The 91,475-nt window shown below is 37.2% G+C and carries 76 protein-coding genes and 1 tRNA gene (1 of these 77 cut by a window edge); 21 read left to right on the top strand and 56 right to left on the bottom strand.

Annotated elements, in window-relative coordinates; genetic code table 11:
- Positions 1 to 560 precede the first annotated feature (560 nt).
- Positions 561 to 1,757: a formaldehyde dehydrogenase, glutathione-independent gene (gene fdhA / locus ND2E_RS19080; protein ID WP_033092171.1), complete on the top strand. Its 1,197-nt coding sequence runs from the start codon at positions 561 to 563 to the stop codon at positions 1,755 to 1,757.
- Positions 1,758 to 2,231: 474 nt separating this feature from the next.
- On the opposite strand, the gene rplS is transcribed toward fdhA, so the two are convergent.
- The 6 genes from rplS to ffh all read right to left on the bottom strand — a co-directional run bounded on the left by rplS (position 2,232) and on the right by ffh (position 7,752).
- A complete protein-coding gene (rplS, locus tag ND2E_RS19085) occupies positions 2,232 to 2,585 on the bottom strand; it encodes a 50S ribosomal protein L19 (protein WP_033092170.1) in 354 nt (117 codons plus the stop codon).
- 35 nt (positions 2,586 to 2,620) lie between these two features.
- Positions 2,621 to 3,397, bottom strand: coding sequence for a tRNA (guanosine(37)-N1)-methyltransferase TrmD (trmD, locus tag ND2E_RS19090; RefSeq protein ID WP_033092169.1), 777 nt, complete (start codon positions 3,395 to 3,397; stop codon positions 2,621 to 2,623).
- Positions 3,398 to 3,436: 39 nt separating this feature from the next.
- On the bottom strand, positions 3,437 to 3,964 hold the full coding sequence (gene rimM, locus ND2E_RS19095) for a ribosome maturation factor RimM (protein WP_033092168.1): 528 nt from the start codon (positions 3,962 to 3,964) through the stop codon (positions 3,437 to 3,439).
- Between the two features lie 27 nt (positions 3,965 to 3,991).
- Positions 3,992 to 4,237, bottom strand: a complete 246-nt coding sequence (rpsP, locus tag ND2E_RS19100) for a 30S ribosomal protein S16 (RefSeq protein WP_011044805.1) — start codon at positions 4,235 to 4,237, stop codon at positions 3,992 to 3,994.
- A gap of 185 nt (positions 4,238 to 4,422) precedes the next feature.
- The gene (locus ND2E_RS19105) at positions 4,423 to 6,042 is read right to left on the bottom strand and encodes a putative bifunctional diguanylate cyclase/phosphodiesterase (protein ID WP_033092167.1); all 1,620 of its coding nucleotides are present in this window, start codon (positions 6,040 to 6,042) and stop codon (positions 4,423 to 4,425) included.
- Positions 6,043 to 6,351: 309 nt separating this feature from the next.
- Positions 6,352 to 7,752, bottom strand: coding sequence for a signal recognition particle protein (gene ffh / locus ND2E_RS19110; protein WP_033092166.1), 1,401 nt, complete (start codon positions 7,750 to 7,752; stop codon positions 6,352 to 6,354).
- A gap of 378 nt (positions 7,753 to 8,130) precedes the next feature.
- On the opposite strand from ffh, the gene ND2E_RS19115 reads away from it, so the two are divergent.
- The 3 genes from ND2E_RS19115 to ND2E_RS19125 all read left to right on the top strand — a co-directional run bounded on the left by ND2E_RS19115 (position 8,131) and on the right by ND2E_RS19125 (position 11,530).
- A complete protein-coding gene (locus ND2E_RS19115) occupies positions 8,131 to 9,231 on the top strand; it encodes an SO_0444 family Cu/Zn efflux transporter (protein ID WP_033092165.1) in 1,101 nt (366 codons plus the stop codon).
- Positions 9,232 to 9,346: 115 nt separating this feature from the next.
- On the top strand, positions 9,347 to 10,144 hold the full coding sequence (locus tag ND2E_RS19120; RefSeq protein ID WP_052056193.1) for a cytochrome C assembly family protein: 798 nt from the start codon (positions 9,347 to 9,349) through the stop codon (positions 10,142 to 10,144).
- A gap of 99 nt (positions 10,145 to 10,243) precedes the next feature.
- Positions 10,244 to 11,530, top strand: a complete 1,287-nt coding sequence (locus tag ND2E_RS19125; protein ID WP_033092164.1) for an HlyC/CorC family transporter — start codon at positions 10,244 to 10,246, stop codon at positions 11,528 to 11,530.
- A gap of 334 nt (positions 11,531 to 11,864) precedes the next feature.
- Here ND2E_RS19125 and ND2E_RS19130 read toward each other — a convergent pair whose 3' ends face one another.
- From ND2E_RS19130 to ND2E_RS19140, 3 genes are all read right to left on the bottom strand, one after another.
- Complete coding sequence (locus ND2E_RS19130) at positions 11,865 to 12,485, bottom strand: transglycosylase SLT domain-containing protein (protein ID WP_317628119.1); 621 nt, start codon at positions 12,483 to 12,485, stop codon at positions 11,865 to 11,867.
- A 1,469-nt stretch (positions 12,486 to 13,954) separates the two neighbouring features.
- A complete protein-coding gene (gene gshA, locus ND2E_RS19135) occupies positions 13,955 to 15,544 on the bottom strand; it encodes a glutamate--cysteine ligase (RefSeq protein WP_052056192.1) in 1,590 nt (529 codons plus the stop codon).
- 156 nt (positions 15,545 to 15,700) lie between these two features.
- Entirely contained in the window at positions 15,701 to 18,580 is a 2,880-nt protein-coding gene (locus tag ND2E_RS19140; RefSeq protein WP_081961953.1) for a M16 family metallopeptidase, read from the bottom strand.
- A gap of 78 nt (positions 18,581 to 18,658) precedes the next feature.
- Here ND2E_RS19140 and ND2E_RS19145 point away from each other — a divergent pair, with 78 nt between their 5' ends.
- Positions 18,659 to 19,351: a TIGR01621 family pseudouridine synthase gene (locus ND2E_RS19145; RefSeq protein ID WP_033092162.1), complete on the top strand. Its 693-nt coding sequence runs from the start codon at positions 18,659 to 18,661 to the stop codon at positions 19,349 to 19,351.
- Between the two features lie 124 nt (positions 19,352 to 19,475).
- Here ND2E_RS19145 and ND2E_RS19150 read toward each other — a convergent pair whose 3' ends face one another.
- The 8 genes from ND2E_RS19150 to phaC form a co-directional block, all read right to left on the bottom strand.
- A complete protein-coding gene (locus tag ND2E_RS19150; protein WP_033092161.1) occupies positions 19,476 to 20,822 on the bottom strand; it encodes a sodium-dependent transporter in 1,347 nt (448 codons plus the stop codon).
- Between the two features lie 343 nt (positions 20,823 to 21,165).
- Positions 21,166 to 22,740: a lysine--tRNA ligase gene (gene lysS / locus ND2E_RS19155; protein WP_033092160.1), complete on the bottom strand. Its 1,575-nt coding sequence runs from the start codon at positions 22,738 to 22,740 to the stop codon at positions 21,166 to 21,168.
- Between the two features lie 50 nt (positions 22,741 to 22,790).
- Positions 22,791 to 23,889 (bottom strand): peptide chain release factor 2 gene (prfB, locus tag ND2E_RS19160; protein WP_190277793.1). Its coding sequence is split into 2 segments (ribosomal slippage): positions 22,791 to 23,813 and positions 23,815 to 23,889, totalling 1,098 coding nucleotides; the frame shifts between segments, so codons are not numbered across the junction.
- Positions 23,890 to 24,294: 405 nt separating this feature from the next.
- Positions 24,295 to 24,666 (bottom strand): TIGR01841 family phasin, encoded by a 372-nt coding sequence (gene phaP / locus ND2E_RS19165; protein WP_033092159.1) that lies wholly within the window; start codon positions 24,664 to 24,666, stop codon positions 24,295 to 24,297.
- A 233-nt stretch (positions 24,667 to 24,899) separates the two neighbouring features.
- Complete coding sequence (gene phaP, locus ND2E_RS19170; RefSeq protein WP_033092158.1) at positions 24,900 to 25,271, bottom strand: TIGR01841 family phasin; 372 nt, start codon at positions 25,269 to 25,271, stop codon at positions 24,900 to 24,902.
- 184 nt (positions 25,272 to 25,455) lie between these two features.
- Positions 25,456 to 26,175: a TIGR01841 family phasin gene (phaP, locus tag ND2E_RS22295; RefSeq protein ID WP_052056191.1), complete on the bottom strand. Its 720-nt coding sequence runs from the start codon at positions 26,173 to 26,175 to the stop codon at positions 25,456 to 25,458.
- Between the two features lie 104 nt (positions 26,176 to 26,279).
- A complete protein-coding gene (gene phaR / locus ND2E_RS19175) occupies positions 26,280 to 26,711 on the bottom strand; it encodes a polyhydroxyalkanoate synthesis repressor PhaR (RefSeq protein ID WP_033092157.1) in 432 nt (143 codons plus the stop codon).
- Positions 26,712 to 26,895: 184 nt separating this feature from the next.
- The gene (gene phaC / locus ND2E_RS19180; RefSeq protein WP_033092156.1) at positions 26,896 to 28,659 is read right to left on the bottom strand and encodes a class I poly(R)-hydroxyalkanoic acid synthase; all 1,764 of its coding nucleotides are present in this window, start codon (positions 28,657 to 28,659) and stop codon (positions 26,896 to 26,898) included.
- A gap of 476 nt (positions 28,660 to 29,135) precedes the next feature.
- Here phaC and ND2E_RS19185 point away from each other — a divergent pair, with 476 nt between their 5' ends.
- Positions 29,136 to 30,353, top strand: coding sequence for a polyhydroxyalkanoate depolymerase (locus ND2E_RS19185; protein ID WP_033092155.1), 1,218 nt, complete (start codon positions 29,136 to 29,138; stop codon positions 30,351 to 30,353).
- Between the two features lie 86 nt (positions 30,354 to 30,439).
- Here ND2E_RS19185 and ND2E_RS19190 read toward each other — a convergent pair whose 3' ends face one another.
- Positions 30,440 to 31,216 carry a 3-hydroxybutyrate dehydrogenase gene (locus ND2E_RS19190; protein WP_033092154.1) on the bottom strand — a complete coding sequence of 259 codons (777 nt, stop codon included), beginning with the start codon at positions 31,214 to 31,216 and terminating at the stop codon, positions 30,440 to 30,442.
- 421 nt (positions 31,217 to 31,637) lie between these two features.
- Between ND2E_RS19190 and phbB the strand changes: the two genes are divergently transcribed.
- Positions 31,638 to 32,360 carry an acetoacetyl-CoA reductase gene (gene phbB, locus ND2E_RS19195; RefSeq protein ID WP_033092153.1) on the top strand — a complete coding sequence of 241 codons (723 nt, stop codon included), beginning with the start codon at positions 31,638 to 31,640 and terminating at the stop codon, positions 32,358 to 32,360.
- Positions 32,361 to 32,422: 62 nt separating this feature from the next.
- Here phbB and ND2E_RS19200 read toward each other — a convergent pair whose 3' ends face one another.
- The 3 genes from ND2E_RS19200 to dsbC form a co-directional block, all read right to left on the bottom strand.
- Complete coding sequence (locus ND2E_RS19200) at positions 32,423 to 33,145, bottom strand: ABC transporter permease (RefSeq protein WP_052056190.1); 723 nt, start codon at positions 33,143 to 33,145, stop codon at positions 32,423 to 32,425.
- Between the two features lie 16 nt (positions 33,146 to 33,161).
- On the bottom strand, positions 33,162 to 34,925 hold the full coding sequence (gene recJ / locus ND2E_RS19205) for a single-stranded-DNA-specific exonuclease RecJ (protein ID WP_033092230.1): 1,764 nt from the start codon (positions 34,923 to 34,925) through the stop codon (positions 33,162 to 33,164).
- A gap of 124 nt (positions 34,926 to 35,049) precedes the next feature.
- On the bottom strand, positions 35,050 to 35,844 hold the full coding sequence (gene dsbC / locus ND2E_RS19210; RefSeq protein ID WP_052056189.1) for a bifunctional protein-disulfide isomerase/oxidoreductase DsbC: 795 nt from the start codon (positions 35,842 to 35,844) through the stop codon (positions 35,050 to 35,052).
- 234 nt (positions 35,845 to 36,078) lie between these two features.
- On the opposite strand from dsbC, the gene fldB reads away from it, so the two are divergent.
- The 3 genes from fldB (at position 36,079) to ND2E_RS19225 (ending at position 39,536) form a co-directional block, all read left to right on the top strand.
- Positions 36,079 to 36,597 carry a flavodoxin FldB gene (fldB, locus tag ND2E_RS19215; RefSeq protein ID WP_033092152.1) on the top strand — a complete coding sequence of 173 codons (519 nt, stop codon included), beginning with the start codon at positions 36,079 to 36,081 and terminating at the stop codon, positions 36,595 to 36,597.
- Between the two features lie 145 nt (positions 36,598 to 36,742).
- On the top strand, positions 36,743 to 37,996 hold the full coding sequence (srmB, locus tag ND2E_RS19220; RefSeq protein ID WP_033092151.1) for an ATP-dependent RNA helicase SrmB: 1,254 nt from the start codon (positions 36,743 to 36,745) through the stop codon (positions 37,994 to 37,996).
- A 310-nt stretch (positions 37,997 to 38,306) separates the two neighbouring features.
- Positions 38,307 to 39,536 carry a porin gene (locus tag ND2E_RS19225; protein ID WP_033092150.1) on the top strand — a complete coding sequence of 410 codons (1,230 nt, stop codon included), beginning with the start codon at positions 38,307 to 38,309 and terminating at the stop codon, positions 39,534 to 39,536.
- A gap of 116 nt (positions 39,537 to 39,652) precedes the next feature.
- Here the strand turns inward: ND2E_RS19225 and aqpZ are convergent, their stop codons facing one another.
- The 4 genes from aqpZ to yaaA all read right to left on the bottom strand — a co-directional run bounded on the left by aqpZ (position 39,653) and on the right by yaaA (position 43,685).
- The gene (gene aqpZ, locus ND2E_RS19230) at positions 39,653 to 40,351 is read right to left on the bottom strand and encodes an aquaporin Z (RefSeq protein ID WP_033092149.1); all 699 of its coding nucleotides are present in this window, start codon (positions 40,349 to 40,351) and stop codon (positions 39,653 to 39,655) included.
- 107 nt (positions 40,352 to 40,458) lie between these two features.
- On the bottom strand, positions 40,459 to 42,261 hold the full coding sequence (locus tag ND2E_RS19235; RefSeq protein ID WP_033092148.1) for a TIGR03545 family protein: 1,803 nt from the start codon (positions 42,259 to 42,261) through the stop codon (positions 40,459 to 40,461).
- Positions 42,261 to 42,794, bottom strand: coding sequence for a DUF2062 domain-containing protein (locus ND2E_RS19240; RefSeq protein ID WP_033092147.1), 534 nt, complete (start codon positions 42,792 to 42,794; stop codon positions 42,261 to 42,263). The genes ND2E_RS19235 and ND2E_RS19240 overlap by 1 nt, the downstream gene beginning before the upstream one ends.
- Positions 42,795 to 42,911: 117 nt before the next feature.
- Positions 42,912 to 43,685: a peroxide stress protein YaaA gene (yaaA, locus tag ND2E_RS19245; RefSeq protein ID WP_033092146.1), complete on the bottom strand. Its 774-nt coding sequence runs from the start codon at positions 43,683 to 43,685 to the stop codon at positions 42,912 to 42,914.
- Between the two features lie 267 nt (positions 43,686 to 43,952).
- Between yaaA and tal the strand changes: the two genes are divergently transcribed.
- Both tal and ND2E_RS19255 read left to right on the top strand, forming a co-directional pair.
- On the top strand, positions 43,953 to 44,918 hold the full coding sequence (gene tal, locus ND2E_RS19250; protein WP_033092145.1) for a transaldolase: 966 nt from the start codon (positions 43,953 to 43,955) through the stop codon (positions 44,916 to 44,918).
- Between the two features lie 398 nt (positions 44,919 to 45,316).
- Positions 45,317 to 46,120: an alpha/beta fold hydrolase gene (locus ND2E_RS19255; RefSeq protein WP_033092144.1), complete on the top strand. Its 804-nt coding sequence runs from the start codon at positions 45,317 to 45,319 to the stop codon at positions 46,118 to 46,120.
- 217 nt (positions 46,121 to 46,337) lie between these two features.
- Here ND2E_RS19255 and eno read toward each other — a convergent pair whose 3' ends face one another.
- Both eno and ND2E_RS19265 read right to left on the bottom strand, forming a co-directional pair.
- Complete coding sequence (gene eno / locus ND2E_RS19260; RefSeq protein WP_033092143.1) at positions 46,338 to 47,636, bottom strand: phosphopyruvate hydratase; 1,299 nt, start codon at positions 47,634 to 47,636, stop codon at positions 46,338 to 46,340.
- A 166-nt stretch (positions 47,637 to 47,802) separates the two neighbouring features.
- Entirely contained in the window at positions 47,803 to 49,431 is a 1,629-nt protein-coding gene (locus ND2E_RS19265) for a CTP synthase (protein ID WP_033092142.1), read from the bottom strand.
- A gap of 522 nt (positions 49,432 to 49,953) precedes the next feature.
- Here ND2E_RS19265 and ND2E_RS19270 point away from each other — a divergent pair.
- Positions 49,954 to 50,550 (top strand): DUF4202 domain-containing protein, encoded by a 597-nt coding sequence (locus ND2E_RS19270; protein ID WP_033092141.1) that lies wholly within the window; start codon positions 49,954 to 49,956, stop codon positions 50,548 to 50,550.
- 101 nt (positions 50,551 to 50,651) lie between these two features.
- Here the strand turns inward: ND2E_RS19270 and ND2E_RS19275 are convergent, their stop codons facing one another.
- The 5 genes from ND2E_RS19275 to rlmD all read right to left on the bottom strand — a co-directional run bounded on the left by ND2E_RS19275 (position 50,652) and on the right by rlmD (position 56,303).
- On the bottom strand, positions 50,652 to 51,044 hold the full coding sequence (locus tag ND2E_RS19275) for a YbaN family protein (RefSeq protein WP_033092140.1): 393 nt from the start codon (positions 51,042 to 51,044) through the stop codon (positions 50,652 to 50,654).
- 59 nt (positions 51,045 to 51,103) lie between these two features.
- Positions 51,104 to 51,676 carry an RNA methyltransferase gene (locus ND2E_RS19280; protein WP_033092139.1) on the bottom strand — a complete coding sequence of 191 codons (573 nt, stop codon included), beginning with the start codon at positions 51,674 to 51,676 and terminating at the stop codon, positions 51,104 to 51,106.
- 25 nt (positions 51,677 to 51,701) lie between these two features.
- Complete coding sequence (gene mazG, locus ND2E_RS19285) at positions 51,702 to 52,532, bottom strand: nucleoside triphosphate pyrophosphohydrolase (RefSeq protein WP_033092138.1); 831 nt, start codon at positions 52,530 to 52,532, stop codon at positions 51,702 to 51,704.
- A gap of 89 nt (positions 52,533 to 52,621) precedes the next feature.
- On the bottom strand, positions 52,622 to 54,835 hold the full coding sequence (relA, locus tag ND2E_RS19290; protein WP_033092137.1) for a GTP diphosphokinase: 2,214 nt from the start codon (positions 54,833 to 54,835) through the stop codon (positions 52,622 to 52,624).
- A 67-nt stretch (positions 54,836 to 54,902) separates the two neighbouring features.
- Complete coding sequence (rlmD, locus tag ND2E_RS19295; RefSeq protein ID WP_033092136.1) at positions 54,903 to 56,303, bottom strand: 23S rRNA (uracil(1939)-C(5))-methyltransferase RlmD; 1,401 nt, start codon at positions 56,301 to 56,303, stop codon at positions 54,903 to 54,905.
- A gap of 187 nt (positions 56,304 to 56,490) precedes the next feature.
- Here rlmD and barA point away from each other — a divergent pair, with 187 nt between their 5' ends.
- Positions 56,491 to 59,355: a two-component sensor histidine kinase BarA gene (barA, locus tag ND2E_RS19300; RefSeq protein ID WP_033092135.1), complete on the top strand. Its 2,865-nt coding sequence runs from the start codon at positions 56,491 to 56,493 to the stop codon at positions 59,353 to 59,355.
- Positions 59,356 to 59,431: 76 nt separating this feature from the next.
- Here barA and ND2E_RS19305 read toward each other — a convergent pair whose 3' ends face one another.
- The 11 genes from ND2E_RS19305 to rpoE all read right to left on the bottom strand — a co-directional run bounded on the left by ND2E_RS19305 (position 59,432) and on the right by rpoE (position 68,961).
- The gene (locus ND2E_RS19305; protein WP_052056188.1) at positions 59,432 to 59,677 is read right to left on the bottom strand and encodes a hypothetical protein; all 246 of its coding nucleotides are present in this window, start codon (positions 59,675 to 59,677) and stop codon (positions 59,432 to 59,434) included.
- 151 nt (positions 59,678 to 59,828) lie between these two features.
- The gene (pdxJ, locus tag ND2E_RS19310) at positions 59,829 to 60,560 is read right to left on the bottom strand and encodes a pyridoxine 5'-phosphate synthase (RefSeq protein WP_033092133.1); all 732 of its coding nucleotides are present in this window, start codon (positions 60,558 to 60,560) and stop codon (positions 59,829 to 59,831) included.
- A 57-nt stretch (positions 60,561 to 60,617) separates the two neighbouring features.
- A complete protein-coding gene (gene recO, locus ND2E_RS19315) occupies positions 60,618 to 61,322 on the bottom strand; it encodes a DNA repair protein RecO (protein ID WP_033092132.1) in 705 nt (234 codons plus the stop codon).
- A 14-nt stretch (positions 61,323 to 61,336) separates the two neighbouring features.
- Positions 61,337 to 62,254, bottom strand: a complete 918-nt coding sequence (gene era / locus ND2E_RS19320; protein ID WP_033092131.1) for a GTPase Era — start codon at positions 62,252 to 62,254, stop codon at positions 61,337 to 61,339.
- A 3-nt stretch (positions 62,255 to 62,257) separates the two neighbouring features.
- The gene (gene rnc / locus ND2E_RS19325; protein WP_033092228.1) at positions 62,258 to 63,040 is read right to left on the bottom strand and encodes a ribonuclease III; all 783 of its coding nucleotides are present in this window, start codon (positions 63,038 to 63,040) and stop codon (positions 62,258 to 62,260) included.
- A gap of 44 nt (positions 63,041 to 63,084) precedes the next feature.
- A complete protein-coding gene (gene lepB / locus ND2E_RS19330) occupies positions 63,085 to 64,017 on the bottom strand; it encodes a signal peptidase I (protein ID WP_033092130.1) in 933 nt (310 codons plus the stop codon).
- 108 nt (positions 64,018 to 64,125) lie between these two features.
- Positions 64,126 to 65,916 (bottom strand): translation elongation factor 4, encoded by a 1,791-nt coding sequence (gene lepA, locus ND2E_RS19335; protein ID WP_033092129.1) that lies wholly within the window; start codon positions 65,914 to 65,916, stop codon positions 64,126 to 64,128.
- Between the two features lie 120 nt (positions 65,917 to 66,036).
- Positions 66,037 to 66,516, bottom strand: coding sequence for a SoxR reducing system RseC family protein (locus ND2E_RS19340; protein WP_033092128.1), 480 nt, complete (start codon positions 66,514 to 66,516; stop codon positions 66,037 to 66,039).
- 1 nt (position 66,517) lies between these two features.
- Positions 66,518 to 67,525, bottom strand: a complete 1,008-nt coding sequence (locus tag ND2E_RS19345; RefSeq protein ID WP_033092127.1) for a MucB/RseB C-terminal domain-containing protein — start codon at positions 67,523 to 67,525, stop codon at positions 66,518 to 66,520.
- A gap of 70 nt (positions 67,526 to 67,595) precedes the next feature.
- On the bottom strand, positions 67,596 to 68,288 hold the full coding sequence (locus ND2E_RS19350) for a sigma-E factor negative regulatory protein (RefSeq protein WP_033092126.1): 693 nt from the start codon (positions 68,286 to 68,288) through the stop codon (positions 67,596 to 67,598).
- 46 nt (positions 68,289 to 68,334) lie between these two features.
- A complete protein-coding gene (gene rpoE / locus ND2E_RS19355) occupies positions 68,335 to 68,961 on the bottom strand; it encodes an RNA polymerase sigma factor RpoE (RefSeq protein ID WP_052056187.1) in 627 nt (208 codons plus the stop codon).
- 245 nt (positions 68,962 to 69,206) lie between these two features.
- On the opposite strand from rpoE, the gene nadB reads away from it, so the two are divergent.
- On the top strand, positions 69,207 to 70,808 hold the full coding sequence (gene nadB, locus ND2E_RS19360) for an L-aspartate oxidase (protein ID WP_033092125.1): 1,602 nt from the start codon (positions 69,207 to 69,209) through the stop codon (positions 70,806 to 70,808).
- A 25-nt stretch (positions 70,809 to 70,833) separates the two neighbouring features.
- Here the strand turns inward: nadB and ND2E_RS0121145 are convergent, their stop codons facing one another.
- Positions 70,834 to 71,328, bottom strand: a complete 495-nt coding sequence (locus ND2E_RS0121145) for a protein YgfX (RefSeq protein ID WP_317628118.1) — start codon at positions 71,326 to 71,328, stop codon at positions 70,834 to 70,836.
- Positions 71,261 to 71,566 (bottom strand): FAD assembly factor SdhE, encoded by a 306-nt coding sequence (locus ND2E_RS0121140; RefSeq protein ID WP_052056186.1) that lies wholly within the window; start codon positions 71,564 to 71,566, stop codon positions 71,261 to 71,263. The genes ND2E_RS0121145 and ND2E_RS0121140 overlap by 68 nt, the downstream gene beginning before the upstream one ends.
- Positions 71,567 to 71,823: 257 nt before the next feature.
- Between ND2E_RS0121140 and ygfZ the strand changes: the two genes are divergently transcribed.
- Positions 71,824 to 72,798 (top strand): tRNA-modifying protein YgfZ, encoded by a 975-nt coding sequence (gene ygfZ, locus ND2E_RS19365; protein WP_033092123.1) that lies wholly within the window; start codon positions 71,824 to 71,826, stop codon positions 72,796 to 72,798.
- A 56-nt stretch (positions 72,799 to 72,854) separates the two neighbouring features.
- On the top strand, positions 72,855 to 73,343 hold the full coding sequence (locus ND2E_RS19370; protein WP_033092122.1) for an FKBP-type peptidyl-prolyl cis-trans isomerase: 489 nt from the start codon (positions 72,855 to 72,857) through the stop codon (positions 73,341 to 73,343).
- A gap of 127 nt (positions 73,344 to 73,470) precedes the next feature.
- Here the strand turns inward: ND2E_RS19370 and recA are convergent, their stop codons facing one another.
- Together recA and ND2E_RS19380 are read right to left on the bottom strand one after the other, a co-directional pair.
- Positions 73,471 to 74,502, bottom strand: a complete 1,032-nt coding sequence (recA, locus tag ND2E_RS19375; protein ID WP_033092121.1) for a recombinase RecA — start codon at positions 74,500 to 74,502, stop codon at positions 73,471 to 73,473.
- A 270-nt stretch (positions 74,503 to 74,772) separates the two neighbouring features.
- Positions 74,773 to 75,669 carry an ArgP/LysG family DNA-binding transcriptional regulator gene (locus ND2E_RS19380; RefSeq protein ID WP_033092120.1) on the bottom strand — a complete coding sequence of 299 codons (897 nt, stop codon included), beginning with the start codon at positions 75,667 to 75,669 and terminating at the stop codon, positions 74,773 to 74,775.
- A gap of 121 nt (positions 75,670 to 75,790) precedes the next feature.
- Here ND2E_RS19380 and ND2E_RS19385 point away from each other — a divergent pair, with 121 nt between their 5' ends.
- On the top strand, positions 75,791 to 76,411 hold the full coding sequence (locus ND2E_RS19385; protein ID WP_033092119.1) for a LysE/ArgO family amino acid transporter: 621 nt from the start codon (positions 75,791 to 75,793) through the stop codon (positions 76,409 to 76,411).
- Between the two features lie 835 nt (positions 76,412 to 77,246).
- A complete protein-coding gene (locus ND2E_RS19390) occupies positions 77,247 to 79,307 on the top strand; it encodes a hypothetical protein (protein ID WP_033092118.1) in 2,061 nt (686 codons plus the stop codon).
- A gap of 393 nt (positions 79,308 to 79,700) precedes the next feature.
- Here ND2E_RS19390 and ND2E_RS19395 read toward each other — a convergent pair whose 3' ends face one another.
- The 5 genes from ND2E_RS19395 to ND2E_RS19415 form a co-directional block, all read right to left on the bottom strand.
- Entirely contained in the window at positions 79,701 to 79,934 is a 234-nt protein-coding gene (locus tag ND2E_RS19395) for a hypothetical protein (RefSeq protein WP_033092117.1), read from the bottom strand.
- 55 nt (positions 79,935 to 79,989) lie between these two features.
- Positions 79,990 to 82,506 carry a MobF family relaxase gene (gene mobF / locus ND2E_RS19400; protein ID WP_033092116.1) on the bottom strand — a complete coding sequence of 839 codons (2,517 nt, stop codon included), beginning with the start codon at positions 82,504 to 82,506 and terminating at the stop codon, positions 79,990 to 79,992.
- The gene (locus ND2E_RS19405; RefSeq protein WP_033092115.1) at positions 82,500 to 84,224 is read right to left on the bottom strand and encodes a type IV secretion system DNA-binding domain-containing protein; all 1,725 of its coding nucleotides are present in this window, start codon (positions 84,222 to 84,224) and stop codon (positions 82,500 to 82,502) included. The genes mobF and ND2E_RS19405 overlap by 7 nt, the downstream gene beginning before the upstream one ends.
- Positions 84,211 to 84,513: a hypothetical protein gene (locus ND2E_RS19410; RefSeq protein WP_033092114.1), complete on the bottom strand. Its 303-nt coding sequence runs from the start codon at positions 84,511 to 84,513 to the stop codon at positions 84,211 to 84,213. The genes ND2E_RS19405 and ND2E_RS19410 overlap by 14 nt, the downstream gene beginning before the upstream one ends.
- Before the next feature lie 174 nt (positions 84,514 to 84,687).
- Positions 84,688 to 84,873 carry a helix-turn-helix transcriptional regulator gene (locus tag ND2E_RS19415; RefSeq protein WP_033092113.1) on the bottom strand — a complete coding sequence of 62 codons (186 nt, stop codon included), beginning with the start codon at positions 84,871 to 84,873 and terminating at the stop codon, positions 84,688 to 84,690.
- Positions 84,874 to 85,197: 324 nt separating this feature from the next.
- Here ND2E_RS19415 and ND2E_RS19420 point away from each other — a divergent pair, with 324 nt between their 5' ends.
- Complete coding sequence (locus ND2E_RS19420) at positions 85,198 to 85,668, top strand: hypothetical protein (RefSeq protein ID WP_033092112.1); 471 nt, start codon at positions 85,198 to 85,200, stop codon at positions 85,666 to 85,668.
- 130 nt (positions 85,669 to 85,798) lie between these two features.
- On the opposite strand, the gene ND2E_RS19425 is transcribed toward ND2E_RS19420, so the two are convergent.
- Complete coding sequence (locus ND2E_RS19425) at positions 85,799 to 87,112, bottom strand: tyrosine-type recombinase/integrase (RefSeq protein WP_223303508.1); 1,314 nt, start codon at positions 87,110 to 87,112, stop codon at positions 85,799 to 85,801.
- Positions 87,113 to 87,306: 194 nt separating this feature from the next.
- Here ND2E_RS19425 and mutS point away from each other — a divergent pair, with 194 nt between their 5' ends.
- Complete coding sequence (gene mutS, locus ND2E_RS19430) at positions 87,307 to 89,922, top strand: DNA mismatch repair protein MutS (protein WP_033092224.1); 2,616 nt, start codon at positions 87,307 to 87,309, stop codon at positions 89,920 to 89,922.
- Between the two features lie 164 nt (positions 89,923 to 90,086).
- Here mutS and ND2E_RS19435 read toward each other — a convergent pair.
- The 3 genes from ND2E_RS19435 to ND2E_RS19445 all read right to left on the bottom strand — a co-directional run.
- Positions 90,087 to 90,162 (bottom strand) — tRNA-Phe (locus tag ND2E_RS19435).
- 151 nt (positions 90,163 to 90,313) lie between these two features.
- Positions 90,314 to 90,634 (bottom strand): DUF1289 domain-containing protein, encoded by a 321-nt coding sequence (locus ND2E_RS19440; protein WP_033092111.1) that lies wholly within the window; start codon positions 90,632 to 90,634, stop codon positions 90,314 to 90,316.
- Positions 90,635 to 90,891: 257 nt separating this feature from the next.
- Positions 90,892 to 91,475: the end of a SulP family inorganic anion transporter gene (locus ND2E_RS19445; protein WP_033092110.1), read on the bottom strand. It continues 946 nt past the right edge of the window; 584 of the gene's 1,530 nt are visible here — the last part of the coding sequence; its start codon lies beyond the right edge, outside the window — the gene reads right to left on this strand; it ends in the stop codon at positions 90,892 to 90,894.

The raw sequence follows: 91,475 nt of genomic DNA, 5'->3' as shown, positions 1-91,475 counted from the left end.
CCAGTGAACTTAGTTGAAGGGGATAGCGTCTACTATGATGCGATGATGGGGCATGTACTTATTTCAGTCAGTGAAAACGATGCTCAAATACTCTGGGTAACGGCCAAGTAACCTAGTTATCTTGCTACCTTAAAGTGCTGTTCAATTTAATACTCTATGATTATTCGCAGATTAATAGCACTAATTGTTTCATTTATTATTAAGTATTCTACTTAAAATATCAGTTACTGCTACTAAAGCGTGTTGCAAAACAAGCAGATTAGCTTATTTTCTTAGCTGCGAGAAATTAATGCGAAATCAATTAAATATTACCGGTTATTTATTTTTTTAACCGCAAGTATTCTCTTTTTTTAAATTCGTTACGTCTGTTTTAGACATGAAAATGTCTTTTTTAGGTAAGCCGATATGTTCATCAAAACGGTACTCTAAATAGTGTGCTTTTCACCTTAACCAGTCACTATTTCAATAATGATAAGGAGATTGGCTTAGATTTTTAATTAACGATCAAAACAAACTTTAAAAATATTGTTAACGTAATTAAACCAATAAGAGAGCTTGATATGTGTTCAAATCATGGAAACAGAGGCGTTGTTTATACTGGCCCTGGAAGCGTTGAAATTCAGGATATTGCTTATCCTAAACTTGCCATTGGCAACAGAAAATGTGAGCACGGTGTTATTTTAAAAGTGGTTACTACTAATATCTGTGGCAGTGATCAACATATGGTGAGGGGTCGAACAACCGCCGAACCAGGCCTTGTTTTAGGGCATGAAATTACCGGTATGATCATTGAGAAAGGTAGCGATGTCGAATTTTTAGATATAGGTGACATCGTTTCTGTACCATTTAATATTGCATGTGGTCGCTGTCGTAACTGTCGTGAAGGCAATACAGGTATATGCTTGAACGTTAACCCTGGTCGCGCAGGTGCTGCTTTTGGTTACGTTGATATGGGCGGTTGGGTTGGTGGTCAATCTGAATATGTTATGGTGCCTTATGCTGATTTCAATCTGTTAAAGTTTCCAGATAAAGATCAAGCGTTAGAGAAAATTCGTGACTTAACCATGCTCTCCGATATTTTCCCAACAGGATATCATGGTGCTGTCACTGCTGGTGTTGTCCCTGGTGCTACTGTTTATATTGCTGGTGCAGGCCCTGTTGGCCTTGCCGCTGCAGCATCGTCACAGTTACTTGGCGCTGCTTGTGTCATTGTCGGTGACATGAACCCTGAACGCCTCGCTCAAGCCCGCAGCTTTGGCTGTGAAACCATAGATTTACGTCAAGATGCGACAGTACCAGATATGATCGAACAAATCTTAGGTGTGCCTGAAGTGGATGCTGCAATAGATTGTGTTGGTTTTGAAGCCCACAGCCACGGTTGTAGTCATCATAAAGAACAACCCGCCATTGTACTTAATACGATGATGGAGGTAACACGTGCCGGTGGTGGTATTGGTATTCCGGGGCTCTACGTAACTGGCGATCCTGGTGCCTCAACTGAAGCGGCTAAGACTGGCCAATTGAGCATGAACTTTGGTCTTGGCTGGGCTAAGTCACACTACTTTGTGACAGGACAATGCCCAGTAATGAAATATCATCGCAACCTTATGCAAGCTATTTTGTGGGATAAAGTTGACATTGCTAAAGCGGTCAACGTGCAGGTCATTTCACTTGACGGTGCCCCGGAAGGCTACCAAGCCTTTGATAGTGGCGCTGCGCAAAAATTTGTAATCGATCCTCACTCAATGGTTGTTTAACAAATTTGAAAACGGCACATGTAGTGTGCCGTTTTTTTGTATAAATAGTGCAGAAGTTTTTATCATTCACAGAGTCTTGTTCTTTTGACTCTGTTCCCTAAGTATCAATATCAACAGTTACCGCGCTATTAGCTGTTCATATAAAGTTTTTCCCCTGCATTGAGCAACACTTCAATCAAGACAAACATAACTCGTTGCCGATAAATCTAGCGATTATCTAGGTGATTTTCTCAGTTAAGCAATGAGTTAGACTACTTTGTTATACATTTAAGAATAGATTGCCTTTTTGCTCATAAACTCAGCATAGAATATAGGGGAGAGAAGCATGTCTAACCGGTAAAGTTAGCAAGCTAAAGTTCCGTAAAAGAAATATTTAAAGCGTTCTAATATGGTTTAAAACAAAAAGGCCTGAATAACGAATTATTCAGGCCTTTTATCAAACTTTCTTTACAGAAAATTGTACTTGAAATATTTCTATTTCTTAGCCAATTTTTCTTTGATACGTGCTTTCTTACCAGAAAGTTCACGTAAGTAGTAAAGTTTAGCTTGACGTACGTCACCGCGACGTTTCACTTCAATTGAGTCAACAATTGGGCTATGTGTCTGGAATACACGCTCTACACCAACACCGTTCGAAATTTTACGAACAGTGAAAGCAGAATGTAAGCCGCGATTTTTAACCGCAAGAACAACACCTTCAAATGCTTGAAGACGTGATTTATCACCTTCAGTTACTTTTACTTGAACTACAACACTGTCGCCTGGAGCGAATGCTGGTAGATCTTTTTTCATTTGCTCTTGTTCGAGCATATCAATAATTTTACTCATAATACCTTCTTCCTAGTGTGCACAGTCTAAGTGGTTTATTTCGCCTGCTTTTTAATTGAAGCAAGTGCTGTTTCCTGCTCAGCTGTCAGAGCTAGGTCATTTAATAGTTCTGGTCTTCTAGTCCACGTTCTAAGCAAAGATTGCTCTTGTCGCCATAAGCGTATGTGTTCATGATTACCACTAAGCAATACTTTAGGTACTGACATTTCATCTCCGTTAGGAGTAGTCATTACTTCTGGCCGAGTATAATGAGGACAGTCTAATAAACCGTTAGAGAAGGAGTCCTGCTCTGCTGATTCTTTATGTCCTAATACGCCTGGCACTAAGCGTGCTACAGCATCTATTACATTCATAGCAGGGAGTTCACCGCCACTTAGAATATAATCGCCAACCGACCACTCTTCGTCAATATCTGACGCGATTAATCGCTCGTCTATGCCTTCATATCTTCCAGCAATAAATACTAGTCGATCATGTTGTGCTAATTCATTTACGCCTTGTTGATCAAGCTTTCGTCCTTGCGGAGACAAGTAAATAACTTTAGCTTTCTTACCACCATTAATAGCAGCATCAGCATCTGCACTTTTACGTGCAGCAGCAATAGCATCTCGCAATGGTTGTACCATCATTAACATGCCCGGACCACCGCCATAAGGACGATCATCAACGGTGCGATGTTTATCATGGGTAAAGTCTCTTGGATTCCACTGCTGAAATTCAATCAACCCATTACGGATCGCTCTGCCTGTTACCCCGTACTCCGTGATAGCATTAAACATTTTGGGAAAAAGAGTAATAACCCCAATCCACATTTTGTTATTCTCTTTATCAGAGGTAGTGCTAGTCACAAGTTAAAAACCTGGATCCCAGTCAACACAAATTTGTTTATTTTCAAGGCTAACAGATTCAACAACTTGTTCGAAAAGATAAGGGATTAATCTTTCTTTTTTACTAAAGCCGTCATTTAAGTTAGCTTTCACAACCAGTACATCATTAGCGCCAGTTTCCATCATGTCTGAAACTACACCTAGGTCGTAACCTTTGTTAGTCACTACAGACATGCCTATTAAATCGCGCCAATAAAAATCATCTTTCGATAATTCTGGCAACGCTGCTTCATTGGTTAATATCTCAGAGCCGACAAATGCTTGCGCTTCATCTCTGTCATCAATACCCGCCACTTTCACAATTAGGCCTTTGTTATGCTTGCGCCAATCAGTTATTTCAACTGCTTGTGTCTTATTCCCTAATTTTAATGACCAAGGGAAATAGTCAAGTATGGCTTCAGTTTCATCAGTGAACGAATGAATTTTTAACCAACCTTTGATTCCGTAAACAGCGCCTACTTTACCCAAGATGATTTGTTCTTCTTTACTCACAAAATTCTCCTACTGCCTACTAAGCAATTAAGCCGCAGTTGCGTCTTTAACTAACTTAGCCACACGATCAGATACTGTCGCACCTTGACCTACCCAATGGGTAATACGGTCTAGATCTAAGCGTAATTTTTCTGCTTGACCTTGTGCTGTTGGGTTGAAGAAACCAACTTTCTCGATGAAACGACCATCGCGAGAGTTACGGCTATCTGCAACAACAACCTGATAGAATGGACGCTTCTTAGCGCCGCCACGAGCTAAACGAATGGTAACCATATCGTCCTCTATATATGTTAAGTGTAAAAACGGATTTTCCCAGACACTTCCTGCCAACGAGGGACAGAAAAGCTCGCGTATTTTACGCTTCTAGTATATTTTTACAAGCTTTATTTAGATATAAGAAAAGGAGCGATACAATAGGACGAGGGTAAATCAGTGAATTTATCATGAATACCGCAGTTTTATTGCCATGTAGGAGATTGTAAAAGTTGCTCAAAAGCTTCTGCAGAAACAGGACGACTAAAATGATAGCCTTGCATAGAATCAACATGATTTTCTGTCATAAACTCAGATTGCTTAACTGTTTCAACGCCTTCCGCTGTTATATGCAGTTTTAATTGTTTGGCTAATGCAATGATGCTTCTGGTAGCAATAATATCTCCGTTACTTAAAGGAATGTTTTTGATAAAACTTCCATCAATTTTTAATTTATTGAGCTTAAATTTAGCTAAGTGTTTTATCGACGAATATCCCGTACCAAAGTCATCAAGCGCTATAGATACACCTAAAGCACTCAACTCCCTAAGCTTCACTATTGATTGCTTTGCATCTTTCATCAGGGTGTTCTCTGTAAACTCTAATTCTAGATATTGAGGTGCTAAGCCTGATTCAGTAAGAGATGCAGAGACTGTACTGGCATAGTTTTTTATACCTAATTGCATGACGGACATGTTAATTGTCATGACAATACTGGAATAGCCCTGTTGCTGCCAAGTTTTATTTTGCATGCATGCTTGGGCAAGCACCCAATCACCTATTTTTGTAATCATGCCAATGTCTTCTGCTATCGGAATAAAGACAGCAGGAGCTAAATCACCAAGCAATTCATTATGCCAACGTAGCAAGGCTTCGACGGCAATAATCTCATTGCTGTGAGTTGAAATGATAGGTTGAAAGTGTAGGACGAATTCATCTCTTTTAATTGCACCACGTAATTGCTCAGCAATTTTCTTCTTGATATTCATTTGCTCATGTAGCTCTTTAGAGAAAAAAGCTAAACGATTACGGCCTTGTTCTTTGGCAAAGCACATCGCCGTATTTGCATGTTTAATTAGTTCTTTACCATATTCTCCATCATTCGGGTATACAGCAACTCCTACATTACCTGTGATGTAAACCTCTTGCATCGCAATACGGTAACACTTGGTCAACTTCGACAATACTTTATCGGCGAACAAATTAATATTGTCGCTGGGGTATACCGCCTCAAGTAGAATGATAAAATCCACTCCACTTATTCTTGCTAAAGTATCACCTGAACGAAGCTGGCTAGATAAACGTTTAGAAATTTGTAGCAGTAACTTATCCCCGCCCTCCTGACCTTGTTGAGCATTAACGGTTTGAAAGTTATCGATGCCAATATATAACACCGCGATTGAAGTATTGTTTCTTGCTGCACGTGATAACGCATGTTCTAAGCGATTATGGCAGAGTTCTTTATTCGGTAAATTAGTTAAAGTATCAAAAAAAGCCTGTCTTTTAATGTCTTCTTCAGCAACGAATTGTTGTCGAATTTTTCTACGTAAATATACACTGTAGCGAATTAATATAACCACAAAGCCAAAAACTGCAATACCAAAAATCGTGACCACATCGCCTAGCTGCCAAGAGTGTTGACCACTTGATAATTTCTGCACAAGTGCAGTGACATCGACAAATTGAGCTGACCACATAAGTACAGCAGTAATAAGCACAATAACCAAACTTTCAAAGACCATGGAAAAACGATTAAAAAAGCCCTCTTTTTTAGGCCCTCTCACTGACCTGCGAGTAATAGCTTTATTAACTTTATGTGTAGCCATTGAATAGATAACCTTAATGATACTAATAAGTACTTAATTAGATAGACGGCAATAGAGCATTTGCCCTTGAATCACTTTAATTGAGTAAGCGAATACTTAACATTTATGAAGATTTACAAGTTAAGTGATGTTAACGTGAGTATAGCTAGTTGATACGGAAATAACTTACCTCATGCCGACACGCTATATTTTTGCCTAACTTAGTTATGCGTGACATGATCTGCATTAATCTATTTGGCAATAGTCATATTTATAAAACAAAAAAAGCCGTAAATACGGCTTTTGATATGAAGTGAGTTTGTAATAAAACTAACGGCCGAACATGCCACCGCCACCGCCCATGCCGCCCATGCCACCACCGCCAGGTGGCATCATGCCTTGCATGCTACGCATCATCTTTTTCATTCCGCCTTTACCCGACATTTTTTTCATCATTTTTTGCATTTGAGTAAATTGCTTAAGTAGCTTATTTACATCTTGAATTTGGGTACCAGAGCCATTAGCAATACGACGCTTACGAGAACCTTTAATAATATCAGGACGTTCACGTTCACCAGGCGTCATAGAGTTGATAATCGCTTCCATTTGCACGGTAATTTTATCATCCATTTGATCTTTAATTTTATCAGACATGTTACCCATACCAGGCAACTTACCCATCATGCCCGTCATGCCGCCCATATTTTTCATTTGAACAAGCTGGTCACGAAAATCCTCTAAACTAAAGCCTTTACCACTTTTAACTTTTTTAGCTAATTTCTCTGCCTGCTTTCTATCAACTTTCTGCTCAATTTCTTCAACGAGTGAAAGCACATCACCCATGCCAAGAATACGAGAGGCAATTCTGTCTGGATGGAAAGGTTCAAGAGCTTCTATCTTCTCACCAACACCCATAAATTTAATAGGCTTACCAGTGATATGACGAATTGATAAAGCAGCACCACCACGAGCATCACCGTCGGTTTTAGTTAAGATAATACCTGTTAGTGGTAACGCATCGTTAAAAGCTTTCGCTGTATTTGCAGCATCTTGCCCCGTCATAGCGTCAACAGTAAACAAAGTTTCAATCGGGTTGATAGCAGCATGAAGCTGTTGAATTTCACCCATCATGCTTTCATCAATATGCAAACGACCTGCAGTATCGACTATAAGTACATCGAAAAAGTTTTTCTTAGCATGATCAATGGCGGCATTAGCAATATCAATAGGTTTTTGCTTGATATCACTTGGGAAGAAACCAACATTTATTTCTTCAGCTAATGTTTCAAGCTGCTTTATAGCTGCCGGACGATATACATCAGCACTAACTACTAATACTTTTTTCTTTTCTCGTTCTGTTAAAAATTTTGCTAACTTGGCTACAGAAGTCGTTTTACCTGCACCTTGCAAACCAGCCATTAATACAACGGCTGGCGGTGCTGCTCTTAAGTCAAGAGCTTCATTGACTTCACCCATGGCAGATTCAAGTTCTTGTTGTACAATTTTAACAAAAACTTGCCCAGGTGTGAGACTTTTAGAAACATCAGTGCCAACAGCTTTTTCTTTAACTTTAGCGACAAACTCACGAATAACAGGTAAAGCTACGTCAGCTTCAAGTAATGCCATACGCACTTCGCGTAAGGTATCTTTGATATTGTCTTCGGTTAAACGGCCACGGCCACTAATGTTTTTAAGCGTTTTACTTAAGCGTTCGGAAAGATTGTCAAACATGAAATACTCTAACAGCGAAAAATGGATAAAATTAATGCTGCTATTATACCCAAATATTTCTAAGATGCGACAGCAGATAGCTATATAGCCGTAATCATTCAAAGTGCGTGATTTCAGTGGGTACTAAAAATGTTTTAGCCAAGGCATTCATTTTAAACAATGGTTAATCCCTTGTTCAAATGAATAACGCCGGCTAAATCAATTTTAGCTCCATCGAAGAAGCGCTCAAGCACTCTGAAACATACATATTGATTGATAACGGGTATACATGTGGCTTAGTCACTATAAAAATGAATAAAATAGGCTTAGCGTTAACCGCTGTCATGGTATAGTAGCGGTGATTTTCTTTTAAGTCTCAGAGAGAGACCTAGGTATTTTATGGAACAGCTAACCGCCTTAACAATAAATTTTCTCAACTTAAGTGCTGAAGCCAGCCCTTGGCTATTATTAGGATTATTAATTGCTGGGCTAATGAAGGCTTGGGTGCCTAGTAAAGTATTGAGTAAACATTTAGGCCAAGGAAAACTTGCCATCATAAAAGCAGCACTTATTGGCGCACCACTACCTCTTTGTTCTTGCGGAGTTATTCCTGTGGCAACAGAGCTAAGGAGAAGTGGCGCTTCACCTTCTGCAACGTCTTCATTTTTAGTCGCAACACCAGAAACAGGCATTGATTCAGTATCGGTATCCTACGCATTACTCGGCCCTGTATTTGCTGTTTATCGACCCATTGCTGCAATTATGTCTGCAATCATTACCGGATTATTAGTTGCGACAATTAAAGATGAAGAGAAAAAAACAGTTGCAACTCAGCAACAAAACAAAAAGACAGGATGCTGCGGTAATCAAGAAAAAGTAAAAATAGAAGAGACAACTAAAAGCACATCGTCTTGTTGTGGCAATAAAAAAGCTACGCCTGTCATGACTGAAAACGCCTTTGTCAGCAAAACCAAACAAGGGGTTTATTATGCGGCAACTAAACTGATCGACGATATAATTATATGGCTGTTAATTGGTTTAATTTTTGCTTCAATAGTGCGAACTTTTTTACCTCAAGAGTTTCTATTAAGTTATGGCAGCGGTTTACCCGCTATGCTATTGATGATTTTGATATCAATTCCCATGTATATTTGCGCCACTGCTTCAACTCCTATTGCAGCAGGGTTTATTATGGCAGGGTTATCACCAGGGACAGCCTTAGTGTTTATGATGGCAGGCCCTGCAACTAATATTTCAACTTTAGGCGTTATTCGCCATGAGATGGGAACTGCGGTACTGATTAGATACCTACTTGGTGTGGCGCTGTGTGCAATTGGTTTCGCATTATTACTCGATTTTTCATTGAGTTTTTATGATATCAGCATTAGTGATCAAATGAAGCATAGCCATGAACTTTTACCCGAATGGTTTGGCTTAAGTTGTGCGGCACTCATAGCCTTTTTATCAATAAAGCCATTAAGGCGCTTATTGATAAAATAAGCTTCAGCTTTCTTTACTTTAAGTCAATACTTTGTGCTAATCACATGGCGCAAAAGATATTATCTGATAGAATCAATTTTTTAATGCATATTTTCAGTTTTTTTAGGGGTTTTAAGTGAATTTTTTGGTTATAGGTTCAAGTTTAGCATTCTTGCTTTATATACTTGCTACACTGGCAATCGTTACACGATTATTCCATCCTAAAGGACCGAATATCACCTTAGTTTTAAGTTTAGCTGCAGCGGCTATCATTGTGCATAGTTTTAATGACGGTTTGTTATTTTTCTCTCAAGACACAATTAACTTTAATTTACCCAATGTAATATCCTTAGTTAGCCTCATTATTACCATAACCGTTACCTTAGTATCATTGCGCTTTAAAGTGAATTTATTACTGCCAGTAATATATGGATTCACGGGGTTATGGCAATTAGTCATTCTTTTTATTCCACCGATTGACTCTATTCCATTAGTAGTAGAAAAAGTTATTTTACTAAGCCACATCACTTTCGCCCTAGTTGCTTATTGTGTTTTAATTATCGCGACTTTATATGCGTTCCAAGTGACCTATATCAATTTGAAACTCAAAAGTAAAAACTTGACCGCAGTGGCTCATTTACCGCCGCTTATGCAAGTGGAAAAGCAGCTTTTTAGTATATTAACCGTCGGCACTGCAATCCTATTTATCAGCCAAATCATTGGTTTTGTTTTTTTAGATGGTTTTTTAGCGAAAGAAAATGCGCATAAAACAATACTATCACTGCTGTCATTTGCCATTTATGGTTTAATTCTTTGGGGACATTTTGAAAAAGGTTGGCGTGGTCACAGAGTACTAGTATTAATGGTGAGTGCCAGTGCTTTACTAACTCTCGCTTATTTTGGCAGCCGATTCGTTAAAGAATTTATTTTATAAATAATCACTATTTATCGCCACTCTTGTCGCAGTCACACTGCTAGTATAAGCTAGCAGTGTGACTTTATTTTTTACCCCTTAGAAAAGGAAATTACCTTTTTGGACAGTATATCCACCCAGATGCTCTTTACCATTCTTGGCATCTTAATACTGATTTCGGCCTATTTTTCAGGCTCTGAAACCGGCATGATGTCATTAAATAGATATCGATTGCGTCATCTCGAAAAACAAAAACACAAAGGTGCTAGACGAGTTAGCAAACTACTCGATCGTCCAGATCGCCTTATCGGCTTAATTCTTATCGGTAATAATTTAGTTAATATCGCAGCTTCAGCTATTGCAACTGTTATTGGTTTACGCTTATTCGGTGATATGGGAATTTTAATTGCCACTATAGTATTAACCTTGGTTATTCTCATTTTCGCAGAAGTAACACCAAAAACATTAGCAGCTTTATATCCTGAAAAAATAGCCTTTCCCAGCTCCATTATATTAACACTTTTACTGAAATTACTTTTCCCACTTGTCGTTGTTGTCAATTGGATCACCAATGGCTTTTTGATGGTTTTAGGCATCAATGCAGAGCAAAGAGAACAACATAGCTTAAGTAGTGAAGAGTTAAGAACCGTAGTGAACGAGTCAGGTGCTTTATTACACCAGCGAGATCAAGATATGCTGGTCAGTATTTTAGACTTAGAAAAAGTCTCCGTTGAAGATATTATGATACCTCGTAGTGAGTTGGTAGGCATTGACGTTAACGATGATTGGAAAAAAATACAAAAACAGCTAACTCAAGCTAACCATACACGGGTATTACTCTACCGAGATAGTATCGATGATGTTGTTGGCTATATCCATGCCCGAGATGCCTTAAAACTGTTATCAAAAAGTCAGTTCAATAAGGCAACATTACTCAGAGCAGTTCGTGAATTATACTTTATCCCTGAGGGCACACCGTTAAACATTCAATTATTGAAGTTTCAACATGCTAAAGAACGTTTAGGATTAGTCGTTGATGAATATGGTGATATTCAAGGTCTAGTGACGTTAGAAGACATACTTGAAGAAATTGTTGGTGACTTCACCACTACCATGACACCAACGACTAGCGATGAAGTAACCTTGCAGCCTGATGGTAGCTATTTAGTTGATGGCAGCGCCAGTATTCGTGATATTAATAAAGAGATGTCATGGCAATTGCCCACAGATGGCCCTAAAACCCTTAATGGCTTGATTATCGAGTATTTGGAAGAGATACCTCAAAGCAATATTAGCTTACGTATTTCTGGTTACCCTGTCGAAATCATTGACGTAGCAGACAATATGATAAAAACGGTTCGGGTTATGCCTGATCACTTTATCGATGAAAGTCCAGAAGAAGAGTAATTAAGGCAACATAAAAGTTAATCACAAAGTTATCCACAGAATAAGGGTTTCAACAATCCTCATTAGCTTTCCACAATTTCTGTGGATAACAATAGCCAACCCTATCAACAGCAGCCTTTAGCTATTTCAACAATTATTTAACAAAAAACCAGACTTTTTTTTCTATTTTTTTTATGAAAATGCTAGCTATTCTTGAAGCAGTTATCATACCTAGCCTTTACCGAATTTCATTGCAAAATTAACAAATTGGCAAGCTTTATGCCCTTGTTGGATTATTAAACGTATAAATTAGCTGACTAAATAATGTCATTCTGCATTTATAATATTGTCCACTTTAACCAAAGAATAATCGCCATAACCAACCATGGTCTAAATCTTTTTCACAACTTTTTAGTTGGCTACTATAACGTCGAGCACGGCTATCTACTTTCCTCGAAACTTTAACCAACCAAGGTTTCTTTTTATAACTTTTACGCTTAAAGCCTCCCCAACCTTCATGATAATTCAGATACTGACTATACGCATCCCACTTAGATACGCCGTTAACTTTTTGAGTTTTGAAAATAAACCATCCCATAAAATCTATCGCATCATCAAAATCATCACGATCTGCACCTGAATTACCTGTTTCCCTAATATAATCTTTCCACGTCATTGTTTTAGCCTGTGAGTAGCCATATGCACTACTTACTCTTCCCCAAGGGATAAAACCAAATAAATAATCCATAGGGGGCGTTGCATCATGACGAAAAGAGCTTTCTTGATACATCATACTCATAGGCACATGTATTGGTACTCCCCAACGTTCACGCGTATCTTTGGCTGCAAAATACCAATCCCTGTGTTCACGAAAGATCTCGCATATATTCTCTGGATTTTTCGGCGGTGGAGTTGCGCAACTTGAGAGTAATAAAACACTCGCAGCTGTTAACAATGCTGTTTTACATGAAGACATAAACAAATAACGGTTATTATAATTTGTCATTAATAATGACAGAAATAGTCAATCAATGGCAGTTTTTGCCAATAAAATTATCAGTTTAATTTGATAAAAAAAATAATTTATAATTCTTTAAAAAATATTGGAACTATTTATCAGTACAACACTCTTACTTAATAGTTATGTTATTCCCTTAGTGTTTCATGTTTTATGCGCTCAATTTATTAGTTGAGCGTTTTTTTTGCCTAAATTTTAGTACTGCCAAATAACAGTAATGTTATTCCGCCCCTTTTTAGTGACGTTTCATGTTATATGCGCTCTCCTGTCTTTAATAAGCAGTTGAGCGTTTTTTTTGTCTAAATTTAGTACTTCTAAATAACAGTACTCGGAATAACAGCAATGTTATTCCGCCCTTTTTAGTGAAGTTTCACAACGTTAAAAGAAATATATAAATTTCTTAAAAATAATTTGAACTAATTAATAAAATAGTCCTCTTACTTTACAGTTATGTTATTCCCTTAGTGTTTCATGTTATATGCGCTCAATTTATTAGTTGAGCGTTTTTTTTTGCCTAAATTTTAGTACTGCCAAATAACAGTAATGTTATTCCGCCCTTTTTTAGTGACGTTTCATGTTATAAGCACTCTGCTGTCTTTAATAAGCAGTTGAGCGTTTTTTTGCCTAAATTTTAGTACTGCCAAATAACAGTAATGTAATTCCGCCCTTTTTTAGTGACGTTTCATGTTATATGCGCTCAATTTATTAGTTGAGCGTTTTTTTTGCCTAATTTTTAGTACTGCCAAATAACAGTAATGTTATTCCGCCCTTTTTAGTGACGTTTCATGTTATTTACATTCTGCTTTCTAACATGGGTAGTTAACGTTTTTATGCCTAAATTAAGGACTGCCAAATAACTACTATGCTATTAATCACTTAGCGTAATAAAACATTCAACTTTAAAATTTAGGGTAGACGTAAAAAAAGATTAAAAATAATGTGAACTAAACTGCAAACTCGCACTCTTACTTAACAGTTATGTTATTCCCTAGTTATTAGTAATATTTCATGTTTTATGCGTCCTCTATTTGTAGTTGGGCGCTTTTTTTTGCCTAAAAATTCATTATGGCTGTATAACCACAATATTTTTTCTCGTCAGTCATAGCATTTCATGAGTCATATCACTTAGATAAGTAGCTTGTTGCATCAATCAAATATAATTTATTTCCGAAATAGGTTTAACTATGCGATTTAAATGAATTTTTCTGGCGGGGGATATATGGGAGTGAAAATATTGTAAATAAAGTGAACTTATTAATAATTTAGTCCTCTTATTTAATGAAACATTCTTCCCTGGATTGCTTTCATTTGATTTAAGTTTTGTTTGCTTAAATAACCGGCGCGTCGTCTTGACGCGCTTTTTTTATCTCAACTGCTTCGTATTTATTCTTTCCAGCATAATTAATATCAATATTTTCAATTAGTTTTTAAGCAAAATAATCTGATAAAAAGTCATCGAAATTGAGTTTATCGTCAGCTTCAATATCTTTTTGCGCCTTGTGAGAGACTGGCACACTTTCATCAAAAAACGCTTGGTCATAAGACTGATAAGCACGACTTTTTGCTTCTTGTTGATATTCACTCGCTTTATCTAAGGCAAACTGAGATAAAGATTGCTTTTGAATAATAGATAACAGCTGTGCAGAAGGAGTTAAGCTTGAATCATTAATTTTAGCTTGCTCACGCACAATGGCTTCACTATATTTTTTGGTTTGATACGACTTATCTAGCAGCTGGGCAACCTGCTTCATCTGCTCAAATAACTCATTACCCCACACAGGAATCGATTTAAGTTTAACTTCACCACAACAATTGGCATCACTAAGCAAGAGCTCAGGGTCTCGACCACGAAGCACAACTTCATTCATATTATCTTCATGGATTTTCTGGCGCGTGCAATCAAACTCTTTGTTATCAACAAAAGCACAGAATGTTATAAAGATATCTAAGAAGTGAACTTGCTCAAGACTAATACCAGTATCTGAAAAAGGATTAACATCAAGTGCTCTTACTTCGATGTATTCAACACCACGCTTGCCAAGAGCATCAGAAGGTTTTTCTCCTGGTTTTGCAACACGTTTTGGACGAATAGGTGCATAAAGCTCATTTTCAATTTGCAATACGTTATCATTCAGCTGTTGGTATTGGCCGTCAACCTTTATACCAATGTTGGCAAAGTCATTAGATTTAAGTTTAATAGCTTGCTGAACGCCATCGACATAATCCGCTAAATTGTTATAGCAAATTTTTAGCGCTGATTGCTCTGAGCTGGTATAGCCTAAATCACTCATGCGTAATGATGTTGCATGCTCAAGGTAAAGCGCACCAAAAGCCGATCTTTTAAATGGTAACTTATGCTCCTTACCTTGTAAGAAAGATGCACAGATGGCAGGAGAGCTTCCATATAAGTATGGGATTAACCAACAAAAGCGTTTGTAATTTCTTAAAATGGAAAAATAGCGTTCAGAAATAAAGTCATCAAGGGGTAATGACTTCTCACCCGATGATTGGTGCAAACTTTGCTGCACTTGCCAAAAGTCTTGCGAGAATGAAAAATTGAAATGTATTCCTGAGATGACTTGCATCATAGAGCCATAGCGGTTTTTCAAGCCTTGGCGATATACTGTCTTCATTTTACCAATATTTGAACTACCATACTGCGCTAAAGGTATCTTTTCAGCATCGTCAACAAAGCAAGGCATACTCATCGGCCATAATAATTCACCTTCTATATTATCAAAGGTATATTTTTGAATATCTTGAAGTTGTGCGATAGTTTGCTCGGGAGAAAAACTAACTGGCGTAATGAACTCAAGTAAAGTCTCTGAATAATCAGTGGTTATTTGTCCATGGGTCAGCGCTGAACCGAGTTGATGATAATGGCCATGATCCGATAACTTACCTTCTGGTAATATTCGCAATGCTTCTCGCTCTATACCGCGCCCAATACCAGCAATGGCAGCCAAATTTTCATTTTGGCTAAAAGCGCCAATATAATCAGTTAATGATAGTTTCAAAATAATTCCTATATATACTAATTAACCTAACTATTAGCTTAGTTTAGTATTTAGCGAGTAAAGGGTATAAAGCAAAAAACCCCTTATAGATAGTCATATAAATAAGGGGGCTGTTAGTGTTTTTCAATACTTAACTATTTTTATTTAGTAAATAGTTTATTTGGCTAGCTCGAGATCTACGACTTCAATATCAAGCTTTTGAAGTTGAGGCTTAACTACTTGACCGTCCCCTACAACAATCCATTGCATGGGTTTTGATAATTCATTAGCTGCAATGGCATTTAATTGCTCAATACTTATGTTGTTTATGATATTGCTTTGCTCTTCACCATAATTAACTGGCAAATTAAATTGCAACAACTGTCTTAAGAAACCACTTTTTTGGCTCGGCGTCTCAAAGCTCAATGCTTCGTTTTGCGAAATAGCTTGGCGCATAAATATCACCTCGCTCATTGTTAAGCCATCTTGTTGATAATGTTTCAATTCCTGTTCTATCTCAACCATAGCATCATAAGTATGCTCTTTTTTAACACTCGCGCCTGCACTAAAACGACCTAAAGATTTACCAGCAGCGAAGTAGCTCGATGCGCCGTAGGTATAACCTTTATCTTCTCGTAAATTTAAATTGATACGGCTATTAAACGCACTGCCTAATGGGTAATTCATTAACGTCGCTTTGAAGTAATCCCCCGTCGCATCATAAGTCATTGCTCTACGTGAAAGCTTAATCACTGATTGGCTAGCATTTGGTAAATCAACAAAGTAAAGTATATTTGGTGTTACCTCAGGAAAGTTATAATCGCCATTGACAGTATAGTCTTTACCTTGCCATGCCTTTAATGGCGCAAGCTTAGTTAATAATTCAACTTTATCTATATCACCAACAACAACTAAACTCGCTTTAGCTGGCGAGAAGTATGTTTTATAAAAGTCTTTAATGTCATCAAGGGTAATCGCAGAGACGGTAGCAATAGTGCCGCTATCAGCTAAGCCAAAGCGATTGCCTTTACCATAAGTTACCTGTTTCAAGGCATTGCTAGCTAAAGTACGAGCGTCTTTATTACCTTGCTCTAACCCTTGAATTAACTGATTTTTAACGCGATTAAAATCATCTTCTGCAAATTCAGGCTTAAACATCATTTCATTCATCAACGCTAAGGTAGCATCGAAGTTTTTAACTAAGCTATTCACTTTAATGTATGTATTACGTCCCGATGCCCCAATCGAAATATTACTGCCCAGTTTAGCTAATTCATTTGATAATTCTTCTTTACTGTGGACAGTCGTTCCTTCATTCATCAAACTTGCTGTTAAACTTGCTAAGCCTGCTTTATCAACCGAATCAAGTAATACACCACCATCAAGACTTAGAAGTAAACTAATAGTCGGTGTTTCGCTATTTTTAGTCGCTATGATTTCAATGCCATTATCAAAAGTATCACGCCATAAACTTGGTACGGTAATTTGTGGGTTAGCAGTAGAGCTAGGCATAATGCTACGGTCAAAGTCACTCGTATTTTTCATGATAGGTGTATCAAGCTGCGCTAGTTTTGCAGGATTACTTACGTCCGGTAAAGTGAAGTTATCTTCCCGAGTAACTAATGTTTCTTGACCTTTTGGCACAATTGATAGTATTGCGGCACCTTTACCTTGAATATATTTCTTAAATACCCGCATAACATCTGCTTTGGTTACTCTGTTATACCGGGCAACTTGTTGCTCAGTGTAATTAGCATCTCCTAACATAGTTTGATAATGCGCTAAATTAGATACTTTTCCTGAAACACTTTGCAAACCATAAATAGTACCCGTTTCAATCCCAACTTTGGTTTTCAATAAATCATCGGCATTAACACCGCGCTCTTCAAACTCAACTAAGGTATCATTAATGACTTGTTCAATTTTTGCTAATGATAATCCTTGTTGTGGATTTGGTAGTGCATAGAAGCTCAGTTGACATGCGAGTTCCCGACAGGGGTGGCTAGCGCCAGCTTGCACCGCAACACCTGATTTAACTAAGTTTTTATAAAGTAGAGATGTTGGACCACTACCCAGAATATTAGCAAGTACATCTAAAGCTGGCTCATCTTCATGCATGCCATAAACTGTAGGAAAGCTTATATATAATAAAGGTAAAGAAACATTGTCGGTAAAAGAATAATAACGATTCTCGCTTAATGTCACTGACGATTTAGCGATATTTTCTACCTTAGGACCTGCATTTAAGCCACCAAAGTACTTATTTACCCAAGCAAGGGTTTGCGCTTCATCAATATCGCCACCAATGGTAATTACGGCATTATTTGGGCCGTACCAGCGAGAAAAGAATTCTTTTAAATCTGTTACTGTGCCACGATCTAAATCTGACATGTAACCAATAACAGGCCATGAATATGGATGTTCGCGTGGAAAAATCATTTGATTAACGGTTTCATTTAATCGGCCATAAGGTCGATTATCTACATTTTGTCCACGCTCATTTTTTACTGTCGCCCGTTGGATTTCAAATTTTTCAGGCGTAATTGCTTCAAGTAGAAAGCCCATACGGTCAGACTCAAGCCACAACATTTTTTCTAACTGATTTTTAGGCACTGTTTCAAAATAGTTGGTACGATCAGAGTTAGTGGTACCATTTAGGTCGCCGCCACTTTGTGTCACTACTTTAAAGTGCTGCTCATCGGCAACATTTTGAGAGCCTTGAAACATCATATGTTCAAAGAAATGTGCAAAACCCGACTTACCCAGCTGTTCACGAGCCGAGCCAACATGATAGGTAACATCAACATGTACCAAAGGATCTGAATTATCTTGATGCAAAATAACAGTTAAACCATTGGCCAATTTATACTTTTTAAAAGGAATATTAATGGTATCTTGCTGAGCGGTAACCGTTTCAACCAAACTAACGCCTGTCGGTAAGGTGATAGTTTCTTGGCTACTACAAGCAAACAATAATGCCGTAGTAGCAGCTATAGCTGTGATCCTAAATTTATTTATTATCTGTGCAGAAAAACGGTTTTGAGGAGATTGTCGCAAAATAACGTCCTGTAAAAAGAGTAAAAAGGAAAAGTTTGAATTATCATAGCAAACATAAAGACTACTCGGTTAATTTAAATGTATAAAACTATTGCAGAACATCATGATTTTATTGTTGTTGATAAAGGCACAGGCGTAAACTTCCATGACGAAGGTGACATTGGCTCAGGATTGTTTTCTCTGGTGAAAAAGCAAATACAAAGCCAAAATAAAAACGCTGAGTTATATCCGGTACATAGATTAGATAAGATGACGTCAGGTTTGGTTATTTTTGCCAAAAGCTTAACCTGCGCACAAATTTTTGGTCAGCTATTTAATGATCACGATATCGAAAAGTACTACCTAGCGATTGGTGATAAAAAACCCAGTAAAAAGCAGGGATTGATTAAAGGTGATATGGCCAAAAGCCGACGAGGAATGTTTAAGTTATTGAGGTCGATGGAAAACCCTGCGATAACCCAATTTTTCTCGTATAGTGTGCCTAATAAACAACGGTTATATCTGTTAAAACCGCACTCAGGCAAAACCCATCAGCTACGTGTTGCTTTAGCAAGTATAGGTGCGCCTATTGTTGGTGATCCCTTGTATTACACAACATCGCAAGCAGACAGAGGCTATTTACATGCTTTTGCTTTAAAGTTTACTTACTTAGGAGAATGTTTTGAGTTTACCTCTCTTCCCTCTACGGGACAGTTCTTTGCCACTCCTGAAATAACTCACCAATTTTCAGCAATAAAAAAACCTTGGCGGTTAAATTGGCCAAGGCTTTAATTCAAAATACAGCGACTAATAGTTGCTAGTTGAAAACGACTCAACTAATGTAATAACTTCTTTACACTGGGGCCATAAAACTAAATCGATGGCCGCTAGGTAAACAAACTAGATTAACAATTGCCTATAATGAGTGCCAGAACACTAAACCAATGGCCGTTGGGCAAATAAACTTAGTATACCAAGGCCAAACCTTCCAAAATAGGCTGTGTTCAACATCGATATTACCTTGCTTTATCTCTGATAAAACATCGCTTCTATGCCAGATCCAACCAGCAAATACGCAACAAAGCATGGCAATAATTGGTTGGCCATATTGTGTTGATAAGGTAGCAACAAAGTCTAGCATCCAATCCAAGTTAATTACGATTAGTATACTCAAGACTAAAATAGCTAAGCCTATTAAAGTCGTTGCTTTTTCACGTGGCGTATCATGGCGCTCAACAACAAAAGACACAGGGCCTTCAAGCATTGATATACTTGAAGTTAGTGCCGCTATTGACATTAACACGAAAAAGCCAAAAGCAACGAAAAGACCTACTTTCCCCATACCAGAAAATAGTGCAGGTAATACGGTAAATACTAAATTTGATCCTGAAATGAGGCTGCCATCTTCTGCAAATATTGCGACACCTTGTGCTTGAGCAACATACATGGCAGGGATAATCAATAAACCTGCTAAGAAGGCAATAGAAACATCTATCAAGGTTACTTGTGCACCCAAGGTAACCAAATTCTCTTTTTTCGCAATGTAAGAGCCATAAATGATCATTACACTAGTACCCAAAGACAAAGAGAAAAACGCTTGCCCTAAAGCACTGATTAACAGATCGGGTTCAAATACACGAGAAATATCAGGATTTAAATAAGCATTAAAACCTTCTCGTGAGCCATCAAGGGTAAAAACATAAATAATCAGTAAGATCAATAAACCTATTAACATAGGCATAAGACGTTTCGACCATTTTTCAATACCTTCTTCAACACCTCGGCGTATGATAAAGATGGTTAGCCCCATAAAGAGTGCAGTAAAAATAATATTTCGTGTTAAAGAGTGGTTTATCAACCAGTCGGCTTCGCCCGTAAACCCAGCTAATCTAGCGAGAGGCTCAATTGCGTATGACATCATCCAACCTGCGATGATGCTATAGAAACTTAAAATAAGTGCCGCACAAATAATACCGCCAAAACCAACCACAAAACCAAAACGTTTTTGTCCGGTATTGCGCGCAATTTTTTGCATACTACTAACAGCATTTGCCTGACCATATCGGCCAATTAATAACTCAGCCATAAAAGCAGGGTATGCTAAACAGAAGGCTAAAACTAAATAAACTAGAACAAAAGCAGCCCCACCATTGCTCGCTGTTTGTGTTGGAAATCCCCAAATGTTACCTAAACCAACGGCAGAGCCTGCCGCCGCCATAATAAAACCGAAACGCGAACTAAAGCCGCCTCTTGAAACACCCATTCAATTCCCCAAATTTCTTATGAACTATCGTTGCTAGCTATTTACCTATGAGTAACGCTCTATACCCGCTCCACTTGAAGGTGCTCGTTTCAGCTGAATCATGCATCATCAAGTGGAGCGGGTATATATAATTCTCTCAAGGTTATTTTTATTTTTATAATTGCACTATTTTTATAATAACGATCATTTATAAGAACACTAATCTACGCAATTACGGTAAAGAAAAATAGAGTTAAATATTAAAAAGTAAAAAAGCCCTGTGTATAGCTCTTTTTACAGACTTTACACAGGGCTAAGACTTTTAGTACTCAAGCTTTACTAGCAAAACAGGTTGATATAATCGTTATTCTGCTTCAGGACGCATATGCGGGAACAAAATTACATCTTTAATCGAAGGAGAATCAGTGAATAACATTACTAGACGATCAATACCAATACCCTCACCTGCTGTTGGCGGCAAACCATATTCTAACGCGTTGATATAGTCAGCATCATAATGCATGGCTTCATCATCACCGGCATCTTTTTCTGTGACTTGTTTTTGGAAGCGTTCAGCTTGATCTTCTGCGTCGTTTAACTCGGAAAAACCATTGGCTAATTCACGACCACCAACAAAGAATTCAAAACGGTCAGTTATGAATGGATTTTCATCATTACGACGAGCAAGTGGTGACACTTCCCACGGGTATTCTGTAATAAATGTTGGTTGATCTAATAAATGCTCAGCGACTTCTTCAAAAATTTCACAAATGTATTTACCAGGACCCCATACTTTAGCAGCATCGCCTTCCTTAACACCAACCGCTTTTGCCATTGCCTTGATTGCATCAAAGTTGTTTTCTGGATCACGTAAGGCAGCTTCATCAAGTTGCTCAGCACCGCGATGATCTTTACCGTATTGTAAGATTGCATCAACCATAGATAGGCGCGCAAATGGTTTGCCAAGGTCATAGAATTTTTCTTCTACTACTTCGCCTTCAGCATTTTTAACGGTATTACGTATAGTGGTAGTACCTAATACGTCTTGGGCAATAGTGCGTAACATTTCTTCGGTAGTATTCATCAAGTCATGGTAATCAGCATAAGCTTGGTAGAACTCAATCATAGTAAATTCAGGGTTATGACGTGTTGAAATACCTTCGTTACGGAAACTACGGTTGATTTCAAAAACACGGTCAAAACCACCAACCACTAAACGTTTTAAGTTAAGCTCTGGTGCTATACGTAAATACATATCAAGGTCAAACGTATTATGATGCGTCATAAAAGGTTTAGCGGTAGCGCCACCCGGTATGATTTGTAACATAGGTGTTTCAACTTCCATAAAATCACGTTGAGTTAAAAAGTTACGAATACCAGCAACAATTTTTGACCGGACTTTAAAGGTATTACGGGTATCTTCATTGATAATTAAATCAACATAACGCTGACGATACTTCATTTCTTGATCTGATAAACCGTGGAATTTTTCTGGTAATGGACGTAATGACTTAGTTAATAGTGAGTACTCTTCCATGTTCACATAAAGGTCACCTTTACCTGATTTATGTAAAATACCTTTAACACCAACGATATCACCAATATCTAATGACCCCCATTTAGCGCGTATTTCTTTTTGTACTGTTTTTTCAGCATAACCTTGAATACGGCCTGATGAGTCTTGTATCACTAAAAATGGTCCACGTTTTGCCATAACACGACCAGCAATAGCATAAGTTACTTGTAACTCTTCAAGCTCTTCTTTGGTTTTTTCGCCATGTTCTGCTTGAATCTCAGCAGCTAAATGCTCACGATTAAAATCGTTAGGAAAACCATTAGCTGAACAATTAGAGCGAATTTTTTCAAGTTTCACACGACGCTCAGCAATTAACTTATTCTCATCTTGTGCTACGGGTGCATTATTGGCTTTATCTGTCATTTTATTTCTCAACGTTATCTTTAATTTTTCAATTATTTAAATTAATTATTTTATAAACCAGACTTCAAGCTAGCTTCTAAAAATTTGTCTAAGTCGCCGTCTAACACGGCTTGAGTGTTTCTGTTTTCAACACCCGTGCGTAAATCTTTAATACGGCTATCATCTAGCACATAAGAGCGAATTTGACTGCCCCACCCTATATCTGACTTACCGTCCTCTAATTCTTGTTTGCCTTCGTTTTGCTTTTGCATTTCCATTTCATACAGCTTTGCTTTTAATAACTTCATCGCTGTAGCACGGTTTTTATGCTGAGAGCGATCGGCCTGACAAGCAACCACAGCGCCGGTAGGCTCATGTGTTATACGAATGGCTGAATCTGTTTTGTTAACGTGCTGACCACCCGCGCCTGATGCGCGAAACGTATCAATACGTAAATCAGCAGGATTAATATCAATTTCAATGTTGTCATCGATTTCAGGGTAAATAAACGCTGAAGCAAATGAGGTATGACGACGACCAGATGAATCAAAAGGTGATTTACGTACTAGGCGATGTACACCTGTTTCTGTACGTAACCAGCCAAAAGCATATTCGCCGGTATATTTAATGGTACAGCCTTTGATGCCAGCAACATCACCATCAGTAACTTCAATAGCTTCAGTTTTATAACCGTGTGCCTCACCCCAACGTAAATACATCCGCATTAGCATTTCGGCCCAATCTTGTGCTTCGGTGCCACCTGAGCCAGATTGAATATCTAAATAGCAGTTATTGGCATCTTGCTCACCACAAAACATACGGCGAAACTCTAACTTTTCTAATACCGCATCAAGAGCTTGTGCTTCAACTTCTGCATCATCAAAGGTCTCTTGATCTTCTTCTTCAACTGCTAACTCCACCAAGCCTTCGATATCTTCACAGCCAGTTTCAAGTTCAACAATGGTATTTACCACTTCTTCAAGTGCACTGCGTTCTTTTCCTAACGCTTGAGCTCGCTCTGGTTCATTCCATATTTCAGGAAGCTCTAATTCTCGTGAGACTTCAACTAATCGTTCAGCTTTAACATCATAGTCAAAGGTACCCCCGAAGCAGATTAGCGCGTTCACGGATTTCTTTTAATTTACTTAATATAGGATTTGTTTCGAACATAAGCCTTCAAAAATAAGTTTTCAAATATGTCTTTTTAAATATATCTTTTTTAACGATTTCACTCGTTAGGATAATTAAAAAAATAGTCGCGCATTGTAGCGTAAAAAGGCCAGTAAATAAACGACTAACATAGAGCGCTTTTATGAAAAATATATAATTTTTAATAAAAGCAAAAATAAAATCAATCACACGAACTAAGTGCCCTATTTTTTAAGCTTTATTGTTATTAAATTGTCTAATTCATTTTGATTCTATTGTTATGCCCGCTAATTAACTATGAAGCACTACTGGTTTGATCCTTTTTTATTTGATACCTGCTAAATGTGGGCAATAAAAAAGGCCAGTATGGAATCATACTGGCCTTTCACAAATGACTGCTAAAGCACTAAGTGCTAGTTGCCATTATTATTTATCAAATTTTACAGCATCTTTAACTAGCGTAGTCACTTCTTCAGATGTTTTTGAAACAACTTCAAAAGCTTCTTTTGCAGAATCTGAAACTTTAGCCTGAAGTGCTTCGTTAAATGATTTTTGTGATTCAACCGCTGCAGTAAAATCAGTTTGTGATGATAATGCTTTGGTTTGGGCAACACTGTCATTTAAAATCGACGTAATTAAAGCTGTTTGTTGGCTGATTAATTGTTCAACCGTTTTAGTATTCAATTCTACCAAGCTATTCAATGGTTTCATTGCATTTTCAACTTGCGCTGTATCGTTAAAAGATTTCATCGCAGTGGTAAATTGATTTGTTAATTGTTCAGTTAATTGAGTAAACATAATTAAAATTCCTATTCCATTTCGTTTTATACTGCGGCGCAGCAATTAGATTTAAACTGAGTATACCTAGCAAAAAGACAATGGTCAACAACTCTTTGCTGCACCGCATCAAAACAACTTTATACAATTGATTACGCTAATAATTTAATAATATCAGCAAATGAAAAAGCCAGTATTAACATACTGGCTTTTTGAGCAGAAGTACAAAAAGCTACTTCTTCTATATAGATAAATTACTTGGCAATTGTCGTTGCTTCCGCCACAGAGTCTTTAACTAGGTTAGTCACTTCTTCAGACGTTTTAGTTACCACATCATAAGCTTCTTTAGCTGAAGCTGACACTTTCGCTTGGAGCTCTTCAGTGAAAGCTTTTTGCGATTCAATTGCTGCTGCTAAATCTGTTTGCTCAGATAGCGCTTTAGTTTGTGCAACGCTATCATTCATAATTGTAGTAATTAAAGCAGCTTGCTGATTGATTAGCTGCTCAACCGTTTTACTATTAATTTCTACCAGGCTATTAAATGGTTTCATTGCTGTAGAGAACTGCTCTTCATTGTTGAATGATTTCATTGCAGTTGTAAATTGTTCCGTTAATTGTGTAAACATAATCAAGTTTCCTTTTTAATATGCTGCATAGCAGCAGAGTGATTTAAGCCAGTATAATCGGTCAAAATATGGTCGTCAATAGTTTTTTTGCTGCGCCGCATCAAAGTATATTTATCTTCCATAAACACATAACGCTTCGCTATAAAAAACCTTATTCTTAAAGGCTTTAACCTATTTATATCAACTATTTATTAGCGGCAGTTTTAACTTCAATTTTCGGCTCAGCTTTAACTTCTGCTTTTGGTTTTGCTTCAACAACTGCTTTTGGCTTTGCTTCAACAACTGCTTTTGGCTTTGCTTTAACTTCTGCTTTTGGCTTTGCTTTAACTGCTGCTTTTGGCTTTGCTTCAACTTCTGCTTTTGGTTTTGCTTTAACTGCTGCTTTTGGTTTTGCTTTAACAACTGCTTTTGGCTTTGCTTTAACTGCTGCTTTTGGTTTTGCTTTAACTGCTGGTTTTGACTCTGCTTTAATAGCGGCTTTTGGTTTTGCTTTAACTACTACTTCTCGCGTTGCCTGAGAGTTTTCTTTAATAAGTGCCTTTGGTACAAGGGCTTGTTCTTCAGTCGAAGCTTTATTAACTTGAGTTGTAAATACTAATAAGGACTCACCGAAAATAGTTTCAGCATTTTTTTGAGCCTTGGAAAGGGTTTCAGATGTTTGCTTGATTGCTTCAGTCAATTGACTCTGAACATCAGTATTAAATTTTGACTGCTGAGCAACTAGTTCAGTAATATCTGTGGTTACAGGTATATGCTGGCTAAATGAAATACTGTCGTCGATCAAGCTGGCAACGAGCAATCCTTGCTGATGTGCAACAGTACTTGCTGTAGATATATTTAATTCAACCAATTTTTCAATTGGTGTTAATGAGGTCTGAAATAACTCTGTAAATTGATTAAACATGCACTTCTCCTAAAGTTTTGCTGCAAAGCAGCATTATCTGATGAGAATTTAATCAATTTTTTAATTTGGAGTCAATCTTTATTTTGTTGCGGTGCAACAAAATGCTACTTTTTATCTGTCGGTTTCTGAAATTTAGCCCATATATTCATATTTTGTTCAACGATACTGCTGAATAAACCAAAAGGTGAATTTTTATTAATATCATTACTCAGTTTCAAAATTTCATCTTGATGTTCAATAAAAGCAGATAAACTTTGTTCAAGAAATTGTTGTAGATAGTCTTGATTGTCATTGCCATAAAAACAAATCAATCGCTTCAATAACGTATTAGTTAATAAGGATTGACGTTCGCTGGTTTCTTCTTCACTGATAATTTGAATTAGTATGCTACGCGTTTTATCTTCATCTGTTTTTGAATCCACTATTTTAAATTCTTGATTCCCTATAACTAATTCTCGTATGTAATCCAAGTTTACATAATGACTCTTTGTTGTGTCATATAGACGGCGGTTTGGATATCTTTTAATTATGATCAACGGTAACCCCGGTTGGTTTTTAAATTTTACTTACGCTATGGTGCGAACACGTTAACAGAAGAATTCTTTGCCAGTAGTATAACAGACATACTATCGATAAAAAAAGCGACCTGCATGGCCGCCTTTTATATCAATTGTACAAGTGAATCATTAAAAAAGGTAATTAAGAATACCTATTAGGTAGCTAAATGCGTTTTTTCACATAACTGCCAGGGGCAGCTTCAATACTTGCATATTTTTTTGAGCCTTGCTTACGTGCAGTGACTTGCTTTCCTGATTGTGGAAGTAACCAACTTTGCCAATCTGTCCACCAAGAGCCATCTTTTTTAGTTGCTCCTTCAAACCAATGCTCTGCCGAGTCAGAAAGTTCATCATTAACCCAGTGTGGATATTTACCATGATCGACAGAATTAATAACACCAGCTAAATGACCAGACCCCGCTAAAACAAAGCGTGTAGGTCCAGATAGTGCTTTAGTACCCTGGTATGATGCTTTCCACAAAACAATATGATCTGCAATTGTTGCTAAAAAGTAGCTGGGCGTATCAATTTTACTTAACTCAATAGCAACGCCATCAACTTCTACAACGCCATCTTTTATCAAATTATTTTCTTGATAAGTATTTGTCATATAAAAATTAAATGTTTCTGCTGGCAAATTTGAAGAGTCACTATTCCAGTATAAAATATCGAATGGAGCAGGATCTTTCCCCTTGAGGTAATTATTTACAAAATACGACCAAAACAAGCTATTTTCACGTAACATGCTAAAAGCTAAGCCAAGCACACGGCCATCAAGTATTCCTTTTTCTTTAATGTTCTTTTTCAAAAAAGGTAACATTTGCTCAGAAAGGTAAACACCTATTTCGCCAGGCTCTTCAAAGTCGAGCAATGTTGTCAAAAAGGTCAATGAATTTATCCGCGTATCACCTTTTGCTAACAAATAAGATTGCGTGGTAGCCAACAAGGTCCCACCAATACAATAACCGACAACATTCACTTTACTCGATTTTGTTACTTGTTCGATAACGTCGAGTGCTGCAATAGGACCTTCTTTCATGTAATCACTGAAGCCTTTTTCAGAAAGCGTTGCATCAGGATTTACCCATGAAATAACAAATACTGTGTGCCCTTGTTCTACCGACCACTTAATGAGTGACTTTTGTTCATCCATGTCTAAGACATAATATTTATTAATGAAAGGTGGAATAAACAATAAAGGGGCTTCATTTACTTTTTTAGTCGTCGCTTTGTACTGTATCAGCTGAATTAAATCATTTTGATAAATTACATCACCTGGGGTGTAAGCTAAGTTTTCCCCTAAAGTAAATGCATCAGTATCAGTTTGAGAAATCTTAAGTGCTTCAGCAGGGCTTTGTTGTAAGTCTTGCATAAAATTTTGCAAGCCTTTAATGAGGTTCTCACCTTTGGATTCTAATATGTCTCGACATACTTCAGGATTTGTTAAAGCATTATTAGTTGGGGATACAGAATTGATATATTGACGAGTATAGAACTTTATTTGTTCTTCAGCCTTAGGATCATCAAAATGCAGACTATCAACCATTTCTTGCATCATGTTTGAATTTAAAAGGTAAGATTGTTTTAAATAGTTATAAACCGGATTTTCAGACCATTCACTATCATTAAATCTTCTATCGTTGCGCTCCTCAGATACCACAGGGTCAACTTTTGTACCGAGTAATGCTTTCGTCGCGTTTTGCCAAAGTTCGGCTTGTTGATTCATGAAAGATATTTGTTTATTAAATAACATCGCTGTATCAACCTTGACTCCCTTAGATAAAAGTTGAGATAGCTTCTCTGAGTCCATCATTGAATTTAAGTTTTCTTTATCAGAATCGGTTAAAACCTGCTTGACCATGGTGTTAAACACTTCTGAGTATTGCTCTAAAAAATCAATTACCTCATTTTGCTGACTTGATTCCATAATATATCCTTGTAAATGATTTGGTTATAATTTATTTGTCTATAGCTATCTCAAATTAAAAGTAGAAATATTTTAAAATTCTTAATAAACAATTTACAAACAATAATTATAAGATACAAACTTATTTGATAATTATCTGCTTTGACAGCCATGCCTCAGCCTTAAGATAAAAACAATATATTTTGTCTAGTAAGTAACCAACACTAAGGATACCTTTATTTTTGATGCGGTGCAGCAAGAAATTATTGACCAATTTAGTTTTGCTAGGTACACTCGCTTCAAATATGTATGCTGCGCTGCAATATAAAAATAACAATTGGTACCTTAATTAACGTTAAATAATGAAATAGGAACCTTAACTAACTATAACGTAAACTGTTCAACCGATAAGAATTGAGTATTATAATCTATAAAACACCTTATAGATCAATACGAAAGAGAACATCTGTTGTCAGTTTACTTGAAGGATAAAACACATGATATATCAAACTTACGACCTCTATAGTCGCTCCGCCGAACTGATGAATGGTTTTATCAAAGTGAATCAACAATTACTCAACCATCCATTTAACCCGTTTTCAAATACCTTACTAGGTAAAAGCTTTAATGCAGCACTTGATAGTGCCTACCATCATACTAAAGCTTACGATAAACAGCCTTTTGATATTAAAACTTCGGTAATTGACGGTGAAACCATTAACATCACTGAACAAGTTATTATTGAAAAGCCCTTTTGCAATTTAATTCATTTCAAACAAGATAGTGAGGTAAAACAACCTAAACTGTTTTTGGTTGCGCCATTATCGGGGCACCATGCAACATTGCTTAAAGCAACCATAGAACGATTAATTTTAGATCATGATGTTTACATTACTGATTGGTTAGATGCTAAAAATGTGCCTTTATCTGAAGGGACTTTTGGCTTTGATGATTATGTAACTTACATAATCGATTTTATGAAAGAAATTGGTGAAGATACTCATGTCTTAGCCGTTTGCCAACCTGCGGTCCAAGCTTTAATAGCGACGGCTGTATTAGCTAAAGAAAAAGATCCAGCGACCCCTAAAACACTAACAATAATAGCGGGTCCAATTGATACCAGTATCAATCCTAACGAACTCAATAAATATGCTAGTAGTAAAGATTTAAAATGGTTTGAAAATAATGTCATTATGACGGTGCCTAAACGCTTCCCTGGTGCGGGAAGAAAGGTATACCCTGGCTTTATTCAATTATGTTCTTTTATGGCAATGAATTTAGAAAACCATATCACTAAGCATACCGATTATTTTGGTCATGTTTTTCATGGAAAAGAAGATAAGCAAGAAAGTCACCGCGACTTTTATGATGAATACTTAGCGGTTTTAGACCTTAATAGTGAATTTTACCTAGAAACGCTCGACCGTGTTTTTATTAATCATGATTTAGCAAACGGTAGAATGACTTATCATGGTGATCTTGTCGATTTATCAGCAATCACTGATACAGCGTTGCATACCATTGAAGGGAAAAATGATGATATTTGCTCGTTAGGACAAACCCAAGCAGCACAAACGCTATGTTCAGGCATTCCTGAACAGAAAAAATTGGATCAAGTGTTCGATGGGGTTGGTCATTTTGGAACCTTCAGTGGCTCTGCTTTTCGTGAAAGAATTGCGCCAAGCATTGCTGATTTTATTCAAAAGCATCAATAATTTTCTATTAAGAAAAGTATTTTATCAAGTCAATAAAAGTAGGTTTATGTAAACCTACTTTTATTTTGCTTACTCGAGCAAGGTGATTACCTTGCTACCCAACCACCGTCTAATACCATGGTTTGTCCCGTCATGTTTTTAGCGACATCACTTGCTAAATAACTTACTGAACCACATATTTCTTCTATATCGATGAATGCTTTTTTCGGCATTGGCGCCAGCATTATATTATTGACAACTTCTTCTTCACTTATACCATGTTCTTTCGCTGTATCGGCAATTTGCTTTTCTACCAATGGAGTTTTTACATAAGCAGGACATATGGTGTTGATAGTAATATCCTGATCGCCTGTTTCTAACGCAATAACTTTAGAGAAACCGATAATGCCATGCTTAGCAGCAACATAGGCACTTTTGTATGGAGAGGCCACTAAGCCATGTAAAGAGCCAATATTGATTATTCGACCAAAGTTATTAGCCCGCATCAAAGGTAATACGGCTTTAGTCATCATTGCTGGACCAACAAGGAGCACATTGGTAATCAATTGCCACTTATCAGTTGGAAACTCTTCCAGTTTAGAGACGTATTGAATACCTGCATTGTTGACTAATACATCAATGCGGTTATTAAACTCATCCGCACGAGCTATAACATTGTCAATGTCAGCTTGGACAGTCACATCAAGTTTAAATGCTAAGGCATCGCCTCCTGATTGGTTAATACTCTGTGCTACATCTTCAGCCACAGATAAATTTATATCACTAATAAGGATCTTATAACCTTGTTTAGCTAGATCTTTTGCTATTCCTAAGCCGATACCACTGACTGAACCCGTAACTAAAGCCGTTTTTTTAAGTGTCATATTTTATTCCATTAGTTTGATTGTATTATGAACAGAATATAACGATAGGTTGTTAATGTTAACTAAACACTGCAATTATTTATTTTCTAAGTACAGGTTTACGATAAAACAGCCTCACGCAATCAAAAACACAAGAATAACTTATACCGAAAAGATATATACGAACAAGCAGCTCACTTATCAACCAGTTATCGTCTACAAAAACAACTCACCCCATAATGAGTACCAACTCCCCCTATCATGTCAAATAAAAGTCGATTTTATTACCAATTACAAAATTTAATTTCGAACATACTACGACTAAAGTTAGTTAGTTGAATGATTCAGCTTGATATATGATAAAAAACGAGCAGATAGCTCAAAAAATATATAGTTTAGAAATCTCTATGTACAAATATGAAATATAACAAGGAGCACAGTTATGGGACGCATTGCATTAGTAACAGGTGGAACTCGTGGAATAGGCGAGTCTATTAGCGTTATGTTGAAAGATAATGGTTATACTGTCATCGCTAACTATGCTGGCAATGATCAGGCAGCTCAAGAGTTTACAGAACGAACAGGTATCCGAACTTCAAAATTTGATGTCAGTGATTATGAAAGTGTAACTAACAGTATTAACGATATAGAGTCCGAAATTGGGCCAATCGATATTCTTGTAAATAATGCTGGAATTACCAGAGATGGCACCATGCACAGGATGGATTTTGATAAATGGAACGCGGTGATTCAGACCAACTTATCCTCTTGTTTCAATACTTCTCGCGCTGTTATTGAAGGCATGAGAGAACGATCATTTGGCCGTATCGTTAATATAGGTTCAGTCAACGGTCAAGCTGGTCAATACGGTCAGGTCAACTATGCTGCAGCTAAATCCGGCATTCATGGTTTTACTAAAGCATTAGCACAAGAAGGAGCAGCAAAAGGTATTACGGTCAATGCTATTGCACCAGGTTACGTTGAAACAGATATGGTTCGTGCAGTACCAGAAGACGTTTTAGCAAAAATCGTCAAAACAATACCAGTAGGCCGATTAGGTCAGCCAGAAGATATTGCCCGTTCGGTACTCTTTTTAGTTGCTGATGATGCAGGTTTTGTTACTGGTTCGACCTTATCCATCAATGGTGGTCAGCACATGTACTAAGGATAAAAGTAGCATTTTATAACTTTTATCACGCTAACGTAGATGAGCAATCATCTACGTTTTTATTTAAGGTCATCATCACTATTTGGTTTTGCCAATAATAGAAAGTAGGCAGATGAGATACCAGCAGAAGCAAATATCATACACATCACCATAATTTGGTATCTTGCGGCAATAAAGGGAGAAACCCCTGAGAGGATCTGTCCTGTCATCATTCCGGGTAATGATACAATTCCTACCGCTAACAGTGCATTGACATTGGGGATCATCGATGCTTGAAACGCAATATTTCGAGCCTGTTTATAATTCACCTTATTAGCCAGTTCAGAATAATAACGCTCACCAGATAAACTAATACTGTTCATGCTACTAGCGAAAACCATACCTGCAAGAGGAATAAGTGTTTGCGCGTGATACCAAGGAGAAAGTTGTAAAACACCTTGGGTGATAATGAATAACGTTATGATACTGCTAAGTGATATAGCCAGCACTGCGCGTTGAAAAAGTTGCCTTTTAGGCGCCTCGATATTATTTAAAGCTATCCAACTAGAAAAGAGTACCATAATGATTAATAACACTAGCACTAACCAAGCACTATTCGACTCAAATATATAACTAAGAAAAAAGCCCACTAACAATAATTGCACTAACATACGAGCAAGCGCATGCAATGTTCTTTTCTGTGGCAGTGACCAGCTAAATTGAATGAATATTACCGCTAATACCGGAATAAAAGCCAATGCTAACTGTGGTAATTCAATTATGTTTACTGTTTTCTCTATCATTTTTTGTTACTTTTAGTTAGGTGTGTTCAACCATTGTGATGTTTTCAATCATTAATTGCACAGTGCGTTTACCGCGAAACTCATTTACATCTAAGCGGTAAGCTAAATGCACCTGTTTTGCATCAGCATTTGGCCAAGCCTTCACATCAACATTAAAAGCAATACCGTCAAATACTTCACCCTGTTTTTCTACCACTAATTTAAGGTGCTTTTCGCCGACAATACGCTGCTGGATTAGAGTAAAACTGTCATCAAATAATGGCTCCGGAAAGTTTTGCCCCCAAGGTCCTGCGTCTCTTAACTGTTCTGCAAAAGCTAAGTTGAGGTGTTCAATAGGAAGCTCACCATCGGATAAAATAATACTTTGCAAATCTTCATCTTTTAGCCACTTACCTGCTAATTCATTAAATAACTGTTGAAACCTTTCAAAATCACCTTGCTTAATTGATAAACCTGCCGCCATTGCATGCCCACCAAATTTACTAATAATATCAGGATGCTGACTATCAATATGTTCTAATAAGTCTCGAATGTGCAGCCCTGGAATAGAGCGTGCTGAACCTTTAATCTCTCTATTCACATCACTAACAAAATCGTCATCTTTACCCGTCGCAAAAACAATGCAAGGGCGATGAAACTTTTCTTTTAATCGACCAGCGACAATACCGATAACACCTTGATGCCAATCTTGCTGATAAAGTGCGATAGCATTAGGCAGATTATCTTCATCAAACTTAAGAGAAGTTAGTACTTGCTCAGCTTCAGTTTGCATACCCTGCTCTATTTCTCGGCGAGTTTTATTGAGATCATCAAGCTCTGCCGCCATCACACGAGCACTCGATAAATCATTAGCAAGTAAGCAATTAATACCATAAGACATATCATCAAGACGCCCAGCTGCATTAATTCTCGGGCCTAAGGCAAAACCAAAATCACTGGCAACGAGCCTCTTCTGGTTTTTATTAGCAATTTCAATAAGCGCTTGAATACCGGGTCGAGTTTGTCCTGCCCGGATACGTTTCAAGCCTTGCTCGACTAGGATTCGGTTATTGGCATCAAGTGACACCACATCGGCTACGGTCCCTAGAGCAACCAAATCTAATAATTGAGCAATATTGGGCTCTGCAATACCTTGCGCAGTAAAATAACCTTTCTCACGACAGTATTTTCTTAAAGCCAGCATTAAATAAAAAGCCACCCCGACGCCGGCAAGTGCTTTACTGGGAAAATTACAACCATGTTGATTAGGGTTAACAATGGCATCAGCAATCGGTAATGACTGTCCTGGCAAATGATGATCCGTAACAATAACCTGCATACCTAATTCTTTGGCATGTTTAACACCTGCAATACAGCTGATCCCGTTATCCACCGTTATCAGCATCTGTGCGTTTTGTTGTGCCGCTATATCTACAATTTCAGGGGTTAAACCGTAACCGTATTCAAAACGGTTTGGCACAATAAAGTCATGTTCATGGCTATTAAATAAGCTCAATGCTGTCATCATTAAAGCGGTACTGGTCGCGCCATCAGCATCAAAATCGCCCACAATGACAATACGTAGTTTATTCACTAGGGCGTCATGTAATAATTGACAAGCTTTATCAACTCCCATGAGCGCTGTATCATCAACCATACCTTGTAAATGAGCAACATTAAGCTCAAGCTCCTTGGCTGATGCCATTCCTCGACTGGCATAAATTTGTTTTATGATATCAGCTAAGTTTTCAGGCAAATGGTTAGTAGAGACTTTAGCTCGACGAACAATTGTTTTACTCATACGATATGTTCTCAATTTGCTGGTGATAGTTAAAATTTCATGACGTATTTTTATCATAAAAAAAGTACTTGCTGAAAATCAGCAAGTACTTATAAATATTTATCTATTTTGATAAAAAAGTAAATTAGGTATTTTTCAGTAACTCTTCTAATTGCACTGGTGGTTGGTAACCAGGAACCATCATACCATTTGAAAAGATAATCGCTGGTGTACCGCTAACACCAATTTGACGACCAAATTTAAACTGAGCTTCAATAGGTGCTTCACAAATTCGATAAGCAATGCCTGTACCCGATTTAGCCTTTGTTAACGCAGTGGCATTATCTTCATTACACCACACTGAACGTAAGTCTTTAAAACCTTGGGTTAAGTTACCGCTCTGATCTTTAATACCTGCTCGAGGATAAGCTAAATAACGAAAGGTGATACCACGAGCATTATACTCTGCCATTTGTTCGTGCATTTTACGGCAATAACCACAAGTAATATCAGTAAAAACTGACACCACATATTTTTCATTCTCAGCTTTATAAACAATCATGTTATCTTCAAAGTTTTTCAATCCATCTAAGCGTACTTTAGCTAAGCTTTTTTCGCCTATATCTGTCACGGTAGCGCCTAAATTGTAAACTTTTCCTTGAATGAAAAACTCGCCATCATAACTTGCATAAAACAAACCTTGGTTGGTAACGAGTAAAGCAATGCCTGGTAAAGCCGTTTCTTCAACTTTAACAACAGTTAACCCAATAGAGCTGTTAATTTTTTCTTTTAAAAAATCTGCATCAAGTACTGTATTCTTACTTACTGACTTAGCCAAAGTTGGCGATGTACTGGTTTCTCCTGCTGCAATAGCACTTTGCAATAATAGAGGTAAAGTAAGCGTGGCAAATACAGCGCTAATAATGAATGTCTTAAACATAATGCTCCCTAACGGCTTCCTAACAAGTAATAACAATAAATCTGTAAAATATAAGCAAAATAGTAATGCTCATAACAATAGACCTAATTATACGCAAGGAAATTACAGCCATGAGGGATTATTTGCAACTTAAAATAGTCAGTAATTTGAATTAACTTGTAAACAAAGATAATTGTTTTTGCTAAAATCGCGCCTAAAATAGTTCGTATTGAAATAAAAATTGGAAATAGCATAATGAAAATTGGTTTATTTTATGGCTCAACCACTTGTTACACTGAAATAGTTGCTGAAAAGATTCAGGGAATAATGGGTGCCGACTTGGTTGATATATTTAATATAAAAGATCAACCATTAGCAAACTGCCTTAATTATGACTTTATAATTTTAGGTATTTCCACCTGGGATTATGGTGAGTTACAAGAAGACTGGGAATCCATGTGGAGTGATATAAATCAAATAAATCTCTCAGGTAAAATTATCGCCTTATACGGCATGGGTGATCAAATTGGTTACACTGAATGGTTTCAAGATGCACTGGGTATGTTACACGATCAGGTAGTAGCACAAGGTGCTACTGTTGTGGGTTACTGGCCAAATGAAGGTTATGATTTTACTGCCTCAAAAGCTTTAACAGCTGATGGCAGCAAGTTTGTTGGTTTGTCATTAGATGAAGATAGCCAATACAATTTAACTGATGAGCGTTTAGATACTTGGTGCGAACAAGTTTTAATTGAGTACAGCAGCTTACTTTAGATACATCTCTTTAAGTATAAAATACCTCCTCGACTAAATTATTTACTCAATTAATTAGTCCTTGCGATAAATAGTTACAGCAAGGGCTAAAACCACTATAATTGCCGCATATTTATCTTTATTAACACTTAGTGAACTATCCCCTATGTTTGAGCAATTCGATCTCGACTCAGAATTATTAGCCAGTATCAAAAAAATTGGTTATACCAAGCCAACGTCAATTCAAGAACTTGTCATTCCTGAAGCAATGTCTGGCAAAGATGTTTTGGCATCAGCACCAACTGGTACAGGCAAAACTTCTGCATTTTTGTTACCTGTTGCTCAGCACTTATTAGATTACCCGCGAACTAAACCGGGTTTCCCTCGAGTACTGATTCTGACGCCGACGCGTGAATTAGCGATACAAATTGGTGAAGATAGTGAACACCTTACTGAGCTAACAAAAATAAAAACTGGCGTTATAACGGGTGGTGTTAACTACGGTAGTCATGCAGATATATTAACCACGACGACAGATATTTTAGTCGCAACCCCTGGTCGATTATTAGAGTATATTGAAAATGAGCAATTCGATGCACGCGAAATTGAAATTCTTATTTTAGATGAAGCTGATCGCATGCTTGACCTTGGTTTTAGCGATGCAATAAATCGCATTGTTGCTGAAGCTCGCTGGCGTAAGCAAACTATGTTATTTTCAGCTACCTTAGAAGGCTCTGGTGTACAACGTTTTGCCAAGGAAGTACTCAATGAACCTATCTTTTTAGAATCAAGTCCGTCACGTAAAGAGAAAGCAGTTATTCACCAATGGATTCATTTAGCAGACGATGCCAATCATAAGCTAAAAATGTTAGTGAATACCCTTAAACAAGAGGGCGTTGAGCGAACGGTAGTCTTTGCAAATAAACGTGAAACTGTACAATACCTTTCGGGTAAACTTTATGCTGAAGAGTTACCATGTGTTTGGTTAGAAGGCAAAATGCCTCAAGATAAGCGTAATAAGGCTATTGAGCGTTTTAAAAGTGGCGAAATTAAAGTATTAGTAGCAACTGATGTTGCCGCCCGAGGCTTAGATATTGACGATATCAGCCATGTCGTTAACTTTGATATGCCACGTAAGGTAGATATTTATATTCACCGTATTGGGCGTACAGGCCGTGCGGGTAACAAAGGTACCGCCATCTCCTTAGTTGAGGCTCACGATATGGGAGTGATTGGTAAAATAGAACGTTACACCAAAGAACGTTTACAACGCCGATTTATTCAAGAGTTACGCCCAAAGAACAAAGAATCTCGTGTGGTCAATAAAAAGGCAAAGATCAAGCTCACCGCTTCTCAGAAGAAAGCTAAAGCGAAGAAGCAAGTGAAGAAGAAAGCTAAGCGAGCGAAAGCCGCAAAATAGTTCATTACTGAGTTATAGTCACGGTGCATGAATATCCTTAGCTGAATATCTAGCATATAAGGTTTACAATATTGTGACACTATTATTGCACTGAAACCTGAGTATGTAATATTTCTGTCATAAAGCAATGCTGTAATAGCGCCATATTCACTTTATGGATGAAGTTATAGCAAACCGATTGATAACAGCGCTTCTTAAGCGTACTGTTCAACCCGTTTGCTATTGAATAGTTCGACTTTTATTGGGACTTTACTCTGACACTGTGTAATGTCTTGATAATTGGGTTTTCAACTTTATGATAGTAATTAATATGAAAAATCAGTCATTCACTAAAAAATCATCCGTACGTTTAAAAACAATTCTCGCAATTGCTGTGGCAACGTCACTGAGTAGTTCACTCGTTCATGCGCAAGCAGGTGCATCAGATGATAATAAGCAAACTAGGGCTAACTCGAGCAAAAGTAATGAACTAAGTCAACGTACTGAGAGCAGTTTTGCAGATGCTTGGGATTTTGCCGATTTATATAACACTGAACATGGGGACTACCTTAAATTATCTGGTCGCCTGCAATTAGACTCAACTTGGGTTGATAGTGATCAAGGTGATTATAACGACACTTTATGGCGTCGCTTTCGCTTTGGCTTTAAAGCTAAGCACGGTGAGCTTAAAGTTGCTTTAGAGGCAGATATAAATTTAAATGATTCACTGGGCGACGCATATAATCGTTTAACCGATGCCAATGTTAGTTGGTCATTAGATAAAGACACCGAACTTAAGTTCTTGAAACAATCTACCGGCTTTACCCTAGACGGTAAAACTTCATCGAAAAAACTTCTCACGCCACAGCGTAACAACCTGACAAATAACTTATGGTTTACCTCTGAGTATTTTACCGGTGTTAGCGTTAAAAGTAAGCTTAGCAATGACTGGTCGTATAAAACAGGTATATTCTCTAGTGATGGCTCTGATGAAATATCGATTAGCGATGCTAGTTACTTTGCCATGTTTTCAACTAGTAAAAAACTAGCGAAGAGTAATCTTTGGGATAAAGGTGAAGTCAGCCTTGATTACGTCTATAACGATACGCATGAAGACGGTAATACCCGTGACTTCTCTCAAGTTATTAGTACATCCAGTAAGTTCAGGCAAAACGATTGGGGATTTCACAGTGATATCTCTTGGGGTAAAGGTGATTTAGGCCAGAGTGATCTCTTTGGTGTTGTTATCATGCCTACCTATCAACAAAGTGAAAAAATTCAGTGGGTTGCCCGTTATACCTACTTAAAAAGCTCCGAAGACAATGGCGTACGTTTAGGCCGTTATGATAGCAAGGTAGTTGATGAATATGGTCAAAGCAGCGTAGAAGGTGAGCGCGGTGACAAGTACCAAGAAGTATATGCTGGCGTTAACTGGTTTATAAACGACCATAAATTAAAACTTCAAGCTGGCTTACAATATGCAAAAATGGATGATAACGCCAATGATGGCGGCGCATATGATGGCTGGAGTTTTACCGTGGCAATGCGTAGTTACTGGTAAAGTATAACAGTATGATGAAAGACCGGCTTGCTTTTAGCAACCCGGTCTTTTTTTATCTAGCACGAAATTAATTATCAACTTCAGTAGCACTCATACCAACTTTATTATATGAGCTTCTAGTGATCACTTTGCTCTTCTTTAGCGACTAAGCGATATAACTTAGCACCAACAATGCCACCCACAATAGGCGCAAGCCAGAATAGCCATAATTGCGCTATAGCCCAATCACCAACAAACAAGGCCACACCAGTACTACGCGCTGGGTTTACTGAGGTATTTGTTACCGGAATACTGATCAAATGAATTAAGGTTAGACACAAACCAATGGCGATAGGCGCTAAGCCTGCAGGAGCACGCTTGTCCGTAGCGCCCATAATGACAAAAATAAACATCAAGGTTAATACAATTTCAGCGACAAGAGCCGCTATCATCGAATAACCACCAGGTGAATGCGCTCCAAAACCATTTGAGGCAAAACCCGCTGATAAATCAAAGCTTGGTTGACCACTTGCTATAAGAAATAAAGCGCCAGCGCCAAGGATAGCCCCAATGACTTGTGCTATGATATAAGGCATGAGTTCATTGGCAGGGAAACGTCCTCCGGCCCATAGGCCAACGGATACTGCCGGGTTTAAATGACAACCCGAAATATGCCCTATCGCATAAGCCATAGTTAGCACGGTCAAACCAAAGGCGAGTGATACCCCAAGTAAACCAATGCCAACATCAGGAAAGCCTGCTGCTAATACTGCACTACCGCAACCACCAAGAACCAACCAAAAAGTACCAATACATTCCGCTATATATTTATTCATTTTTATTCCCTTATCAGTTAATAAATTTACATTTAACTACTGTGGTCATCAATAAACAGAAAATAGCGAAAATATTCTTTAGTTGATTGCTTTAGTATCTGTTTATATTACCCAAATAGATCTCCAAGTTTATTCTTTAACTTATCCTTAGCTTTATCTTTCACTTTATCTTCTAACTTTTTCTGTTGCTGTTTAACAATATCTGAATTCTTTAAATCATCTAACGCTTTGTCTGAATCGGTTAATAGTGCTTCGAGATCAAGTAACTCAGCTGATTGACTATCACCTAGTTTCAAGGCGTTGGTTAATTTTTCATTTAACCCTTTATTTACTTTATTTCTAAATTCAGTCAACTTACCAGACACCTGTTGTTTAAAAGCGCCAGTAAGTGCGTCATTTAGTGATGATGCAATAGTAAAGTTTGGCTTACTAATTTCGCCATTCACACCAACATCAACAGTTAAATTATCTAATGACTCAATTGTAGCCAGTAATAATTTAGTAATTTTTGATTTAGCCTCTCCTTGATAACTGGCCTGTTCAAGTGAAAACTGATTAGTGGCTTTAATTTCACCCTGAGTTAAGTTAAAGCTACCTGTACCATCAAGTTGTCCTGCATTTAACGATAAAGTTAACGCTTTGCTTTGTGTTATCTCAGTATTGGACAAGGCTCTGTCATTAACAAGCCAATCCCCATTCGCGCTAAAATCACCTGATTGCGTTAACTTAAAGTTACTATTAAGTTTAAGCTCGCCATTATCGATAGAATTAATATTGATCAGGCTATCTTTGCCTCGTACCCAGTGTTGATGAGTCAACTCACTGCCGGTAACTATTACTTCACCTTGTTCAAGTTGGATTGAGAACAATGCTTTTTTAACTAAAACAGCGGGTAAAGGTGTCTCTTCTGCAAAAAAGATAAAACGCCCTTCGGCATGAGACTTGTCTTCACTAGGTGTTGTGCCATCCTCTTTCATGTTAGCCATCAAAGGAGATGCCTGTTCATAGAGCCATTGTGCCTTTTCTACATAGCCTCTAGCTTTTTCACCAAATAGAATATGGGCAAAATCTTCTGTATCAATACTATCTAACTGGTATGTTTTCTCAATTTGTTGCCAGTCTTTATTTGGAGCGGTTTTAACCTCATTAATTTGCTGTGCTAATATTTTTTTGCTATTCAAAACTTGCTGTTTAGCTTCTTTGATCAATGCTTGATCAGTTTTAAATTCAGTTTTTATTTTATCAAATTCGGTTTTTATTTTTTCGATGTCAGCGAGTGAGCTTACTTTCATTTTACCTAGCGCTTCCACTTTATCTTGGTAAGATTTCAGCTTATCTTTACTGGGTAATTTGCTTTTCAAGGCTTTCAGTTTTTCCTGTTCAACTTTATAGCTATCCTTTAACTGATTACTGGCTTTAACGGTTAACAAGTTACTGTCATCGAGTAAGGCTTTAATATCAGGTAGCTGCATATCCACTTCAGGTAACATTTCTTTTGCTTGATCAGACAAACTTCCTTCTTTATCACTTGACTCATCATTAAGAAAAACTTCACCCGTTTGAGATCTGACACTCGAAAATGCCAATTGGCTTACTTCAAGCTTATCAATAATAATTTTACCGAATAGATATTGCCATACATCGACCCCAGCAGTGGCACGTTCAAAACTAAATAAGTTCTGGGTAGGGCTTTCTTTATCAGTAACCTGCATACCTAAAACGCTCAACTGTAAAGGTGAGTAGCCAAGCTTCACATCTGCCACATTCACTTCAGCACCAAAAGCACTCTCTGCCGAACTGACAATAGCGCTTTTGACTAAACTTTCTGCAAACAAATACAACACACCAGCTACAAGCGCACTTAACAAAACAAAGGCAATCATACCTTGCCAACGAATAAACCTTGCCATTACAGGCCTCCTTTAGACAGACTAGACTCACCTGCAAAACTGCTGTACAAACTATAAAATTTAGATGCTTTTAATGCTTTAACAATTCTGAATTTCTCAAAAAATGTCATTATATGTACACGGTACTTCTCAATGATTAGCTTGCTGATAAAATATATTGGCACGCACAAAGTCACGCCCAAAACAAAGGCGCCTAACACATAAGTGTGATGCCAATGCGCTAGTTTAAACAAGCTAAGTTGGTATAAAGATGTGAAAAATCCAGTCAAGCTGGGTTGTGTTAGTAGAGACTCACCTACTTGAACAATGGCTGGCGATAATAAATAACTTACTCCAGAGAAAAATCCAACCGCAAGTATGAAACTCCCTAAATGCACTCGGATGATTAAGACAAAAAATATTATGGCTATATTGTGTAACGTTAATATTGGCGATAAACCAACGATAAAACCTAACGCTATGGCTAAGGCGATTTGCCGAATAGAACTATCGCTGTTTAATGCATGTAGTAGCTTTGCTAATAAAGTTAACATGTCACCTCCTGTTAAAATGTTTAAATATTATACCCAAGCCACTAAAAGTTGTGCCTTTATGTATTTTGCATTTATGCCTAATGCCAGTAAAACTTATTTACGTAGAATTATGTATGGTTAACTTTCTTTACGCGTGAAAACCCAGTCATTGTCTTTAGACATAGCTTCGTTATATTGATAACCAGCTAAATCAAAAGTTTTAATTTGCTCTGCCGATGTTAGCTTGTTTTGAATAATATAGCGCGCCATCAGTCCACGTGCCTTTTTAGCAAAGAAACTGATTATCTTAAATTGACCATTTTTCCAGTCCTTGAATGTCGGAGTAATAATAGTGGCGTTTAATGATTTTTTCTTAACTGATTTGAAATATTCCGTTGAGGCAAGATTAATAAGCACATTATCATTTTGCTCACTTAATGCTTTATTTAGCTCATTAGTGATAATCTCTCCCCAAAATTGGTATAAATTATCGCCACGACTATTACTAAGCTTACAGCCCATTTCCAAGCGATAGGCTTGCATCAAATCAAGTGGTTTTAATAAACCATATAAACCCGAAAGGATTCTGAAATTTTTCTGAGCAAAGTCAAAATCTTCATCACTAAAAGACTGCGCATCGAGTCCGGTATAAACATCGCCGTTGAAGCTTAAAATAGCTTGCCTGGCATTGTCTTGAGTAAAGGGGGTGGACCATTGCCCAAAACGTGCAGCATTTAAGCCCGCAAGCTTATCACTCAATTTCATCAAGCTTGCAATTTCACTTGGTGAAAGTTTAATGCAATCATCTATCAATAATTGGCTTTGTTCAAGCAAGCTGGGTTGGCTAAACTTTTCTGTAACCAGAGGGGATTCAAAATCTAATTTTTTTGCAGGTGAAACAACGAGTAACATATCTTTAAGCCGATTTTTGTGAGTACTTAATATCACGTAATATATCATAAGGATTAACTAAGTTAACAGCGTTTAATCAATGCTAATGTATGGCTAATCAATGCCTTTTGGCGTAACTTACAAACAAAAACACAAAACATTGTTAAAAATAGCGCAATAAAGGGTGCTTTTTTATTTTTATGTTGTAATATTTCTCCAGCTACATTCATTATCGAATTTAGAAATACTGAGCAATCAAATTTCCGGAACACTATTTAAGGTAACGCCATGACAAATTCTTCTTCACAGCTTTCACAATTAAAACAAATGACAACGGTTGTAGCTGACACAGGTGACATCGAGGCTATTGCCAAGTTTCAACCTCAGGATGCGACAACAAATCCATCACTACTACTAAAAGCGGCATCTTTAGCCAATTATCAAGGATTAGTAAAAGACTCTGTTCATTGGGCTAAAACGCAATCTGACAGTGCAGAACAGCAAGTCAACGATGCCGCCGATAAGCTTTCAGTATTAATTGGGTTAGAAATATTAAAAATTGTCCCTGGCCGCATATCAACCGAAGTAGATGCTCGATTATCATTTGATACAGCAGCATCAATTGCTAAAGCGCATAAACTTATAGCTATGTATAACGAAGCGGGTATAAGCAATGATAGAATTTTAATTAAACTAGCTTCTACATGGGAAGGGATTAAAGCCGCTGAGCAACTAGAACAAGAAGGTATTAATTGTAATTTAACTTTATTATTTAGTTTTGCACAAGCACGCGCATGTGCTGAAGCAGGGGTTTACTTAATTTCTCCATTTGTTGGCCGAATTTTAGACTGGTATAAAAAAGATACTGGACGAAGTGATTACCCGAGCAATGAAGATCCTGGTGTAGTTTCAGTGACTAGTATTTATAATTATTATAAACAACAAGGTTTTAACACTGTAGTCATGGGTGCTAGCTTTAGAAATATTGGTGAAATTCTAGAGCTTGCGGGCTGTGACCGTTTAACTATTAGCCCACAGTTAATGGATGAACTAGCGAGTAGCACAGACACAGTTATACAAAAATTATCATCTAGCGATGCTGCCCCCGCAGAAAAAGAAGCCGTCTTAACACAAGCAGAATTCCGCTGGCATATGAACGAAGATCCTATGGCAACAGAAAAGCTAGCCGAAGGTATTCGCAACTTTGCTATTGATCAAGTCAAACTTGAAAAGCAATTATTCAACTTACTCTAAAGTGGTAATTACTTTACTAAAACTAATAAGGGCATAATTTGGTACGAATATGCCCTTTTTAATTTGCTATAAAGAACGAACCGAATCAAAAGTAATCAAGAAAATTAAGAGTAATACCTCAAAATACACCACATTGAGCTCTTCTATATTAGTTAACCTGAGCTCGGTTTAACAAATGTTTATCTAGCCGCTATTTTTCCTAACTTCTGCGTTAAATTAAGAAAAACTATCAAGCCAGAAAGTCATCTGGATATTTTATTCATATATTTCAATGAGTTAAACATCTCTTAAACCGAGATAAGGTTAGTTACACCTTATGCCGATAAAATAAGAATTTGTTGACAAAATTGAAACGCCCGTTTAAATTTTATCTTCACTTTTATCAATAAATAAACTCAATGCCAACAAATATCATAAATTTTGCCCATGCCAATGGCTTTCCAGCAGGTAGCTATCAAACATTATTTAGTTATCTCCCTGATAATACAAAAATTATCTCAATAGATAAGTATGGACATAACTCAAAAATGCCTGTTAATCATAACTGGCAAGCCCAGGTTGAAGAGTTGATAAAACATGTTGAATCCCAACAAATTGATGGTAATAAAGTTATATGCCTTGGTCACTCATTTGGTGGCGTGATTTCATTTATCGCATGCTGTCAACGGCCTGACTTATTTAAAGGGCTTATCATGCTAGATCCGCCAGCTTTGAGCGGGGCTGGTGCACTAGCTGCTAGGTTACTAAAGAAAACCAAATGGATAGATAAATTTAGCCCTGCTGGTCGCGCTAAAAACCGTCGAACTCAATGGCCTTTGGGTTCTGATATTGGATCGGCTTTCGCTAAAAGAAAATTGTTTAGAGAATTCGATAGTCGCTGTTTAACGGATTACATAACACATGGTATTTGTGAGCGTAATAATCAATTAGAATTAAGCTTTGATGCGCAAGTTGAAGCAAGTATTTTTAGAAATATCCCATCAAATTTATCGAGTTACAAAAATAAGCTAACAGTGCCTGCAGCCTTAGTTTACGGAGATACTACAGATGTGTTCCCTCATCACATTTTTAGCCGTTTTGTTAAACTTAATAAACACATAAAACTAAAAACTGTACCTGGTGGACATATGTTTCCTCTAGAGAGTCCAGAAGAAACAGCTAAGTTAATCACAGATATAATTAACAGTTTCCCTGAAGAATAGCCCCTCCCATTGGTTTTTAGACATAAAAAAACGCAGCTTAAGCTGCGTTTTACTATTTGATATTTATTATTTATGAACTAAACATGAATACCAAATAAATAATAATAGTTAAAGTTGAAGCTAATCAGCTTTAGAGTAAGGCGCTTGCGCAGAGTTGACGCTAGTCAATGAGCACATGCAACGAAACTCTTAAGCTTACTAGCAAAAAGTTTAGCGCTTATTGGCCTTTGATTTCAGATAAACCGTTATATACTGCTTTGTCGCCAAGAGCTTCTTCAATACGTAATAATTGGTTGTACTTAGAAACACGGTCAGAACGACATAAAGAGCCAGTCTTAATTTGACCTGCTGCCGTACCTACCGCTAAATCAGCAATAGTCGCATCTTCAGTTTCGCCTGAGCGATGAGAAATAACAGCAGTGTAACCCGCGTCTTTAGCCATTTTGATAGCCGCTAATGTTTCAGTTAAAGAACCGATTTGGTTGAATTTGATTAAAATAGAGTTAGCTATATTTTTATCAATACCTTCTTTAAGAATCTTAGTGTTAGTTACAAACAAGTCATCGCCTACAATTTGCACTTTATCACCAAGTAATTCAGTTTGGTATTTAAAACCATCCCAATCAGACTCGTCTAAACCATCTTCAATTGACACAATTGGGTATTCTTTACAAAGCTCGCCAAGGAAATCAGAAAACTCATTAGAGGTGAATTGTTTACCTTCACCTTTAAGGTCATAGATACCCTTATCAGCATCGAAGAACTCAGAAGCAGCACAATCCATTGCTAGTGTAACTTCAGTGCCTAAAGTATAACCTGCAGCCGCAACAGCTTCTTTAATTACCGCTAAAGCATCTGCATTTGAAGCTAAATCCGGAGCAAACCCACCTTCATCACCAACAGCAGTATTTAAACCTTTTGCTGATAATACTTTTTTAAGTGCATGGAAGATTTCCGCCCCCATACGTAAAGCTTCACTAAAGTTTTTTGCGCCAACAGGTTGTACCATAAACTCTTGGATATCAACATTGTTATCAGCATGCTCACCACCATTGATGATGTTCATCATAGGTACAGGTAAGCTGTAAACGCCAGGAGTGCCGTTCAAGTCTGCGATATGTTCAAATAATTGTACACCTTTATCAGCCGCCGCCGCTTTGGCAACAGCTAATGACACTGCTAAGATTGCATTAGCACCAAACTTTTCTTTGTTTTCAGAACCATCTAAATCAATCATAATTTGATCGATATTAGCCTGTTCTAAAGCATTTTGGCCAACTAATGCACCTGCAATATCATTTCTAATCGCTGCAACAGCGTTTAAAACACCTTTACCTAAATAGCGTGCTTTATCACCATCACGTAATTCTAGAGCTTCACGTGAGCCAGTTGAAGCACCAGAAGGAGCTGCAGCGCGACCAAATGCACCTGATTCAAGATATACATCTGCCTCAACGGTTGGGTTACCACGAGAATCCATGATTTCACGAGCTAAAATTTTGCTAATCTTTGACATTATCATTCCTAGTAATTTTGATGACGCTCAAGCAAAGTGCTGAGCAATAAAGTTAAATTATTATCTTGCTATGGCTACAGCTAATTATCGCTATGCAGCCTAACGTTCTTCCTAAACTTAAAGCAAAAACCGCAGCAATAGCTACGGTTTTATATGGTGTCTTCGGTTAGCTTTTCTGCAGTTCAAAACTCGCTGCAACAAAGCTTTCGAATAATGGGTGACCATCACGTGGAGTAGAATTAAACTCTGGATGGAATTGACCCGCAACAAACCATGGGTGATCGGCTATTTCAATCACCTCCACTAGACTTTTATCTGACGATAAACCTGAGAACACTAAACCAGCTTTGCTTAATTGTTCACGGTAGTTATTATTTACCTCAAAACGATGACGGTGTCTTTCATTAATTGTTTCACTACCATATACGTCGCAAGCCTTGGTACCTTTCACAAGGTGACACAATTGAGAACCTAAGCGCATAGTGCCACCTAGATCTGATTGCTCATTTCGATATTCAACTTGGCCTTCTTCGTCTAACCATTCACTGATCAAACCAACCACTGGGTACGGCGTTTCAGCGTTAAATTCGGTACTGTGTGCATCAGATAAACCGGCAACATTACGGGCAAACTCAATTAAAGCAACTTGCATACCTAAGCAGATACCTAAATAAGGAACTTTGTTTTCACGGGCATATTGTGCAGCTAAAATTTTACCTTCAACGCCACGCTCGCCAAAACCACCAGGCACGAGTATTGCGTCAAGTTCAGCTAAAATTTCAACACCTTTGACTTCAACGTCTTGTGAATCAACATATTTGATATTAACCGTGACTTGGTTTTTGAGACCCGCATGCTTTAAAGCTTCATTTACTGATTTATAAGCATCAGGTAATTCAATGTATTTACCGACCATGCCAATGGTCACTTCACCTTTTGGGTTAGCTTCATGATAAAGCACTTCTTCCCACTCAGTTAAGTCTGCTTCAGGCACCTCTAAACCAAAACGTTTTACAACGATTTCATCTGTACCTTGCGCTTTTAACAAAGCAGGAATTTTATAAATACTATCAACATCACGCATTGATACTACAGCTTTTTCTTCAACATTAGTGAACAAGGCTATTTTAGCACGCTCGGCATTAGGGATTGCACGATCTGAGCGACAGACTAAAATATCAGGTAGAATTCCGATAGAACGTAAGTCTTTTACTGAATGCTGTGTCGGTTTAGTTTTAATTTCACCTGATGCGGCTAAATATGGTACTAAGGTTAAATGCATAAACATCGCACGATCTCTACCTACTTCTAGAGCCAATTGACGAATCGCTTCTAAGAAGGGCTGTGACTCCATATCACCAACCGTTCCACCAACTTCAACCATGGCGATATCATAACCTTCAGCACCTTCAATAACACGACGTTTAATATCGTTAGTTATATGAGGAATAACCTGAATTGTTGCACCTAAAAATTCACCTTTACGCTCTCGCGATAAAATATCTTGGTAAATTCGACCTGAAGTAAAGTTATTACGTTTAGTCATTTTGGTGCGAATAAAACGTTCATAATGACCTAGATCAAGATCAGTTTCTGCACCATCTTCAGTAACAAAAACTTCGCCATGCTGTATTGGGCTCATGGTACCTGGATCAACGTTAATATACGGATCAAGTTTAAGCATGGTAACTTTTAAACCACGTGCTTCAAGAATTGCTGCCAATGAGGCTGCGGCAATGCCTTTACCAAGAGACGATACTACACCGCCAGTTACAAAAATATATCTAGTTGTCATGTTTACACCGATGTCATAAAAGCAGAATTTTGTGCTTAATTGGTTAATATATATAAACTTTACTTCAAAAATTATTTTTATAAATGGCTCAATAGCTTTGTATTTAAGGAGACTTAAATACTGTATTAGCGTAAATAATAAGTTGTTGAAATAGGAGTTTTGCCAAACAAGCAGGACGGGAAAGTATTATACGTAAAAGATAATACCAATTCAATTAAGTTTTCACATACGCCACAAGAATCAAAAGCCTTATAAATAAGGCATTGATTAAAGAGAGTGGTTTTTCTTTATCTATAATAATCACGCCGTGTATGAGGTTTCTCTACTAGCCTGTCAGAGGCTTTTAAGACAACAATGGCATTAGTCTTTGCTTCTAATATCAGCTAATAACAAGACATAACAGCTTTTTAATTGCCTCTTTTTATTATTTATTGCGCTAACTGAATTTGCTTTGGTACTTTTTAGGTGTAGTTGCGTATAATAAGGTAACTTACCTGAATTAAGCTTAAAATTAATTTTAAAATGACTATAGAAAATTTGAATAATACTTTATCCGCCATTGACGAAATAAATCGCCAAGATCCGAATAGCATTGTCGTTGACGGTAATACACAGGCTAAAGAGCTAGTTTACGGTCTACAAATGACTGATTGTTTAAAGCAGTATTGGCCAGATGCAAATGAATTACTACAAATTGCAGTTAGAGCGCAACATATTAAACGCTGGCAGTTGAAACGTACTGAGTTTGCTGAAGGGAAAGCCGGTTACTATCAATGGCGAATTGCCCAAGGCAAATTTCATGCTGAGCTAACAGCAAGTATTATGGTTGAACAAGGTTATACAGTAAAAGAGTCTGAGCAATGTGCTGCTATAATTAGAAAGGAAAACTTAACCACTAATAATGATAGCCAAACCTTAGAAGATGTTGCTTGTTTAGTTTTTCTTATGCATTACTTTAATGAGTTTGCTGCAAAATATACAGAACAAGATAACGAAGCTAAGATTGTTCGAATTGTACAATTAACATGGAAAAAGATGTCGGAACAAGCACATGATATTGCGCTATCTTTAACGCTGCCCGAGCATTTAGCTGTCATAGTAACCAAAGCACTAAGTTAATAGCTTCCTAAATTCTCTGAAAATGCTGACGTATCTGTTGTAGGGCTTTTAGCTTCTTCAATTAGAGTGTCAGCAATACAAGTTGATTACATAGTTATTGATTACTTACTTTCAGGTAAACGCCATACGAAAATAAACGGACCTATTACCAATGCAACAACAAGCGCTGTTAACATTGCGCTTTTTAGCATAAAAGCAGACCAACATACTGAAAGAATCATAGTTAATAAAGCTATACGTTTAGCTTTTCTAGGAATACTTCGATATTTTTGCCAATCATGAATGAGTGGTCCAAACGTTTTATTCGCTAACAGCTTTCGCTGCATTTTTGGTGACGATTTAGCAAAACAGGCCGCAGCCACCAATAAAAATGGCGTCGTTGGTAATATAGGTAATACCACACCTAAAATAGCTAAACCGACAAAGAAGATTCCCGTTATTTTTAAAATTAACACTTTACCTTTATTTCCAACTTGGGCTATTTGGTAGGCCATTAAATCATAACTCCCTTTGACGTAAATAATAAACACTATTCACAAGAAACAAGTTAACGCTATTTCACTCTGGCTTTATTATTAGTATCTCGACTATTACGTATTAACTCATTGTCCGCTGATTTTGAACTGCCCTGTTCAGTAACTGATTTAGCTAAACGGTCATAAAGTAAAACATTGACTGAAGCCGCCAAGTTCATACACCCCACCGTTGGTATATAAACAACATCATCGGCATAATCAATAACCTGTTGCTTTATAGTTCCATCTTCTGGACCAAATATGTATACCGCATTTTGTGGATGGATAAAGTGAGGGAGTGGCGTTGCACCTTCGACTAAATCTACACATATAATTTTAGTCTTAGATGGGATATTTTCCAGTGTTCCTTTAATACTTATAAAGTCATCAATGGCTAATAAAGGAATCTTCCCTTGCACATTGTTAGTATCCGTTTTTAGCGTATCTTTATTATATTTAGCTGCTTGCTCATAACGCCTGCCAGTATAGAGCACTTGATCTGCTTGATAACAGCCTGCTGCGCGCATTACTGCGCCTACATTGGTTGGGCTCTTGGGGTTAGTCAAGGCAATAGTGACGTGCTGTTTGTTGTCTTCTTCTTTTATAGTCATAAGTATCTCAAGGAGTTCTTCTAGCTTATTTTTCTTGGCTTTTAACCTGTTGCCAATAACTTTCTAGCTCAGCAAGATCATGATCAGTAAAGCTTTTACCCGATTGGTTCACTTGCTCTTCCACACCAACAAAACGTTTGGTAAATTTTTTGTTTGCTTTACGGAGCAATGTTTCAGGGTCTTCTTTGGAATGACGACATAAATTAACTACTGCGAACATTAAGTCGCCTAATTCTTCCGCTAATGCTTCTTTATCAATCGTATCAGCTGTTAACTCATCTTTAACTTCTTGTACTTCTTCTTCAATTTTTGCAAAAACATCTGGAATATTATCCCAATCAAATCCCACATGAGAACATCGCTTTTGAATTTTTGCGGCTTGTGACAAAGCTGGTAAGTTTTTTGGAATATCCGCTAATATACTCAAAGGCTCGAGCAGCGTATTACTACCGTTTTGCTGTTGATTTTTTTGTTCTCGTTCTAGTGTCTTTTCATTTTCCCAATTGCTTTTAATTTCTTCATCTGTTTGCAAACTTGCTTGAGCAAATACATGAGGATGACGTCGAATTAGTTTTTCACAAATCGCTGCTATGACTGAGTCTAAGTCAAAATACTGTTGCTCTTTACCTAATTGGCTATAAAAAATCACTTGAAAAAGTAAATCTCCAAGTTCTTTTTCTAGCTCGATAAAATCTCCCTGTTCGATTGCATCAACAACTTCATATGCCTCCTCTAGCGTATGACTTGTTATAGAAGTAAAGTCCTGCTTAATATCCCAAGGACATCCCGTTACAGGATCGCGTAATTGCGTCATAATCCAACGCAATTTTTCTATTGAGGCTTGTTCATTTAACATTTTATTTTACTTCTTCAATTTATAATATTTTAATTCTTAGCACAGCCAACTGAATTTAAAAGTGCTCTAAGCAGTCATCAGCGAAAAAACTAGAGTCGCCTAACTTGCGTAACATCATCTAATTGCCGTAACTTATCCAACACTCGCGTTAATAACTCACTGCTTTCAACTTCTAATTTTAAGTTCATACTCATGGTCTGCTTAACTTTATCTGTATGACTATCCATACCGACAATACTGACTCTTTCATTAGCAATGATGGTCGAAATATCCCGTAATAAACCTTGTCTATCACTACCAATTATTTGAGCTGAAGCTTGATAACCTACCTTACTTTCGCTACCCCATTGCACTTCAACTAACCGTTCAGGCTGTAAATTAAGTGCATTAGCTAATTGCTCACAATCTTGACGATGCACAGAAATTCCGCGTCCTTGGGTAATAAAACCTGAAATAGTATCACCAGGAACGGGTTGACAGCACTTAGCCATATGAGTAAGTAAATTACCAACGCCTGAAACAGTAATTCCATTATCATCTTGCGTTAAAGATTTACTGGTTGTCGTTTGCTTAACTAAACTTTGCGGGTCTATTTCAGGTTTAGGCTTTAATTTACTATCAAGCAGGGTAAAGTGATTGATAACCTGTTGTAACCTTGCGTTACCACTGCCTAATGCCGCATAAAGATCATCGACAGTTTTCATATTAAAGCGCTTTGCTGCTGCTAATAAGTCTATGGATGCAATATCATGTTTCGCTATTTCGTTATCAAATAACTCTTTACCAAGGGCTATATATTTATCCCTATCTAGTAATTTAAAAAAATGCTGAACTTTTGCACGGGCACGTGAAGAATAAATATAATTTAAATTTGGGTTTAGCCAGTCTCTACTCGGATTAGGTTGTTTACTCGTCAATATTTCTACTTGATCACCCGTTTGCAATTGATGAGTAAAAGGTACTATTTTTCCAAATATTTTTGCTCCAATACAGCAATGGCCTACGTTAGAATGTATATAGTAAGCAAAATCTAACGGAGTGGCCCCCATAGGTAAATCGATAACATCGCCGCCAGGGGTAAATACATAAATACGATCTTCAAATACCTGGCTTCGTAATTCATCAAGTAATTCGCCACTTTCAGCCACGTCATCTTGCCATTGCAAAATTTTTCTTAACCAGCCAACTTTATCATCAAAGCTATTGCTTTTTCCGCTAGCATTACCTTCCTTATAACGCCAATGTGCTGCAACACCAAGCTCTGCATCATCATCCATTTGCTTGGTTCTAATCTGTACTTCAACCGACTTACCTTCCGGCCCTAAAACAACCGTATGTATTGATTGATAACCATTTGCTTTGGGCGTGGCAACATAATCAGAAAACTCTTTGGCAATATGCTGCCACTCAGTATGAACAATGCCTAAAGCCGAATAACAATCTTGAACTTTTTCAACCACAACACGCACAGCTCGGACATCAAAGAGCTGCTCAAAATCAAGCGATTTTTGTTGCATTTTCTTCCAAATGCTATAAATGTGTTTAGGACGTCCATATACCTCACCTTGAATAGATAAAGCAGTCAATTCATCGTTTAAGTGACCAACAAAGCTAGTCATATATTGCTCTCGCTCTAGGCGGGTTTCATCCAAAAGCTTGGCAATTTTTTTATAAACTTGCGGATGAAGGTACCGAAAAGAAATATCTTCTAATTCCCACTTTAATTGACCTATTCCTAATCGGTTTGCCAAAGGCGCATAAATATTCGCACTCTCTTTCGCTGCTAGTACGCGAGTTTCTTCGTCGCTATTTTTCTTTTCACGTAAATCACACAGGCGCTCAGCTAATTTAATCACTACCGCCCGAACATCATCAACCATTGCCAGTAACATTCGGCGAATATTATCTATATTTTGGGGTGCCTGTTCATTAGATTGATTACTTTGTTGGCGTAATGCTTTAATTGCGGCCATCTGCTCAACCCCCTGACAGAGCATGAGGATATCTTTTGAAAAGTGCTCTTTAACAAATTCTATTGAAATAATATTATTTGCTAATAATGGTGAGATAAAAGCCGCAACTAATGAGTCAGCATCAAGATTAAGACCACTTAAAATTTCAACCATTTCCATGCTTTTGTTGAGCAATTGCTGCTTCTCTGCATTTTCTGGCTGATAACAGTTTGATACCTGTAGCCATAGCGTTGACAACGCACTGTTTTTTACATCAGTTAACGCGAGATCAATTAGCCATTGTTCAAAACTTTGCACTGTTATTTGATGTGATTTACGCACGGAAACCATGGGTATTCCTTTATCTTTGATTGGTTAGTTTTACATTAAAGCTTTATTAACTTTCTACTATTGAATGCTAATTAGTATGAGTAAACAATACCATAGTCTCAACATGCTTTGTTTGAGAAAACATATCCATAAGCGATATTTTCTCAACCTTATAGCCTTGGGAAATAAGTATTGCACTATCTCTTGCTAAGGTTGCAGGATCACAACTGACATACAAAACACTAGGTATTTCTAGTGCTGCTATTTGCAGCACAGCTTGCTCAGCACCTGCTCTGGCAGGATCCAGTAAAACCTTATCAAATTTATGATCTTTCGCCCAAGATTCAAATAGCCAATCACTATTTAAATCAGCCTGATAAAACTGACAATTATCAACACCATTAATAAGGGCGTTTTGAGTGGCTTTATCGACCATGCCTTGAACACCTTCAACTCCGATAACACCTTCAGCATGTTTTGCTAGCGCTAAACTAAAGTTTCCTAGACCACAAAACAAGTCCAAAACTTTATCAGTAGCTGAGATATTTAACCAAACCAAGGCTTGATTTATCATGGCATTATTAACCTGATGGTTAATTTGAATAAAGTCACTACTTGAAAAGTAAACCTTACTGGCATCAGATAACTCATATGACAGTATAAAAGAACCGGCTTCTTTAGGTAGTGGTAACTGCTCTTTCCCATCATCAATAAGAACATGCCAACCATGTCGCTGAGCGTAAGCCTGCCAAAGCCCAATATCTGTTTCATTCATAGGCTTTAGTTGACGGACAACAATCACAGCTTGATTATTACTTTGACATCTCTCTTGCGCATTTGTTTCAATAACATCCGATTGAATGACTTCTATATGACCAATAGCAGATTTGACGGTGAGCAGCGCTACTAACTTCTTTAGCAAAGGGAAAATAGCATTTAGCGGTTCAACCAACACAGGGCATTCCTTGATTGATGCCAGTTGGTTGGTTGATTTTTGTCTAAAGCCTATAATAGCGTGAGAATTTTTATCAAATTGCACGCCTATGCGAGCTTTACGACGATAATGCCAAGGAGAGCTTTTTATCGTTTTCTCCCAAGGCAACTCAGCCGTCATTTTATCAGTAAGCTTTTGAGCACTGAAACTTCGAGAGAAAAGGTCAGTGACCTTTTGTTGTTTAAACTTTAGTTGTTCCTCTAAATCAAGCATTTGTAAATCACAACCGCCACAAAGACCAAAGTGCTGACACAAGGGGTCCACTCTACTTTCACTTTGCTTAGTAATCGAGATCAGTTTTGCACGAGTATATTTGCTTTTTTGCTCAACAACTTTTACCTCAACAACTTCAGTGGGCAAGCCTCCAGCAATAAAGATGGGCTTATTTTGCCAACGAGCAACTCCAACCCCATTCATGTCAAGTTTATCAACTGTTACGGTTAAACGTTGATTAGACCTTTTAGGTTTTACTGCCGCTTTAAAATATTTTGCCATTTTTACCCTAGAGATTTTGCTTATAAAATTAACTAATTAATGCTTATTTTGAAGTAACTTAGCCATCTGTACTATAATTTTATAGCAGCTTATGAGATTATTTATGTTAAGTTGGATAATCATTTAGATAGCTAATTTTTTCAGTGGGTATTTTACCCTAAATTTATCAAAAAAGTTCAACAAAAAAATGCATAAAATAAGCCTGAAAGACTGGGTTATCATACTCACTATCATACCAACGACCTTAATAGGTTTTGGTTTAGCTAGTTATTTTTCTTATAGCCGTTCAATGGAGCTTAATGACTTTCTTGAACAGCGTGCTCAAAGCATTATTGAGCCGATCGCAATCGCGAGTAAAGATCCTTTATTAAACAAAAATAGAGATAAACTTCGCCAACTAATAAGCTTTACTCACCGCAATCAATCTAACATTGTAAAAAGCATTGTTATATTTACTGAAGATAATCAAGTTTTCGTCACGAGTGCTTATCACGGTGACACCAACCTAATGCGAATTAAGGCAGGTGAAGAACTTCCAAGTCATACCTATATTCAAACATTACCTGATTATATGATTTTTAGGGCCCCTATTATTGATGAAAACTATAACCGTCAAACTAAGCCAAAAACAAAAACAATAGCAAATTCACAATTTAATTATTCGAGCAGTAATTCCAAACCAGTCATTATTGGCTATATTGCTATGCAAATAGACAAAAGCCAACTCAATTTCCAACAACAAAGCCAATTTATAGTTGCCTTTGCTTTTGCGTTACTTGGTTCTTTACTTAGTGCTATTTTAGCAATCAGACTCATCAAAAAAGTGACGAAGCCCATAAACTCAATGGTGCTAGCAATTGAGCGAATTCGAGAAGGAAAGTTAGAAAGCAGAGTAAGTGGTCAACTCATTGGGGAGCTCAATTTCTTAAAGAATGGTATTAATGCCATGGCACAGTCGCTTGACAGCTACCAAAACGAAATGCAAGCCAGCATAGACCAAGCCACAATAGACTTACGGGAAAGCTTAGAGCAATTTGAAATTCAAAATGTAGAGTTAAGTATTTCTAAACGAAAAGCGCAAGAAGCTAATAGAGTGAAATCAGAGTTTCTAGCTAACATGAGTCATGAATTACGCACGCCACTCAATGGTGTAATAGGTTTTACCCGTCAAGTATTAAAAACACCACTCTCAGAGAACCAACGTGATTATTTACAAACAATTGATCGTTCTGCAAATAACCTATTAACTATCATTAATGATATTCTCGATTTTTCCAAGCTCGATGCTGGTAAAATGGTCACCGAAAACATTCCTTTCTCATTAAGAGAATCTGTTGATGAAACCCTCACCTTGTTGGCCCCATCAGCACATAAGAAAAATATTGAATTATCGATAAATATTCCACAGACATTACCTGATTCTCTCGTTGGTGACACCATGAGAATAAAGCAAATCATCACTAATTTAGTCAGTAATGCAATAAAGTTTACTCCACAAGGCTCTGTCTCCATTGATATAGTCAGTGAAGTTGTAAACCCAAATAATATCAAACTAAAAGTAATTGTTACCGATACGGGTATTGGTATGACCTCCAGTCAGCAACGAACTATTTTTGATGCTTTTACCCAAGCAGATCAAAGTATCACTCGACTATATGGCGGTACTGGATTGGGACTGGTAATTTGTCAACGACTTGCGCAAGAGATGAATGGTGATATAGGTTTTAGCAGTGAAAAAAATCATGGTTCAAGTTTTTGGTTTACTTTCCAATGTGAAATTAACGCTATGCCGTTAATGTTGGAATTAAATAACCAGCACTTAGTAAATAAAACTGTGCTCTATTTTGAAGAAAATGATCATAGTAGAGAATCAACCAAGGACTTGTTAAAGCATTGGAAAATGCGTGTTACCACCGTAGTAAATAGGCACGAATTATCACAAGTACTTTCACATAGTAGTCAAACACAAAGAGGCTTTGATTATGTACTCATTGGTCACAATCAAACGTCTACAGCGCTAAGTGAGTTAAAGAAAACTATTGCCCAATTACAGCCGTTCTCCAGCCAAATACACTTGGCTTTAAATAATACTTCACCTAGCTTGCACGAGGCATTGATTGCCAGTGGTGCCGTAAGCTGTATGAGTAAACCTCTATCACCAATAACCTTAAGCAAAGTTTTACAACCTGAGATCAAAAGCAAGGCAGAAAAGCTCACTTTAAATTCACCTATGGGAAAGGTATTGCCTATCAAAGTATTGGCCGTTGATGACAATGAGGCAAACTTAAAGTTAATAAAGGCTCTACTATTAGAACAGGTAGCTGAAGTTATTGAGGCTGACAATGGCATGTCTGCCATAGAATTTTGTAAAACAGAAACTTTTTCTTTAATTTTTATGGATATTCAAATGCCAGTTATGGATGGTATTAGCGCTTTAAAAGAAATAAAGAAATTATCCAACAATAGTAACACTCCTATCATAGCCGTCACAGCACACGCATTAAGTGGTGAAAAGGAAAAGATGCACCAACAAGGTTTTAATGCTTATATGACAAAGCCAATAGATGAAACAATGTTGCGTCATATTATTTATGAGTATTGTGACTTCGAGCAGCTAGTTAGTACAACTGCACCTAGAAACCCAACGGATGTAATCGGCCAGCTCGAAGCATCCACAAAAATAATAGATTGGCCTTTAGCGCTTAAACGAAGTGCTAATAAAGCTGAATTAGCAAAAGAAATGTTTTTAGGCTTAGTGGAAAGTCTTCCTGAAACTCAACTGAGTATTCGAGAAGCAATTAATATGCAAGATGTCGCTCAAATTAAACGTCTAATCCATAAACTAAATGGTGCCTGTTGTTATACTGGAACCCCAAATTTAGCTAAAATTACCACTCAATTAGAAACACAGTTAAAAATGGGTTTGAGCACTGAAGAACTTGAACCTGAATTTTTAGAGTTTTTCGAACATATAGAGCAGGTCTTATTTGCAGTGCCTGAAACACTAAAAACAATAAATTCACATAGTCCTTTATCCGAAAGAGAAAAATAACTGGCTCGACAATATAACCTTTACTTGAGGTGCAAATTTTGAGGTGTAGATTAATTATTAGTTAATAGGGGATTCACTAGCGGATAGAGATAATTGGTGAAGTATCAATATCACCATCCTCTGAAATTACGGCAAGGCCACCACTGCATTGCAAAACAGCTAAGCTATGACCATCATCATTACGTACGAAACTCAGCTCATATCCAAATTTTCCCAGACTACTTGCAGAAAATTTTTGTGCCAAAGATAATTTATTCCACCAGACGGACTGCTCAGGAGACTCCTTTCTTCGCTCGAGCATTGGCTTCCTATCTGTCTGCATGATTAATCCTCACTAGTTCGTTTGCTGATTCCTTTTTACAGCGTATCACTCAAAGTGTAGACCATAATTCATAAAGTGTAGACTATAATTTCAACAAAGGTACAATAAGTGAATTTTAATTTTGCTTAATGAGCTTTACGTATTATCAACTCTAAATTCTTGCTTCTAACATTAGCTGTTTCATATCTCGAACCGCTTTATCTAATCCATCAATAGCTGCACGTGCGATTATGGCATGGCCAATATTCAATTCGATTATTTCTTCAATAGCTGCAATTGGTTTTACGTTAAAGTAATTCAAACCATGGCCAGCATTAACTTTTAGACCTAAGCTATGTGCATATTTAATACCTACAGTCAATCGTTCAAGCTCTATTTGTTGTTCTTCTTCCGATGCTAAATCTGCATAGTGCCCTGTATGTATCTCTATATAAGGCGCCTTACTAGCAAAAGCTGCATCAATTTGCTCTTTATCAGCATCAATAAATAGACTCACTGCAATACCTGCTGCTGTTAGTTGTTCAGTTGCTTTAGTTACTTTGTCTAATTGCCCTACCACATCTAAGCCGCCTTCTGTAGTTAGCTCTTCACGTTTCTCTGGCACTAAACAACAAAACACAGGTTTTACATCACAAGCGATCGCAACCATTTCATCAGTTACGGCCATTTCAAAATTCATACGTGTATGCAATGTTTGTTTCAACACGTGAATATCTCTATCTTGAATATGGCGTCTATCTTCACGTAAATGAACAGTAATGCCATCTGCACCTGCATGTTCAGCGACGCTTGCTGCATAAACAGGATCTGGGTAATTGGTCCCGCGAGCTTGTCTTAACGTGGCAATATGGTCAACGTTTACACCTAATAATAAATCTGTCATTTTTTGATCTCTTTTTAATTATTTTGATACTTACTGTCGATTTCAATAGTGATAACTTTAGTTTTTCTTATTAAAAAGTTTACGACTATTTAATGGCTGATTACCTAGTAACTGATTAATTACCTGTCGCATCAGCAGCTTAAATGTATAACTAACACCCTCTATAGTACTATTCTTGTATAAAGATTCCCGCTGAGAAATTGCTTGTAAATGAGCGGTATTAAAACATTGAGCTTTATTTTTAGGAAAAGCACTATATACAGGTACAAAGCCTTGTTCGGCAATATAATGAAAGTGACTAACATCGTGCTCAAATACAGGAGTAAAGTCAAACGACAATCCTAATTCTTCAAGCAGCGCTAGTTCAAATAAGCGTAACTGTGGGGCAATTTCTTCGCCTTTTGCTAAAGCAGTCAAGGTTTCTTGGTATTGAGAGAATAATTGCTGACAAGTCATTTGCTCAGTTAACAAACGAATTAACAGTTCATTGATGTAAAAAGAACTAAATAAACTGTGCTTAATCAACGAAAAGGATTTACCGATGGAATCAACTTGGGTTATTTGTTTAAACTTCCCTTGTCCTTTCAGTGTTAATCTCAGCGGTAAAAAAGGTTGGATTAAACCTTTTTTTATCGAGCGCTTCGATTGGCCCACATAGACAAGGGCTGTCACTTTACCATCTTGCTCTGTTAGTAAATCGACTAATTGCTGGTTTTCACGGTAAGGGCGACTATGTAAAACAAAGGCATTCTGTTCAATCATATACCGGCCCTCAATTAGCCCGAATATTCATCACCATAACCTAAACTACGCAATGCGCGCTCATCATCAGCCCAACCAGATTTAACCTTAACCCAAGTTTCAAGAAAAACTTTACTTTCAAATAAGTTTTCCATATCTCGTCTAGCTTCTTGACCAATAGTTTTCAGGCGCTCACCTCTATTACCAATTACCATGCGTTTTTGGCTATCTCGCTCAACAAGTACTAAAGCATTAATATGGATAATCCCTTTATCATCCATCTTAAACTGCTCTATTTCTACCGTGATAGAATAAGGCAATTCATCACCAGTAAAGCGGATGAGTTTTTCACGAATAATTTCAGATGCCATAAATCGGCTAGAGCGATCGGTAATTTGATCTTCATCGAACCAAAAACCGCTCTCAGGTAATGAGTTTAAACATAATTGGCTAATGGTATCAACACCATGGCCTTTACTTGCAGAAATAGGCACAATTTCTCGGAATTCATGCATTGCACCTAACTTCTGTAGATGAGGTAGTAACTCATCTTTATCTGAAATATTATCTGTTTTATTAACGACTAAAATACACGGTGCACCACTTTGTTTTACTTTAGATAATACCAATTCATCATCTTTTGTCCAAAGTGTTCCCTCAACCAAAAAGACAATTAACTCAACCTCTGCAATTGAGCTACTTGCGGCGCGGTTCATTAACCTATTTATCGCACGTTTTTCTTCGGTATGTAAACCAGGAGTATCTACCAGTACTGCTTGTCTATTTTCTTCAGTTAAAATCCCTAGAATACGATGACGAGTTGTCTGCGGTTTTTTAGAGGTTATACTAATTTTTTGCCCTAATAAGGCATTTAATAACGTTGATTTACCAACATTGGGACGTCCGACAATAGCAATTAAGCCTGCATAGGTATCTGAAGTATCGTTGTGCATAATTTATTTTCTCGTGCTGCTTTTTTTGCTGGAACTGCTTGGGTTACTTTTAGTATGTCGGGTATTTGTTAGTTTAGCTTGTTTTGATGGCTTTATTTTTGCCTCTTTTTCTTTTTCAATCAGCACAAGGATCTGCTGCGCAGCTTCTTGCTCTGCTTTTCGCCGACTTGTACCTTTAGCAATAACTACTTCATTAGTCACTGACGTTTGACAACGAACGGTAAACTCTTGGTTATGTGATTGCCCTGTTGTATCAATGACTTCATACGTAGGAAGAGGGATCTTTCTTCCTTGCAAGTATTCTTGTAAACGAGTTTTAGGATCTTTTTGTTCATTACCAGGTTTAATAACAGTCAAACGTCTTTCAAACCAATTCAGGATAAGTGCTTTACAGCACTCTATATTTGAATCTAGGTATACAGCACCAATGATTGCTTCAATTGCATCTTCTAATATTGATTCACGATGATGACCACCACTTTTCAATTCTCCAGGCCCTAAAATTAAGCACTCACCCAAGTTAAAGTCTCGTGCGACTTCAGCTAATGTTACTCCTTTAACTAAGCTAGAACGCATACGGGTAAGGTCACCTTCGTCATGCTTTGGGAACTTATCATAAAGTGCCTCTGCGATTACAAAGCCTAAAATAGAGTCCCCTAAAAACTCAAGCCTTTCATTATGGGCCCCCTTAGCACTTCTATGAGTTAGTGCTTGTACCAATAATAAGGGTTCATTAAATTCATAACCAAGCTTTTTGGTTAATCTAGCAAGATTGTGAGGGTTAATTTTCACGATATAACTCTTTATGCCATATAAAAAAAGCAGCCATGTTAAATAATTGCGCCAATGCGTTCAAAACGTACACCTGTTGGCAACCATTGAGGTAAAATACTATCTTCGCTTCTATCGAAGTCAAAACTCATCCAAATTGCAACAGCTTCGCCTACGAGGTTTTCTTCAGGAACAAAGCCCCAAAAACGTCCATCTAAAGAGTTATCTCTATTATCACCCATAACAAAATAGTGCTTTGCTGGCACCAAGAATTCATCCACAGCAGTACCTGCTTGCGGAAAATAATGAGAAACTCTAGGCAAGGTTTGACTATCATTTAATACTTGGTGACTTTTATTCAACATTTTAGATTCAAATTCATTCATACCTTCTTCAGCATCTGGCCCAAGATACGGCCCAACAAGATTTTGTTGTATTTGCTCAAAATCAGGACATTGACTATCAGATTCTTGGCAAGCTCGTTTAATATAAAGCGATTTATTTCGGTATATAATTCGGTCACCCGGTAAGCCAATTACTCGCTTGATAAAATCAACATTTGGATCTTGTGGATACTTGAAAACCACAACATCACCATGTTCAGGTAAACCATTTTCAATGAATTTATGTCTTACCACAGGGTCTTTTAAGCCATAATTAAATTTATTCACTAGAATAAAGTCACCATCGAGTAATGTCGGCATCATAGAGCCTGATGGTATTTGAAATGGCTCGTATATAAAGGAACGTAAAATTAAAACAAAAGCAATTACCGGAAAAATTTGCACCGCCGTATCAACTAACGGTGATGGCTCAGTTAATGTTGCGAGTGCTTGTGGTGTCAATTCAGCTTCACACGACTCTTTTGCTGACTTTTGCGCAGCATTCGCTTTCAATCTACGCTGTGGTGCCAAATAAAACTTATCAGCAAACCAAACGATCCCTGTCAATACAGTAATTATCACTAAAATAATGGAAAAATAAACAGCCATACACTTCCTATATTAAAAATCCTATTAGGCTAAATCCTATTAGAGAGATTTTAGCGACAAGCATTAAACGGCCGTCGCTACTTTATAAATTAACTTAAAAGCTTAAAACTAACTATCAAGTTTGAGAACCGCTAAAAACGCTTCTTGTGGTACTTCAACATTACCTACCTGTTTCATACGCTTTTTACCCTCCTTCTGCTTCTGCAAAAGTTTCTTCTTACGGCTAATATCCCCTCCATAACACTTAGCAGTAACGTTTTTACGTAATTGTTTTACCGTAGTACGTGCAATAACGTTATTGCCAATAGCAGCTTGAATAGCAATATCAAACATTTGACGATGGATAAGCTCTTTAAGCTTTTCGACTAACATACGACCACGCGAAACAGAGTTACTTCTATGGGTAATCATTGCCAACGCGTCAACTCTATCTCCGTTAATCATTACATCAGCTCGCACCATATCTGCTGCTTCAAAACGGATAAAGTGATAATCAAGAGAAGCATAACCTCGACTTGTTGACTTTAACTTATCAAAGAAATCCATTACCACTTCAGCCATAGGTAACTCATAGGTAACAGCAACTTGATTTCCATGGTAAATCAAGTCTTTTTGTACTCCACGTTTTTCAATACAAAGCGTAATAACACTACCTAAATACTCTTGTGGCACTAAAATATTAGCTTGCACAATTGGCTCACGAATTTCTTCAATATTATTTATAGCAGGCATGTCTGACGGGTTATCTATCGAGATAACCTCACCATTGGTACAGGCTATTTCATAATTTACCGTTGGCGCAGTGGTAATTAAATCCAAATCATATTCACGTGATAAACGCTCTTGGATAATTTCCATATGCAACATGCCTAGGAAACCAATACGAAAACCAAACCCTAATGCTGATGAATTCTCTGGTTCAAAAAACAATGATGCATCATTTAAGCTCAGTTTATTAAGTGCATCACGGAAGTTTTCATAATCGTCAGAACTTATAGGGAATATACCCGCATAAACTTGTGGTTGTGCTTTGGCAAAGCCAGCTAAAGGTTCAGCGGCTTCTTTTTTTGAAATGGTAATCGTATCCCCAACAGGCGCACCATGAATTTCTTTGATACCTGCAATAACAAAGCCTACCTCACCGGTTTTTAAAATACCTGTGTCAGTTTGCTTAGGTGTAAATATACCCACTTTATCAACTTGGTGAACTTGTCCTGTAGACATCACCAACATTTTATCGCCTTTCTTAATTTCACCATTCATGACACGTATTAATGAAACAACACCTTGGTAATTATCAAACCAAGAGTCAACAATTAGGGCTTGTAGTGGCGCATCTCGTTCACCTTCTGGTGAAGGGATATTTTTTACAATTGTCTCCAATACATCATCAATGCCAATACCTGTTTTAGCTGAACAAGTTACAGCTTCAGTAGCATCGATTCCTATGATGTGTTCAATTTCTTCACTCACTCGCTCAGGATCAGCTTGTGGTAAATCAATTTTATTTAGGATAGGAAGAACCTCTAAATCCATTTCAATAGCGGTATAACAATTAGCAACGGTTTGTGCTTCAACCCCCTGCCCTGCATCAACAACTAGTAATGCACCTTCACATGAAGCTAATGAACGTGAAACTTCATAAGAGAAATCTACGTGACCTGGCGTATCAATGAAGTTCAACTGGTAGGTTTCACCGTCTTCAGCTTTATAATCCAAAGTAACACTTTGCGCTTTAATTGTTATGCCGCGCTCTCGTTCAATGTCCATTGAATCAAGTACTTGTGCTTCCATTTCACGTGCTTGTAAGCCACCACAATGCTGAATTAGACGATCAGAAAGTGTTGATTTGCCATGATCGATGTGGGCAATAATTGAGAAGTTTCGAATATTTTTCATAAAATGCAGTCAAATAAAAGGCGTTAAAATAATATAATGACGAGATTTTAACGAATTTACTGCCTTGGGGCTATCTTTTGTTCAGATATCTTTTGTTTCAAGCCGTAACAGACGAAGACATTATTTTACGAGGTTCGGTGAAGGGAGTACTTCGATAATTTTAGGTTGCAAACTTTCACTTTTTTTACTCTGTTTTTGCTGAAATTTAGCAAGCCTATAACCTAAATACCCGCCAATAATTCCAAGCCCTAAAGCCAATAACTCATGAGGGAGTATTTGGAGTTTTAACAGCAATTGTCCAATAGCTGAAAAGGAAATTAAGCCAAGTAAAGGTAATAAGTACACTTGACCAGCACTTGATAAAACATGCTTCTCAGGTAAAGCTAAAACAACACAATCTCCCTCCTTCAATTGCACCCCAGTAATACTGATATCGTAAGGCAAAGTTAAGGTAAGTTTCTTCTGTGGTAATGCTTTTGCAATTTGGCCGCTGCCGCAAGTATCAACCTGTGCACAACCACTACATGTTGACTTTATTTGACTTGTAACCGTTACTTGCCCTGCTTCGATAGCAACCACACTAGCTAGTTCTTTAATCATGCTACTGTTCTCCTTTCGAGCTCAGTGCAGTATTCTTTCCCTTATCAACGATAGCTGGTGAGATGGATTCTGCTATTTTTTTGGCTGTTGCTAATGGGATGTCACCTACTACGCCAACTTCTATCCCTTGCAGAATATGATTAAAGACCAATGTTGCTCCATCACTTGCATATTCAGGTGCTCTAAATTTTTCATGGCTCGGATTAACATAAACAGAAACTTCTACAAGACCGTCAGTGAACAGCATAAACTCTACGGCTTTATCGCCTCCTCGATTATGACTATTTAGATTATGTTGATTGGACTTTACCACAGAGAAACCATGAGGTAGCCAGCCAACTTGCCAAGAATGAGTTCTGTTTTGTCGTTGCATTGTTAATTCTATAACTGCGGGTAACTCTGTTAATTGAAATTGCTTTAAGTTATCTGATAGTTTTTCATCAACTTCAATATGAGTAAATTGAATCTGCTCGAGTAATTGCCCTTGTCTGGTCAGTACAGCCATTTTTAGCATTAAGCCGGTTTTCTGATCTAGCCAAAGCCAATAATTATAACGATACTTATCTTTTGATACGACACGAACGAGTTGAGCAACCCGCCCTAGAATACGACTCCGACCTACAGAAATAAAACGATAACTTTCCTCTAATTCACTAATATTGCCACGAAAAATAGTTGGGATTGGGCTTCTGACATCAGAAGAGATTATGGAGTAGGGCTCTTGATCAGGCTCAATATAACTGACAACCTCCCCTTGACGTAAAACATCCAATCGAGGGCCATTAAGTCGAGTAAAAATTTCAAGCTCTTGCTCATTATCACCTATACCATGTAACCAATGGTAGGGCTCTGCTTGGTTATTTTTAACCACAACAAACGAAGTAGAGAAATTAAGTTGACGAAGTGAGTCAGAAAGTCGCTCTAAAGAGAGCTTCGCAGATTCTGTATCAGCAGTTATTGCCGATACATTAACGCTTAACAGCAATAAAAAAAATGCCGATAGTTTCATAGGTTCTCAAAATTGATGGCTGAAAGTAAATTATACCAAGGGGTATTATCAACTAATTCAGCCAATCAAGCTATTTTATATTACTACCTAACTTCACTTGTTGATTATGATCTTTCAACAGTGCTTGTAAGCGGCGTTGCTGGGCAACTCTTTCAGAAGCTAATTGTTTATTTTTTTCTTGCTGCGCTTGTTGCTTACTTTGTTGACTTTGAGAAGATTGGACGTTAAAGCTAACAGGGTTCGCATAACCAGTTAAAGGCACTGTTTGTACGACTTGACTTGGTGTCACAGAAGGACTTTCTGCAACATTATGCTGAACACCGACAATCATTAATACAGCAGCAGAAGCGGCTATAGCAACCTGCCCCATAGGTTTAATTAAGCTAGATATTTTAGCTTTAAAACGACTGCTGGCATCAACGACGCTGCTGGGCTGTTGTTCTGTTGAATGATTAGAAATAGAAACATTTTCATCAGTTGTTGTCTGACTGTTTTTTCCAGAGGTTTGCATAGCGGAATTAGGTGATAAAATAGTTGCTTCTTGCGCAATTGCAGCTGAAATTGTTTCACTTAAATCTAACTGTAAAGACTCGGGCACTTCATCGCGCAATACATCACCGATCAAATGATAGTTTTGCCACGTACCTGATAAACCTTCATCCTTGAGCATATTATCAACTAAATGTGCACTTATACTATCATCTGTTGATGGAGAGTAATTATCGACTAATGAAGATATTGACTCTGATTTAATTTCACTCATATTTTACCTTAAAAACACTTAGTTAATTTCTGCTTACACAAACGGCTTAATTATTTTTTTGCAACAAGGGTTTAATTTTCTTGTCGATTGCATCACGTGCTCTAAATATGCGCGAGCGCACTGTGCCTACGGGACACTCCATTATCGTCGCAATTTCTTCGTAGCTTAGCCCTTCGATTTCCCGAAAGTTAATTGCTAAGCGCAAATCATCTGGGAGTGATTCCATAGTACTAAAAATTACTTTTTTAATTTCTGCTGTGAGTAATATTTTTTCTGGTGAAGCATTTTCTCTGAGTGCATCACCAGTGTCATATAGCTCAGCATCATTAACTTCGACATCATTACTTGGCGGTTTACGGCCCAATGCTACACTGTGATTTTTTGCACAGTTAACCGCAATACGGTAAAGCCAAGTATAAAAAGCACTATCACCTCTGAAATTAGGTAATGCTCGATATGCTTTAATAAAAGCTTCTTGAACGATATCTGGCACATCACTATGATTTTTGACATAACGACTTACTAAATTAGCAACTTTATGCTGATATTTAGTGACCAGAAGGTTAAACGCATTTTTATCGCCACGCTGAACCCGTTCAACGAGTTGTTGATCTATATTTGGTTCGCTCTTTTGAGCCGTATCCTTTAACACTGACAATTGATTTGTACTCATATTTTCCATTGGCTCATAACAAACGCATAAAATAAGACTAACGTTTTTTAAAAAAGTTCTATTTTTTTTTGCTTTTTTTTAAAAAATGGACTTATGGTTTATCTGCAATGACATTATTAATGACCAGAGTGCTGTCAAACGTTAATTAAACGCTATTATCTGGCGACTTATTACTATGTATTATAGAATACCTGAAAATTCGCTACTTATATATTCGCTTTTATAGCTGAACTTAATCAAAAAGTATGACTCAACAAAACAATTGTGATGTTCTAATCATTGGCAGTGGTGCAGCAGGCTTAACTTTGGCACTGCATTTAGCTCAAAATGCCGATGTCGTTATTTTAAGTAAAGGCCCATTAAATGAAGGTTCAACCTTCTATGCTCAAGGGGGGATTGCTGCAGTTTTTGATGAAAATGATAGTGTTGCTTCCCACGTCGAAGACACTATTATTGCTGGTGCAGGTCTTTGTGATGAAGACACTGTGCAATTTACCACGGAAAATGCTAAATCTTGTTTAGAGTGGCTGATAAACCAAGGCGTTGAATTTGACAAAGAGCACAGTGATAAAGGTGAGTCACGTTATCATTTAACTCGTGAAGGTGGCCATAGTCATCGTAGAATTCTGCATTCAGCTGATGCAACTGGTCAAGCAATACAAACCACTTTAGCCGATCAAGTCAAACAACATTCTCGTATTCGTATCTTTGAGCGTTTTAATGCAATTGATTTGATTTGCCAAGCAAGTACTAAGGCTAATCAGCCAAAACAATGTATCGGTGCTTATATATGGAACCGAAATACTGAGAAAGTCGAAAGTATTTACGCGCAAAAAACTATTTTAGCAACTGGCGGTGCGAGTAAAGTTTATCAATATACTTCAAACCCTGATGTTGCCAGTGGTGATGGTATTGCTATGGCCTGGCGCGCTGGTTGTCGTGTTGCCAATATGGAATTTAATCAATTTCATCCAACCTGCTTGTTTCATCCTTCAGCGGGTACTTTTTTATTAACCGAAGCTCTTCGCGGTGAAGGGGCTAAATTACGACGACCTGATGGCAGTCGCTTTATGCCAGCTTTTGATGAACGCGCTGAGTTAGCACCTCGCGATATTGTGGCACGAGCAATTGACTTTGAAATGAAACGTTTAGGTGCAGATTGCATGTATCTTGACATTAGTCATAAACCCAGTGACTTTATCAAACAACATTTCCCAACTATTTATGAAAAAACGATGTCTCTTGGCATAGATATCACTAAACAGCCTATCCCTATTGTTCCCGCAGCGCATTATACCTGTGGCGGTGTAATGGTTGATCATCATGGTAAAACAGATATTGGACAGCTTTATGCCATAGGTGAAATGTCTTACACCGGCTTGCACGGTGCAAACCGATTAGCCAGCAACTCGTTACTTGAATGTCTTGTATTTGCTCGTGCTGCTGCGCTAGAAATTAGTGAAAGCTTAGTACAAAACAATCGTTATTTAACCCTGCCACACTGGGATGATAGCCGTGTGACAGATTCGGATGAAGAGGTCGTCATTCAACATAATTGGCACGAACTTAGGTTATTTATGTGGGATTATGTCGGTATTGTTCGCACTACCAAGCGTTTAGAGCGTGCACTACATCGTGTTGAATTACTCCAACAGGAAATTGAAGACTATTATCAAAACTTCAAAGTAAGTAATAATTTACTTGAATTAAGAAACTTAGTGCAGGTGGCAGAACTTATCATAAAATGTGCTATGGAACGTAAGGAAAGTAGAGGGTTGCACTACACGTTGGATTATCCTGACTTATTATCAACCGTTAAACCGACCATACTCTCACCTACACTATAAATTCGCTTTGGTACGAAATGTATGGTTAATTTAATTGATTAATCACTCTGGCTAAACGGGAGAAATCCTGTTCATGTAAACTATCCTTGAATATGAAAAACTGTTTAGGATATTTTTTCTCAGAGTAGCGACACTCAGTAACGGCATCTTGATTAGGTAGTAGCACTAACCAGCAACCAATAAAACTGAGTCTGCTGTCAGGCAGCAATTGATATCTTACTTGCTCATTATTAAGTACGACTTCCCCTGCCTTTGTTAAAATGAAAGAGCCGATGATAGTTTTTTTTGCCTGCCGAAGGGATAACAAAAGGCTAAGGGCAAGGATAGTTATTATAGCTATCCATAGAGCAACAGCGTAGTGAAAAGTAAAACTCACAAGCGTAATCAAACACGTTACTATTCCAATAAAACTATAAGCTGCAAGTTTATAGTATGAATATCTTATATTAATATTATACTTTGACTCGATTGAGTATAAGTTGGACCATTGTGTTGAGCTCTGTATCTTCACAAACTTCATGCCCCATAAACCATGCAAATAACTCAGGATCTTGACAGGTAAGTAAGCGCTCAAAGGTAAACTGCTCTTTCGTCGATAAGTCATCATATGCTTCATCAACAAAAGGTATAAACAGCACATCTAACTCTAACATACCGCGACGGCAAGCCCATTTTAAGCGAGCTTTATTGACTTTTAAAAGATTAGTCGAGTTTTCATTATTTGTCACTGCATTGCTTGAAGCTTCATTACCAGACATAAGTACCCTTTCTTGATTGACACAATTGATGAATACCAATCGAACTAATATTAGATCCATTTGGTATAGTCCCCTTATTGTAACAATAACTCACATGACACAGCTATTAAAAATACCCATTATCACTAATAAAATACTGCCATCTAGTTGTATTTACCATTTTCGCCCCTATTCTATAACTAACCTTTTACCAAACAGCTTTATTTTCGCTTCGTTTGGTATCAACATACAAACATAGCTTTCTCATAGAGTTCAATATGACAAATACCACCAGTACACAATTACCCTCTCTTGCTCAGCTACCGGAGACTTACCTTATTGAACTTAGTGAATTTGGTGCAATTACTTTATCAGGTGAAGAGCAAAGTAAATATTTACAAGGACAAGTAACTTGTGATGTGAACAGCAGCACAGAGTCTAACTTACTTGTTGGGGCTCACTGCGATGCAAAAGGAAAAGTATTTTCTGTTTTTCGATTAATCAATCGCTCTTCTACCCACTTATTATTACAGCCAACCGCAAGTATTGAAGCTTCCCTTAAAGAGCTGAAAAAGTTTGGTGTTTTCGCTAAAGTTACTATCGATAAAACTGAAGATCTTGGTTTTATTGCTTTAGTTGGTAAACAAGCCAGTGGGTTATTACAACAAGAATTTTCACAAGTCCCTGATAGTTTAACCCCTGTAGTACAAGTTGGCTCAACCAGTTTAGTATACCTTTGTGGCGATCAACCTCGTTATATTATTATTGATGAACACAACAATATAACGGCCCTTAGAGATAAGTTAGCATTACCGACTTACTCACAATCGGTATGGGACTTATTAGAGATAACTCAAGGATTTCCTATTTTAAACGCTAGTACTAGCGGCCATTACGTACCCCAAATGCTTAACCTACAAGCGATTAACGGTATCAGTTTCACTAAAGGTTGCTATTTAGGGCAGGAAACTGTCGCTAGAATGCAGTATTTAGGAAAAAACAAACGTGCTTTATTTTGCTTGAAATCTCAACTTGACCAGCCTTTTCAAGTAGATGATGTCATTGAAAAGCAATTAGGTGAAAACTGGCGAAAAGCTGGCGATACCCTTGCTCATTATCAAGCTGATGATGGAAGCTGTGTTATTCAAGCCATATTAGCAAACGATGGTGAACAACCATCATTACGTATTGCTTCACAAGCTAACTCCGTAGTAACGAATCAAACATTGCCTTATTCCCTTGCAGCTGAATAAGCTCTATAAACTCATGCAGCTTAATAGGCTCAAAACTTAAATTATTAGGATAAAAAATGAAAATTGCTAAAAATAATGTCGTTGTTATGCACTATGCTGTATCAGATAGTGAAGGTACTTTAATTGATAGCTCGTACGATGATAAACCTATGGCTATTATCCAAGGTGTTGGATATTTAATTCCTGGTTTAGATGATGCCCTTATTGATCACCAAGTAGGTGATAAATTCGAAGTAGCTGTTGCTTGTGATCAAGCTTACGGTGAGCGTCACGATGATTATGTTCAAACAGTTCCTAGAGAAGTACTTGCTGGTGTTGAGGATCTTGCTCTTGGTACACAACTACGAGCAACCACTGATGATGGTGAACAAACAGTTATCGTTATTGACGTGCAAGATGATGTGATAACTGTTGACGGTAACCACCCACTTGCAGGTTTAGACTTAAGTTTTGATGTTGAAATTATTGAAGTACGTGAAGCTACCGCAGAAGAACTTGAGCATGGCCATGTTCATAGCGAAGGCGGTTGTGGTCACAGTCACTAGTAAATTTATTGATTAGTTCACAAAAAACTATCAATAACCAAGCATAAAAAAACGTAACCTTACGTCTAAGGTTACGTTTTTTTTCATTGCGTTTCAGCTATGCATTTTTAATACATACTGTTATTAATTATTCAGTTACTGCTTCTTCTTTTTTATCTTCAGCTACAACTGTTTTTGATAAAAACAAATCGCGTAATTTACTATCAACATCTTTAGCCATTTCAGGATGTTCATCTAAATATTTCGCTGCATTAGCTTTACCTTGACCAATTCTTTCGCCATTACAGCTATACCAAGCACCAGCCTTTTCTACAAAACCATTTTTAACGCCTAATTCGATTAACTCACCTAAATTATTAATTCCTTCACCATATAAAATTTGGAATTCAGCTTGTTTAAATGGTGGTGCAATTTTGTTTTTAACAACTTTTACACGCGTTTCATTACCAACAATTTCATCACCATTTTTAACCGCACCAATACGACGAATATCTAAACGTACAGAAGCGTAGAATTTTAAAGCATTACCACCTGTAGTCGTCTCTGGAGAACCAAACATAACACCAATTTTCATGCGAATTTGGTTAATAAAGATAAGCATGGTATTCGATTTTTTCAGATTACTTGTCAACTTACGCATTGCTTGTGACAACATACGTGCTTGCAAGCCCATATGAGAGTCGCCCATATCACCTTCAATTTCAGCTTTAGGTGTAAGCGCAGCTACAGAGTCAACAACAATAACGTCGATAGCACCAGATCGAGTTAACATATCAACAATTTCTAGTGCTTGCTCACCGGTATCAGGTTGAGAAATAAGTAAATCATTAATATTCACGCCTAATTTTTCAGCATAAACAGGGTCAAGAGCATGCTCTGCATCGATAAAAGCACAAACTTTACCATTACGCTGTGCTTCGGCAATAGCCTCTAAAGTTAATGTTGTTTTACCACTAGACTCTGGACCATAAATTTCAACAACACGACCCATTGGCAAGCCACCAGCGCCTAGTGCGATATCTAAACCTAATGAACCAGTAGAGATAGTTTCTACATCCATGCTGTTATTGTCACCAAGCTTCATTATTGAGCCTTTACCGAATTGACGCTCAATTTGAGCTAAGGCTGCTGATAGTGCTTTTTCTTTATCGTCTTTCATGATTACTCCGCGAGCTGTTGTATTATTTCGTTTTGATGAGACAAGTATACTGTAAGTTCGTACAGTATCAAGTTTTATTACAACTTTTTTATTTTATTATAAATAATCAAACCGACCACACTTTTAAATCAATGAAAAATAACAAATAAACAGCAACATATAACTTTTTGCCTTTTAAATTAAAAAAGTTACTTTTCCATTTTATACCGCGATTGAGCTTCACTTGCACAGTACTTTACAAAACGACAAACATGGTTAAATAGCCAACAATTAATTTGCTAGTTTTTCCTGACCAATACTAACAATCTGTTCTGATATTTTTTTATTAACACCTCGAACCAATACCCAACTATGCCAATAAAGCGTCTCAACTAATTCCTTATTTGGACATAAACTTATTAATTGGCCCGTTTTTAGCTCTTGTTCTATTTGCAATTTGGGCAACAAACAATAAGCCACCCCTTGCTTGACTAACGCGACAAATGCTTCAGAGGAACGGACGCTGTGACAGTAATATTCGCTGGCTGCTAGGCTAAAGTGTTTGGCAATATAACGTACGTGCATATCATCTTTATGATCATAGCTTATCGCTGGTGCCATTTTTAATGAACTTTGGTTAACGCCTTTTGGAAAGTATTTTCGAGCAAAGCTTTTGTTGGCCACCAAACAATACTCCATTTCTCCAAGCCTAAAAGAACGATACCCTTTCAACGGCTTTTCAATAACACTCACCGCGCCAATGGCTTGGCCACTGCGCAACTTATCAATAGTTCTTTCCTCGTGTTCAATAATTAAATTCAATTCAACTAAGTGATTTTTAAGTACAGGTGTAATTGCATCAATAAACCAAGTAGCGATGCTGTCAGCGTTAACCGCTAAGGATACTTTCATCGGCTTAACTGGCTTATCGGGTGATAAAAGTGGTACTAATTCATGTTCCAATTGTTTCACTTTTTTAAAATGGCTCAATAATTGTTCACCTGCATGTGTCGCTACGATAGGTTGATTACGAATAAGAACAGGTTGCCCAACATGTTCTTCTAACGCTTTAATTCGTTGTGAAATAGCTGATTGTGAAATAAATAGTTTTTGTGCAGCTAGTTCAAAACTTTGCAACTCAATCACTTCAGCCAGTGCAGTAAGAAGTTTATAATCAAAATTTGCCATAAACTCAGACACCTCACATAAGTTTTACTAATGATAGTTCAATATTATTAATTATATTTAAATGAGTAATTAATGCAAACTAGCGCTTATCAAATTCTCAAACTATTTATCGAGTACCATTATGAGCTTATTAGTTTTAGCAAAAGGTTTTACCCTCACATTAAGCATGATCATGCCTATAGGCACGCAAAATTCTATGTTAATCAATCAAGGTATTCATCAAAACCACCATAAAATGACAGCGGCTCTTTTTGTTCTGTATGATGCTCTATTGATAAGTATGGGTGTACTTGGCGGCAGCATTTTACTGTCACATAATGCCACTTTATTCAATATCCTCACTTGGGGTGGCATCTTGTTTTTAAGTGTGTATGGCTTATTGTCGATGAAATCTGCCTTTGTGCGAAGTAAGAATACTGCTGATACTATTTTGAAAAAGAAATCAGCTAAAATTATTTTTTTGACTACCTTGGCCGTTACTTTTTTAAACCCACATGCCTACATTGATACCGTGATGGTTATTGGCAGTGTTGGTGGACAATACTCAGATGAAATAAAAGTCTATTTCCTTATTGGCTGCATTATTGGTTCATTGACTTGGTTTAGCTGTTTAGCATTTGGCGCAGCTAAACTCTCAAAGCAATTAAGCCGGCCAAAAGTAAAAATGACCATTGATATCATTATTGCCCTAGTGATGTGGTTAGTTGCTTGGTCACTATTTAACACATGGATGGCTCGTTAGAATTATTGCTTGTGGTAGTTATAATAATTGTTAAAAAATCGAGAAATGCTAATGGCGCTTATGGCATAATCTAGGAAAATACCAATAGGTATATACCCGTCACCATTCAAGGTGCAGGATTTCAGTTGGAATTAACATAACTTTAGGCAAGAAAAATAATTTAAGCATAGTCACTCTATGCTTTGATTAGTTAACGCCGAATAAAGTCATTTTAAACCCATCGAAGAAGCGCATGAGCAACATCACTTCATCGTTGCTGTGATTTATAATGGAATAACCATTATTTCTTCACAGCGCCTTGAATTAAAATCGCTCAAGCGCTCTGAAACATGCATCTTGATTGATAACGGGTATAAATATCCCTAGAATTAAGCTACTAGTAAGCTAGTAATAACATAAGAGTTTTAGCATTTCATGACCACAGCCACGAAAGATCTTTCATCGCACACCCCTATGATGCGACAGTACAGAAGCACATAAAAACAACAAGTTAAAATAATTAACTTCAAAAACCATACTTACACCTATAGAAATGAGTTTACTGATTAAATGTTTTAATATTTTGTAATAATCACATACTTTATGACTGACTTTTGTCTCCATATAGGAATTAGACAACTAAGGTTTATTTATAAGAGAGATGTGAAGGTCTGGCAATCGATATATAAAATTGTGCCTAAAATCAGATAAACAGCAGCAGAAAGTATACATTAATAACACAGTCATATATCATCCCAAAAAAACTTCTGCAGCAATTATATTCATCGGGAAATTCACTCAACAACTAAGTTAACTATTTAATTTAAAAGTCATTTAAAAAAATAAAGGAATATTTATGAAAACAACTACATTATGTAAAACACTTATTAGCGTTGCTATTATCAGTTCATTATCAGCATGTGGTGGTAGCTCTTCGGATGACACTGTGACTCCTACGCCAATTCCAACACCCACACCACCAGTTGACGATACAATTGCCATTCACGCACTCGACTTAGCAAACACACAAGGTGTTTTTCTAACAGGTGACGTTCAGACTCAAGCGCGCACAGCTAAAGTTACTACTCGCTCAATAATTTCAACTTCAAGAGCCCTTAGTTCAAAGGCAGTAGCAAATAAGTCTTTAGATGTGTATGAACTGAACACAGCGTACAAAATTATGAAAGATGGCTCTATTGTTGAGTTGACAGTTCAAAATAACAAAGGGGTAGATGCTGAACGTGGCGCTATCAAAATCATTCACATTGATCAAATCACTGCAAACTACAAAATCATATACATTTTAGAGCAAGGCTTTCACAGTGCTATTCCTTATTTGATTCATAATGGCTCTGAGCGACTATTCTCCCTGGAATCAGTTTTAGGTGGAAAAGGTGTTGACGATATATTAGGGGTAGGTACTTCAAAATGGCAATACAATAATTTAAGTGCTGTTGAGGGGGCAGAGGGTGAATTGTTTTTAGATGATGACGATAGCGTCCAAATAATCTCTAAACCCTCTGTTGAAGATGAATCTATTGTTGCAACCGAAATTACCGACATTGTTGGAAGTTGGACAATCACGCAAGATAGTCAATTCATTCTTTACAGTGAAAATAATGATGATGGTACAAACAATGATGATGTTTTTGCTGTAAACACTAAAACCCAAGCTCGTTATGATATGAATTCTTTATTAGGTGACCAATTGAACACTGGTCGTGTAATGTTAGATAAAAACATCATTCATAGCTTTGATGGAAACACTTACCTTTATGATTTTAATAGTGGTGGAGAATGTTTAGCTTATCAAATAACCACAGGTAATGACGGTTTACCAAGCGTACAAGCCAAGGTTCAATTTTTTAACACTGTTGATGGTTACTCCAACAAGCCAGAAGATAACATTGTAAGTGAACGAGATCATGGTGGTGCTGACTGCATTAACAGCTTATCGTTGGAGCAGATAGTTGTCGGTGGTGATGTGTATTACAAGGACAGCAACAATAACGTATTAACTATTGATTGGAACAAAAGAGAATTTACCAATATCACTCATTATTACGACATTTACTCCACCCCTCTAGGCGGGAATTATAATATTGCTGCTGAACTTGCGAACCAGAAAAATTTAAGAATGTCATTACCAGATTCTATAGAGAGCAGTGGAGACTATATTTATCGTACAGGTGTTTTTTCACAAAGCACTAACTCTTATGAGATTGTTGAAGATGGTACTGCCAGTATGGACTATTTAGTATCTGATGAAGTAGCCCTTGAACGTATCAATGCCAAAACAGGTGAGACAAAGGTTTTCTTTAGTAAAGACAGTGATTATGTTCTAACAACGATTAACCCTGTGGCTGATGGCACAATGTATGTAACTGGCAATATGTTAACTACTGGTGAAGCATTTTTTGGAACAATGAACGAAAGCGGTGATATTTCAGTCACATCATCATCAGGCTCTTACGATATGCCTAAAATCGTGAGTTTGATGATGATTAATACAACCGACTTATTAGCAGTTGATGGTAGCCCTAATGATTGGAATATAGATTTTCGCACTTTATCAGACGCAGTCAATGATCAAACAAGTGGCAATATGGATTTAACGTTCTACAGTGAAGACACAGGCAATGGTTATTACTACGGTTTAATCGAACATACTGGCGAATTAACCAAGGACATGAAAATTGAGTTGGCATTATCTAACGGTGATAAGATTATTAGCGTAAATGATACGTTCACCCACTTAGATGAATCATCTAACGTAGTTACAACGAGCAACGCAAGCTATGCCCAAGGCATTAACTTTGAATTCAAACTTGACTTAACATCTATCGGTGAGCTTACTACAGTAACATCGGTTAGCGTAAAAAAACCTACTGATGAAATAATTGATAACATGGAATAACCACTAGGTTATTTAATAACACCGACAACTGCTTAGCCGATCAGTTAAGAAATTTTCAAGATCCATTGACCGATCTTTTGCTTAGTATATAAAGGCTTCTGAATTTATTCAGGAGCCTTTTCTTTTGGAGTTATCTACCGCCTTGTCACAAGTTTCCCAAAAAATTTCACCTAGTTTACTACGCTAAATGAACTATTAGAGCCTAGCCTCGTTGATGATACATTAGCACAATAAGGTGCAGCTACCATAAGAAGGCATAATTTTCTCTGGTTTTGAATACTATATCGATCCCATTTTTAAATGAATAACTCTTTAGATTGTTCTACATATTTAGTAAAGTTCAGCAAAGCCACTTTTTATATCTTTTCTTGTAAAATATAACTATTAATAAAATTAGCAATACTTACGTAAAAAATTAATAGTATTAGCCAAATCATTATTACAGCAGCCCATCTTCTGGGCTAACACCTCTGTATTTTCAGGATCTAAATTATTAGCCCACAATAGTGTTTCATAGACAGAGTCATGTGTTAAAAAAAGATTTTTCTTATCAAAAATATAATATTTATCTAAACCTTCTTCTTCGAAAGTATTGATTATAAATGTAGCGATACGATTAAGTTGCATATAAGCCCCTTCTATAGGTAAATTAGCATAGTTAAAAAATGATCATTAAACACAATTATAAAGTCATGCTGTATTCTTCGATTTTTTCAGATCTTCGTTTTACGTGCTCTATCGCCAAATTATTTTTCTTATCATTAGACATAAAACTTACTAATTGCTTAATAATTTCACTTTGATCCACTGCATCTATTTCTTTTTTATTCACAAACAAATGACAATTATCTTTTTGCCTAGAGCAAGCGACATAGGTATTAGCTCGATCCATGCCTGATGTATAGTAAACAAACACATCTCCATCAATCGTCAAACCTTGACTAGCGTAAACTGTCATAGCATATGCTTGTGTCATATATAAATGACCATCTTCATTACAGTATTCATCGGTATTAACTGCAACTTTATTGCCATTATCTAGCTTAACTTTAAAATCATAACTACCATCAACCTTAGCTTGAATATTGACTATATTTCCCAAATCGCCATTTGATAGACTCTTAGAGTAATCATTCTTGGTCAGGCGTATACGTTCACCAATGGCAAATTTATTAATAAAAGTTTTACCACTAACAGAGCATTTAAGTGAAACCTCCTTACTATCGACTTTCCCTTCGTCTTTCAAAATATTACGTACCCGCTCATTTAGTTGAGTAACATCTTGCCAACGCTGCGCTAATAACAATGACTTTTTATTAGGATTATTAATTCTAAAGTCGTTCCACTTTTCAATTAACAAATCTTTAGTTTCTTCAGCGTTATCTGAAAAATTCAATAACCCTTTTTCATCTAGTACTTGCAATGCTTTATCCGCTTTACCATCTCTAAAATTAGCTACAATTTCTCTAGCCCATGGCTCACGTTGTCGTTTAATCGTTTCTACTCTAGTAGTACCAAGTATTTCTGGTTGTGATAAATACTTTAATGCACCTCCATGTTCAATTGCATCTAGTTGTTTATCTTCACCGATTAAAATCAATTTACTCTTCTTACTATTTACTAAATCAATAATTTTTCGTAAATCTTTAGTACCCATTTGCCCAGCCTCATCAATAATAAGTATTGAGTTTTCAGTGAGAGACTTATCTTTTAATAATTTAGCGATAGTAAACGTATCTATATTTGCTTCTTCTGCTAAGTTGTTTGCTGCTGATTTAGCGATAGAACAACCTATAACTTTGAATCCTGACTCTTTATATGCATTACTGACACAGTCCATTAAAGCAGATTTTCCTGCCCCTGCGCTGCCTTGAATAATATCAAATGCATTATTTTGACATGCAGAAAAAACGGCTTCTTTCTGCTCTTCAGATAAAGGAAATGATTTAATTGCAATAGAGGCATTAATTACATGATGGTCAAGCATAAATTTATTTTGCTTTCGCAGTTCTTTAGCGCCATTAATCATTGCTTTTTCGTTATCTATAACTGCCTGAGTAGTAAATAAAGCGTTATGCTTTTCATCTAAACCTAACGAGATAGAAAACTTCTGCTCAATGAACTCTTTGGCAACTTCTTGTGATTTTTCAGCACCTCCACCTGATACTTGAGCAATTTCAGCTGCAGACTTGTAAATATCTTGCATACGAAAGACTGACTTTTGTTTAGAAACATGCTCTTCTAAAGTATCTAATGTTAGTTCAATCTTTGGTTTTTCAATTTCATTTAACCAACTCAACGTTTCTTGTTTGCTTTGCGATAATTTTTTTAATATGACGTTTTCAGTAAAACCAAGTTCATCAAGCTCTTCATGCCATTCCTGATACAAAACTGAACGGTTAACATTTTCCTTTCTAACTCTAGTAGCTAAAGCGGCCACATCACCACTTTTACTACAGCTTTTGGCATTACCTCGTTTAGCTAGTTCTGCCTTGATCATTTCTCCACGTTTTGAGTAATGAGTAGAAATTTCATCCGGGACTACGGGTAGTTTAAAAGCATCACCATCTTTTTCTATTTCAAAACCTAAACTTAGAAGTTGTGAGGACAACTCAGCTCGATAAAGTGTACCTGCGGCTTTATGCCACAGGTACAAATCTCGACTTTCTAGAGTGCCCCAACTACCATCTTCACGCGGTGCCACATTAGCGACAAGGCAATGAGTATGAAGTTGAGGGTCTTGAGCTCTACTGGTTGCATGTTCAAACGTTGCAGAAACTAACCCTGTCACTTTTTCACGTATCAGCCCTTGTTTATTCCGTCTAGATACTGCTGCATTATCTTCAATAAACGATATTGCTGCTTTAGCTCCTTGAAAGTGAGCTTGTTGTATTTTTAATTTTAATTCATTATTAGCTCTAGCCCAAACAGCCGAAACTGACTTTGGCGCACTAAAGGTCAAATCCCAACCATAACGCTTATTTGTTCCTGCATTTTGGCAAAGCTGGTATTGTTTATTTGGGGTGAAACCATGCATGACGTTGATATAATATTCTGTTTCAACATCACCTGTAAGGTCGAGTAATTTACTAGCTTTACCAGCCCAGACTCCATTCGGTTCACCGCCATCAAGGTAATAGTCTTCTTTAGCCAGATCTGAGTAATATTTAATACTGCGTATTGGTGATATTGTTAACATGCCCTGTTCCTTCCTCTACTACCACGTTTCAACTTATTAGGCATAGTTTCAGAGCTCTTCTCACTAAAATCTACAGGAACATATGCTTCAGCTATTTTTTCAAGTTTTGGATAAGGCCAAATCAACTCATAGACGGCATTCCTGCCAGTAATCGATAGAAACCCCATAATCCCCTTGTTGCTAGGCAAAGGTAGCTGTATTAGCTGTTCAGGGCGAACAATATGCTCTTCAAGCTGTTGGTAACTAGTCGACTTATTATCTTCCTTATCAAAACTAACAACTCCTCTCTTAACTATTCGCTTCCCTAAGTTATCTGCAACTTTTTTAGCGGTATCAAATGAATTCCCTATTTTCAAAGCAATAACGTTTGAAAATAAACTAGTTAGGGTTTCTGTATTTTTATCACCATAAATTGACTGAAGTTGACTAATATTTTGTGTTCCTGCAATTGTTCTTGCACCTTTCGATCTTCCTAAAGCTAGCCACTTTTCTAATGCATCGGTTTTAGGTAAATCGGCTAATTCATCAAGAACAAACCAAAATTTTCGCTCTTCGTTATCAGGTAAGGCTAGTAATTCCCTAACAATGATAGACAGTACTGCAGAGCATAATGGAGAAGACATAGATGAGTGTTTTGGATTGTTGGGGACAATTAAAGACTGTAAATTGTATTTACCTGCAAACCATTTAGTGACACTAAACTTATACTTAGTTTCTTTAGTCCAAACTTTAGCTAAATATCCTAACCAGTTTAGTTTAGTTACCATTTCCATGATGAAACTATCTGTTGTTTTAGAATCCTCGGAGATTAATTTTGCAGCATCAGGATAGTGTTTTTCAAAATATACTTTTAATTCTTTTACTGGTTTATCGAGAAACTCTTTCAACTCAGTCCATGACCAATCTGGCTGGGTATTCATCAAAGTAACCATGCAACCAGCCAAAATTAAACGTGCGCCATTTGACCAAATAGGATCTTTACCTGTTTGGTTTATAAAACAAGATGCTATTTCTAACGCAATTTCTGGGGAAGTCACATCAGCGGCTATATCCCAGCAAAGTGAACGGCTATCCGATGGACTAAGCAGCAGATGGCTTCTTTTATGAAACAGTTCGGTATATTCCCTTTTTGCATCATAAATCAGCATTCGATCACCACTATTAACTATGCAATTGACTAATGGTTTTATGACTGTACTTTTACCCGAGCCTTGCGCTCCTTCGACTAAAACATTTCCAACTTCCTGCTCTTTAGTTATTTGAATACAAGGATGTAAATTAACGCCAAGATTTTTACTATTTTTCAGGTCTTTTTTTAAAGCTTTATGAGCATGCTTGGTCGCATAACTATTTTTATATAGTTTTGCTCCACTAATATGAATAGCTTTATCTCTGCCACCTTTTACCCATAGTAGTTTAAATATTAAAAATATAGAGCCAACAATACTTAGAATTACTGATATGCCAATATGAAAGCAATAGTTAATCAAATCATTGTTTTCTATTAGATAGTTCCTATACCAGAAGTATGTTTCATTTCTAAACGCCAGTGCTTCACGTATGATCAAAACCCATACTTTAGAATGTTCTTCATAACTCCAACCAGTTTCAATATGCCATGTATATTTAATCATTAGGTGGCTACTAATGATTGTTAATATTACTGTAAGAACAATCATGACTTGCCACAGCTGATATGTATTTCTAAGCTCTTTCATTATTTAAAACTCCTAGTCGCTCTTTAAGTTCTGTAATAGCTTCTACTCTTTCATTTTCAGTTAAACCAGCGACAGCAGAACAAACTTCAAATGTTTGCTTCAACAAGCTAGTTTTTAACTTTTCTAACTCTTTTGAAGTGTCGTTTTTCTTTTTGTAACTTCGCCATGCTTCACGTAAAACTTCAGCAAGGTTACTCCCGCTTTGCTCTGCAAGCTCTTCAATCTTTTGGTATTCAGTCATAGAGAATCGAGCAGTAATAGCTTTTTGGGTTAAGCTTTTATATTTCATATATATTTATCCATATAGGAACCATTGAAACCCTTGAGTTGTAGGTCTTCAAAGTGTCTTGTTGTTATTATTTGCACCTATTTTTATTTCAGTGTCAGTGCATGCTTTATTAGTACTTTCAGTCTCGAAACACGAAGTGTTGCAACACCGAAGGTGCGTAGGGTTTAAAGGTCATCATGATTTTTCTTTTTTGGATAACCACTCTTCTATTGTCAACTCACGCCAAGCTATAAGACGTCCCCCTAGCGCAATAGGCTGCGGAATTTTATTTTGTTTACGCCAACGCCAAATAGTCACAAGATCAACATCCAGCATCTGAGCAAGTTTTTGAGGTCGGATCAGCTTATTATTTTCAGTCATATCAATTTACCTTTTAAATTCAGCCCAAGATTGAACTTCGAATAAAGTACATAGATAAAATGATAAAAAACATAGGAAAGTGACTATACTTTGAATTAGCAAAACATTGTTTATTGCATTGAATTACATAAGAAAAAGTCAATTGTTTTTTTTGCATATAATCACTTTCCAGATATTAATTCAGAGTACTAATAAACTGGTTTTAAGTGATGGCAGGGTCGAGCATGCTTTAAATTGGTATGTAGGCACCTTTTTATATATTTACTCAAAGACATCAAATAAATTGAGTAATCAATGTAAATCTAAACTCAAAAGGTAATAAAATTGAAAGGTATAGAAGTGTTAGAGATAAGTTCACAAGATTTTCTAGTTAAGGTTATTCAACAAAAGCGGAAAAAAAGCACTGTATTTTGCAGCACCAATACATCCAATAAAAACATATGTATCACGACACATGTCGAAGAAATTATTAAAGCTGCTGTATATGAGTACTGGTGTCCTCTTTCGAAAAGATTCTTTATCCCTCAAAAAAATTCATTAGGTGACTTTTATTTTAGAATATTAAAAATCATTCAAATAAAACATAGAAAAAACTGGGCACCTGCATTGATAAAAATGTTCTGGGTAAATCATTTTTTGAAGGGAGTAGGATTAACAATAGATGAAGATATTTTTCAAAAAGTCTATTTATCCAAGGATAATGGAGATATATGTTTCATTGCAGTTGACCATGCTGAAATCGCTGATTACTACCAAGTTACAACAGAAGAACTCGAACGAATAATTGCTCAATAGCATTAATCTAAGTGGTGTATATATTAATGCCACCACTTAGATCTAATCAAATAAAGATGTTGCACATATTTAATCTAACTCCCTATAGTTTTATTTAGAGCTTATCAGCCGTTGAGATAAAAGAGATAAATTAATCGATCATTATTGTATCCATATAATCCACCCATTTTTGCAGCCAAACCTTACATTCGCTTTCATACTTGTGAAGATCGTAAGTGCCTTCTATACCTGAACGGGCATGGCCAAGAACAGCCTCAGCTACCTCACTAGGGCAACCTAAACGAGATAAACCTGTTCTAACAGTTCTACGCAAATCATGAGGTACCCAATGCTCAATCTCTATCATTCGTTCGTCTCTGCGCATATGCCAAGCTTGCTCAGTTAATGATTTTTGCTGGATAGGTAAACCTGTTTTAATCGATGGGAATAAATATTTTCCAGTCACTAATTTTAATTGCTTTAAAAAATCTACGGCTTGCTGCGGCAGCTGCACGTATCGTTCAACTTCGGTCTTTGTAGCTTTAAGATGCCATATTGATTTATCTAGATCGATATCATCCCATTCTGCACCACATATTTCCCCCGTTCGACATGCAGTCCAAAGGGTAAAACGAAGAATGTTTTTTTGAGTTTGGGTGAATGCACAACCTGGAAGCCATAATAAAAATTTAGTTAATTCTTTATCGGATAAAACTCGTTGCCCTCTTTTTGAAGTTAAGCGCACCTTTGCTTGTCTAAGACTATTTTTAGCCAACAACGCAGGGTTAGCAAATTCATCACTAAATTTTTCTAAACCTATACAATACTCATAAGCAGCAGTGAGTTCTCTTAAAACATTGCCTGCCTGAACATTTGATCCTCTTTCCACAGTAGCCATGATCATATTAACAACATCTTTCCGAGTTACTTCATCGGCAAAGCGATCACCCAGTACTAAAACGGCATCACCATATAATGTTCTCCGTGTCTCTAATTGACCTTTTTTAATGCGAGCGCCAGCAATTTTTTTCCCATTAACAAAACGGTCTTCAATGTATTGCTTTAAATAAAGTTCAACAACATCCTTAACTGTCATTTTTGATGATGATTTCTGTTTTTTATCGAGCTCTTCTTTTTTTTCTTGTTTTAACTCTTGAGCAGGGCAACGTTCCGCACGTCTGATATCTTTAAGCTCTTTTAATTTAACTCTTGCCTCCGCTAGAGACGTGGAAGGAAAGCGACCAATTTGTATTTGAGTTAATTTCTTGGTTACAGGGCTAGTGTAACGATAGAAAAAAGATTTTGTTCCAGCTTTACCACAACTAACTCTTAGGCCTCGATTTTCACCTGTATCAGAGATATCTTTATCTGAAGGTTTCATACTATTTATAACAGCAGAGTTCAGTGCTTTATTTTGTTGATTCATAGCTAGCTCTATTTTTCCATCCAAAGTATTATTAACCATAATAAATAGCACTTAGCATTTAATGTAGGTTTACGCGTAAAAATAGTATAGCAAAAACAAACCACACTAACACCTACACTAAATAATGAAATTTCATGTGATTGCAAGAGACTTCACTAGCTTTCAAGAGCCTGCACAAAATGCATGAAAGCCAGTATTATCGGCATCCAAAGACTAAAAAGCACAATAAAAACATGCAAGATTTATCCACACACACACCTATGATGCGTCAGTACTTAACCATTAAGGCTGAGTTTCCACATATTTTGATCTTTTATCGCATGGGCGATTTCTACGAGTTATTTTTTGATGATGCTAAAAAAGCATCTGACTTATTAGATATTTCACTGACCGCTCGCGGTAAAACAGGTGGTAATGCCATCCCTATGGCCGGTGTACCTTATCATGCTGTTGAAAACTATTTAGCCAAACTTGTTAGCTTGGGTGAGTCCGTCGCTATTTGTGAGCAAGTTGGCGACCCAGCAACAAGTAAAGGTCCTGTAGAGCGTAAAGTCGTACGGGTAATCACCCCTGGTACAGTGAGTGATGAGGCGTTATTAACCGATAAACAAGATAACCTCATCGTTGCTATTGTCGATAATCAAACATCGCAAGCAAAACTAAAAACATCAGATCCGGCTTTTGGTCTTGCCTATCTGGATATGGCCAGTGGACGTTTTGTCCTAACCGAACCACAAACCACCGAACAGCTTCAAGCAGAGCTACAACGCTTGTCTCCTGCCGAATTACTCTATAGTGAATCACTATTGGACACTAGTTTTCTCGAAAATAGAAAAGGTTTACGTCGTCGTCCCGAATGGGAATTTGATCTTGATACGGCGATTAATTTACTAAACAAGCAGTTTGATACAAAAGCGTTAACTGGCTTCGGTGTTGATGATAAACCATTAGGTTTGGCTGCTGCAGGTTGCTTGTTTCAGTACGTAAAAGACACCCAACGTACTGCGTTACCTCATATACGTGCTATTGTCTGTGAATCAGCCAGTAAAGGCGTGGTACTTGATGCAGCGACAAGACGTAACCTAGAGCTTACTCAGAATTTACAAGGCGGTTTAGACAATACTCTTGCCGACATTTTAGACAAATCCTCCACCCCAATGGGCTCTCGTTTGCTTAAACGCTGGTTACACTTTCCATTACGCGACTTAACAGTGCTTAATAATCGGCAAAATACGGTAAGTGACATTATTGCGTTAGATCTGATCACCCCTATTCAACCATTATTAAAAAGCTTAGGTGACATTGAGCGTATCGTTTCCAGAATAGCCTTAGGCTCTGCGCGTCCTAGAGACTTTGCACGTTTACGTTATGCACTACAACAAATGCCCTATTTACAGAATGAGTTACAAAACGAGTTACAAAGCGAACAAACAGAGTCAGCCAGCAACTACTTAAGCACTATTGCACAACAAAGTCAGCCAATGCCTGAATTACAAACTTTATTGGAACAAGCTGTAGTTGAAAACCCACCGGTATTAATTCGTGATGGTGGCGTTATCGCACCAGGATATAATAGTGAGCTCGATATACTTCGTGACTTAAGTGAAGGCGCAACAGAATTTTTAGCGCAACTAGAACAACGTGAAAAAGAACGCACTGGCATACATTCATTAAAGGTGGGCTATAACAAGGTTCATGGCTTTTTTATCGAGATGAGCCGCACAGCTGCAGTGGATGTGCCTGATGATTATATTCGTCGCCAAACATTAAAAAATAATGAGCGCTTTATTACCGAAGAATTGAAGCAGCATGAAAATAAAGTACTAAGTGCTCAAAGCAAATTCTTAGCACTAGAAAAAGTGCTCTATCAAGAATTATTCGATAAAGTTTTACCCGATTTAGCACAACTGCAGCAATTAAGCCAAGCCATTGCAGAGCTTGATGTTTTAACTACCTTTGCAGAGCGTGCTTTAGCATTAAATTATGTCAAACCGAACTTAGTGGCAGAACCAGGTATTAGTATTGATGCAGGGCGCCATGTTGTCGTTGAGCAAATGACTAATGATGCCTTTATCGCCAACCCTGTGTTATTGACTGAACAACGGAAAATGCTGATTATCACGGGTCCCAATATGGGTGGTAAATCAACCTACATGCGTCAAACAGCTTTAATCGTTTTACTCGCTCATATAGGTTGTTACGTGCCTGCTGACAATGCGACGATTGGTTTAGTCGATAGAATATTTACCCGTATTGGCGCTTCTGATGACTTAGCCAGTGGCCGCTCAACTTTTATGGTCGAAATGACTGAAACAGCAAACATCTTGCATAATGCCACCGATAAAAGCTTAGTATTGCTCGATGAAATTGGCCGCGGAACCAGCACTTATGATGGTTTATCACTCGCATGGGCTTGTGCGGAAATGTTAGCCCTTAAAACCAAAGCCTTTACTTTGTTCGCTACACATTACTTTGAACTAACCTTGCTCGCAGAGCAGATTACAACTCTAGCCAATGTGCATTTAGATGCTATGGAACATGACGATAATATTGTCTTTATGCATGCAGTACAAGAAGGCGCTGCGAGCAAGAGCTTTGGTTTGCAAGTAGCACAATTGGCGGGTGTGCCAAAAGCAGTAATTAAACGCGCCAAACAAAGATTAACTGAGTTAGAACAACAACAAAACCCGAGCATACAAGCAGCACCAATACAAAGTGATGCTTTTGAGCAACTTAGTTTAGCGCCTGATGAGCATACAGTATTAACAACACTTCATGATACTGATGTGAATGAATTAAGTCCGAGACAGGCACTGGATTTATTATTTTCCTTAAAGGAACAACTCTAGCTTTTAGTGCGATATACTCTTAGCCAGTTAAGCTTATAAATCCTACTGGCTAAGGCTCGATTACTAGACCTCTATCGAAGAACATAATTAACAATATTAATAAATCACTTTCTTTGAAACGAAAAAAGCCTCAGCAGTATTAGTGCTGAGGCTTTATCTTTAAATGGTGCCCCGACCCGGATTTGAACCAGGGACACGAGGATTTTCAATCCTCTGCTCTACCAACTGAGCTATCGGGGCAATCTTTATCGAGTGGAACTCTCTAAAGAGCGCGTATAATATAGTTAAAAATTAACAGTGGCAACCGTTTTATAGAAAATATTGTATTAAAAGTTGAATTTATTGATAATGGTTAATTAACATACCGTTAAGCATTATAAATTGACCTTGGTTATAGCTCAAACTCACTAAAGTCTATATCGTCATCTGGTACTATTTGTTTTTTACTTGGAGGGTCAAGTAAGGATGGTTGTCTATCAACTTCACTTTCTTCTTTAGCTACCGCTTCTAATTCTTTGGGTTTATGCTGATTATTTTTACGTTTTTTACGTTGAATGCAACGTTTTATAACCTTTTGCTTTTCATCATTATTAAAAGTTTTCCACTCAAGTCGCTCTTTACGCGAGCGCATGCAACCTAAGCAATGACCTTTATCATCAGACTGACAAATGCCAATACAGGGGCTAGGAACGTCGAAAAACTCTAATTGCATTACCCCCTCCTAATCGTTATCTTATTGAATTACTGGCCAAATGTGATTATTAAAATACTTCATGGCGGTATTATTTTCAATTAAGAGCCTTAAATTAATCTATCACTCTTACGAGCAGCTAGATAAAAAATGTCATAATAACAGTCTGACTATCACTAAAAAATAATAAAAAAAATGCGTTGTAAGTTAAGTATAACTTATCAACGCATTTTTATAATAGCCAGCAGAACTGGCATTAAAACCTTTTAAAAATGATTTTAGGCTAATTCATCACTAACAATATGATAATCAGGGTCTTCTATTACATTAAGCTCTACTAGCTTGTCTGCCTTGTGCAATAGCTCTTTACACTCTTTATTTAAGTGTTTTAAATGCATGGTTTTGTTACGTGATAAATAACGTTCAGCCAATGTATCTATGGCTTCAATGGCTGAATGATCAACAACACGCGCATTTTTAAACTCAACAATCACATCATCACTGTCTTCTTCAGGGGTAAATTGTTCAAGGAAATTGGCAATTGAACCGAAAAAGATAGGGCCATTTACTTCATATACAGTTGAACCATTTTCATTAATGCTTCGGTGAACCAGAATATGTTTCGCATGTTCCCAAGCAAATACTAACGCTGAAACAATAACACCAACAATTACCGCAATAGCTAAATCGGAATAAACGGTAACCCCTGAAACCAATATAATGACAAAAGCATCAGCTTTAGGTACTTTGCCTAAAATACGAAGGCTTGACCATTCAAATGTACCAATAACCACGATAAACATTACGCCAACTAATGCCGCCAACGGGATTTCTTCAATTAAACCGGAAGCAAATAAAATAA

Source organism: Colwellia psychrerythraea, from assembly GCF_000764225.1.
GTDB lineage: Bacteria > Pseudomonadota > Gammaproteobacteria > Enterobacterales > Alteromonadaceae > Colwellia > Colwellia psychrerythraea_D.
Note: the sequence above shows the minus strand (reverse complement) of the source record. Positions and strands in the feature narration are given on the sequence as shown.

Coding starts and splice junctions, on each gene's coding strand:
- fdhA (WP_033092171.1), top strand. CDS start 561: ATGTGTTCAAATCATGGAAACAGAGGCGTTGTTTATACTGGCCCTGGA.
- rplS (WP_033092170.1), bottom strand. CDS start 2,585: ATGAGTAAAATTATTGATATGCTCGAACAAGAGCAAATGAAAAAAGAT.
- trmD (WP_033092169.1), bottom strand. CDS start 3,397: ATGTGGATTGGGGTTATTACTCTTTTTCCCAAAATGTTTAATGCTATC.
- rpsP (WP_011044805.1), bottom strand. CDS start 4,237: ATGGTTACCATTCGTTTAGCTCGTGGCGGCGCTAAGAAGCGTCCATTC.
- ND2E_RS19105 (WP_033092167.1), bottom strand. CDS start 6,042: ATGGCTACACATAAAGTTAATAAAGCTATTACTCGCAGGTCAGTGAGA.
- ffh (WP_033092166.1), bottom strand. CDS start 7,752: ATGTTTGACAATCTTTCCGAACGCTTAAGTAAAACGCTTAAAAACATT.
- ND2E_RS19115 (WP_033092165.1), top strand. CDS start 8,131: ATGGAACAGCTAACCGCCTTAACAATAAATTTTCTCAACTTAAGTGCT.
- ND2E_RS19130 (WP_317628119.1), bottom strand. CDS start 12,485: ATGTCTTCATGTAAAACAGCATTGTTAACAGCTGCGAGTGTTTTATTA.
- ND2E_RS19145 (WP_033092162.1), top strand. CDS start 18,659: ATGTATAAAACTATTGCAGAACATCATGATTTTATTGTTGTTGATAAA.
- ND2E_RS19150 (WP_033092161.1), bottom strand. CDS start 20,822: ATGGGTGTTTCAAGAGGCGGCTTTAGTTCGCGTTTCGGTTTTATTATG.
- lysS (WP_033092160.1), bottom strand. CDS start 22,740: ATGACAGATAAAGCCAATAATGCACCCGTAGCACAAGATGAGAATAAG.
- phaP (WP_033092159.1), bottom strand. CDS start 24,666: ATGTTTACTCAATTAACTGAACAATTAACAAATCAATTTACCACTGCG.
- phaP (WP_033092158.1), bottom strand. CDS start 25,271: ATGTTTACACAATTAACGGAACAATTTACAACTGCAATGAAATCATTC.
- phaP (WP_052056191.1), bottom strand. CDS start 26,175: ATGTTTAATCAATTTACAGAGTTATTTCAGACCTCATTAACACCAATT.
- phaC (WP_033092156.1), bottom strand. CDS start 28,659: ATGGAATCAAGTCAGCAAAATGAGGTAATTGATTTTTTAGAGCAATAC.
- ND2E_RS19185 (WP_033092155.1), top strand. CDS start 29,136: ATGATATATCAAACTTACGACCTCTATAGTCGCTCCGCCGAACTGATG.
- ND2E_RS19190 (WP_033092154.1), bottom strand. CDS start 31,216: ATGACACTTAAAAAAACGGCTTTAGTTACGGGTTCAGTCAGTGGTATC.
- phbB (WP_033092153.1), top strand. CDS start 31,638: ATGGGACGCATTGCATTAGTAACAGGTGGAACTCGTGGAATAGGCGAG.
- ND2E_RS19200 (WP_052056190.1), bottom strand. CDS start 33,145: ATGATAGAGAAAACAGTAAACATAATTGAATTACCACAGTTAGCATTG.
- recJ (WP_033092230.1), bottom strand. CDS start 34,925: ATGAGTAAAACAATTGTTCGTCGAGCTAAAGTCTCTACTAACCATTTG.
- dsbC (WP_052056189.1), bottom strand. CDS start 35,844: ATGTTTAAGACATTCATTATTAGCGCTGTATTTGCCACGCTTACTTTA.
- fldB (WP_033092152.1), top strand. CDS start 36,079: ATGAAAATTGGTTTATTTTATGGCTCAACCACTTGTTACACTGAAATA.
- srmB (WP_033092151.1), top strand. CDS start 36,743: ATGTTTGAGCAATTCGATCTCGACTCAGAATTATTAGCCAGTATCAAA.
- ND2E_RS19225 (WP_033092150.1), top strand. CDS start 38,307: ATGAAAAATCAGTCATTCACTAAAAAATCATCCGTACGTTTAAAAACA.
- aqpZ (WP_033092149.1), bottom strand. CDS start 40,351: ATGAATAAATATATAGCGGAATGTATTGGTACTTTTTGGTTGGTTCTT.
- ND2E_RS19235 (WP_033092148.1), bottom strand. CDS start 42,261: ATGGCAAGGTTTATTCGTTGGCAAGGTATGATTGCCTTTGTTTTGTTA.
- ND2E_RS19240 (WP_033092147.1), bottom strand. CDS start 42,794: ATGTTAACTTTATTAGCAAAGCTACTACATGCATTAAACAGCGATAGT.
- yaaA (WP_033092146.1), bottom strand. CDS start 43,685: ATGTTACTCGTTGTTTCACCTGCAAAAAAATTAGATTTTGAATCCCCT.
- tal (WP_033092145.1), top strand. CDS start 43,953: ATGACAAATTCTTCTTCACAGCTTTCACAATTAAAACAAATGACAACG.
- ND2E_RS19255 (WP_033092144.1), top strand. CDS start 45,317: ATGCCAACAAATATCATAAATTTTGCCCATGCCAATGGCTTTCCAGCA.
- eno (WP_033092143.1), bottom strand. CDS start 47,636: ATGTCAAAGATTAGCAAAATTTTAGCTCGTGAAATCATGGATTCTCGT.
- ND2E_RS19265 (WP_033092142.1), bottom strand. CDS start 49,431: ATGACAACTAGATATATTTTTGTAACTGGCGGTGTAGTATCGTCTCTT.
- ND2E_RS19270 (WP_033092141.1), top strand. CDS start 49,954: ATGACTATAGAAAATTTGAATAATACTTTATCCGCCATTGACGAAATA.
- ND2E_RS19275 (WP_033092140.1), bottom strand. CDS start 51,044: ATGGCCTACCAAATAGCCCAAGTTGGAAATAAAGGTAAAGTGTTAATT.
- ND2E_RS19280 (WP_033092139.1), bottom strand. CDS start 51,676: ATGACTATAAAAGAAGAAGACAACAAACAGCACGTCACTATTGCCTTG.
- mazG (WP_033092138.1), bottom strand. CDS start 52,532: ATGTTAAATGAACAAGCCTCAATAGAAAAATTGCGTTGGATTATGACG.
- relA (WP_033092137.1), bottom strand. CDS start 54,835: ATGGTTTCCGTGCGTAAATCACATCAAATAACAGTGCAAAGTTTTGAA.
- rlmD (WP_033092136.1), bottom strand. CDS start 56,303: ATGGCAAAATATTTTAAAGCGGCAGTAAAACCTAAAAGGTCTAATCAA.
- barA (WP_033092135.1), top strand. CDS start 56,491: ATGCATAAAATAAGCCTGAAAGACTGGGTTATCATACTCACTATCATA.
- ND2E_RS19305 (WP_052056188.1), bottom strand. CDS start 59,677: ATGCAGACAGATAGGAAGCCAATGCTCGAGCGAAGAAAGGAGTCTCCT.
- pdxJ (WP_033092133.1), bottom strand. CDS start 60,560: ATGACAGATTTATTATTAGGTGTAAACGTTGACCATATTGCCACGTTA.
- recO (WP_033092132.1), bottom strand. CDS start 61,322: ATGATTGAACAGAATGCCTTTGTTTTACATAGTCGCCCTTACCGTGAA.
- era (WP_033092131.1), bottom strand. CDS start 62,254: ATGCACAACGATACTTCAGATACCTATGCAGGCTTAATTGCTATTGTC.
- lepB (WP_033092130.1), bottom strand. CDS start 64,017: ATGGCTGTTTATTTTTCCATTATTTTAGTGATAATTACTGTATTGACA.
- lepA (WP_033092129.1), bottom strand. CDS start 65,916: ATGAAAAATATTCGAAACTTCTCAATTATTGCCCACATCGATCATGGC.
- ND2E_RS19340 (WP_033092128.1), bottom strand. CDS start 66,516: ATGATTAAAGAACTAGCTAGTGTGGTTGCTATCGAAGCAGGGCAAGTA.
- ND2E_RS19345 (WP_033092127.1), bottom strand. CDS start 67,525: ATGAAACTATCGGCATTTTTTTTATTGCTGTTAAGCGTTAATGTATCG.
- ND2E_RS19350 (WP_033092126.1), bottom strand. CDS start 68,288: ATGAGTGAAATTAAATCAGAGTCAATATCTTCATTAGTCGATAATTAC.
- rpoE (WP_052056187.1), bottom strand. CDS start 68,961: ATGAGTACAAATCAATTGTCAGTGTTAAAGGATACGGCTCAAAAGAGC.
- nadB (WP_033092125.1), top strand. CDS start 69,207: ATGACTCAACAAAACAATTGTGATGTTCTAATCATTGGCAGTGGTGCA.
- ND2E_RS0121145 (WP_317628118.1), bottom strand. CDS start 71,328: ATGAAGTTTGTGAAGATACAGAGCTCAACACAATGGTCCAACTTATAC.
- ND2E_RS0121140 (WP_052056186.1), bottom strand. CDS start 71,566: ATGTCTGGTAATGAAGCTTCAAGCAATGCAGTGACAAATAATGAAAAC.
- ygfZ (WP_033092123.1), top strand. CDS start 71,824: ATGACAAATACCACCAGTACACAATTACCCTCTCTTGCTCAGCTACCG.
- ND2E_RS19370 (WP_033092122.1), top strand. CDS start 72,855: ATGAAAATTGCTAAAAATAATGTCGTTGTTATGCACTATGCTGTATCA.
- recA (WP_033092121.1), bottom strand. CDS start 74,502: ATGAAAGACGATAAAGAAAAAGCACTATCAGCAGCCTTAGCTCAAATT.
- ND2E_RS19380 (WP_033092120.1), bottom strand. CDS start 75,669: ATGGCAAATTTTGATTATAAACTTCTTACTGCACTGGCTGAAGTGATT.
- ND2E_RS19385 (WP_033092119.1), top strand. CDS start 75,791: ATGAGCTTATTAGTTTTAGCAAAAGGTTTTACCCTCACATTAAGCATG.
- ND2E_RS19390 (WP_033092118.1), top strand. CDS start 77,247: ATGAAAACAACTACATTATGTAAAACACTTATTAGCGTTGCTATTATC.
- ND2E_RS19395 (WP_033092117.1), bottom strand. CDS start 79,934: ATGCAACTTAATCGTATCGCTACATTTATAATCAATACTTTCGAAGAA.
- mobF (WP_033092116.1), bottom strand. CDS start 82,506: ATGTTAACAATATCACCAATACGCAGTATTAAATATTACTCAGATCTG.
- ND2E_RS19405 (WP_033092115.1), bottom strand. CDS start 84,224: ATGAAAGAGCTTAGAAATACATATCAGCTGTGGCAAGTCATGATTGTT.
- ND2E_RS19410 (WP_033092114.1), bottom strand. CDS start 84,513: ATGAAATATAAAAGCTTAACCCAAAAAGCTATTACTGCTCGATTCTCT.
- ND2E_RS19415 (WP_033092113.1), bottom strand. CDS start 84,873: ATGACTGAAAATAATAAGCTGATCCGACCTCAAAAACTTGCTCAGATG.
- ND2E_RS19425 (WP_223303508.1), bottom strand. CDS start 87,112: ATGGTTAATAATACTTTGGATGGAAAAATAGAGCTAGCTATGAATCAA.
- mutS (WP_033092224.1), top strand. CDS start 87,307: ATGCAAGATTTATCCACACACACACCTATGATGCGTCAGTACTTAACC.
- ND2E_RS19440 (WP_033092111.1), bottom strand. CDS start 90,634: ATGCAATTAGAGTTTTTCGACGTTCCTAGCCCCTGTATTGGCATTTGT.